At 47.3% G+C, this 115,343-nt stretch carries 100 protein-coding genes and 6 tRNA genes (1 of these 106 running past the window's edge); 66 read left to right on the forward strand and 40 right to left on the reverse strand.

What is annotated here, in order from left to right; translation table 11 throughout:
- Positions 1–198 precede the first annotated feature (198 nt).
- From ACEN2G_RS02545 to pth, 8 genes are all read right to left on the reverse strand, one after another.
- Positions 199–273 (reverse strand) — tRNA-Gln (locus ACEN2G_RS02545).
- A gap of 101 nt (positions 274–374) precedes the next feature.
- Positions 375–459 (reverse strand) — tRNA-Leu (locus ACEN2G_RS02550).
- Between the two features lie 7 nt (positions 460–466).
- Positions 467–543 (reverse strand) — tRNA-Met (locus tag ACEN2G_RS02555).
- Between the two features lie 271 nt (positions 544–814).
- A tRNA-Gln gene (locus tag ACEN2G_RS02560) sits at positions 815–889 on the reverse strand.
- Positions 890–1,045: 156 nt separating this feature from the next.
- Positions 1,046–1,120, reverse strand: a tRNA-Gln gene (locus tag ACEN2G_RS02565).
- Between the two features lie 5 nt (positions 1,121–1,125).
- Positions 1,126–1,202 (reverse strand) — tRNA-Met (locus tag ACEN2G_RS02570).
- 348 nt (positions 1,203–1,550) lie between these two features.
- On the reverse strand, positions 1,551–2,642 hold the full coding sequence (gene ychF, locus ACEN2G_RS02575) for a redox-regulated ATPase YchF (protein ID WP_442019898.1): 1,092 nt from the start codon (positions 2,640–2,642) through the stop codon (positions 1,551–1,553).
- 69 nt (positions 2,643–2,711) lie between these two features.
- The gene (pth, locus tag ACEN2G_RS02580; RefSeq protein ID WP_442019899.1) at positions 2,712–3,308 is read right to left on the reverse strand and encodes an aminoacyl-tRNA hydrolase; all 597 of its coding nucleotides are present in this window, start codon (positions 3,306–3,308) and stop codon (positions 2,712–2,714) included.
- A 299-nt stretch (positions 3,309–3,607) separates the two neighbouring features.
- Here pth and ACEN2G_RS02585 point away from each other — a divergent pair, with 299 nt between their 5' ends.
- Positions 3,608–4,336: a sulfite exporter TauE/SafE family protein gene (locus ACEN2G_RS02585; protein ID WP_442019900.1), complete on the forward strand. Its 729-nt coding sequence runs from the start codon at positions 3,608–3,610 to the stop codon at positions 4,334–4,336.
- Between the two features lie 97 nt (positions 4,337–4,433).
- On the forward strand, positions 4,434–4,790 hold the full coding sequence (locus ACEN2G_RS02590; RefSeq protein ID WP_442019901.1) for a four helix bundle protein: 357 nt from the start codon (positions 4,434–4,436) through the stop codon (positions 4,788–4,790).
- A gap of 157 nt (positions 4,791–4,947) precedes the next feature.
- Here ACEN2G_RS02590 and ACEN2G_RS02595 read toward each other — a convergent pair whose 3' ends face one another.
- The 3 genes from ACEN2G_RS02595 to lolB all read right to left on the reverse strand — a co-directional run bounded on the left by ACEN2G_RS02595 (position 4,948) and on the right by lolB (position 7,881).
- Positions 4,948–5,895 carry a ribose-phosphate pyrophosphokinase gene (locus ACEN2G_RS02595; RefSeq protein ID WP_442019902.1) on the reverse strand — a complete coding sequence of 316 codons (948 nt, stop codon included), beginning with the start codon at positions 5,893–5,895 and terminating at the stop codon, positions 4,948–4,950.
- Positions 5,896–6,200: 305 nt separating this feature from the next.
- Entirely contained in the window at positions 6,201–7,037 is an 837-nt protein-coding gene (gene ispE / locus ACEN2G_RS02600; RefSeq protein ID WP_442019903.1) for a 4-(cytidine 5'-diphospho)-2-C-methyl-D-erythritol kinase, read from the reverse strand.
- A gap of 268 nt (positions 7,038–7,305) precedes the next feature.
- Complete coding sequence (gene lolB, locus ACEN2G_RS02605) at positions 7,306–7,881, reverse strand: lipoprotein insertase outer membrane protein LolB (RefSeq protein ID WP_442019904.1); 576 nt, start codon at positions 7,879–7,881, stop codon at positions 7,306–7,308.
- A 123-nt stretch (positions 7,882–8,004) separates the two neighbouring features.
- Here lolB and hemA point away from each other — a divergent pair, with 123 nt between their 5' ends.
- From hemA to kdsA, 5 genes are read left to right on the forward strand one after another with little or no spacing between them, the layout of a single operon-like run.
- Positions 8,005–9,264: a glutamyl-tRNA reductase gene (gene hemA, locus ACEN2G_RS02610; RefSeq protein WP_442019905.1), complete on the forward strand. Its 1,260-nt coding sequence runs from the start codon at positions 8,005–8,007 to the stop codon at positions 9,262–9,264.
- A 37-nt stretch (positions 9,265–9,301) separates the two neighbouring features.
- Positions 9,302–10,387 (forward strand): peptide chain release factor 1, encoded by a 1,086-nt coding sequence (prfA, locus tag ACEN2G_RS02615; protein WP_442019906.1) that lies wholly within the window; start codon positions 9,302–9,304, stop codon positions 10,385–10,387.
- Between the two features lie 39 nt (positions 10,388–10,426).
- Complete coding sequence (gene prmC / locus ACEN2G_RS02620) at positions 10,427–11,269, forward strand: peptide chain release factor N(5)-glutamine methyltransferase (RefSeq protein WP_442019907.1); 843 nt, start codon at positions 10,427–10,429, stop codon at positions 11,267–11,269.
- Positions 11,262–12,290 carry a SirB1 family protein gene (locus ACEN2G_RS02625; protein WP_442019908.1) on the forward strand — a complete coding sequence of 343 codons (1,029 nt, stop codon included), beginning with the start codon at positions 11,262–11,264 and terminating at the stop codon, positions 12,288–12,290. Before prmC ends, ACEN2G_RS02625 begins: the two co-directional genes overlap by 8 nt.
- Before the next feature lie 36 nt (positions 12,291–12,326).
- Positions 12,327–13,175 (forward strand): 3-deoxy-8-phosphooctulonate synthase, encoded by an 849-nt coding sequence (kdsA, locus tag ACEN2G_RS02630; RefSeq protein ID WP_442019909.1) that lies wholly within the window; start codon positions 12,327–12,329, stop codon positions 13,173–13,175.
- 464 nt (positions 13,176–13,639) lie between these two features.
- Here kdsA and fadE read toward each other — a convergent pair whose 3' ends face one another.
- Positions 13,640–16,114: an acyl-CoA dehydrogenase FadE gene (gene fadE, locus ACEN2G_RS02635; RefSeq protein ID WP_442019910.1), complete on the reverse strand. Its 2,475-nt coding sequence runs from the start codon at positions 16,112–16,114 to the stop codon at positions 13,640–13,642.
- A 282-nt stretch (positions 16,115–16,396) separates the two neighbouring features.
- On the opposite strand from fadE, the gene lpcA reads away from it, so the two are divergent.
- From lpcA to ACEN2G_RS02650, 3 genes are all read left to right on the forward strand, one after another.
- On the forward strand, positions 16,397–16,978 hold the full coding sequence (gene lpcA, locus ACEN2G_RS02640; RefSeq protein WP_442019911.1) for a D-sedoheptulose 7-phosphate isomerase: 582 nt from the start codon (positions 16,397–16,399) through the stop codon (positions 16,976–16,978).
- A 5-nt stretch (positions 16,979–16,983) separates the two neighbouring features.
- Positions 16,984–17,775 carry a class II glutamine amidotransferase gene (locus tag ACEN2G_RS02645; protein WP_442019912.1) on the forward strand — a complete coding sequence of 264 codons (792 nt, stop codon included), beginning with the start codon at positions 16,984–16,986 and terminating at the stop codon, positions 17,773–17,775.
- Positions 17,776–17,979: 204 nt separating this feature from the next.
- Positions 17,980–18,531 carry an NADPH-dependent FMN reductase gene (locus tag ACEN2G_RS02650; RefSeq protein ID WP_442019913.1) on the forward strand — a complete coding sequence of 184 codons (552 nt, stop codon included), beginning with the start codon at positions 17,980–17,982 and terminating at the stop codon, positions 18,529–18,531.
- Positions 18,532–18,879: 348 nt separating this feature from the next.
- On the opposite strand, the gene ACEN2G_RS02655 is transcribed toward ACEN2G_RS02650, so the two are convergent.
- The 3 genes from ACEN2G_RS02655 to purM all read right to left on the reverse strand — a co-directional run bounded on the left by ACEN2G_RS02655 (position 18,880) and on the right by purM (position 21,884).
- On the reverse strand, positions 18,880–20,082 hold the full coding sequence (locus tag ACEN2G_RS02655; protein ID WP_442019914.1) for an MFS transporter: 1,203 nt from the start codon (positions 20,080–20,082) through the stop codon (positions 18,880–18,882).
- A 102-nt stretch (positions 20,083–20,184) separates the two neighbouring features.
- Complete coding sequence (gene purN, locus ACEN2G_RS02660) at positions 20,185–20,850, reverse strand: phosphoribosylglycinamide formyltransferase (RefSeq protein WP_442019915.1); 666 nt, start codon at positions 20,848–20,850, stop codon at positions 20,185–20,187.
- Positions 20,847–21,884 carry a phosphoribosylformylglycinamidine cyclo-ligase gene (gene purM, locus ACEN2G_RS02665; RefSeq protein ID WP_442019916.1) on the reverse strand — a complete coding sequence of 346 codons (1,038 nt, stop codon included), beginning with the start codon at positions 21,882–21,884 and terminating at the stop codon, positions 20,847–20,849. Before purM ends, purN begins: the two co-directional genes overlap by 4 nt.
- A 527-nt stretch (positions 21,885–22,411) precedes the next feature.
- Between purM and upp the strand changes: the two genes are divergently transcribed.
- The 3 genes from upp to hda all read left to right on the forward strand — a co-directional run bounded on the left by upp (position 22,412) and on the right by hda (position 25,283).
- Positions 22,412–23,038, forward strand: a complete 627-nt coding sequence (gene upp, locus ACEN2G_RS02670; RefSeq protein WP_442019917.1) for a uracil phosphoribosyltransferase — start codon at positions 22,412–22,414, stop codon at positions 23,036–23,038.
- 57 nt (positions 23,039–23,095) lie between these two features.
- Positions 23,096–24,397: a uracil-xanthine permease family protein gene (locus tag ACEN2G_RS02675; protein WP_442019918.1), complete on the forward strand. Its 1,302-nt coding sequence runs from the start codon at positions 23,096–23,098 to the stop codon at positions 24,395–24,397.
- A 151-nt stretch (positions 24,398–24,548) separates the two neighbouring features.
- Positions 24,549–25,283 carry a DnaA inactivator Hda gene (hda, locus tag ACEN2G_RS02680; protein ID WP_442019919.1) on the forward strand — a complete coding sequence of 245 codons (735 nt, stop codon included), beginning with the start codon at positions 24,549–24,551 and terminating at the stop codon, positions 25,281–25,283.
- A 143-nt stretch (positions 25,284–25,426) separates the two neighbouring features.
- On the opposite strand, the gene ACEN2G_RS02685 is transcribed toward hda, so the two are convergent.
- The 6 genes from ACEN2G_RS02685 to tal form a co-directional block, all read right to left on the reverse strand.
- Entirely contained in the window at positions 25,427–26,575 is a 1,149-nt protein-coding gene (locus ACEN2G_RS02685) for a patatin-like phospholipase family protein (protein WP_442019920.1), read from the reverse strand.
- A gap of 392 nt (positions 26,576–26,967) precedes the next feature.
- The gene (locus ACEN2G_RS02690) at positions 26,968–28,686 is read right to left on the reverse strand and encodes a proline--tRNA ligase (RefSeq protein WP_442019921.1); all 1,719 of its coding nucleotides are present in this window, start codon (positions 28,684–28,686) and stop codon (positions 26,968–26,970) included.
- A 164-nt stretch (positions 28,687–28,850) separates the two neighbouring features.
- On the reverse strand, positions 28,851–29,603 hold the full coding sequence (gene tsaA, locus ACEN2G_RS02695; RefSeq protein ID WP_442019922.1) for a tRNA (N6-threonylcarbamoyladenosine(37)-N6)-methyltransferase TrmO: 753 nt from the start codon (positions 29,601–29,603) through the stop codon (positions 28,851–28,853).
- Positions 29,603–29,980 carry an Rcs stress response system protein RcsF gene (gene rcsF, locus ACEN2G_RS02700; protein ID WP_442019923.1) on the reverse strand — a complete coding sequence of 126 codons (378 nt, stop codon included), beginning with the start codon at positions 29,978–29,980 and terminating at the stop codon, positions 29,603–29,605. The genes tsaA and rcsF overlap by 1 nt, the downstream gene beginning before the upstream one ends.
- 398 nt (positions 29,981–30,378) lie before the next feature.
- Positions 30,379–30,570: a DUF3545 family protein gene (locus ACEN2G_RS02705; protein ID WP_442019924.1), complete on the reverse strand. Its 192-nt coding sequence runs from the start codon at positions 30,568–30,570 to the stop codon at positions 30,379–30,381.
- Positions 30,571–30,904: 334 nt separating this feature from the next.
- On the reverse strand, positions 30,905–31,864 hold the full coding sequence (gene tal, locus ACEN2G_RS02710; protein WP_442019925.1) for a transaldolase: 960 nt from the start codon (positions 31,862–31,864) through the stop codon (positions 30,905–30,907).
- Positions 31,865–32,149: 285 nt separating this feature from the next.
- Here tal and ACEN2G_RS02715 point away from each other — a divergent pair, with 285 nt between their 5' ends.
- Positions 32,150–33,625, forward strand: a complete 1,476-nt coding sequence (locus tag ACEN2G_RS02715; protein ID WP_442019926.1) for an alanine/glycine:cation symporter family protein — start codon at positions 32,150–32,152, stop codon at positions 33,623–33,625.
- 72 nt (positions 33,626–33,697) lie between these two features.
- On the opposite strand, the gene ACEN2G_RS02720 is transcribed toward ACEN2G_RS02715, so the two are convergent.
- The gene (locus ACEN2G_RS02720; protein ID WP_442019927.1) at positions 33,698–34,249 is read right to left on the reverse strand and encodes a hydrolase; all 552 of its coding nucleotides are present in this window, start codon (positions 34,247–34,249) and stop codon (positions 33,698–33,700) included.
- Between the two features lie 749 nt (positions 34,250–34,998).
- Between ACEN2G_RS02720 and ACEN2G_RS02725 the strand changes: the two genes are divergently transcribed.
- Positions 34,999–35,334: a YkgJ family cysteine cluster protein gene (locus ACEN2G_RS02725; RefSeq protein WP_442019928.1), complete on the forward strand. Its 336-nt coding sequence runs from the start codon at positions 34,999–35,001 to the stop codon at positions 35,332–35,334.
- A 56-nt stretch (positions 35,335–35,390) separates the two neighbouring features.
- Positions 35,391–36,017, forward strand: a complete 627-nt coding sequence (locus ACEN2G_RS02730; RefSeq protein ID WP_442019929.1) for a YceH family protein — start codon at positions 35,391–35,393, stop codon at positions 36,015–36,017.
- A gap of 118 nt (positions 36,018–36,135) precedes the next feature.
- Here the strand turns inward: ACEN2G_RS02730 and ACEN2G_RS02735 are convergent, their stop codons facing one another.
- From ACEN2G_RS02735 to nirK, 3 genes are read right to left on the reverse strand one after another with little or no spacing between them, the layout of a single operon-like run.
- Positions 36,136–36,678, reverse strand: coding sequence for an SCO family protein (locus ACEN2G_RS02735; RefSeq protein ID WP_442019930.1), 543 nt, complete (start codon positions 36,676–36,678; stop codon positions 36,136–36,138).
- Positions 36,678–37,538 (reverse strand): formylglycine-generating enzyme family protein, encoded by an 861-nt coding sequence (locus tag ACEN2G_RS02740; RefSeq protein ID WP_442019931.1) that lies wholly within the window; start codon positions 37,536–37,538, stop codon positions 36,678–36,680. The genes ACEN2G_RS02735 and ACEN2G_RS02740 overlap by 1 nt, the downstream gene beginning before the upstream one ends.
- The gene (gene nirK, locus ACEN2G_RS02745) at positions 37,538–38,959 is read right to left on the reverse strand and encodes a copper-containing nitrite reductase (RefSeq protein ID WP_442019932.1); all 1,422 of its coding nucleotides are present in this window, start codon (positions 38,957–38,959) and stop codon (positions 37,538–37,540) included. The genes ACEN2G_RS02740 and nirK overlap by 1 nt, the downstream gene beginning before the upstream one ends.
- Positions 38,960–39,826: 867 nt before the next feature.
- Here nirK and ACEN2G_RS02750 point away from each other — a divergent pair.
- The 5 genes from ACEN2G_RS02750 to ACEN2G_RS02770 all read left to right on the forward strand — a co-directional run bounded on the left by ACEN2G_RS02750 (position 39,827) and on the right by ACEN2G_RS02770 (position 44,813).
- Entirely contained in the window at positions 39,827–40,807 is a 981-nt protein-coding gene (locus ACEN2G_RS02750; protein WP_442019933.1) for a calcium/sodium antiporter, read from the forward strand.
- A 277-nt stretch (positions 40,808–41,084) separates the two neighbouring features.
- Entirely contained in the window at positions 41,085–41,444 is a 360-nt protein-coding gene (locus tag ACEN2G_RS02755) for a hypothetical protein (RefSeq protein WP_442019934.1), read from the forward strand.
- Between the two features lie 269 nt (positions 41,445–41,713).
- Positions 41,714–43,147: a serine hydrolase domain-containing protein gene (locus tag ACEN2G_RS02760; RefSeq protein ID WP_442019935.1), complete on the forward strand. Its 1,434-nt coding sequence runs from the start codon at positions 41,714–41,716 to the stop codon at positions 43,145–43,147.
- Between the two features lie 241 nt (positions 43,148–43,388).
- Positions 43,389–44,165: a glucose 1-dehydrogenase gene (locus ACEN2G_RS02765; protein ID WP_442019936.1), complete on the forward strand. Its 777-nt coding sequence runs from the start codon at positions 43,389–43,391 to the stop codon at positions 44,163–44,165.
- A gap of 393 nt (positions 44,166–44,558) precedes the next feature.
- Entirely contained in the window at positions 44,559–44,813 is a 255-nt protein-coding gene (locus ACEN2G_RS02770; protein WP_442019937.1) for a phospholipase effector Tle1 domain-containing protein, read from the forward strand.
- A 50-nt stretch (positions 44,814–44,863) separates the two neighbouring features.
- Here ACEN2G_RS02770 and ACEN2G_RS02775 read toward each other — a convergent pair whose 3' ends face one another.
- Positions 44,864–46,003: a hypothetical protein gene (locus ACEN2G_RS02775; RefSeq protein WP_442019938.1), complete on the reverse strand. Its 1,140-nt coding sequence runs from the start codon at positions 46,001–46,003 to the stop codon at positions 44,864–44,866.
- Between the two features lie 212 nt (positions 46,004–46,215).
- On the opposite strand from ACEN2G_RS02775, the gene ACEN2G_RS02780 reads away from it, so the two are divergent.
- The 6 genes from ACEN2G_RS02780 (at position 46,216) to ACEN2G_RS02805 (ending at position 52,605) form a co-directional block, all read left to right on the forward strand.
- Positions 46,216–47,379: a calcium/sodium antiporter gene (locus ACEN2G_RS02780; protein ID WP_442019939.1), complete on the forward strand. Its 1,164-nt coding sequence runs from the start codon at positions 46,216–46,218 to the stop codon at positions 47,377–47,379.
- A gap of 247 nt (positions 47,380–47,626) precedes the next feature.
- The gene (locus ACEN2G_RS02785) at positions 47,627–48,712 is read left to right on the forward strand and encodes a YkvI family membrane protein (RefSeq protein WP_442019940.1); all 1,086 of its coding nucleotides are present in this window, start codon (positions 47,627–47,629) and stop codon (positions 48,710–48,712) included.
- Between the two features lie 210 nt (positions 48,713–48,922).
- Complete coding sequence (locus ACEN2G_RS02790; RefSeq protein WP_442019941.1) at positions 48,923–50,356, forward strand: MBL fold metallo-hydrolase; 1,434 nt, start codon at positions 48,923–48,925, stop codon at positions 50,354–50,356.
- 161 nt (positions 50,357–50,517) lie between these two features.
- Complete coding sequence (locus ACEN2G_RS02795; RefSeq protein ID WP_442019942.1) at positions 50,518–51,237, forward strand: nuclease-related domain-containing protein; 720 nt, start codon at positions 50,518–50,520, stop codon at positions 51,235–51,237.
- A gap of 52 nt (positions 51,238–51,289) precedes the next feature.
- Positions 51,290–51,580, forward strand: coding sequence for a hypothetical protein (locus tag ACEN2G_RS02800; protein ID WP_442019943.1), 291 nt, complete (start codon positions 51,290–51,292; stop codon positions 51,578–51,580).
- Positions 51,581–52,236: 656 nt separating this feature from the next.
- Complete coding sequence (locus ACEN2G_RS02805) at positions 52,237–52,605, forward strand: hypothetical protein (RefSeq protein ID WP_442019944.1); 369 nt, start codon at positions 52,237–52,239, stop codon at positions 52,603–52,605.
- A 78-nt stretch (positions 52,606–52,683) separates the two neighbouring features.
- On the opposite strand, the gene ACEN2G_RS02810 is transcribed toward ACEN2G_RS02805, so the two are convergent.
- The 3 genes from ACEN2G_RS02810 to ACEN2G_RS02820 are packed head-to-tail and all read right to left on the reverse strand — an operon-like array spanning position 52,684 to position 57,900.
- Entirely contained in the window at positions 52,684–53,583 is a 900-nt protein-coding gene (locus ACEN2G_RS02810; RefSeq protein WP_442019945.1) for a phosphoadenosine phosphosulfate reductase domain-containing protein, read from the reverse strand.
- Between the two features lie 13 nt (positions 53,584–53,596).
- Positions 53,597–56,953: a hypothetical protein gene (locus tag ACEN2G_RS02815; protein WP_442019946.1), complete on the reverse strand. Its 3,357-nt coding sequence runs from the start codon at positions 56,951–56,953 to the stop codon at positions 53,597–53,599.
- Between the two features lie 2 nt (positions 56,954–56,955).
- Complete coding sequence (locus ACEN2G_RS02820) at positions 56,956–57,900, reverse strand: DUF4007 family protein (protein ID WP_442019947.1); 945 nt, start codon at positions 57,898–57,900, stop codon at positions 56,956–56,958.
- A gap of 174 nt (positions 57,901–58,074) precedes the next feature.
- Here ACEN2G_RS02820 and ACEN2G_RS02825 point away from each other — a divergent pair, with 174 nt between their 5' ends.
- The 4 genes from ACEN2G_RS02825 to ACEN2G_RS02840 are packed head-to-tail and all read left to right on the forward strand — an operon-like array spanning position 58,075 to position 63,498.
- Positions 58,075–59,691, forward strand: a complete 1,617-nt coding sequence (locus tag ACEN2G_RS02825; RefSeq protein ID WP_442019948.1) for a DEAD/DEAH box helicase — start codon at positions 58,075–58,077, stop codon at positions 59,689–59,691.
- 21 nt (positions 59,692–59,712) lie between these two features.
- Positions 59,713–61,527 (forward strand): ATP-binding protein, encoded by a 1,815-nt coding sequence (locus ACEN2G_RS02830; RefSeq protein ID WP_442019949.1) that lies wholly within the window; start codon positions 59,713–59,715, stop codon positions 61,525–61,527.
- A 1-nt stretch (position 61,528) separates the two neighbouring features.
- The gene (locus tag ACEN2G_RS02835) at positions 61,529–62,455 is read left to right on the forward strand and encodes a phospholipase D-like domain-containing protein (RefSeq protein ID WP_442019950.1); all 927 of its coding nucleotides are present in this window, start codon (positions 61,529–61,531) and stop codon (positions 62,453–62,455) included.
- Positions 62,455–63,498: a cysteine desulfurase family protein gene (locus tag ACEN2G_RS02840; RefSeq protein ID WP_442019951.1), complete on the forward strand. Its 1,044-nt coding sequence runs from the start codon at positions 62,455–62,457 to the stop codon at positions 63,496–63,498. The genes ACEN2G_RS02835 and ACEN2G_RS02840 overlap by 1 nt, the downstream gene beginning before the upstream one ends.
- On the opposite strand, the gene ACEN2G_RS02845 is transcribed toward ACEN2G_RS02840, so the two are convergent.
- Positions 63,492–65,525, reverse strand: a complete 2,034-nt coding sequence (locus ACEN2G_RS02845) for a DNA phosphorothioation-associated putative methyltransferase (RefSeq protein ID WP_442019952.1) — start codon at positions 65,523–65,525, stop codon at positions 63,492–63,494. The genes ACEN2G_RS02840 and ACEN2G_RS02845 overlap by 7 nt on opposite strands.
- Positions 65,519–66,064 (reverse strand): hypothetical protein, encoded by a 546-nt coding sequence (locus ACEN2G_RS02850; RefSeq protein WP_442019953.1) that lies wholly within the window; start codon positions 66,062–66,064, stop codon positions 65,519–65,521. The genes ACEN2G_RS02845 and ACEN2G_RS02850 overlap by 7 nt, the downstream gene beginning before the upstream one ends.
- Before the next feature lie 323 nt (positions 66,065–66,387).
- Here ACEN2G_RS02850 and ACEN2G_RS02855 point away from each other — a divergent pair, with 323 nt between their 5' ends.
- A complete protein-coding gene (locus tag ACEN2G_RS02855) occupies positions 66,388–66,873 on the forward strand; it encodes a nucleoside deaminase (protein WP_442019954.1) in 486 nt (161 codons plus the stop codon).
- A 251-nt stretch (positions 66,874–67,124) separates the two neighbouring features.
- Here the strand turns inward: ACEN2G_RS02855 and ACEN2G_RS02860 are convergent, their stop codons facing one another.
- A complete protein-coding gene (locus tag ACEN2G_RS02860) occupies positions 67,125–68,279 on the reverse strand; it encodes a flagellar assembly protein T N-terminal domain-containing protein (RefSeq protein ID WP_442019955.1) in 1,155 nt (384 codons plus the stop codon).
- A gap of 366 nt (positions 68,280–68,645) precedes the next feature.
- Between ACEN2G_RS02860 and ACEN2G_RS02865 the strand changes: the two genes are divergently transcribed.
- Entirely contained in the window at positions 68,646–69,395 is a 750-nt protein-coding gene (locus ACEN2G_RS02865) for a FlgO family outer membrane protein (protein WP_442019956.1), read from the forward strand.
- Entirely contained in the window at positions 69,385–69,786 is a 402-nt protein-coding gene (locus ACEN2G_RS02870) for an LPP20 family lipoprotein (protein WP_442019957.1), read from the forward strand. The genes ACEN2G_RS02865 and ACEN2G_RS02870 overlap by 11 nt, the downstream gene beginning before the upstream one ends.
- 314 nt (positions 69,787–70,100) lie before the next feature.
- On the opposite strand, the gene flgN is transcribed toward ACEN2G_RS02870, so the two are convergent.
- From flgN to flgA, 3 genes are all read right to left on the reverse strand, one after another.
- Positions 70,101–70,514, reverse strand: coding sequence for a flagellar export chaperone FlgN (flgN, locus tag ACEN2G_RS02875; protein ID WP_442019958.1), 414 nt, complete (start codon positions 70,512–70,514; stop codon positions 70,101–70,103).
- A gap of 1 nt (position 70,515) precedes the next feature.
- A complete protein-coding gene (flgM, locus tag ACEN2G_RS02880; protein WP_442019959.1) occupies positions 70,516–70,836 on the reverse strand; it encodes a flagellar biosynthesis anti-sigma factor FlgM in 321 nt (106 codons plus the stop codon).
- Between the two features lie 68 nt (positions 70,837–70,904).
- Positions 70,905–71,609, reverse strand: a complete 705-nt coding sequence (flgA, locus tag ACEN2G_RS02885) for a flagellar basal body P-ring formation chaperone FlgA (RefSeq protein WP_442019960.1) — start codon at positions 71,607–71,609, stop codon at positions 70,905–70,907.
- 254 nt (positions 71,610–71,863) lie between these two features.
- On the opposite strand from flgA, the gene ACEN2G_RS02890 reads away from it, so the two are divergent.
- The 14 genes from ACEN2G_RS02890 (at position 71,864) to ACEN2G_RS02955 (ending at position 86,605) form a co-directional block, all read left to right on the forward strand.
- On the forward strand, positions 71,864–72,778 hold the full coding sequence (locus ACEN2G_RS02890) for a chemotaxis protein (RefSeq protein WP_442020041.1): 915 nt from the start codon (positions 71,864–71,866) through the stop codon (positions 72,776–72,778).
- Between the two features lie 19 nt (positions 72,779–72,797).
- The gene (locus ACEN2G_RS02895; RefSeq protein WP_442019961.1) at positions 72,798–73,619 is read left to right on the forward strand and encodes a CheR family methyltransferase; all 822 of its coding nucleotides are present in this window, start codon (positions 72,798–72,800) and stop codon (positions 73,617–73,619) included.
- Positions 73,620–74,172: 553 nt separating this feature from the next.
- The gene (flgB, locus tag ACEN2G_RS02900) at positions 74,173–74,574 is read left to right on the forward strand and encodes a flagellar basal body rod protein FlgB (protein ID WP_442019962.1); all 402 of its coding nucleotides are present in this window, start codon (positions 74,173–74,175) and stop codon (positions 74,572–74,574) included.
- Complete coding sequence (gene flgC / locus ACEN2G_RS02905) at positions 74,571–74,990, forward strand: flagellar basal body rod protein FlgC (protein ID WP_442019963.1); 420 nt, start codon at positions 74,571–74,573, stop codon at positions 74,988–74,990. The genes flgB and flgC overlap by 4 nt, the downstream gene beginning before the upstream one ends.
- Before the next feature lie 6 nt (positions 74,991–74,996).
- Entirely contained in the window at positions 74,997–75,695 is a 699-nt protein-coding gene (locus tag ACEN2G_RS02910; RefSeq protein ID WP_442019964.1) for a flagellar hook assembly protein FlgD, read from the forward strand.
- An 11-nt stretch (positions 75,696–75,706) separates the two neighbouring features.
- A complete protein-coding gene (gene flgE / locus ACEN2G_RS02915) occupies positions 75,707–77,038 on the forward strand; it encodes a flagellar hook protein FlgE (protein ID WP_442019965.1) in 1,332 nt (443 codons plus the stop codon).
- A 252-nt stretch (positions 77,039–77,290) separates the two neighbouring features.
- On the forward strand, positions 77,291–78,034 hold the full coding sequence (gene flgF, locus ACEN2G_RS02920; RefSeq protein WP_442019966.1) for a flagellar basal-body rod protein FlgF: 744 nt from the start codon (positions 77,291–77,293) through the stop codon (positions 78,032–78,034).
- An 81-nt stretch (positions 78,035–78,115) separates the two neighbouring features.
- Positions 78,116–78,904 (forward strand): flagellar basal-body rod protein FlgG, encoded by a 789-nt coding sequence (flgG, locus tag ACEN2G_RS02925; protein ID WP_442019967.1) that lies wholly within the window; start codon positions 78,116–78,118, stop codon positions 78,902–78,904.
- Positions 78,905–78,925: 21 nt separating this feature from the next.
- Positions 78,926–79,618: a flagellar basal body L-ring protein FlgH gene (gene flgH / locus ACEN2G_RS02930; protein WP_442019968.1), complete on the forward strand. Its 693-nt coding sequence runs from the start codon at positions 78,926–78,928 to the stop codon at positions 79,616–79,618.
- 442 nt (positions 79,619–80,060) lie between these two features.
- Positions 80,061–81,164 (forward strand): flagellar basal body P-ring protein FlgI, encoded by a 1,104-nt coding sequence (locus ACEN2G_RS02935; protein WP_442019969.1) that lies wholly within the window; start codon positions 80,061–80,063, stop codon positions 81,162–81,164.
- Between the two features lie 85 nt (positions 81,165–81,249).
- Positions 81,250–82,290 (forward strand): flagellar assembly peptidoglycan hydrolase FlgJ, encoded by a 1,041-nt coding sequence (gene flgJ / locus ACEN2G_RS02940; protein WP_442019970.1) that lies wholly within the window; start codon positions 81,250–81,252, stop codon positions 82,288–82,290.
- Positions 82,291–82,299: 9 nt separating this feature from the next.
- Positions 82,300–84,276 (forward strand): flagellar hook-associated protein FlgK, encoded by a 1,977-nt coding sequence (flgK, locus tag ACEN2G_RS02945; RefSeq protein ID WP_442019971.1) that lies wholly within the window; start codon positions 82,300–82,302, stop codon positions 84,274–84,276.
- 9 nt (positions 84,277–84,285) lie between these two features.
- Positions 84,286–85,536, forward strand: coding sequence for a flagellar hook-associated protein FlgL (flgL, locus tag ACEN2G_RS02950; RefSeq protein WP_442019972.1), 1,251 nt, complete (start codon positions 84,286–84,288; stop codon positions 85,534–85,536).
- A gap of 523 nt (positions 85,537–86,059) precedes the next feature.
- Entirely contained in the window at positions 86,060–86,605 is a 546-nt protein-coding gene (locus tag ACEN2G_RS02955; protein WP_442019973.1) for a hypothetical protein, read from the forward strand.
- 161 nt (positions 86,606–86,766) lie between these two features.
- Here ACEN2G_RS02955 and ACEN2G_RS02960 read toward each other — a convergent pair whose 3' ends face one another.
- Positions 86,767–87,927 carry a type II toxin-antitoxin system HipA family toxin gene (locus tag ACEN2G_RS02960; protein ID WP_442019974.1) on the reverse strand — a complete coding sequence of 387 codons (1,161 nt, stop codon included), beginning with the start codon at positions 87,925–87,927 and terminating at the stop codon, positions 86,767–86,769.
- Positions 87,917–88,159 carry a helix-turn-helix transcriptional regulator gene (locus ACEN2G_RS02965; RefSeq protein ID WP_442019975.1) on the reverse strand — a complete coding sequence of 81 codons (243 nt, stop codon included), beginning with the start codon at positions 88,157–88,159 and terminating at the stop codon, positions 87,917–87,919. The genes ACEN2G_RS02960 and ACEN2G_RS02965 overlap by 11 nt, the downstream gene beginning before the upstream one ends.
- A 740-nt stretch (positions 88,160–88,899) precedes the next feature.
- Here ACEN2G_RS02965 and ACEN2G_RS02970 point away from each other — a divergent pair.
- The 8 genes from ACEN2G_RS02970 (at position 88,900) to ACEN2G_RS03005 (ending at position 97,033) form a co-directional block, all read left to right on the forward strand.
- The gene (locus tag ACEN2G_RS02970) at positions 88,900–90,258 is read left to right on the forward strand and encodes a UDP-glucose dehydrogenase family protein (RefSeq protein ID WP_442019976.1); all 1,359 of its coding nucleotides are present in this window, start codon (positions 88,900–88,902) and stop codon (positions 90,256–90,258) included.
- Positions 90,255–91,403 (forward strand): dTDP-glucose 4,6-dehydratase, encoded by a 1,149-nt coding sequence (locus ACEN2G_RS02975; protein ID WP_442019977.1) that lies wholly within the window; start codon positions 90,255–90,257, stop codon positions 91,401–91,403. Before ACEN2G_RS02970 ends, ACEN2G_RS02975 begins: the two co-directional genes overlap by 4 nt.
- Positions 91,400–92,284 (forward strand): glucose-1-phosphate thymidylyltransferase RfbA, encoded by an 885-nt coding sequence (gene rfbA / locus ACEN2G_RS02980; RefSeq protein WP_442019978.1) that lies wholly within the window; start codon positions 91,400–91,402, stop codon positions 92,282–92,284. Before ACEN2G_RS02975 ends, rfbA begins: the two co-directional genes overlap by 4 nt.
- The gene (locus tag ACEN2G_RS02985; RefSeq protein WP_442019979.1) at positions 92,281–93,381 is read left to right on the forward strand and encodes a DegT/DnrJ/EryC1/StrS family aminotransferase; all 1,101 of its coding nucleotides are present in this window, start codon (positions 92,281–92,283) and stop codon (positions 93,379–93,381) included. The genes rfbA and ACEN2G_RS02985 overlap by 4 nt, the downstream gene beginning before the upstream one ends.
- On the forward strand, positions 93,378–94,067 hold the full coding sequence (locus ACEN2G_RS02990; protein ID WP_442019980.1) for a WbqC family protein: 690 nt from the start codon (positions 93,378–93,380) through the stop codon (positions 94,065–94,067). The genes ACEN2G_RS02985 and ACEN2G_RS02990 overlap by 4 nt, the downstream gene beginning before the upstream one ends.
- A 39-nt stretch (positions 94,068–94,106) precedes the next feature.
- Positions 94,107–95,090, forward strand: a complete 984-nt coding sequence (locus ACEN2G_RS02995) for a hypothetical protein (RefSeq protein WP_442019981.1) — start codon at positions 94,107–94,109, stop codon at positions 95,088–95,090.
- A 12-nt stretch (positions 95,091–95,102) separates the two neighbouring features.
- Complete coding sequence (locus ACEN2G_RS03000) at positions 95,103–96,125, forward strand: sulfotransferase (protein WP_442019982.1); 1,023 nt, start codon at positions 95,103–95,105, stop codon at positions 96,123–96,125.
- 209 nt (positions 96,126–96,334) lie between these two features.
- Entirely contained in the window at positions 96,335–97,033 is a 699-nt protein-coding gene (locus ACEN2G_RS03005) for a hypothetical protein (RefSeq protein WP_442019983.1), read from the forward strand.
- Between the two features lie 186 nt (positions 97,034–97,219).
- Here the strand turns inward: ACEN2G_RS03005 and ACEN2G_RS03010 are convergent, their stop codons facing one another.
- Positions 97,220–100,978 carry a TDP-N-acetylfucosamine:lipid II N-acetylfucosaminyltransferase gene (locus ACEN2G_RS03010; protein ID WP_442019984.1) on the reverse strand — a complete coding sequence of 1,253 codons (3,759 nt, stop codon included), beginning with the start codon at positions 100,976–100,978 and terminating at the stop codon, positions 97,220–97,222.
- 684 nt (positions 100,979–101,662) lie between these two features.
- On the opposite strand from ACEN2G_RS03010, the gene ACEN2G_RS03015 reads away from it, so the two are divergent.
- From ACEN2G_RS03015 to fliS, 5 genes are all read left to right on the forward strand, one after another.
- Positions 101,663–102,535, forward strand: a complete 873-nt coding sequence (locus ACEN2G_RS03015; RefSeq protein ID WP_442019985.1) for a flagellin N-terminal helical domain-containing protein — start codon at positions 101,663–101,665, stop codon at positions 102,533–102,535.
- A gap of 285 nt (positions 102,536–102,820) precedes the next feature.
- Positions 102,821–103,219: a flagellar protein FlaG gene (locus ACEN2G_RS03020; protein WP_442019986.1), complete on the forward strand. Its 399-nt coding sequence runs from the start codon at positions 102,821–102,823 to the stop codon at positions 103,217–103,219.
- A gap of 48 nt (positions 103,220–103,267) precedes the next feature.
- Entirely contained in the window at positions 103,268–104,632 is a 1,365-nt protein-coding gene (gene fliD, locus ACEN2G_RS03025) for a flagellar filament capping protein FliD (protein ID WP_442019987.1), read from the forward strand.
- A gap of 68 nt (positions 104,633–104,700) precedes the next feature.
- The gene (locus ACEN2G_RS03030) at positions 104,701–105,009 is read left to right on the forward strand and encodes a hypothetical protein (protein WP_442019988.1); all 309 of its coding nucleotides are present in this window, start codon (positions 104,701–104,703) and stop codon (positions 105,007–105,009) included.
- A gap of 6 nt (positions 105,010–105,015) precedes the next feature.
- Positions 105,016–105,423 (forward strand): flagellar export chaperone FliS, encoded by a 408-nt coding sequence (gene fliS, locus ACEN2G_RS03035; RefSeq protein ID WP_442019989.1) that lies wholly within the window; start codon positions 105,016–105,018, stop codon positions 105,421–105,423.
- A gap of 401 nt (positions 105,424–105,824) precedes the next feature.
- Here fliS and ACEN2G_RS03040 read toward each other — a convergent pair whose 3' ends face one another.
- Both ACEN2G_RS03040 and ACEN2G_RS03045 read right to left on the reverse strand, forming a co-directional pair.
- The gene (locus ACEN2G_RS03040; RefSeq protein ID WP_442019990.1) at positions 105,825–106,766 is read right to left on the reverse strand and encodes an Abi family protein; all 942 of its coding nucleotides are present in this window, start codon (positions 106,764–106,766) and stop codon (positions 105,825–105,827) included.
- 325 nt (positions 106,767–107,091) lie between these two features.
- Positions 107,092–108,284, reverse strand: a protein-coding gene (locus ACEN2G_RS03045; protein ID WP_442019991.1) for an IS3 family transposase whose coding sequence is annotated in 2 segments (ribosomal slippage) — positions 107,092–107,987 and positions 107,987–108,284 — 1,194 coding nt in all. Because the reading frame shifts where the segments join, the coding sequence is not laid out codon by codon here.
- Positions 108,285–109,251: 967 nt separating this feature from the next.
- Between ACEN2G_RS03045 and ACEN2G_RS03050 the strand changes: the two genes are divergently transcribed.
- From ACEN2G_RS03050 to fliF, 5 genes are all read left to right on the forward strand, one after another.
- Positions 109,252–110,706 (forward strand): sigma-54 dependent transcriptional regulator, encoded by a 1,455-nt coding sequence (locus ACEN2G_RS03050; RefSeq protein WP_442019992.1) that lies wholly within the window; start codon positions 109,252–109,254, stop codon positions 110,704–110,706.
- A 594-nt stretch (positions 110,707–111,300) separates the two neighbouring features.
- Positions 111,301–112,290, forward strand: coding sequence for a sensor histidine kinase (locus ACEN2G_RS03055; RefSeq protein ID WP_442019993.1), 990 nt, complete (start codon positions 111,301–111,303; stop codon positions 112,288–112,290).
- 188 nt (positions 112,291–112,478) lie between these two features.
- Complete coding sequence (locus ACEN2G_RS03060) at positions 112,479–113,918, forward strand: sigma-54-dependent transcriptional regulator (protein WP_442019994.1); 1,440 nt, start codon at positions 112,479–112,481, stop codon at positions 113,916–113,918.
- Positions 113,919–114,155: 237 nt separating this feature from the next.
- On the forward strand, positions 114,156–114,470 hold the full coding sequence (fliE, locus tag ACEN2G_RS03065; protein WP_442019995.1) for a flagellar hook-basal body complex protein FliE: 315 nt from the start codon (positions 114,156–114,158) through the stop codon (positions 114,468–114,470).
- 11 nt (positions 114,471–114,481) lie between these two features.
- On the forward strand, positions 114,482–115,343 hold the 5' portion of the coding sequence (gene fliF, locus ACEN2G_RS03070) for a flagellar basal-body MS-ring/collar protein FliF (protein ID WP_442019996.1). 848 nt of this gene lie beyond the right edge of the window; only the first 862 of its 1,710 coding nucleotides appear in the window; its start codon is at positions 114,482–114,484; its stop codon lies off the right edge, out of view.

Here is a 115,343-nt window from a genome sequence, read left to right on the forward strand (position 1 = left end):
TGCCTTGCCGTAGTTTAGATAGGTGCCAAACGCTAGATAGCAAAAAGCCAGCACTAGGCTGGCTTTTTACTTAATGGCTGGGGTACCGAGAATCGAGCCTGGGCACTGAGGCCGAGAGCAAAACCCACTGCCTTTATCTAGGCTGGTTACAAACACCAGACAGCAAAAAGCCGACTCAAGAGTCGGCTTCTTACTTAATGGCTGGGGTACCAGGATTCGAACCTGGGGATGGCGAGATCAAAACCCGCTGCCTTACCGCTTGGCGATACCCCAATTTTATTACTTAACTTCACTCATCAACTTTTATTGCTAAAAGTTAACTTTTTACTACCCGAGATAAATAAAGCTAGTTCAGCTTAATTTCATCTTAAATATGGTGCGGAAGGCGAGACTTGAACTCGCACACCTTGCGGCGCTAGAACCTAAATCTAGTGCGTCTACCAATTTCGCCACTCCCGCTAAAAAGTGGTGGCTATGGCGGGATTCGAACCTGCGACCCCATCATTATGAGTGATGTGCTCTAACCAACTGAGCTACATAGCCACTTCTGTAAACCGAAAGTAATATGCCTATTTTTCTTATCGAAATCAAGACTAAATTTCTTTCAACTTACGTTGCAAATATTTATCTTTTTACAAAGCGTTTAGCCAGTAAGAAGATGGCTGGGGTACCAAAATTCGAGCATGGGCACTAAGGCCGATATCAAAATTTTATGCTTCCAACTTTAAAACTAAATATGGCTGGTATACCAGTATTTGAAGCTGGGCACTGAGGCCGAGATCAAAGTTAGTCTATCCAACAATACTTCTAAATATGGCTGGGGTACCAGGATTCGAACCTGGGAATGGCGAGATCAAAACCCGCTGCCTTACCGCTTGGCGATACCCCAACAAACATGGTTGATATTTATAACATAAATTCAGCCATTTACAAATTTTTATATTATTTACAAAAAATATTTGTAAATAATATGGCTGGGGTACCAGGGTTCGAAGCTGGGCACAAGGCCGAGATCAAAACGTAATACATCCAACTTTAAAGCTAGTGGCTGGGGTACCAGGATTCGAACCTGGGGATGGCGAGATCAAAACCCGCTGCCTTACCGCTTGGCGATACCCCAACAAATGGTGGCTATGGCGGGATTCGAACCTGCGACCCCATCATTATGAGTGATGTGCTCTAACCAACTGAGCTACATAGCCACTACTGTTCTCGATTTAATTCACCCAATTACTTGTGCGCATCTCGTCGGGAACGGGGCGCATTATGCGTACCCTCGCTTTGATCGTCAACCGCTTTTTCGGTTAAAAACTCCTTGTTAAGACTGTTTGCCGATAAAGTAAACGCATCGGCTGAGTAATGAGCAAAAGCTGCGCCAAGCAGCCAGCTATTACAGAGTCGTAAATCCCTTGATGACAAACTGGCTGAAGGTGAACATGAGGCATCAAGGTTACTTGAGTATGAAAAATAAGGGCAACAAAATAAAAAAGCACCGAACCTTATCGGTACGGTGCTTTGTTTTAGCTAGGCGCTTGGTGCTAGGCGCTGCTTTAAACGTTAAACAAGAAGTTCAGTACGTCACCGTCTTTAACGATATAGTCTTTACCTTCGGCGCGCTGCTTACCGGCTTCTTTGGCTCCTTGCTCGCCTTTAAAGGCAATAAAGTCATCAAAGGCGATAGTTTGAGCGCGGATAAAGCCTTTTTCGAAGTCGGTGTGAATTTTACCGGCCGCCTGCGGTGCGGTAGAACCCACAGGTATGGTCCAAGCGCGCACTTCTTTTACACCGGCGGTGAAGTAGGTTTGCAGATTCAGTAGCTCATAACCGGCGCGGATCACGCGGTTTAAGCCCGGCTCTTCAATGCCCAAATCGGCCATAAACTCGGCGGCATCGGCGGCGTCCAGCTCAGAAATCTCTGACTCCATGGCGGCACACACAGGCACGACTATGGCGTTTTCGGCGGCGGCAATTTCACGCACCTGATCCAGATAAGGATTATCTTCAAAGCCATCGTCGCTGACGTTGGCGATATACATAGTCGGCTTTATGGTTAAGAAGTTCAGATAGTCGATGGCGGCTTTTTCTTCTTTAGTCAGCGTTATGCTGCGCAATACTTGGCCGTCTTCTAAGGCAGGTAACAGCTTTTCCAGTACAGTGACTTCAAACTTGGCGTCTTTATCGCCGCCTTTGGCTTTTTTGGCGTTACGGTGAATGGCACGCTCACAAGTATCCAGATCCGCCAATGACAGTTCGATATTGATGATTTCGATATCGTCTTTTGGCGAAACTTTACCGGCCACGTGAATGATGTTGTCGTCGGCAAAGCAACGCACCACATGACCCACGGCGTCGGTTTCACGAATGTTGGCCAAAAATTTATTGCCTAAGCCTTCGCCTTTAGAAGCACCGGCTACTAGGCCTGCAATGTCCACAAACTCCATGGAGGTGGTCAAGATACGCTGTGGCTTAACGATCTCTGCTAAGGCGTCCAAGCGCTTATCTGGCACCGGCACCACGCCTGTGTTGGGCTCGATAGTACAGAAAGGAAAGTTAGCCGCTTCTATGCCGGCCTTGGTCAGTGCGTTAAACAGGGTGGATTTACCTACGTTAGGTAGGCCCACGATTGCGCATTTAAAACCCATGATATGTGTCCTGAAGGTGATGTCTAAAAAGATAACTGTAAAAATAGTTAAGAATGATGTGGATAAAAATTACTGGTTGGAGTCGGCATTAAAGGCATGCAGGCGATTCATCGCCTTATTGATGCCGTCTTTAAATAAAATATCGGTGCAACGCGCCGCTTCATCTACCGCCGCTTCCAGCAAACTGTGCTCGGCGGCAGGCGCCTTGGTTAACACAAAACCGGCCACTTGGGTTTTATGACCCGGATGGCCGATGCCAATGCGTAACCGATAAAAATCTTTGTTGTTGCCCAAGCAGCTGATGGAGTCGCGCAGGCCATTGTGGCCGCCGTGGCCGCCGCCTTTTTTAAAGCGCACCGTACCGGGGCTTAAGTCCAATTCGTCGTGAGCGATTAAAATCGACTCAGGTGCAATTTGGTAAAAGTTGGCCATGGCACCCACGGCTTTGCCCGATAAGTTCATAAAGGTAGCCGGCACTAATAAGCGCACATCGTGCCCTGCAATACGAACGCGTGCTGTCCAACCAAAGAATTTAGCTTCTTCTTTAAGGGTGACGCCATGCATGCGCGCCAGCTCAGCCACATACCAAACACCGGCGTTATGGCGGGTTTGTGCGTATTCTGGACCCGGATTACCGAGCCCAACAATCAGTTCGATAGGGTTCATATACATACTTGGCCGTTAAAAATATCGCCATATTCTAATTAAGAGCGGCAATAATGGCCACCTTGACTAGCAGAAAGCGGCATAATAGCGCGAAAATCGTAGGGCGGCTGTAAAGAAAGATGTGCAAAGAGCAAGATAGCGCCCAGCGCCCAGAAAAATAAAGAATGGCATTAGGTTGTGTAGGCGAACGCTTGCTCTCGCATCTCGCCGAAGGCGAAACATATATTAGGCCAAAAGAGCTTTGGCTTTAGCTGGGTGCTTGGCGCTCGGCGCGAATTTTTTTTAACCAAGGAACATAAATGTTTGAGTTATTAGGCTGGGCGTTACTGGCAGGTGTCGTGAATGCGCTGGCCGGTGGCGGTTTGTTTTTTACTTTGCCGGCATTATTAGCGTTAGGGGTACCCAGTACCTCGGCCGTCGCCACCGCTAGTGTGGCCTCTTGGCCCGGTTACGTGAGTGCGTTTTGGAGCATACGTCGCCAATTAAAAAAAGGGCCGTTAGCGGCGTTAACGCTGATTGGTCTGTTGGGCGGGACTTTGGGTGCTTTGGCGCTGGTGCAATTTGATGCCAGCAGCTTTAACTATCTGGTGCCTTGGCTGTTGCTTACGGTCAGCCTCTTGTATGCCCGCCAGTTATTAAGCAAGGCGGGCTTTGAAGGGCCGCTGGTGCTGCGCAAAGCCGGTTGGCCTTTGCTGTTGAGTGGCAGCTTTTATGGCGGCTTCTTTGGTGGCGGTTTAGGGGTGCTGTTTATGTCGATCACCGGCCAACTGCGCATGGGCACTAATTTGCAGCAGCATACTATTAAGCTGTATCTGTCGATGCTGGCCAGTGGCGCCACTATAGTGGTCTATTCGCTATCGGGATTGGTGTACTGGCAGGGCGGCTTGGTACTGGCGCTGGGTTATTTGATCGGCGGTCAGCTCGGCGCCAAGATCTTGAAGTGGATCCGGCCTAAGTTACTGGCTTGGAGCATAGTGACCTTTGGCATTGGTTTGAGTGTTTACTACTTTATGCGGTTTTATATGTAAACAGTGAGGAGTGAAGCGTGAGGGGGGAGGCGTAAAACCGAGTCGTTCTTATCTAGCGGCTACAATAGGTGATTATCTATCATCATGCAGAGTCGGTATGCGTAAACACCAAAACTTAGATGTGTGGAAGGATGCCATGCTTCTGGTTACGTATATTTATCAGTTGACGGCGACGTTTCCAGATAATGAACGTTTTGGACTAACGGGACAGATGCGCCGTGCGGCAATTTCAGTGCCCAGCAACATTGCTGAAGGAGCTGCGCGAGGCAGTAAAGCTGAGTTCGTACGATTTCTTCATATAGCACGGGGCTCATTAAGTGAGCTTGATACGCAACTCATGCTTGCAGTACAGCTTAACCTGACCACTGAAGTCCATCAGGCATCTCAGCTGATAAATAGGGTATTTGCGTTGTTGGGTGGCCTAATACGGCATTTAAAAAACGAGGGGAGCTAGCGTGCGTAGAAAAAGGTAAAAAATAAGGAGCAAGCAGAAGGTGATATTTATCCTTCCATTTACTCCTTACTCAGTTAGCAATACTCGGCGCTAAAGGTAAACGGCGGTTAGTTTTCACTCCTCACCATTTACCCCTCACACCTTACATCACTGCAAATTAATGCTCAAACATGGCTGAGATGGACTCTTCGTTGCTGATACGACGAATCGCTTCGGCCAGCATTGGCGACAGTGACAACTGCTTCACTTTGCTCAACGACTTCATTTCTGCAGTCAAAGGCACAGAGTCTGTGATGATCACTTCATCAATCACTGAGTCTTTGATGTTCTGGTAGGCATTGCCTGAGAACACGGCGTGAGTCGCATAGGCGAACACGCGCTTGGCGCCACGTGCTTTTAGCGCTTCTGCGGCTTTGCACAAGGTGCCGCCGGTGTCGATCATGTCATCGACGATTACACAATCTCGACCTTCAACATCACCGATCAGGTTCATTACCTCAGAGACGTTGGCACGCGGACGACGCTTGTCGATAATGGCAATTTCGGTTTCATCCAACAATTTGGCCACGGCGCGGGCGCGCACGACACCACCGATGTCGGGAGAAACCACCACTGCATTTTGCAGGTTTTTAGACAGCATGTCTTCTAACAGCACAGGCGTGCCAAACACGTTGTCTACCGGCACATCGAAGAAACCTTGAATTTGCTCGGCGTGCAGATCAACGGTCAATACGCGGTCAACGCCCACGCTAGACAGGAAGTCGGCGACTACTTTAGCGGTAATAGGCACACGAGAAGAACGTACGCGACGGTCTTGGCGAGCATAACCAAAGTAGGGGATAACGGCGGTAATACGACCGGCAGATGCGCGACGCAGCGCATCTATCATCACAATCAATTCCATCAAGTTATCGTTGGTCGGTGCACAGGTCGATTGGATGATAAACACATCGCCGCCCCGTACATTTTCGTTGATTTGCACACTGATCTCACCGTCGCTAAAACGGCCAACATCGGCAGCACTCAGTTTAATGAACAAACGATCGGCGATACGTTGGGCGAGTTCCGGTGTAGCATTACCAGCAAACAGCTTCATGTCGGGCACGGTTGAAAACCTCAGGATTGTTTCATGGGTGGCGAGACTGGACGGGGCCGTGAACCCGTTATTACGAAAAACTACTTCGCTATCCAGCCCGTTTTAGAATTCGTGTCGTATAAAAGTGTATCTTACAGGATGTTGAGTCGGATAACTCAAACGGCGAGATGGCGTTAGCCTTACCACCTGTCGATCACACTTAACAGCCAATTAACTCTTGGAACAAGAGCGAAAATGGGCCCATCCCCATTTCCTGACATTGCTGTCGAGTTTGCCGTATGACTGCAGCTCTAACTTTAGTGTGTAAACCTCAATTAAAGCTGCGCTATGGCACTAATTAAAGGTGATTGATTGCAACCTTTGGCTACAAACCCCGACATTCCCTGTGGAGCCTTGGCCAGTATCGTTTGGGCCTCAAGCCGGCTGTCGAAACTGGCGAAGATACAGGCACCTGTGCCCGTCATTCTTGACGGCGCGTATTCTACCAACCAGCTAAGGAGCTTGGCAACCTCGGGGTGACGCTTTTTAACCAGCGGCTCGCAATCATTGCGCCACGGCGCTGTGAGCCATTGCGCCAAGCCTAGCGCTGGACTGTCGCGTATTAGCTCTGGGTCTTGAAAAATGTCGGCAGTAGAAACAGACACATTTGGGTGCAAGATTAGGTACCAAGGTTCAGGAGGAGAAGCGGGTGTTAACTGCTCACCCACGCCCTCGGCAAAGGCGGCGTGGCCTTGTATAAATACCGGCACATCGGCGCCTAAACGCAAGCCCAGAGTCGCCAGTTCGTTCGGACTCAAACCTAGCTGCCATAGGTGATTGAGTGCCAGCAGGGTAGTGGCCGCATCACTGGAGCCACCACCGAGTCCACCACCCATCGGCAAGCGTTTGGTTAGCTGGATCTGCGCGCCTTGTGTGCAACCTGTGTGGGCTTGCAGTAAGCGCGCCGCTTTGATGATCAGATTTTGCTCAGTTGCCACCTCGGGCAAATCCGCCTTCAGCACTAACTCGCCCTTGGGGGCTAAAGCGAACCCTAAGGTGTCGCCATAATCGACAAACTGAAACAGGGTTTGTAGATTGTGATAGCCGTCGTCACGGCGACCGGTAATGGTTAAAAATAAATTTAATTTAGCTGGCGCCGGTAGCAGTAGCATGGTGTTGGTTGCCTTTTATGAGAGCCAAAATGTATTTGCCTAGTGATCCACAGAGCAAACCTTTTTTGCAACGAAACCCACTAAATCCACGAAAAAATAGTGATCAGATCTGACTAAAGCCGGTGATGAGTGAGGATTAAGGATGAATGGGGCGAGCCGAAACAGTGCGCAGCGCTGTTCTGGACCTTCATTCAACATTAAAAATTCAACACTCAATACTCAATACTCAACATTGCGCTTTAGCTTGGTGCTGGGCGCTGCTTTTAAGCTATTTCAGTTCCCACTGGCTAATGGCTAAGCGCAGCTGAGTGTCGTCGTGGGTCAGATTAAGGCGACTCGGCAGCCAGAGGCCATTAATTTGCGTGTAGCCTAAGTATTCCAGCTGCCAACCGTGGGCGCGGATGGTTTTGGGGCGGTCATGCTCATCATAGGTCACCTTGTCGCCAACGCCTGGCAGGCCTTTGATCCAGTAAGATAATTGCTCCACCGGTAAATCCCAGCCCGTTAATTCTTGTACTAGGTCTCGAGCATTGGTCGCTTGATGCAGCTCGCCTTCGCTATCTATTAATTGCACCCTTTGGCCGTTGCGGCTTAAGTCAAAGACCCGTTTCCCCACCACGTTGGTGAGATTCATGCGGTAATCATTACTAGTTTGCCGCCAAAACAAACTTAAACTGCCGCGCTCATCGGGTGTAATAATGCCGAGCTTGGCGCTGAGCTGCCAATTTTGCAGTTGTGACAAGGTTTTTTGTTGCGCCTGCCAAGAGCCTGCTGGCGCCTGTTCAGCCTTGTAGGCACAGCCTGACAGCCATAATAGGCCCAATATTATCAGTAGATTACGCACGGTTAATCCTTAGCAAAAAATAGGTGGCCAGTATAAGGGCAAGCGTCGCGCCTTTTAAAGCCCTACTGTTTCTCGTACAATACTCGGCTATCTGAAAGATGTAACGAGCCGCGTACAACCCTCATGAGCCTGTTGGTACTGGGAATTAATCATAAGACAGCATCCGTCGCACTGCGCGAGCGGGTCGCATTTGGTCCTGAAGTTGCCCCTAGGGCGCTGCAGGAGTTGATGCGTACCCAAGGCGTAGGCGAGGCGGTGATCCTGTCCACTTGTAATCGCACCGAGCTCTATTGCAGTTTAGAGCCGGAGGGCGATAGCCATCTGGTGCGTATGTGGTTACAAGATTTTCATCAATTGGATGAAGCTGAGCTCAACACTTGCCTGTATCAATATCACGGTGAAGAGGCGGTGCGGCACTTAATGCGTGTGGCCTGTGGCCTCGACTCTTTAGTGCTGGGCGAGCCGCAAATTTTGGGACAGATGAAACTGGCCTATAACCAGTCGCAAAAAGTGGGCAGCCTTAAAGGCACACTGGACCGCATGTTCCAAAAAACCTTCTCAGTGGCGAAACGGGTGCGCACCGAAACCGAAATTGGCGCCAGTGCCGTGTCGGTGGCTTTTGCCGCCGTGAGTTTAGCCAAGCGCATCTTCTCGGATTTAAGCCACACCAAGGTGTTATTGGTGGGGGCCGGTGAAACCATTGAGCTGGTAGCGCGCCATTTAAAAGAGCAGTCGGTGAGCCAAATGATGGTGGCCAACCGCACGCTGGAGCGGGCGCAAACTTTGGCGAGCGAGTTTAATGCCCAAGTGATGACGCTGGAGCAAATTCCCGAATACCTGCCCAAGGCCGATATAGTCATCAGCTCTACCGCCAGCCCCTTGCCGATTATCGGTAAAGGCTTGGTGGAGCGAGCCTTGAAGGCGCGCCGCCAGCAACCGATTTTGTTTGTCGATATCGCAGTGCCGCGCGATATTGAGCCGGAAGTGGATGAGTTGAACGACGCGTATTTATATACGGTGGACGATCTGCAAGGCATAATTGAGCAGAATATGGCCACTCGCCAAGAGGCGGCGGGCCAAGCGGAAATTATCATAGAGGAAGAGCGTGACCACTTTATGGCTTGGTATCGATCCCTGGAGTCGGTCAAGCTCATTCAAGACTACCGCACCCACGCCGAGCAACTGCAGAGCCAAGAATTGATCTTGGCCCTGCAGGCCTTAGCGCAAGGTAAAGACAGCCAACAAGTAGTAGAGCGCTTGGCCCGTCGCCTGACCAATAAATTGATCCACACGCCGACTCGGGCGTTAAACCAAGCCGGCAAAGACGGCAATCAAGATTTGCTGACCGTGCTTGCCCATAATTTAAAACTTGGCCAGCATTAAATTCTAGCCAACACTCATAGCCACTCGGCGAGACCTGATGAATAAATCCATATTAAGAAAGCTGGAAGGCCTGCAAGAGCGCCACGAAGAGATTCAAGCGCTGCTTAGCGAAGCGTCAGTGATCAACAATCAAGAGCAATATCGCGCCCTCACCAAAGAATATTCCCAGCTCGAAGACATAGTGGGCTGCTATGGGCGCTACTGTCAGGCCGAAGCCGACTTGGCCGCCGGTGAAGAAATGCTGGCAGAAGATGACGCCGAAATGAAGGCTATGGCCGAAGAAGAAATTGAGGCCGCCAAAGAAACCATAGAGACGCTCAGCCATGAGCTGCAGATCTTGCTGCTGCCTAAAGATCCGAACGACGATAATAACTGCTTCTTAGAGTTGCGTGCCGGTGCGGGTGGTGATGAAGCGGCGATTTTTGCCGGCGACTTGTATCGTATGTATACCAAATACGCGGAACAACAGCGTTGGCAGATTGAAGTGGTGAGTGTGCACGAAGGCGAGCACGGCGGCTTTAAAGAACTGATTGCGCACATTACTGGCACAGGCGTGTACGGCAAGCTCAAGTTTGAGTCGGGCGGTCACCGCGTGCAGCGCGTGCCAGAAACCGAATCTCAGGGCCGCGTGCATACCTCTGCCTGTACCGTGGCCATTATGGCGGAAATTGCCGAAGCCGAAGCCATCACCATTAACCCCTCGGAAATTCGCGTCGATACTTTCCGCGCTTCCGGTGCCGGTGGTCAGCACGTTAACAAAACCGACTCCGCCATTCGTATCACTCACTTGCCAACGGGCTTAGTGGTGGAATGTCAGGATGGTCGCTCCCAGCATAAAAACCGGGCTCAGGCGATGAAGGTGCTGATCTCACGCCTAGCACAGCGCGAAGAAGATATTCGCCACGCCGCCGAGCAAGATGTACGCCGTAACCTGTTAAGTACCGGCGATCGCTCGGATCGTATTCGTACCTATAACTATCCCCAAGGCCGCGTCTCCGATCACCGCATCAACCTTACCTTGTATCGCTTACATGAAGTGTTGGAAGGAAATTTGGAGATGCTGACGCAGCCGATTCTGCAAGAACACCAAGCGGATATGCTGGCGGCCTTGGCTGATTATTAATGGCCTTGGCCTAGTTCTTATGACCTTGGCAGAGTATTCATGACCTTAAAAGAGTGGCGACACTGGTTGCGTGAGCAGCTTAAAGCGGGTGAATCGCCGGAGATAGATGCGGATGTGTTGCTCTGTCATGTATTGACGAAACCGCGCAGTTTTATCCTCGCTTGGCCGGAATATGAGTTGAGTGAGCCAGAGCTTGCCGCCTTGAAGATGCTCACGAAACGCCGCCAAATTGGTGAGCCCATCGCTCATTTAACTGGCGAGCGAGAGTTTTGGTCACTCAATCTCAAGGTGTCGCCCGACACCTTGATCCCCCGCCCCGACACCGAAATCATCATAGAAGCTGCCTTGGCACGTTTGCCTGATGCTCCCGCCACATTGGCGGATCTCGGCACTGGCACAGGTGCTATTGCGCTGGCGCTAAAAAGCGAACGTCCGCAAGATTCCATTTACGCCGTTGAATTTAATGCCAATGCGGCGGCACTGGCGCGGCTTAATAGCGAGCGTTTGAATTTGGCGATAGATGTGCGTCAAGGCAGCTGGTTTGAACCGCTAGCGGGCCTTAAATTTGACATGCTGTTGTCTAATCCGCCTTATATCGACGGCGCAGATCCGCATTTGCAAGAAGGTGACGTACGCTTTGAGCCGGCTTCTGCGTTGGTGGCCGAAGAGGCTGGCATGGCCGATTTGCGGCATTTGATCCGCCAAGCGCCAGAATATTTAAATGACAATGGTTGGCTGTTGCTGGAGCACGGTTGGCAGCAAGCGGCTTTGGTGCGCGATTATTTTACCGAGTTGGGGTTTCAGGCCGTAGCAACGCTGTGCGATTATGGCGATAACGAGCGTATTACCTTGGCTCAATGGCCTGGGAGGCAGCATGTCTAATAGTAATGAGTTTGCTAAAAATATCCTGCTTGAAATCGACGAGCTTGAAACCGATGAGCTTAAGACTAACGAGCTTGAAACCGACCAGCTTGAAACGGACTTGTTTGAAGTCGACGAGTTCGAAACAGCGTTGCCGAATTCCTGCATGTTAAAAACCACTATCAGCGATACTTGGCAGCGGGATGGCTTGCCGAACCTGATGATGCTGGCGATGGATGTAGTGGAAAGTCTATTTGGCCTTGAGGCGCGGGATCGCGGTGAAGTTGAACTGTTTGAGTTGGAAAGAGAGCTGGCCGACGAGCTCGACTCTCAACTAGGCTCTCTATCCGCTACCGATACCCGCCCTATTTCAGGCCAAGCGCTGCTGGCTGCCTTATACGGGCCGTTAGGTTTTGTGGGTGACTGGGAGCGCTTCTTTGCGGTGGATAACTGCTTAATGGATCGGGTGCTGAGCCGCCGCCGGGGTATTCCGGTGAGTATGGCGGTGCTGGTGCTGTATTTATGTGAACGCTTTGGCATTCGTGCAGAAGGTATTAGCTTTCCGGGCCACTTCTTAGTGCGCATATTTAATGAGCCCACGGCTAATAGCGACAGCGAGTCGGAGAGTACCGACAGCTGCGACATCATAGATCCTTTTACCGGCAAGGTATTAAGCCATCATCAGATAGAGCAATTGCTGCGCGGCGCGCGCGGTAACTTGGCGAAGCTTACGCCGCAACATTTAGTGCCTGCTGAGCCGTTAGAGGTGATCATGCGCCTGTTAAATGTGACTAAAGCGTCCTTTATTCATCATCAGCACTTTACCCATGCGCTGATGTGCAGCCAGTTGCTGTTAACGCTAAAGCCCGAGTGTCCGCTGGAGCGGCGTGACCGCGGATTTTTGTATGAGCAGCTCGAGTGCCATCAGTTAGCCGTGGATGACTTTGAATATTTTATTGAACAGTGCCCAGAAGATCCGCTGGCCGAGGTGCTTAAAATACAAGCACTGGCCTTGGATTTGCTGCCGTCTGTGCTGCACTAATGTCTTTGCACAACACCTTCTTCTTTAGGAATTGCGATGAAAACTGTTTATATCAACCAAATCCCCGTTGCTAACGATAAACCTTTTGTGTTGTTTGGCGGCATTAACGTGCTTGAGTCTCGCGACTTGGCACTGCGCTCGGCGGAGCACTTCGTTAAGGTGACTGAGAAGCTCGGCATTCCTTATGTGTTTAAAGCCAGCTGGGACAAAGCCAATCGCTCCTCCATTCATTCTTATCGCGGCCCAGGCCTTGAAGAGGGCATGAAGCTGCTGCAAGAAGTGAAAGATACGTTCAACGTGGCCATCATCACCGACTTGCACGAGCCTCATCAGGCGGCACCCGTGGCCGAAGTGGCCGATGTTATTCAGCTGCCGGCTTTCTTGGCGCGCCAAACCGACTTGGTGGAAGCCATGGCCAAGACGGGGCGAGTGATCAACATCAAGAAGCCGCAGTTTTTAAGCCCCGGGCAAATGAAAAATATCGTCGATAAGTTTATCGAATGCGGCAACGATCAACTCATGCTGTGCGAGCGTGGCGCCAACTTCGGTTACGACAATCTCGTGGTCGACATGCTGGGCTTTGGCGTGATGAAAAAAGCCACTGACGGCGCGCCTATTATTTTTGACGTCACTCATGCGCTGCAATGCCGCGACCCATTAGGTGAAGCTTCAGGTGGGCGCCGCGAGCAAATCGTCGACTTGGCTCGCGCAGGACTGGCCACCGGCATGGCCGGCTTGTTCTTAGAAGCGCACCCAGATCCAGCCAACGCCAAATGCGATGGCCCCAGCGCCTTGCCATTAGCCAAGTTAGAACCGTTTTTGGCGCAATTGAAAGCGCTCGACGATCTAATTAAGAGCTTTGCGCCGCTGGATACTTCGAACTGAATGTGAGGAGTGAAGCGTAAGGTGTGAGGGGGGTAAAGACAGAACTGCCAAGCACCAAACACTAAGCGCCCAGCACCGAGCGCCCAGCTCCGAGCTAAAAACAAACCCCGGGTCTGCATGCAGACGCGGGTTTTTTTATGTTTTGTTTTTGTAGTGTGCTAATTTATTCGGCACGGTTTGGTTTTTATTTTTTGTCTAAATATCCCGCTACGCGGCCGACGAAACTCTTTGTCTAACAAAAGTGCCGGACTACAAAATATACCGTTTTTTGTTTTTATGCCGCCTTCCTGATGGCCATCAGGATCTCGATGTTGGTTTTGTAGGCGAACGCTTGCTCTCGCATTACAACCCGGGCGTAAATCTTTAAACTCATATAAAAACCCCAAACCTAGGCTTGGGGTTTTGTTTTTCTTGCTACTCACTAAATCATGCGGATTAAGATTTGTGAGTGCCGAATTTTACTTTCAGTTTTTGGCTGGGCGCTTGGTGCTTGGCGCTGCATTTTTGTTATACAGCGCATTACTAAACTGCTCCTTGTTGGCGGCCAAATCGATGGGCGCGAAGTCATCGACGTTAATAGTGCGCAGCCGGCTTACCTCGGCGCGGGCTAACAAATCAGCTTCCTCTTTCATGATGATATCGGCGCTCAACGCCTCAACACCCAAGGCGTCTAAGCCGGTGAAGGGACGACGACCCAGCACATCGACAATTTTGTTAAAAATGGGCTCTGCCTGCTGAATATCGATAAAGGCTTGCTCTAACATACCCAGCGGATTGCCTTCCTCGGCGCTTAGATACAAGCCCTGAGCCAGCGCATCGCGCACAGGGCCAGATGTTTGTAAGCTACGAGCCACCTTATGATCCAAACGGTCCGAGGGCGGCACAAAAGGTGCACCCCACGGCATAATGAGCACCTTTAACAACTTGCCGATAATCGGTGAGGGGAAATTATCAAGCAGTTCGACTAAGGCCATTTGCGCCTGATATAAGCCGTCTTGGCAGGCCCAGTGCACCAGTGGCAGCAATGCCTCGGGGCGTCCCTCATCGTTAAAGCGCTTTAGAGTCGCGGACACTAAATACAGCTGGCTGAGCACGTCGCCTAAGCGCGCCGATAAGCGCTCTTTGCGTTTTAGCTCGCCGCCAAGTGTGGCCATGGCTACATCTGATAAGAAGCTTAAGTTGGCACTTAAGCGATTCATTTGGCGATAGTAGGGCGCGGTGGCGTCGCTTACCGGTGTCGAGCTAAAGCGGGCATTGGTTAAGCCTAACCAGAAGCTGCGCACCTTGTTGCTGATGGCAAAGCCTAGGTGGCTAAATACGGCTGCATCAAATTGAGCCAACGCCTTTTGTGCATCTGGCTCTTGTACCGAGAGCATTTCTTTTAGCACATAAGGATGACAGCGGATGGCCCCTTGGCCGTAAATGATCATGCTGCGGGTCAGAATATTGGCGCCTTCTACTGTGATGGCGATGGGGGCGCCCTGATAGCCGCGCGCCAAGTAATTATTAGGGCCTAGGCAAATGCCTTTGCCGCCGTGAATGTCCATGGCGTCAATTAAGCTTTGTTGACTGCGATGAGTGAGATGATATTTAACGATGGCCGAAATCACCGAGGGCTTTTCGCCCAGATCGATCCCCGTTACTGTGAGCATGCTTGCCGCATCCGACAAATAGGCATTACCGCCGAGGCGTGCCAACGGCGCTTCAATGCCTTCCATCTTGCCGATGGGCATGCGGAACTGGCGACGAATGCGGCTGTAAGCGCCGGACGCCAAGGCCGAGAGTCGCGTGCCGGCGGTGCCGGTGGAGGGCAGGGTAATACCGCGACCCACCGACAAACACTCGGTCAACATACGCCAGCCTTGGCCAGCCATATCCGGCCCGCCGATAATAAAGCTCAGGGGCACGAACACGTCTTTGCCCTGTGTGGGGCCATTTTGAAAAGGGACGTTCAGTGGCAAGTGGCGTCGACCAATCGTAATCCCAGGCAAGTCTGTGGGGATCAAGGCACAGGTAATGCCTAAATGCGGCTTATCGCCCAACAAGCCGTCTGGATCGTGCAGCTTAAAGGCTAAGCCTAAGACGGTGGCTATGGGGGCCAGCGTAATGTAGCGCTTGTTCCAGTTAAGGCGCATACCCAGCACTTGCTCGCCTTGCCAGTCGCCCATAACGATCACGCCGGTATCGGGAATGGCTCCGGCATCGGATCCGGCTTCTGGGCCGGTGAGTGCGAAGCAGGGGATGTCTTCGCCCGCCGCTAAGCGCGGTAAATAATAGTCTTTTTGCTCAGGTGTGCCGTAATGCTGCAGTAATTCGCCTGGGCCTAAGGAATTCGGCACGCCGACGGTGGAGGCCAGTACGGCACTGGTGCCACACAGCTTTTGTAATACCCGAGACTGGGCATAAGCCGAAAATTCTAAGCCGCCATACTGTTTTTCGATGATCATGGCGAAAAACTTATGTTCTTTTAAGTAGGCCCACACCTCGGGGGAAAGATCCGCCAACTCGTGGGTTACTTCCCAGTCGTTAGTCATGCGACAGACCTCATCAACCGGCCCGTCAATAAAGGCTTGCTCTTCAGCGCTCAGTTGCGGCCTAGGATAATTATGCAGCGTTTGCCAATTCGGTTTGCCGCGAAACAGCTCGGCTTCCCACCAAGTGGTGCCGGCTTCGATGGCTTCGCGCTCCGTGGTCGACATCTCCGGCATTATGCCTTTATAGACGCGAAACATGGGCGTACTGAGTAAGCTGATACGCAGCGGTAATAGGTTTAATACTCCCGCCACCACGGCAAACACCAGCCAGCTCGCAGCACCCACTTCACCCCAAAAGGTACCGGCTAATAACAGCACGGCGCTAAACAGCGTGAAACGTTGCAAGCTAGCTCGGCGGTAAGCCAATACTCCCCATACCAGTACTAACAGCAGTAGGGTAATCATCAATAACTCCTTGTCCGCGGCCGTGGATCAACTTGGGTTAAGTTGCTGTGGTCTGACCTGTCTTTGCAATTAGTTGTAAATCATACAAATGTTTAAATCAAGTTAATGGCGATCAGTAAAGTGTTAAATGTGAGGGCAAATGAAAGTATAAACGCCAGCCTTACTTGCAGCTGATTTTATGTGTTCTACTGCCATATGCTCTGGCACTATGTTTAGGCCATGCTTCCCGCTGTGGGTGACTTATGCCAAAATAGCTTTTTATCGTAACTGAGAGGCAATTTCATGTATCAGGATCTGATCCGTAGCGAACTGACCGAAGCCAGTGAAGTGCTCAATCGCTTCTTAGCCGATGACGCTAATCTGCAAGCCATAGAACAAGCCGCCAAGTTATTGGCCGAGCGCTTTAAAGCCGGTGGTAAGGTTTTGTCTTGTGGTAACGGTGGCTCCCATTGCGATGCCATGCATTTTGCCGAAGAGCTGACTGGTCGTTATCGCGAGAATCGCCCGGGTTATGCGGCGATTGCTATTTCAGATCCCAGCCACCTTTCTTGCGTGGCCAACGACTTTGGCTTTGAGTTTGTGTTTTCGCGCTACTTAGAAGCCGTCGGCCAATCGGGAGACGTGCTGTTTGGCTTGTCGACCAGCGGTAATTCAAAAAATATTATCAACGCCATTAGTGCGGCTAAAGCCAAAGGCATTAAGGTGATTGCACTGACCGGTAAAGACGGCGGTCAAATGGCCGGTTTGGCGGACATAGAAATTCGCGTGCCGCACTTTGGCTATGCGGATCGCATTCAAGAAGTGCACATTAAGATTATTCATATCTTGATCCAATTGGTCGAAAAAGAAATGGAGCATGCGTAACCACTATGTGTGAACTGCTAGGTATGAGCGCCAATGTGCCCACGGATATTTGCTTTAGCTTTACCGGCTTAATGCAAAGAGGTGGCCGAACCGGTCCTCATAAAGATGGCTGGGGCATTGTCTTTTACGAAGGCAAGGGCTTGCGTACCTTTAAAGATCCTAACCCTTCTAGTCAGTCGCGCATCGCCAAATTGGTACAAGAATATCCGATTAAAAGCTGCTCCGTGATAAGCCATATTCGCCAAGCAAACCGCGGCGGCATAGCGCTGGAAAATACCCATCCTTTTACCCGTGAGTTATGGGGCCGTTATTGGACCTTCGCTCATAATGGTCAGCTCACTGATTACAGTCATCTTGAAACCGGTCGTCATAATCCGGTGGGAGAAACCGACAGTGAATTGGCTTTTTGTTGGATTTTGGATGCCATGGAGCGCCAATATCCCACTAAGCCTCAAGATGCGGCGGCCATGAAAGAGATGTTTAATTACGTGGCCAGCCTCTGTGATCAGCTGCGCGCCTTGGGCGTGTTTAATATGCTGCTCAGCGACGGCGAATACTTGATGACCTATTGCACCAATAATTTGCATTGGCTGACGCGCCGCGCGCCCTTTGGCCCGGCACGCCTAATCGATGAAGACGTGGAAATCGACTTTCAAAAAGAAACCACGGCCAATGACGTAGTAACCGTGATTGCCACCCAGCCGTTGACCCACGATGAACCTTGGCAAAAAATGCAGCCCGGCGAGTTTAATTTATTCTTATTGGGTGAGCGCATCTCGGCGACGGATTTAACCTAATAGGTGAAGAGTGAAGAGTGAAGAGTGAAGAGTGAAGAGTGAAGAGTGAAGAGGAAAGATTGCATCTAAACCCGAGATCTAAAGGCTGTTCGCTGCGCTTGTTTACTGTGCTTGGCGTTACGCGCTGTTAACACTCGTCCACTTCACTCTTTACCCTTCACGTTCTCTGCCGTGGCAAACACATTTTAAAAATGGGATAGCCGAATGACAAAAACCAAGATTATTGCTTTTTCTGGCAGCTTACGAGCCGCCTCTTTTAACACTCAGGTCATTAAGGCGGCGCAACAGCTGGCGCCTGAGGGCTGTGAGATTGAGTTGATCGACTACTCAGCCCTGCCTTTATATAACCAAGATCAAGCGGATCAATGCACGCCACTCTTGGTGTTGGACATTGCGGAAAAAGTACGGGCAGCAGATGCTATTCTGTGGGCCACGCCCGAATATAACTATTCGCTGCCGGGCGCCTTAAAAAACCTCATTGACTGGTTATCTCGCCAAGCGCCCCAGCCATTGGCAGGCAAACCGGCGGCCATTATCAGCGCCAGCATGGGCCTGTTGGGTGGTGCCCGTGTGCAATATCATTTACGGCAAATTTTGGTGTGCTTAGATGTGCATGTGCTGAATAAGCCCGAGATCATGATAGGGCTTGCCCATGAAAAATTTGATGCCCAAGGCCAGTTGCTTGATGAGAAAACACAAACACTGATCGCCACGCAAATGCAGGCGTTATGCGCGTTTAGCAAGCAGTTGGATTAAAGTTGGGCGCTGCTTTTTAGGCCCTTATGCTGTCTTTGCGAGCGCAGCGAAGTAATCCATGCTACAAGTTTGCCCAGAGCCAAACATGGATTGCCGCGTCGTTACACTCCTCGCAACGACCAAGGGGTTGGGCTCTGGCTTTTTGTAGGGGCGAATTTATTCGACCGGTTTGGGGGCGGAGCTAGAATTGTTGATCCAATAAATAGCCACGGATTGTACTCTTCATTCTTAACAGCTTTTATTCAGATGTGATCACTCTTTTTCCGTGCGTTGCGCGTTCTTCCGTTGCAAAAAATCTTGAGTCTCTAAGCGGTAGGTCACTCACCCGCATCGGTTATACCGTGCGGTTTAAGCATGAGAGGCTTCAAGCTTGGGCTTATTAATGATCTGTAAGTAGCTGAGCGCCCACATCACTAAACCCCCAGCAAATAATGCCGCGGCCACATAACCGGTCTGATTGGGCATTGCACCTTCTGCAATCACAATGCCACCTACCCAAGGGCCAATGGCATTGGCAATATTAAAGGCACATTGTACCAGCGCCCCTATCATGGCGTGGCCATTAGGTGACACATCCATCAACAAGGTTTGGATCAAGGTGGCTAAGCCAAGACTGCAGCCGATAAAAAATATCACCCCATAAAGCAGCCAAATATGATGGCTGGCCGTGACATAGGCCAGCGCAAAGATGATAGTGCCCACCAATACTAGCCCCGTGGTGTTAATGGCCGATTTATCGGCGGCTTTTCCCAACACATAATTACCCAGCGTGGAGCCGATGCCAAACATCACCATGGCGATGGAAATGGTGTAGGCGGGGGTGTCGGTGACCTGCAAAATGGTGTCGGCAATGTAGGTGTAAATACAAAACACGCCGCCAAAACCTATGATCACTATGCCTAAAATAGACCACACCAGTTTGTTTTTGAGTACGCCAAATTGGTTGAGCAGATTAGACGGCTGGCTGTTTTTTACGTTGGGCACAAATCGATAAACGCAGATAAAGGCGATGAAAGACAAGAATCCAGCACCGGCTAAACAATAACGCCAGCTTAAATACTGCCCGACTAAGGTCACTATGGGCACGCCGACAATGGTGGCTATGGTTAACCCCATAAAGACTTTCGACATAAAGCTGGCGCGTTGGCCTTGGGGCGCAATCTCTGCCGCTAATAAAATCGCCGCACCAAAATAGGCGCCATGGGGCAGGCCGCTTAAAAACCGAAACACCACCAATTGCTCAAGTGAGTTGGCGAAGGCGCTTAAGCTATTGGCCAAGCACATTAAACTTAAAAAGATCAGCAGTGCGGTGCGTTTTCTCATGTTAGCGCTGGCCAACATTAAAATGGGCGCGCCCACCACCACGCCTATGGCATAGGCACTAATCGCATAACCGCTTTGAGCGGGTGTGGAACTAAAGGTGTCACTGATCAGTGGCAACATGGGCATCATGGAGAATTCAGACAGCCCTAAAATAAAGGTACCGAGCGCGAGCACCACCAAAATGGCGCTTCTATTAAGTTGACGAGAAACTGGCGTTACCTCTGCCATAAAACCACCTTAAAAAATAATATCTATAAATGACCGTCTAAAAACAAAACCCCGAGCCTCACGGTTCGGGGTTTTTTCTAGCTTCTAGCTTAAGGCTATTTTTTATTCTTGCGCATAACCTTGGGCGGGCAAAAGCGCGCCGTCTAGGTAGGCTTTGCCTTGTTGCATCACGGCGCGGCCATCGCAGAACCAGCGAACCGTCAGCGGATAAATAGCATGCTCTTGTACTTGCACTCGCTGGGCCAGGCTTTGTGCATCATCATCTTCAAACACAGGTACCCGTGCTTGAAGAATAACCGGGCCACCATCCAGCTCTTCGGTAACAAAGTGCACGCTGCAACCGTGCTCTGCATCACCCGCATCAAGGGCTTTTTGATGAGTGTGTAAACCTTGATAGCGGGGCAGCAAAGATGGATGAATATTCAGTAAGCGATTTTGATAATGGCGCACAAACTCAGGCGTTAAAATACGCATAAAGCCGGCTAACACCACCAAATTCGGCTGATATTCATCTATGGCTTGCATCAGCGCCCTATCAAAGCTCGCGCGATCTGCATAATCCGCATTTGCCACTACCTGAGTCTTGATACCGGCGAGTTTGGCACGGGCCAAGCCGTAGGCATCGGCCTTATTGCTGACAACTCCGACTATTTCTCCGCCCAGCTGATTTGTGTCAGACTGATCGAGCAAGGCCTGTAAGTTACTGCCGTTGCCTGAGATCAGTACTACTATTCGCGTCGAGGGTCGAGTGGCAGAACTGCGGTTCATTTAATCTCAACCTGCTCTTCGCCCTCGGCGGCATTATCAATGCTACCAATTAACCAACACTGCTCGCCTTGGTCTTGCATAAATTTAACCGCGTCTGCCGCTTGGTCAGCAGGCAGGGCGATTACCATGCCCACACCACAGTTAAAGGTGCGATACATTTCTTTGGTTTCTACGTTACCGGCAGTTTGTAACCAGCTAAACACTTCTGGCCACTGCCAGCTGGCGCCATCGACGAGGGCTTTAGTGCCTTTTGGCAACACGCGAGGAATGTTTTCCCAGAAGCCGCCACCGGTAATGTGGCTTAGCGCGTGAATGTCGAACTGCTTGATAAGCTCTAATACCGGCTTTACGTAGATGCGGGTTGGCTCCATCAAGGCATCGGCCAAGGTAGCGTCACCTAATGGCTGCTGCAGATCCGCTTTGCTCACTTCTAAAATTTTGCGGATCAAAGAGAAACCGTTGGAGTGCGGGCCGCTTGATGCCAAAGCAATCAGCGCATCACCGGCAGCCACTTTAGTACCATCGATAATGTCGCTTTTTTCCACTACGCCTACGCAAAAGCCAGCTAAGTCGTAATCGCCAGCATGATACATGCCGGGCATTTCGGCGGTTTCGCCGCCAATTAAGGCACAACCGCTCAGCTCACAGCCCACACCTATGCCGGTGACCACTTCGGCCGCCGCATCTACGTCTAACTTGCCGGTGGCATAGTAGTCGAGGAAAAACAGTGGCTCGCCGCCTTGAACGATCAAGTCGTTCACGCACATGGCTACCAGATCTATGCCCACGCCTTGGTGGCGTTTTAGGTCAATCGCCAAGCGCAACTTAGTGCCCACGCCGTCGGTGCCGGCGACTAATACCGGTTCTTTGTAGCCGGTGGGTAGCTGGCATAAAGCGCCAAAGCCCCCGAGTCCGCCCATTACTTCAGGGCGATGTGTGCGACGGCTAACGCCTTTGATGCGTTCAACCAGTGCATTACCAGCATCGATATCAACACCAGCGTCTTTGTAGCTCAGGGGTTTGTTCTGCGTCACGAGTGGTTACCTTGTCATTATTGGGGGGAGCGGACTTGTCTAGCTGCGGATGCCGACTATGCTGGCCTCATTTGGGGTTCGGCATTAGCACTGTGCACGGCAATTGCATCTGCGAGTCACGGTTTCGGTCGCTATTCTAATTTAATGCGCCAAGCAGTGCTACCTAACTGACAGCCGTAAACTATAAGCTTTGAGCCGTTAGTTAAAGAAAACAGTAATATCGTCTTTGGTAATGGCAGCCTTAGCGGCTAAATTTTGCGTAGTAGCTAAGGTATCAGTCTAACTTTGGCCACCAAACCAAGGCAGTGCTAGGTGTAATGAGTAACGCCAGCCAACCTTCACACATCAGGGATTGCTGGCGTATTACTGGTTTAAAGGTGGTTTAAAGGTGGGTTAATGGTTAATGGTTACTGGAGCCTGCTTTGCGGTGAGTGCGCTAAAAATCTGCCGCTGGATATTATTCTGTGCTAAAATTTTGCGGTTTTTTGCGCATGGTCGTGAATGCAAATTCGAGTGGGAGAAGGTGAATGAAAGTCGTTGAAGTTAAGCACCCTTTGGTGAAACACAAGTTAGGGCTAATGCGCGAAGCCGACATTAGCACCAAACGCTTTCGTGAGCTGGCCAGAGAAGTCGGTAGCCTGCTGACCTATGAAGCCACCGCCGATTTTGAGACCGAAAAAACCACCATTGAAGGCTGGAACGGCCCCACGCTTGTTGACCAGCTAAAAGGTAAAAAGGTGACGGTAGTGCCTATCTTACGTGCCGGTTTAGGCATGATGGACGGCGTGCTGGAGCATATGCCGGGCGCACGAGTCAGCGTAGTGGGCGTGTATCGGGACGAAGAAACCCTGCAGCCGGTGCACTATTTCAATAAGTTGGTGAGCCATATCGATGAGCGCATCGCCTTGATCGTGGACCCTATGTTGGCCACCGGTGGCTCCATGATTGCCACTATCGACTTGCTGAAAGAAAAAGGCTGTCGCCACTTTAAGGTAATAGTGCTGGTGGCCGCTCCCGAGGGGTTAAAGGCATTAGAAGCCGCACACCCTGAGGTAGAGCTGTATTGCGCGGGCATAGATGAGCGCCTCGACGAGAATGGCTACATCATCCCGGGCTTGGGTGACGCGGGCGATAAAATATTTGGTACTAAATAAGCGAAAAACCGGCAATGGCCGGTTTTTTTCCGCCTACATTTACGCAAGGTCAGATCCATGAGTTCACAACCCCACACACCCGCGCCCAGCTCAACGCCTCCGGCTAACCCTCAACCGTTAAGCCCTCAATCGTCAGCGGTTGAGTCACGGCTGCACCAAGCGTTAGCTGGCTCACAAATGTTGTTTGTGGCTTTTGGCGCCTTGGTGTTGATGCCACTTATTACAGGTCTTGATCCTAACGTGGCCTTGTTTACCGCCGGCATGGGCACCTTGGTGTTTCAGCTGTGTACTAAACGCCAAGTGCCGATTTTTTTAGCCTCTTCGTTTGCTTTTATCGCCCCCATTTTATACGGCGTACAAACTTGGGGCATACCGGCCACCATGAGCGGCATTATGGCGGCGGGCTTTATGTATGTGTTGCTCAGCCAGCTGATCCGCTGGCGGGGTACCGCCTTGCTCACTCGGCTTTTACCCCCTGTGGTCGTGGGCCCGGTGATCATGGTGATAGGACTTGGCTTGGCGCCGATGGCGGTGAACATGGCCATTGGCAAGACGGGGGATGGCTCAGCTGTATTAATTGAGCACGATATCGCGCTCTGGCTATCTTTGCCGGCGCTGCTCACTACCTTATTGGTGTCGACCATGGCCAAAGGCGTGTTTCGCTTGGTGCCGATTAGTGCCGGTATTGCGGTGGGGTATGGCTTAGCGCTCGGGTTTGGGGTGGTAGACTTTGCTCCGGTACAAAACGCGGCTTGGATTTCTATGCCGCACTTTGTCGCCCCAGAGTGGCACTGGCAGGCGGTGCTGTTTATGTTACCCGTGGCCATAGCGCCGGCCATCGAACATATTGGTGATATCTTGGCCATCAGCTCAGTGACAGGTAAAGACTATCTGAAGAAGCCGGGTCTGCATCGCACTATCTTAGGTGACGGTTTAGCGACCATGGGGGCGTCATGTTTTGGTGGCCCTCCTAACACCACCTACTCTGAAGTCACGGGGGCTGTGATGCTCACCAAAAACTTTAATCCGGTGATCATGACCTGGGCGGCAGGCTTTGCCATAGTGCTCGCCTTCGTCGGTAAGTTTGGCGCGCTTATGCTGAGCATTCCCACCCCTGTGATGGGCGGCATCATGATTTTACTGTTCGGCTCCATTGCGACCGTAGGCTTAAACAGTTTGATCAAGCATCAGGTGGACTTATCGCAGGCCCGTAACTTATGCATAGTGGCAGTGATTTTGATCTTCGGCATCGGCGGCATGGCCTTTGGTATCGGTGGCTTTAGCCTACAAGGCATCAGCTTATGCGGTATAGTCGGCATCTTATTGAATCTGATCTTACCGAAAACACGCCCTAACTAGTCTGGTTTGTGAAAGCCACTGGTTTGTAAAAACAGTGCTAGTTAAGATGGACTCCCGCTTATTAAAGATGGCGAACAGATATTGATAAATTTCTTACTGCGCCCCTCTGCCGCCGCTGCCAAATGTGGCCCCAGCAAGGAGCATGGCTAACATGAGTAGCGATGACGAGCCGACTCAGCCAACGCAACTGGCACTGGCGGTGCAACTGCCCGACGATGAAACCTTTGCCAGTTTTTATACCGGTGATAATGCCCAGCTGATCACGGCGCTTAAAAACGCCGCCATTGGCCAAGGCGATGACTTGCTCTATTTTTGGGGGCAAGAGGGCAGTGGCCGTTCGCACTTATTGCACGCGGCCTGTGCCGAGTTGGATGGTGAGCAGGATGCCGCAGGCTATATCTCGTTGGACTTGCACGCGCAAATGTCGCCCCAGATGCTGGATGGCATGGAGCACTTAGCACTGGTTTGTTTAGATAATCTGGATGCCATCGCAGGCGTTACCGCTTGGGAGCAGGCGGTGTTTAACTTCTTTAACCGTCGCCATTTTAATCGTCTTAATGAGCAGGGCCTAGGCTCCTTGGTGGTGAGTGCCAATAATGCGCCGCGCCATTTAGGGTTAGCGCTGCCAGATCTGGCCTCGCGCCTCGACTGGGGCGTGGCCTATCAGCTCAAACCGCTCGATGATGAGGGTAAACTTAGCGCCCTGCAGCTGCGCTCAGAATTGCGTGGCTTTAAGCTACCCACAGATGTAGGGCGGTTTTTACTCAGTCGCTTGTCGCGAGACATGAGCACCTTGCTCGCGGCGCTAGACTTACTCGACAACGCCTCGTTTCAAGCCAAGCGCAAACTCAGCGTTCCTTTCGCCAAAGAAGTGTTGGGGTTTTAAGCGAAGGTGAGGTGTGAGGAGTAAATAGTGAAGCGGACGAGACAAGTCCAAACATATCAAACCTAATCCTATTCTGTAGTGAAGGAGTTTTTAAGCTAAAGGGTTGGCTTATGTTTAACCCTTTCCACTTTACCCTTCACTCTTCACCTTGTTTTCACCTTCGGCTCCATCGCTAAAAACGCGCGCACTTCTTCCACTCGCGCTTGAGTATCTTGATAGCCCAAGGCGATTAGCTCGCGACAATAATCTTGTTCAAATAATAAGAAACTCGACAGGCCTGTAGCATCGCCGGCGTTCACACCAAATAGGCGTAACAAAGTGCGAATATTTTGAGGCAATTTATGAAAATGCTTATGGGTCAGCTCGTCCAAGTTTTTACTGGGCTTGAGCACGAGATTGTCGATATGACGCAAGCCTAATTGGTCCCGTTTGCGCTCTGGCACCAACTTAATGGTGTTATTGACGCGCTGTAGCCGCTCTATATCTGAGGTTAGCGCATCGGTAAATACCGTATCTAACAAGTGACCGGCAATGTCTGAGCTGCTGGGATCGCTGGGCAGGGTATCTGCACTGTGTTCATCGGGCGCCAGACTCACAATTAAGATGCGTTTAGCGCCTAAATGAATCGCCGGACTCAGTGGGTTTAATTGATGAATGGAACCATCACCGTAATGGTGGTTTTGCAGCCGACAGGGCTTAAACACAAAGGGCAAAGCACTGCTGGCCATTAAATGGGGCGGCATAATAATAGCAGAACGACCAGAACGGCCAGATCTTGCCCAAGGCTCATGATAGGGGCGGCCTTGATAGAAGGTGGTGGAATCACCGGTATTGTAATTAGAAGCGGTGACAGCCAACACTTCTAGGGCGCCATACAGCAAGTTATTATCGATGCGCTGAAAGTCGATAAGCTTTTCTAATAACCGCTCCAGCGGGCTGTTATCAAACCAAGGTAGGGCAATTTGACTGGGTTTACCGATAGCGCCAAAAAATAGGCTTTTCAGTGAATGGCTGACTACCTTGCCTACTTGTAGGCGCAGCACATCTTCGGTGTGCAAATTGCCCCATATATATTCGAGTTTGCGTACCCCAAGGTGAAAGCAAGAAGCGTAACAGGCCAACGCCGTGGCATTAATGGCGCCTGCCGAGGTGCCACATAAAATGGGAAAAGGAATCGCTTGGCCCCGCGGAAAACACTCGGCAATGGCCTTTAGTACGCCCACTTGATAGGCGGCTCGGGCACCGCCGCCGGTCAGAACTAAGGCACAGCCATTGCTTGCTTCAGAGTCCATATATACCTCCCTTTTCGCCCAGTATAAGGGTTTGGTTATCAAGCACAAAGCCAAGCTTGTAACAAGGTTGTTAAGTGTGAACTGCACCGTGAATGGAGGCTTGTAGCCGCCATGTTTTATATAAGAATCAGTCGGCGGTTCTGCGCAGCTGGCTGTTAGAGACAGCGCCGATCATTAAGTTAAAGATAAACACCAGACCGTGGCGAATAAATTGCCACCTACAAAATAACCGTACCCTGTAGCCGCCAATTTATTCGGCGGGCCAGCGCAGCTGGCTTATTTAAATGACAACACAAAACCGAGCTAACAGTTTTTAAATTGAGGTCATAAAAAAACACCCCCATGCTGAGCATGGAGGTGTCTTGGTTTAGCTAGGCGCTTGGCGCTATGCCTTAACTTTTAATCGCCGCCGTTAACTTGGCCACTATCTCGGTTAATGCCACTTCGGATTTTTCACCCTCGCGGCGGGTTTTGTATTCCACCACGCCATTCTCTAAGCTGCGATCGCCAATGATAATGTGATGCGGCACACCTAACAGCTCCATATCGGCAAACATCACGCCCGGGCGTTCTTTGCGGTCATCAAATAATACTTCGATGCCAGCAGCGGTCAGCTCGTCATAGATCTGGGTGGCGGCGTCGGCCACGGCCTGAGATTTTTGCATGTTCATCGGAATAATAGCCACTTGGAACGGGGCTATGGCTGCGGGCCAAATAATGCCGCGCTGGTCATGGTTTTGTTCGATGGCCGCCGCCACTATGCGTGACACGCCAATGCCATAACAACCCATCTCCAAGATGGTCGACTTGCCTTGCTCGTTTAACACGCTGGCGTTCATCTTGCTGGAATAGTTATTGCCCAGCTGGAAGATGTGGCCCACTTCTATACCGCGCTTAATGTGCAGCACGCCTTTACCGCACGGGCTGGCATCGCCTTCCTGCACGTTGCGCAGATCTGCCACTTCACTAAGCTCAAGATCTCGGCCCCAGTTAATGCCAAAGTAGTGCTGGTCATCAACATTGGCACCGGCGGCAAAATCATTCATCACCGCCACTGAGCGGTCGGCAATGAAAGGCACATTCAGTTTAACGGGGCCAATAGAACCTGGGCCCGCGCCGATCAGCTCGCGAATTTCGGCTTCAGTGGCGAAGGTCAGCGGGCTGGCCACTTGGGCTAGCTTCTCGGCTTTAATTTCGTTTAGTTCATGGTCGCCGCGCACTAACAGCGCCACCAAGGCACACTCTTGGCCTTCAGCCGCGTGTACCAGCAAGGTTTTCACTGTGTGCTTAATATCGAGCTTAAACTGCTCGACCAATTCATTGATGGTTTTCGCGTTTGGCGTAGCGACCAAGGTCATCTCTTGAGTCGCGGCGTCTGCCTGAGCCTTAGGCGCCAGTGCTTCGGCCATTTCAATGTTGGCCGCGTAATCAGACTCTGAGGAGAAAGCGATGTCGTCTTCACCGCTTTGGGCTAGCACGTGAAACTCATGAGAGGCACTGCCGCCAATGGCACCTGTGTCCGCCAATACGGCTCTAAAGTCTAAGCCCATGCGCTCGAAGATGCGGCTGTAAGCTTGATACATGTCTTGATAGGTCTGCTCTAAGCACGCTTGCGTAGTATGGAAAGAGTAAGCATCTTTCATGATGAATTCGCGGGAGCGCATCACGCCAAAACGAGGACGTACTTCATCCCGAAACTTAGTTTGTACCTGATACAAATTCAGTGGCAGCTGCTTATAAGACGACACTTCGTTGCGCACTACGGCGGTGATCACTTCTTCGTGGGTAGGGCCCAATACGAAACCGCGATCGTTGCGGTCTTTGATGCGCAGCAATTCAGGGCCAAATTTGTCCCAACGGCCAGTTTCGTGCCACAGCTCGGCGGGTTGCACTACCGGCATCAGCATTTCGATGGCGCCGGCGCGGTTCATTTCTTCGCGCACTATGGCTGCCACTTTATTCAATACCCGCAGGCCGCTGGGCAGCCAAGTGTAGAGGCCTGAGGCCAAACGGCGGATCATACCCGCGCGCAGCATCAGCTGATGGCTGATAACTTCCGCATCGCTGGGGGTTTCTTTAAGAGTGGAAAGCAAGTAGTGACTGGTGCGCATGTGCTGAAACCTTATTGTGCTGAATAACCCTAAGCAAGCTGAGCTCAGGGCTGAGCTGAAAACGAAAGAGGTTAATTGTAGCAGGCGGCCCTCTGGTGCCAAAGCGCAAAGTAAGGCCGCATTTACTGAAAGCAGGGCTGCACTTATTGAAAGTAGGGCGGCACCTATTGGTTGTCGGGCATCACATTTAGGCTAAGCACCCGCGTTAGGTGGCCAAATACTTCAAAACGCACGTTGTAATGATACAAACGTACGCCATATTCTTGCCAATGTTGTTGCTGGCGCTTATAGGCGGGGCGCGGGTCTTGCGCCAACACTTCGCTAATAAACTGTCGTAAATTAGGGATGTGCGAGCGTGCACAGCTCAGCTCGGCGGCGGGGGTAAAGATCACCTCCATGTTTAAGTCCGGTGGCGCAGGCGCAAAACCGCCGTGGGCATCGGGCACGGCATCAGCCCAAGGCAAATAGGGCTTAATGTCTACCACAGGTGTGCCGTCCACCAAGTCCACACCGCCCAGCTCCAGCCACACCTTATTGCCGTCTTTACACATATCCAGCAAGCGCACCACAGACAACCCCAGCGGATTAGGCCTAAAGGTGGATCGGGTGGCAAACACGCCCACGCGCTCGTTGCCGCCTAAACGTGGCGGGCGCACCGTGGGGTTCCAGCCTTGGTCTTGGGTTTGATGAAACACAAACACCAGCCACAAGTGGCTGAATTCCGCCAAACCACGAAAGGCGCTCGGTTCATTATAGGGCGGCAGCATTTCCAGCCGCGCCTGCGCTTGGCTGACTAAACCGGGCTGGCGTGGCACCGCAAATTTTTCTTTATAGGGCGAGCGAATAATGCCGATCGGATCCAAGGTCAGTGGCTTACCTTCGCTTGGCAGAGCTTCACCTGGTAAGGGTGCTGACATTACTTAGCCACCTTTAAGGCTTGGCCGCTGCATAACACTTGCTCTAAACAGCCCGGCATATCGGCAAAGTGAATACAGCGGTCAAGCAAGAGGCCATTGGCGCCCATATCGGCGGCTCGGCGGCGAATGCTGGCTCGGGCATCGGCTTCTTTGGGTGTCGCATCTGAGGCTTTAATCTGACAGGCTTCGCCTTCTACCGAGCCCAGTGTCACGTAGTTAAGGTTGCTCAACTGGTCTTTGTTGTACAAGGTAACATCGTTGCCTTTGTAATAATCTTTAATGCCTTCAGGCGACACATTACTGTTAAAGCCCCAATTACCCGCACAACCAGATAATGCCAACGCCAGTAAGGCGGCTCCAACTAGACGTAATTGCATATGATAAGTCCTTAATTTTTAAAAGAAGCAGCGGCTATTTTGCACCAAGCTCGCGTATTAGGTCGAATGATATTGGTAAACACCCGTTAAGAGTAGCTAATTCAGGCGTTTAACGGGCTTTAGGCGAAGTTAACAGCCGTGTTTGGTGTGAGTAGAGCTGGGCGCTAAGCCCATAAAATCGCATCGGGTCATAGAGGCCACTTTAGTCGGCCGATTCTGCACAGCAAAACTGAAGCTTCTTACCTACAACAGGCACGGCCACTGATAAAAGATTGGGTTAGCTTAGCACCCTATGTTGAAGTTCGATGTTATTCACCATTCACCATTCACCATTCACCATCGCTTGTAAATCGGCCAATAAAAAAGCGCCTTGCGGCGCTTAAATTTTTTCCCGTACGCTACAGTTCAAGTTCGGCGGCTAACTCTTCTAAATCTAAGGTGCAACCGTATTGCTGTAGTTCTGCTTGTAGTCTTTTTTTGTCTTGTAACGCCTCTATCTCGCGCCATCTGCTTTTTTTCGCAGCTTCACGGGTTTTAGGGCGACTAACCGGCGCATCAACAACATCCTGATTAAAGCTATTCCTATCCATGGTGCTCACTCCTATTTACCATCAGTATTGGTGCTAGCTGGGTATATCATTATAAGTTATAGAGTAGAAGCTTTTTATTACATTCTAGTTACAGGAAAGTGACCGCTGTCATATAAAGGCGATTAAATTAATAAGGATAAATAAAAATGCAATTAATAGATTAAATCATCAATAAAGATCAATGATGACCATTTGAGGTTGAGGTTGAGGTTGAGGTTGAGGTTGAGGTTTGAATAAAAATGGGCAGGAATGAGTAGCTGAATTGATATAAGAAAAACCCCAAGCTGAATGGCTTGGGGTTAACACAGGCGGAAAATAGTTTGTTTAGCCGTGTTTACTTAGCGAGCAGGGCGCTGAGCATGGTTTCAAGCTTGTTTTGATCGATGGCAAAATTTCGAATACCTTCGGCCAGTTTCTCGTTAGCCATAGGATCTTGGTTATGCTGCCAGCGGAACTCGGCTTCGCTCATTAACGCTGGGCGGGCTTGAGTGGCGCCTTTATCTTGCAGTTTAATGGTCACTTCACCTTGGGCTTGGCTCAACTCTTCTAATAAATTAGGGCCTATGGTTAAGCGGTCACAACCGGCTAATGCCAATATTTCGTCGGTATTACGGAAGCTGGCGCCCATTACTACGGTTTTATAACCGTGCGCCTTGTAGTAATCATAAATCTCAGTAACCGAGATGACGCCTGGATCTTGCTCTGGGGTATAGTCTTTTTGTGCGGTATTTTGCTTATACCAATCGAGAATGCGGCCCACAAATGGCGAAATTAAATATACGCCGGCTTCGGCACAGGCGCGAGCTTGAGCAAAGCTAAACAATAAGGTTAGATTACAGTTAATGCCTTCTTGCTCCAGCACTTCGGCGGCACGAATGCCCTCCCAAGTGGCAGCCAATTTAATTAAAATGCGCTCCCGTCCTATACCTGCGTCTTGATATAAAGCAATCAGCTGGCGGGCTTTAGCAATGCTGGCCTCGGTATTAAATGACAGGCGAGCATCAACTTCGGTAGAAATACGCCCAGGGATCAATTTTAAGATCTCGCAGCCTATGTTTACTGCCAGCTTATCTGAAGCGGCCATCAGTTGTTGCGCTGCGTCCTGACTTTGAGTTTTAGCCCAGGCGACCGCTTGGTCGATCAGCGGTTGATAGTCAGGAATTTGTGCCGCTTTTAAAATCAGTGATGGATTAGTAGTGGCATCTTGCGGTTGATATTTAGCGATAGCGTCAATATCACCCGTGTCAGCCACGACTGTGGTGAGGGCGCGCAGTTGAGTCAGCTTATCTGTCATGAAAGAGTCCTGATGGGTCAGCATAAAACGGGAGCACAGTATCGCCCATACTCGCCCTCAAAATAAAGCCAAGCTTGTTGCAGAGGTGAAATTTTGGCGTTGCAGGCGCCAAGCAAGCATATTAGAGAAGGGATTGCGCATCCACCTTCGCCAGAAATTGTCCGAGAGAAGATGACAAGTGGCTATTTTGGGTCCGTTTAGACTATGATGTGCGCAAAATAAGGTCAGCTTGTATATAAAAAGTACCAGTTTGCTCGTGAGTTTTAACCGAATAGGAGCATCTTTATGGATGCCATGGTCAATTTTATTAATGACCTGCTCTGGGGAAGTTTATTAGTTTATATGCTGCTGGGAGCGGGCGCTTACTTTACGGTACGATTGGGTTTTATTCAGTTTCGCCATTTCGGCCATATGTTTTCGGTGCTTAAACGCAGTCGTCGTGGCAGTCAGGCTGGCATTTCTTCCTTTCAAGCGCTCTGTACTAGCTTGGCGGCGCGGGTGGGCACAGGTAACTTAGTAGGGGTGGCCATTGCCCTGTATTTAGGTGGGCCGGGCGCCATCTTTTGGATGTGGCTGATCGCTTTAATTGGCATGTCTACCGCCTTTGCCGAAAGTGCACTCGCCCAGTTGTATAAGGTGACCGACGAAGAGGGCAACTACCGTGGCGGGCCCGCTTATTACATGGAGCGGGGCTTAGGGCTACGTTGGATGGGGGCCTTATTTGCGATTTTTTTGATTGTGGCTTTTGGCTTAATCTTTAATGCGGTGCAGGCTAACGCCATTAGTTTAGCCATGAAGGTCGCTTTTGATATTCCCACTTGGGTCAGCGGCCTTGCCTTGTCTGTGGTGGCGGGTTTGATTGTGTTTGGCGGCCTGCGCAGCATAGCGCACTTTGCCGAATTAATAGTGCCCGTGATGGCGCTGGGCTATTTGTTGATAGCGCTGATAGTGGTCTTTATGAACATCGGCGAAATACCCGGTATTTTATTGTTGATCGTCAAATCGGCGTTTGGTATTGAGCAAGCCGGTAGCGGCGTGGCCGGCTATGCGGTGTCGCAAGCCTTAATCAACGGCATCAAGCGTGGTTTATTCTCCAATGAAGCAGGCATGGGCTCAGCCGCCAACGCGGCGGGGTCGGCGGCACCTTATCCACCTCATCCGGCTTCTCAGGGTTATATTCAGATGCTGGGGGTGTTTATTGACACTATCGTCATTTGTACTTGTACGGCAGCGATCATCTTGTTGTCGGGTCAGTTTGAGCCTGGCTCTGGTGTCACCGGTATCGAACTCACGCAACGGGCGCTGGCGCACGAAGTGGGTGACTGGGGCAGTCCTTTTATTGCCATCGCCATTTTGTTTTTTGCCTTCACCAGCATAGTGGCCAACTATGCCTATGCCGAAAATAACTTGGTGTTTTTAGAGCATGACAATACGGCAGGCTTACTTACCTTTCGCCTGTTTGCGTTAGGCATGGTGATGTTTGGTGCCATTGGCAAGATAGACAGCATGTGGACGATGGCGTATGTGTCTATGGGCTTGATGGCCATGATTAACTTAGTGGCCATTCTCTTACTCTCAAAGGTGGTGATTAAGCTGGCCAAAGATTACAACGGTCAGCGAAAGCTCGGCTTGTTGCCTACCTTTGATGTGGCTAAATACCCTGAGTTGCGCAGTCAATTAGAAGAGGGCATTTGGTTAGACTCGCGCCCACCTCAGCCGTTGGCGAAGAAGCCTGCGGCTCGTGCTAGGTATATGGATTAAATAACGAGCAACGCCGTCTTTTTAGAGACGGCGTATCCTGCAAGGCGTTTTTTTCTTATATCACATCACAGTTTAGGGCTGCTCGCCGCGTAAAAACTCTTTACTGATGGCCCTAAAATGCTGGTTGTCCGCTTGGCGCAGTAGCTCAAACACCACCATTTCTCGGCTAACAATCTGTGCGCCGGCGTCACGCATGCGCTCTAGCCCCAGTTGGCGATTTTGCTCGGTGCGGCTGCCCACGGCATCCGCCACTACAAACACGTTTTTGCCTGCTTGAATAAGCTCCAGCACAGTTTGCAGTACGCACACATGGGTTTCCATGCCGCATATTATTACCTGAGAATAATCTTGCCAGTGTGCGGGCAGGCAATTAACAGCCACCACCGAAAAATGCATTTTTTCTACAATTTCTGGGTGCTCTACTAACTGGGTAAGCGTGGGCAGGGTATGGCCCAAGCCTCTGGGATATTGCTCGGTAAACAAGATGGGGGTTTCAAGGGTGTGACAGGCCGAAATGAGCCATTGAATACGGGCATGCAACTGCTCGCTGTCCTCTATGGCGGGCAGCAGTTTTGACTGTACATCGATAACCATTAATGCCGCTTTACCTGACTCCATTAACATATTGCTCTCCTGATGATGGTGATACCACTGTGTTTTAGCGTGGCTCTCAGTATGCCGCTTTTGCCTGCGAAAGAAAAAGGCGCCCGCAGGCGCCTTTAAGCATAAGCGGACCTGATTACGTATGAACCTCAGCCATAATGCACCCTGTTTCGGTTTGTTCTTTGTAGCTGCCCAATTTATTCGGCAGGCCAGCTCTGCTGGCTGTTACTGAGGTTTAGATTTAAACCAAAACACCAAACCGGGCCGAATAAATTGGCCCCTACAAGGTCAAAATACCAAACTGAGCCTCATATTCTTTACCGAAGAGGCGGAACCTACCTGTAACATATTGAATTCATTGGTGCTGAGTTCACTGAAACATGGCTGAGCTTTGTGGGTAATCAGGTAAGCGGATGCCAATAATGCGGTTACACCTTGAATTCGCCCAGCAATCTGTTCTGGCGCTGTATCTGCTCGCAGGCCTAAGGCGCATTTCCCTGTCGTAAATGAGTCGATGATGAAGAGGGATTTTATTTTATCGCCAGCGCGTTGAACGCTTGCGTGTTAAGCGTTTTAGATTTATTAATACGCGCCGTTTATCAGCAAAACTTAGGTCACTCTTTTGAGGAGCACACATCGACCAGCCGTGTAACAGACACTCGTCTGACACGCCATACCTCATCGCTACTACCGAACCTGCGGACTTGACTCCGCCATCCCTATGTACTGTTTTTAGTTACTGTTTTAGTTTTGCCTAGAGGTAAGACGTTATGAGTAGTGATAATCCCTGTTTGACCTGTGGTGCTTGCTGCGCCTATTTTCGTGTTTCATTTTACTGGGGCGAGATCCACGGTGATTTTCTGGTGCCCGAATCCCTGACTGAGCCGATAAACCTGTCCCGCATGGCGATGCAGGGTACCAATCAGGCAGATCCTCGCTGTATCGCGCTGGAAGGGGAGGTAGGGGGGTGTGTGTCTTGCAGCATCTATACCAACCGACCCAGCCCCTGCCGAGAATTTGAGGCCTTTGATGAGGAGGGTGCCTGCAATCGGGCGCGTGTCGCTTATGGTCTGCCACCGCTGGAGGTAGCGCCGATAGCGGCATAAGGTTTGGTGTTTTGGGGGTTGTCCGTTAGGCTGGCATAAAACAAAGGAGTCTGTTTATGGAAATGCTTTCTCTTCTGGAACAACGGGTTATCGGTTGCCTGATCGAAAAACAGGTTTCTACGCCCGAAGTGTATCCGCTTACCCTAAAATCACTGCTTAATGCCTGTAATCAAAAAAGTAATCGCCAGCCGGTGATGAGCATTACAGAGGCCGAGCTGCAAGTGGCGTTGGATTCGCTATCAGCACGCCACTTAGTGAATAACTGCGCCGACTTTAATGCCCGCACCGCCAAATATCAGCATCGCTTTTGCAATACCGAGTTTGGCGATCTGCAGTTTAATGATGCCGAGCTGGCGATTATTTGCGAGCTGTTATTACGTGGGCCGCAAACTATGGGTGAATTACGCAGCCGCACCCCGCGTTTGCATGCCTTCAATGATGTGTCCAGCGTTGAAGCCAGCATGCAAAGTCTGATCAGCCAAGGCCCTTACGTGGTTAAGCTGGCAAAATTACCTGGTAAACGCGATGCGCGTTTTGCTCATTTATTTGCCGATGTAGATTATGAGCAATATGTGGAGACCGGTAATGAAAAAGATAATCAGGCTCTGTTTGAGCAAGTGAATGAATTAAAAGCGCACATTCTTGAGCTGCAAGCGCGCATTCAAGAGTTAGAGCAGGAATAATAGCTAGAAGCTACACGATGCTGAATTTAAAAAGCCCTAAACCTATCGGTTTGGGGCTTTTTTGTCGCTTCCGGCTTCCGGCTTCCAGCTTCCAGCTTCAAGCTTATGGCTTTTAGCGTTAATTAAATACCTTCTTGATCAAGGCCTCTGGGCCGCCGGGCATACCCACTTGCTGCAATTGCATGCGGCCTTGCTCGTCCAGCACAGTAATGGCGTTAGAGTGAGACACTTCACCATCGGGCAAGCCCATGTATTGAATGTTTAACGCCATGGCCAGCGTGCGCACGTCTTCATCCTTGCTACTGAGCAGGCTCCAGTGCCCATCAAGCTCGCGCTTCTTCGAAAAGTGGCGCATGACCTTAGGCGTATCGCGAGCCGGAGTTAACGACACTAAAACAAAGCCCATTTGCGCTTGTTGCTCTGGAGTGAGGGCGTGTTGAATGGCCTTCATGTCCGACACAATAATCGGGCAGGCGGTAATGCAGTCGGTATAGATGAGCGCCACTACCTGCTTTTTACCGGCGAGGCTGGCTATGTTCAGCGATTTATTTTGGCTATCTTGCCACTGGCTCTTTAGCTGGTACACCGAGTCACCGGGCAAGGCGGCCTGTGCCGTCAGCGGCAATAGACTGCAGATCAATAAGGCGAACAGTATTTTCATTAACTACCTCCTTGAGCCTGATTGCTTAATGGCTCCTTAGCGGTTTTAGCTTGCTCAAGGCTTTTTTGTGGCTCAGGGCTGTCTTGTAGCTCAGGGCTGTCTTGTGCACATCTAAAGCCGAGGTTACCTAGGGTATAAGGTGCCTTCAAGCTGGAGCGAAAACCGTAACGCATAAAAGCGGCATAATCGGACGGATCGGCTGAGCCTGCGGCGGCCGACCCGCAAAATAAACCTTGGTCTAGGCTGCTGTCGCCACGCGACTCACCGGTCACCAAGGCGGTGTTAAAATCTTGGGTCCATTCCCAGACTAACCCGTGTAAGTCTTGTATTTTCCAGAAGTTGGCCGGGCTTTGCCCGACGTTTGGTAATTGGGCGGTGGCGGGTTTGGCATACCAAGCCAAAATGCGTTGCGTGTAACCGGCTTCTTTACTGCCGTTCGCGCTTAGCTCTGATGCCTGAGCGGCATACTCCCATTCAGATACGGTGGGCAAGCGTTTGCCTTGAGCTTGGCAGTAGGCGTTAGCCGCATACCAAGACACATGAGTCACGGCTTGCTGTTGCTGCTCCGGGCTAGGGCGGCCATCAGCGCCCAGCCAATGGCTTAAATACTGAGACTCCACAAATAACGCAGGTGCTTGGCCGGCTTGCCAAGTGGGATGCTGACTTACGAAGTGTGCGAATTCAGCATTAGTCACCGGCAGTCGGTCTAAGAAAAAGGCCGCCACCGGTGTTAATGGACTGTCTTTGGTTAAGTAAAGCGGTCGAACTTCCCCGCGGGGAAGTTCGACCATTTTTGCTTCAGAGACAGCAGGCACGGCGGTTTGCAAGGCGGCCAAGCCGAGCAGCAGTGCCGCTTTCATTAGTGCGCGCTCCCTTCCATGATGATGGTTTCGCCTTCTTTACGGCGTTTTGCCACATCTTCAGTTTTGATAACTGTACCCTTGTTGTCCCAGCTATTTAGCACATAAGTCAAGGCGTTAGCGGTATCTTCATCCGTTAAGCTCATGGCCGGCATAATACTGTCAAAGCTTGCGCCATTGACTTTTATCGGGCCCTTCAAGCCGTGGATCACCACATCAATGGCACGAGTGGTGTCTTCGTTTAAGAAGTCAGACTTAGCCAATGGAGGGAAGGCGCCGGGTATCCCCTTACCGTCCGCTTGGTGACAGGCCTGACAGTTAGCTTCATAAACACGCTTGCCGTACAGCATGCGGTCTTCTTTGCTGCTCGCGACTAACTTGGCATGACCATTGGGAATGCTCTGTACCGCCGAGCCCTCTGGCAAATACACGTTATCCGCCACTTTGCCTGAGTAAATAGTCTTATCTTCTGGGCCATCGACGGCGATCATGCCCAGCGCCCCCTTGTTAAAGGCACGGAAGATGGAGTGGTCAACCATGATGAAGTTGCCCGGTACATCGACCTTAAACTCGGCCATTAAGGCGCCGCCGGCAGGGATCAAGGAGGTTTGTACGTTGTGGTTTTCCAACAAACCGCCTTCTACCGTGACCTTATCGAAGATCTCACCGATCACGTGGAAACTGGATGCTAAGTTAGGGCCACCGTTGCCCACGAACAAACGCACGGTTTCACCTACGTTCGCGGTGAGGGACTTATCACCGGTCAGTGCGCCAACCGAGCCGTTAAACAGCACATAGTCGGCGTCTTCTTTTATGGCTTTATCCATATCGAAGGCTTGGAAACCCTGTTCGCCATAGGCGCCTTTGGTGTAAAAGTCCCCCTGCATTACATAGTATTCTTTATCAACTTTTGGCAGACCTTCTTTGGGTTCAACCAAGACTAAGCCGTACATGCCGTTGGCGATATGCATGCCCACAGGTGCAGTAGCACAGTGGTAAACATATAGGCCTGGGTGCAGGGCTTTAAAGTTAAAAACAGAAGTGTGGCCGGGCGCGGTAAAAGAGGCCGCCGCACCACCACCTGGACCATTCACCGCATGCAAGTCTATGTTGTGCGGCATTTTTGAACTGGGGTGGTTAGAGAGATGAAATTCAACTTCATCGCCTTCACGAACACGTAAGAATTGACCGGGCACAGAGCCGCCAAAGGTCCAGAACATGTACTCAACGCCATCGGCGATTTCCATGACTTTTTCTACGGTCTCCATTTTGATCACGACTTTAGCTGCGTGATCACGATTAAGCGGTGGTGGCACCATAGGTGGCGCGGTTAATACCGCTTCTATGACGGGCAGTTCGGCAGCTTGCGCGGATAAGGCGAAGGTCATGGCCATGGCGGCGACGAGGGTTTTTAATTTCATATAGTGCTCCCTGATATTCGGCTGGTTATTCTTTTTATGACTAAAATGAGCATCTGCAATGCAAGTATGCTAAACCCGCACAAATAAAAACTGATATAGATCAATGAATGTTGTTAGCGGCCGAAAGTAACAACAATAAAAAAATACCTGATTACGTATGAACTTCAGCCATGATGCGCGTTGTTTTGGTTTGTTCTTTGTAGCAGCCCGTCTCTTTAATAAAGAGGACTTCGGCTGGCCAGCTTTGCTGGCTGTTACTGAGGTTTAGATTTAGACCAAAACACCAAACCGGGCCGAAGTCCTCTTCGCCGAAGAGACGGGCCCCTACAAGGTCAAAACACCAAACTGAGCCTCATATTCTTTACCGAAGAGGCGGCACCTCCCTGTAACCTATTGAATTTATTGATACTGAACTCACTGATATATGGCTGAGCTTTGTGGGTAATCAGGAAAAAATATGAATAAAAAAATATGCGAGCAAGAGGTGCCTTTGAAGCTCTTTAGTGTTGGCCCGCTCAAGGTTCAGTTATTTAGGGGGAATGACTTAGCGATTATTTAGACAGCCCTTATGGGGGCAGACTTTTCAAAAGCACGGCAAGCTGGCACAATGTGCGCCTCTTGGGGGAGTAACCGTTCGGCGCCAGCCGAAACCATTATCAACAATCTCTAAGCCACAAGCTTATGGTGATGGTGTTAGGGTCATTAGACTCTTAATTGGTGAGACCTGAGTCAAACTTATGCTCCGGGCGGGAACTAAGTTTGGCTCTGGTATCCATAATCCCGCCCTCAACGAGTCTTTATGCAACTACTAAATGGTTTTTTATTCGCTAATTCTACAGCCTTGTCTGCCATGCAAGGAGCCATCTCATGCTGATGCCGTTAGCCGCCATAGTGGTGGGATTAATCATTTTGGTGTGGAGTGCTGACCGCTTTGTGGACGGCGCCTCGGCCACCGCCCGTTATGCCGGTATGCCGCCGCTATTAATTGGTATGGTGATAGTAGGCTTTGGTACCTCGGCACCGGAAATCGTGGTGTCTGTGATTGCCGCTTGGCAAGGTAATCCGGGCTTGGCGTTGGGTAATGCCTACGGCTCCAATATTGCCAACGTCGGCTTAATTTTAGGTATTACGGCGCTAATTAGCCCTATCACTGTGAACTCCCAAGTGCTGCGTAAAGAGCTGCCCATCTTAGTGTTGGTCACCTTGCTGTCGTTAGGCCTAGTATGGAATGGCATGCTCAGCCGCGTCGATGCCATCATCTTGCTGCTGGTATTTTCGCTTTATATGTTTTGGAGCATCAGGCAGGGCATGAAAGGCGGTGCCGACAGTTTGTCTGAAGACGAGTCTGAGGCGTTGAATGACAATACCATGAGTGCCAAACAAGCCTGGTTCTGGTTGGTGGTTGGCCTAGTGTTGTTGGTGGCCAGCTCGCGTTTGTTGGTGTGGGGCGCGGTGGATATTGCCCAAGCCTTTGGCGTCAGTGATTTAATTATCGGCCTAACCATAGTTGCCATCGGCACGTCCTTGCCAGAGCTGGCCTCATCGATTGTGGCGATCCGCAAGAATCAGCACGATCTCGCCATCGGCAACGTGATTGGCTCTAATCTATTTAACACCTTAGCCGTGGTGGGACTTGCCGGTATTATTCATCCCATGGCGGTGCCCGGTGAAGTGCTCAGTCGCGACTTTTCGATGATGATAGGGCTTTCATTGTCGTTATTTGTGCTGGGTTACGGCTTTAAAGGTCGTACTGGGCGCATTACTCGCCTTGGCGGTGGCCTGTTGTTGCTGTCTTATGTGGCCTACACCCTCTGGTTGGCACAAAGCGTATTAAGCGCGGCTAATTAATAACAGCATGCCTTGATTTATTTATTGCTTAAATAACAAGCTAAAAGCCCAGCTTTCGCTGGGCTTTTTTATGCGTATAAGCCGAGATAACTATTTTTAATATTGATTTAAGCCAGCCTTAGTCGCAAACTGCGCCACGTTATTAGCGTAATAATAAACCTCGTTTTTTAAAAAAAGTATTATGAGCGGTAATAGTCGACGCTCATAATAAAGCCAATAAAAATGAATAGACGTTAATCATTTATATAAACGAGTCATTAAATAATCAGGAAACACAATGAAATACGGAACACTATTATCCGCGTTAGGTGTGCTGTGGGCACTCAGTGGCTGCTCAGAAGATCCGCCCGTGCTGGCCTGTGATGGCGCTCAAACCACCTCCTTAGTTAAAGAAGCGGTACATCGCACCTTGCTTGAGCAGGCAGGAGCAGATGACAGCGTTGACATTTCGTATCAATTGCATGATATCCAAACCTTAGAAAATGACACCCAAACCGGCGGTTTACTCTGTCGCGCAGACTTAGCCGTGAATCTGAAAAATGAGTACATGGACGAAACCCTCACGCGAACCATTCACTATAGCGCCGAGCTTAGTGATGAAGATATGCAGCAGGTGCAGGTGTTTGAGGATTACTAATCTGGCGTCATTAATGCTGGGCCTGCGTTAGTTGTGCATCATGTAAGCCAGTCAAGGCGCAGCGTGCACTCGCCTCGTAACTCGTCACACCTGCCTAAGCCCAAAATGGGCAGGCTTATTTTTTATGCGCATACGACTTTAGTGTAAGCTGACTGCATACTATTGCCGACGTGTTACCAGACCTTAGATAACTCATTTCTCGAGTTATGTTTATTGAACTAATGTTTATCAAGCTACGTTTATCGAGCTAAGCCATAGCAGGAGCGCTAATGAGCGAGTTAAATTCTAATCAAAGAGCAGTACAGAACTGTTTATCTCTGCGTGGTACATCTATCGGCATTAAGCGCCGCTTTGGCTTGGCATGTTTGTCCATGATGCCGTTATTGCTGGCGAGCACGGCTGTGCAGGCGATTGCCACCGCGCCTGCGATAGAAACTCCCGCTTTGCTGTCTGCCAAAGACAGTGATCCCAACACCTTAGGTTGGATGCAAGGCTTTCCGCCGCCGCCAGATAAGCGCTTAAAAGCCGCCGACGGCTCCTTTTTTACCTTTCCGGCGTTGCGCTACAGCGTGGTCCATATGCGCCAATTTTTGCCAACTGTGGGTGTGCCACATGGCATAAAGGAAAGCCAACCGTTACCCAAAACCACCGACAAAATGGTGAGCAATGCCATCAGCCAATTGGAATTTACGCCAACTGACGGCAGTAAACCGATGCGCTTCGTTGACTCCTTATGGCATAACTACACAGATGGCATAGTGATTTTGCACAAAGGCCAGATAGTGTATGAAGATTATTTTGCGGCCTTAACGGCCGACAAGCAGCACGCCGCCATGTCGGTGACCAAATCTTTTACCGGCACCTTGGCTGCCATCTTGGTGGCGGAAGGCGTGCTGGATGAAAGCAAAAAAGTCGCCGAATACGTGCCTGAGTTGAGCGATTCCGCCTTTGGTGACGCCACGGTTCGCCAAGTCATGGACATGACCACAGGCCTAAAATACAGCGAAGACTATGCAGATCCTAAAGCCGAAATTTGGGCCTATTCCGCAGCGGGTAATCCATTACCCAAGGCTGAGGGCTACTCGGGGCCGGTTGGTTACTTTGAATATTTGAAGCAAGTGAAAAAGCAAGGTGAGCATGGCGAGGCCTTTGGCTATAAAACCATTAATAGCGATGCGCTAGGGTGGATTATTGCTAAGGTCACCAATAAATCTGTGGCTGAGCTATTGTCGGAAAAGATTTGGCAACGTATCGGCATGGAGCAAGATGCCTATTATCAAGTGGATGAGTTAGGCATTCCCTTCGCCGGTGGCGGCTTAAGTGCGGGCTTGCGCGATATGGCGCGCTTTGGCGAGCTTGTCCGCAATCAAGGCCTGTGGCAGGGCGAACAAATTATTCCGGCTGCCGCCATTAAAGATATTCAACAAGGCGGCGATGTAAACGCGTTTGCTAAAGCCGGTTATCGCCAGCTAAAAGGCTGGTCGTATCGGGATATGTGGTGGGTTACGCACAATAAAAACGGCGCCTTTGCCGCGCGTGGGGTCCATGGTCAAACTATTTATATCGACCCTGCAGCCGAAATGGTGCTGGTACGTTTTGCATCTCATCCAGTAGCGGGCAATGGCGCCAACGACGCCACTTCGCTACCCGCGTATCAAGCCGTTGCCGACTATCTGATGAAGCAGTCAGCCGCGCAGCCTTAACCTGCTAGCTAAACCATAAAGATGAAACATTTTGCAACGGAAGAACGCGCAAGGCGCGGAAAATTAAGATGAGATAAAGTCGGTAAGTACCAAAATATTTTAAGGATAGAGCTGATGCCCAACAACCTAAAGGCTTAGTTTGAATAACCAATAGGTTTATTTTCTGATTTTATCCCTATTTTTCCGTTGGTTCAGCGGATTCCGTTGCGAATAAGTTTTTTAGCACTTGAGGAGAAAAACGATGAATCCAGCAAGCTTGTTTGATCTCAATGGTAAAGTTGCCATTATTACGGGTGGCGCCAAAGGCATAGGTAAAGGCTGCAGCCAAATGCTGGCCGCGTTTGGTGCCAGCATAGTGGTGGCCGATTTTAATCTTGAAGCTGCCGAAGAAACCGCCGCACTTATTCGCAAAACCGGCGGCAAGGCCAAAGCCGTAGCCTGTGATGTGACTAAAGACGCAGACTTAACGGGATTAGTGGCTGCTACCTTGGCCGAGTTTGGCCAAATTAACATTTTGGTCAACAACGTGGGCGGCGGCGGTGCCGGTCGTGAAAGCCCAGCCACCTTAACCGTGGAGCAATTTGCCCACACCTTTCAGCTCAACGTCTTTAGCAACTGGCGCTTGGCGCAACTGTGCGCGCCGCACATGCAAGATGCGGGCTATGGCTCCATTATCAATATGTCGTCCATGAGCTCAATCAATAAAAGCCCAGCCATTAGCGCTTATGCCTCTTCTAAGGCGGCCATCAATCACATGACCGCCAACTTGGCCTTTGACTACGGCCCAGCCGGCATTCGCGTGAATGCGGTGGGGCCGGGTGCCGTGCGTACCGATGCCTTGGCTTCGGTGCTAACGCCCGAAATAGAAAGCACCATGCTGGCACACACACCGCTCAAGCGCTTAGGGGAGCCAGAAGACATAGCCGGCGCCGTATTATATTTTGCAGCGCCTATCTCGCGATGGGTGAGCGGTCAAGTATTGTTCGTTAATGGCGGCGGCGTACAAACGCTGGATTAATTTAAAGCAGCGCCGAGCGCCCAGCCCAAGCATCGAGCTAAACCAAAACGCCGAACCCGCCAGTTCGGCGTTTTTTCTGCCATCATCCTGAACTCGATTCAGGATCTCGATTGTTTTCGTACTGTAGTCGACTTGTTTATGGCAAGAGGTGTTCTCGCATTAGGTCGCAGGCGTAAATCTTTAAATCCACTGTCTTGTGTTGTTCTTGGTAATTAAAATCCAGCTACGCAGGCCCCGCGAACAAGTTGCGGGCTACAAAAGACCGCGGGCTACAAAACAGGATGTTTAACAACAGTACCGGCTACAAGTGCGACGTCTTTTGCAAAGTACGGCACGGCATTTTTTGCCAACTGACATAGGCTCTGTGTAAGCATATAAATGAAGAGCTTGCCTATGTCTTATCAGCCACAGCGATTAGTGCTGCTGTTTGATGGCACTTACTCTTGGCACGACACTAAATTGTCAAAAATAGTGGAGCGGGCTTATCAAGCTATCGCCCTAGACGAGCACAGAGCCGTGTACGATACCGTGCCTTGGACTGGCCCTAACGGCCAAAAAAAGCCCGAGCAATTAGTGGTTGAACAACGCTGGTTTATTGGTGCCCATGCCAATGTGGGCGGTGGTTACCTGAATGCCCCGCCGGCCTGAACGCCAACATAAGCCCTGCATCTGTTTATTCTCGGTACTCGCCCAGCCGCCTATCTCATTGCTCGCCCGCTATTACGGTTTACTAAAGTGAGATCTCTGCCACTCAGTCTTGCCAGCATAAAGTGAGTTGCCCGCAACAACATCATGAGCAGCGGGCCAAACAGCCAGAGCAGCCAGCTGCCAAGGTAAAGCACAGGGATCAGTAACAACAGCCAGCCGACAAGCTGCACGGCCAGCACGGGGTAGCCCAGCACATCCGCGACCCCCGCCAGCAAGTCACTAACCAAGCTGGGGTGGGCAATCATCAGGTAGCCGGTGCCTAACACCAAGGGCCACTTAGCATATCGGGCACTGCTTAGCACCATACGTCCGCCTTGTGTGACTCGAGCTGCCAGCGCTGCCGAACGGCTGGCTCGGCTGGCACTTTGGGTGGTGACCGCCGCCGCTCGCCCCATATTCAATACTTTTACGGCGCTGGATAATATCAGCACATCGACCGATGCCCAGCCAAAGTCACCGGCAGTGAGCTCTTCACCCGCGCGGTATTTGGTTTCTAGGCTGCGAATGCCACTGGTAAAAAACTGGTTTACTCCTTCCAGCATGCGCTCGGTCACCACCCATTGGGTTTGACCCTGGTCGTCCACCACAAATTGGCCAAGAAAGTCATGCCCTTCACTCTTAATGAAGTTAACGGCATACCAGCCACGCTCCTCCGAAGAAAGCCTCGGATGCTGATCTTGGGCTGCGCTTGGGGTGTCGGCGTTTTTTGGTACACCGCTAAAAAACTGTTTGATAGCCTGATAGCCTTGGTCCGCCTGATTGATCAGCTCTAGGGTGTAGATGGGGCGAGTTTGAAAATGATGGATAGGGGGCAGCACAGTTTCACCATAGCGGCGCAAAATCTCCTGAAATTCAGGCTCCTTGCCGTACAGCGAAAACACACTGCGGGCCATGTCTGGGTAACGAATAAACGCCGCCTGCGCTTTTACCCGCAGCAGCGGATCCTCGGCCAGATCCAACAGTATTGCCTGAATCCTAACCGGCTCTTCTTCTATGCCAGGAAACCCTTTCAGCACATCGGCGGCTTGGATCTGTATCAGTTTTTGCTCAATGGGAACGGGGCGCACCGCCACACTAAACACAGTCGCCAGTAACAGGGCCAAACCACAAATGATCAATAATTTTTTCACAGCTTCACCCATCCATATTTCTCAATAAACAGCGGTATATCTGTTTTGTGCCAAACCTACAATCATTAACGCTACCCCCCGCCGATTTACTCCATAGTTCGCCTGTTGAGTTGCCCAATATTTATTTTTGGTGGGGCATTGCGCTTAACATTAATATGGCCCCAGAATAGCCGTACCTTCCGCCCAGTCGGCGCTAATGGCGGTCAGTTTTAATGCCGACATTGCCAACCGAACGCCAGAATAGAGCGCACCCTGCGGGCACAGGTGCCGTTATCTTGTTTGAGGTATACATGGCGATATTGCTATTTTTGGCAGGGCTTGTGTTGTTGGTGGTGGGGGCCGAAGTACTGGTTAAAGGTGCCTCCCGCTTGGCTGGATCATTTGGCATATCGCCCTTGGTCATCGGGCTAACCGTGGTGGCATTTGGCACCAGTGCGCCAGAGCTGGCGGTGAGCATCAAGGCCGCCTTGTCAGACCAAGCCAGCATAGCGGTGGGCAATGTGGTGGGCAGCAATATCTTTAACGTGCTGTTTATTCTGGGGCTGTCGGCACTCATAGTACCGCTAGTGGTCGCGCAACAGCTGATCCGGCTGGATGTGCCGCTGATGGTGGCGGTGTCGGGCTTGGTGCTGTTTTTTGCGCTGGATCAACGGCTAAGCCCACTTGAGGGAGGCGTGCTGTTTGCAGGATTGTTGGCCTATATTGGCTGGCTTTTGTACCAAAGTCGCCGAGAAAGCGCCGCAGTTAAAGCCGAATACGCCGGCGAATTTTCCACTGAACCCGAGCCACAAGCCAAGCCGCTACTCAATATTGCACTGGTGCTCGGTGGCCTGCTGTTATTAGTGCTCGGGGCTCGCTGGTTGGTAGAAAGCGCCGTTACCTTTGCCGAGCACCTAGGTGTTAGCTCCTCGATTATCGGACTCACCATAGTGGCGGCCGGTACCTCACTGCCAGAGGTGGTCACCTCTCTTATTGCCGCCCTGCGCGGCGAGCGAGACATAGCGGTGGGCAACGTAGTGGGCAGCAATATCTTTAACCTTATGGGCGTGCTTGGCCTAACCAGCATGATAGCGCCCGGTGGCATTGAGGTGTCTAGCGCCGTTATCGGTTTTGATCTACCGGTAATGGTGGCAGTGGCCTTTGCTTGCTTGCCGATCTTCTTTACCGGCGGCACCATCAGCCGCAAAGAAGGAGCCCTGTTGCTGGGCTATTACGTGGCTTACACCCTGTATTTGATCCTACTGAGCAGCCACCACAGCGCCCAAGCCGGATTTAGTATTGTGATGTTGTTCTTTGTGATCCCAATCACGGCTCTTACCCTGCTGTTGGTCACGCTGCGAGAGTGGCGAAAAAAACAGCACCGCCAGCTGGACTGATCCCACGAGCTGACCATTACTGCTGGGCTCTGCATTCGGCCCCGGGCTTTAGAGCCCGGGGCCGAGTTGTTAATGTTCCCAGTAATAGCGGATCCCATCCGCTGCCTTGTATCACACCCCCACTAAGGTCGGATGTGGCTTGTCTCTGCACTCTGTTAAGGTCTTGCGCATTAAGGATGCTGCAACAGTATCTTTGAACTAAACACGCTATCTGCGTTTAGCTATTTATCTAAGGGATTATTAGACGATGATATGGAAAATTTGCCGAATGGCCAGTGCCTTTATTGGCATCATAGTCGGTGCCGGTTTTGCCTCAGGCCAAGAGGTGCTGCAATATTTCACCAGTTTTGGCCATATGGGCACAGCCGCCGCTGTGGTCGCCACCGCGTTATTCGCCTATTTGGGCATGATGTTGACGCTACTGGGCAGCCGTACTCAGGCGCACTCCCATAAAATCGTCATTTATCAAGTGAGTGGCCGCCATCTGGGGGTGATTGTTGACTACATCATTATCTTTACCCTGTTTGGCGTGGGTGTAGTCATGATAGCGGGGGCCGGCTCTATCCTTAATCAGCAATTTGGCCTACCGGCTTATGTGGGCAGCGTGGTAATGACGCTATTAATGGGTGCCACGCTCATGCTCAAGGTACAAAGAGTGGTGGCGCTGATTGGCAGCATTACGCCGTTTTTGGTGCTGGCGCTGATGTTAATTTGTGGCTATAGCCTGTTGACCATGGACCGCACCTTTGCCGAGCTGGCGCCCATTGCTGAGAGCATAGAGTCTACCTTGCCGCACTGGCTGGTGTCGGCGGTTAACTATGTGTCCTTTAATATTGCGGTAGGGGCGGCCATGGCCTTGGTGATGGGCGGCGCCGAAAAAAATGAGCAAATAGCCAAGTGGGGCGGCTTGCTGGGCGGTGCCGGCATTGGGGTGCTGATTATGATCAGCCATTTAGCCATGTTCTCGCAAATCGACAATATTGGTGGCTATGCACTGCCGTTATTAAGAATCATCGACGGTATTTCACCTTGGCTGGCCGTGGGCATGTCTTTGGTGTTATTTGGCATGATTTTTAGCACAGGTGCCGGCATGTTTTATGCCTTTGTGGCGCGCTTCGTTGAGATGCGTACCCCAGCGGCCAACCGTTTTAGTATTGCCACCTTGCTGATTGGCTTTATCGCCAGCTTTGCCGGCTTCACTCAATTAGTGGCTTTCTTCTATCCGCTGATTGGTTATTTGGGGTTGTTTTTAGTATTCGCACTCATAGTGGCGCCCTTTAAGCTTAAGCGCGATGCTGGCCATAGCGAATGGGTAACCCCTGGTATTGAGTAAGCATTATTGGGGTTAAGCTAAGGGCTTTTGCGGGCCGTAACCTTCTTTCACGGGCCGTAACCTTCTTTCACAGGCCGTAACATAGCCCCATCTTCAGCCGCCGTCACTGTAAACGCAGTAGGCGGCTTTTTACCTATATACTTACACCTGACTACAGTGGATTCAATTGCGACATTTACCGCCATGCTCGGTAATAAGGAGAATGCGTTTATGAATCAATTAATCAATATTTTACATCACGGTGCCATTACTGGCGTCACCGGCTCTTGCCACGAATTGCGAGTGGGCGAGGCAGGCGTATTAATCGATTGCGGCTTATTTCAAGGCCGAGATAAGCGCGACGACTTACAGATAGACTTTGCCATTGCGCATATTCGCGCCTTAATCGTTACTCATGTGCATATCGATCATATTGGGCGCATTCCTTATTTATTGGCGGCGGGCTTTAGTGGCCCCATTTATTGCTCGGTACCGTCGGCCTTACTGCTGCCGGCCATGTTAGAAGATGCGCTTAAAATTGGTTTTACCAACAATAAAGCGCTTATTGCCGGCGTATTAGCAAAATTGCAGACACAACTGCAGCCGCTACCGTTTGACCAATGGCAGCCAATAGCCGGCATGGCACTGCGTATTCGCTTACAGCGCGCCGGCCATATTTTAGGCTCAGCCTATGTAGAATGTGCCACGCCCAGCCAAACCATAGTGTTCAGTGGCGACTTAGGTGCTCCTCATTCGCCGTTACTGATGGCGCCATTTCCGCCAGCTCACGCCGATGTGCTAGTACTCGAAAGCACCTATGGCGATAAAGATCACGACAGCCGAATTGACCGCCGCTTGCGCTTAAAAGCGGCCATTGAACATGCGTTGCAAGATGGCGGCACCTTATTGATCCCGGCGTTTAGCTTAGGGCGCACCCAAGATCTCTTGTATGAAATTGAAAGCCTTATCAGTGAGTTTGGCCAAGACCATGCCGGCCTAGGTTTGCCTTGGCATGAGTTAGAAATCGTGGTCGACTCACCTTTGGCGGCTAACTTTACTGAGCTGTATCGCAAACTAAAGCCGTTTTGGAATCTTGAGGCGCAAGCTAGGTTACGCGAAGGGCGCCATCCTTTGGCGTTTGAACAGATGACGGTAGTGGATAGCCACCAAGATCACTTACAGGCGGTGCAGTTTTTAGCGCGCAATCATAAGCCTTATATCGTACTGGCCGGATCCGGCATGTGTACCGGCGGGCGCGTGGTGAACTACTTAAAAGCCTTGTTGCCTGAGGCCCGCAACGATGTGCTGTTTGTCGGCTATCAAGCCGAAGGCACACCGGGGCGAGCGATATTGGATTATGGATCCGCCTTTGCTCCAGCCAGTAGTCATCTCGCTATCAAAGACCAACAAGCTCAGCCTGAAATTTCAACCTCATCTGCACCATGGGTTGAGCTAGATGGCCAGCGTTATCCCATACGTGCCAAGGTGCACCAAGTGAGTGGCTATTCGGCCCATGCAGGCCAAACAGACTTGATCGCCTTTGCTACTGCTATTTATCCTCATCTTAAGCAAATTAGACTGGTGCACGGTGAAACACAGGCCAAAGCCGCGTTACAAAAAAAGCTACAGGCGCTGCTACCCAATACAGAAGTATTAATACCTTAATGCACGCTTAAAGAGCCATCTTGAATGCCAAGGCGACTAAACCAAGCACCAAGCAAAGCATTTACCCATGGCGCTTGTAAGCTGACTTTACTCATTCAAGTAACTTGCTATTATTGAGCACGCAAAATTGCCTAAAAACTCACGATTGAAGGAGCAAGGCATTGGCCAACTTTGAGTACGTTACCGCAAATAAGCTTACCCGCGACGCCCACGGCTACAAACATACCAATCGCACCTTAGTGCTGATGGTGGGCTTGGGGATCACCTTTGTGGTGTCGGCGATTTATTTACCCGCCACACCATTAGCTTTGCTATTAACCGCCGGCTTGTGGTGGTCACAAAAGAGCAACCCCGTTTTATTAGCGGGTGCCGCGGGCGAAGACTTAGTGATCAAGCTGTTAAAGCAGCTGCCAGACACCTTTACTGTATATAACCAAGTGGACATTCCTAACGCTAAATCACGTACCGGCTTTAACGAAGCGGACGTAATAGTCGTCGGGCCCAACGCGGTATTTATAATTGAAGTAAAACACAACAGCGGCAGCATTAAAGGCTCAGACAGTGATGCCGAATGGCGAGTGGAAAAGACCAGTCGCGGCGGCAATCGCTATGGCAAAACCATGCGCAACCCCATTTCTCAAGTTAAACGCTTGGTGTGGTTATTATCTAAAGATCTAAAAGCCAAACACTCGCGGGCCTGGATCCAAGGCGTGGTGCTATTTAGCCATCAAGATGTAGCGGCCAACATAGATAATGACTCCAATGTGCCCGTGCTGGGTAGCCAAGATATCGTTAATTACATCGCCTCTTACCAAGCCAAGTTTGAAATTGCCAATAACCGCAAACTGGTCGGTGATATTGCGGCATTAAAAGGCGCTTAATCTCATTATTTAAGTTAACAGGAGCGCACAAGCTCAATGTCTGATTTAACTCATGTCTGATTTAAGCTCGGCTCACGGCATAGCAGCTAAAACACTAGCCGAGCTCGAAGCCATGCACACCGGCACTCTAATGAGCCGCCGCCAAGCCTTACTCAAATGCGCAGCAACCTCTACGATCACCATGCAAGATAAAGCCTCTTTATTTACGCCTATCCGTTTTAAAGACACCCAAGTGTGGAAGAATGCCTATCGCGACCTAAAAAGTGTGCTGGATAAACGTGAACATCTGCCCAATAAACAAGAGCGCAAAGCGCAGCGCCAACAAAGAGCTAAAAGCAGATAAGGCCTTTTAGGAGCCATCAGCTTTCAGCTGTAAGCCTGTCTCTTAGTCACAAGTATGTAAAACGCGAAGAGGCCGCAGGCTTGCCTCCGTCAACTCGCTTAATCCGCATCCATGCGGCGCTCGGCAAATGCCGTCCATGGCATTTGACGGTTGACTTCGACAATGCCCGCACCTCTTGTGATGAGGCGAAGCCTGTTGATAGTGCCAACAGCCTGCTCTGGAGCCAACGGGAAGGCAGAACGCCTCTGCTCAACCGACCATCCGCGCCAAGGATGGCGCGGCTTGAGCCTACATGGAAGTATTTACGGCGTGTCGGAGGGGCTGTGCGTTTTGCCTGATATAGCCATTAAAAACAACAAAAAGATGTGACTAAGTAACAGGCTGTAAGCCGTCTGCAAGGCGGTGTCGTTTTGTGACAATTGCCGCTTAAAGCCGCAATTACAGCTATGTGTGTTAAATCTTGTTCCCATGCTCGGGTGGCAACGGTTATTGAACGGTAGATACTATTTTTCAATTAAACCTTAAAAATTAATCATCCAACATTATGCTTGGTGCCAAAATGCTGGTTTAAAGACGGTAATCTTGCTACAAATAGTCGCTAAAATAACGGTCTATTTAAATAATGCCCAACGGCTTAGTATTTGAGGTAGTAAAGCATGAAAATAACCACCATTACGCTATTCGTAGCTTTGAATTTTAGCGCGGCATTACAAGCTGTAACCACAAATATCCCAAGCTCATTCCACGGCTTTTGGGAAGAGTCTGAGGTTTGCCAAGCTTTGCTTGAGATGGGCACACCCAACACGGGTGCTGTTATTTCAGCAACCACAGTTGACGGGTATGAAAATCACTGTGAAGTAAAAGCCGTCACTGAACATACCAAAAGCAACGTTGAAGTAAGTCTAGAATGCATGCAAGAGGGCGACAGCCATAGTGAGACTCTTGAGCTAAGGAGCTTCGACAATAAATACTTAGTAATCTCCCGCGACGGCGATAAAACTTGGCCGCTAGTGCGCTGTGAGTGAAGTATTTATATATGTAATAATTACTATATTATAAAAATAGCCACTGCTCGCAGTGGCTATTTAAATATATTTTGAATGCTATTTATAACACGTAATACAGGCTCCGCCGCCTTCTTCGTCGTCATACATTGCATCCATGTCTAAAGTATCAATTAATTGACTTTCATCTACCATAGCGTGCATACCTAATTTTCTTTTACGTTCTCTCTCTTTCTTTTTTTCAAAACGTTCAATTACTTTCTGATGGTTCTCTTTTATTTGCGCAATTCTAGCGGGATCTTCTAATGTCTCGAGAGGCTCGTTTGGTCCCATCCAGTAGAAAGTCTCGCCATTGGCACTTGTATCTGCTCTTTTTTCATAAGATTTAGCTTCTTCAAAAGCTTCAGGGTGTCTTTCCTTAAGGCGTACCCATTCAATCTTTCTTTGAAAGAAACAAAATGTACAGCCAGAGCGAGAGCGCCACTCGTAGTATTTAGGCAAACCTAGCCCAGTACTATCTAAAATATCTAAAACGCCTTGTTTTTTAATTCCATCATCCGCGAAAGGCATTTTTATAGTTAATGATTTTTGTGACTCATTAGTCTTATAACCTTCGCGTAAAGGCTCATCGGCACGTATCCCGACATATGAAATTACTTCATAACCATCATCGAGAAATGGTTTTACCCATTTTTCGAAGGGTTCTAGCTTCATCCTAATAGTGCACCAACGTTGTCTTCCCCCAGGCAGAAAGTTGTTGTGTTGCTCTAACCAGTAATCGAAACCTTTTCCATCGTTTATATGTAATATTGGCTTACCAAGAAACACTTCTAACTGTTCAAGGTAGTCATATACTTCTGGTAGTTCCTTAGCCGTATCAGTAAAGAAATAATCAATTTCTAAATCAGGATAGTTTCTTGCCATATAAATGGCTAAAGCAGCACTATCTTTGCCACCTGATAAGCCTAAGACGTGCTTTACTTTTTTTTCAGTAGCCATAGTCGAACCTCGTTTAACCTTGATTCTCTAATTCTTTCTTTAAGAGTTGCTGTAAAACATCAATCCTCTCAAATTCGTTTAGCGTAGAAAGGTGCTCAGATAAAAAGTTTAGATTTTCATGTAATGAAGTATTATCACTTCGCCTAATCTCTTTCTTATAGTTAACAAGCTTGCCGTTATCATCTTCAAGCAATAACGATACTGTTTTCGTTTGAGTAGGTATGCCGATCTCATTTTCATTGTTATCAAAGTTAAACTTAACTAATGATAAAAATTCTTGTGCATATTCGCTTATTTTTTGTTTAGCTGTAAGAAGGTTCCCTTCGTTCCAGTTCTGTATACCTCTACCAATCACAATAGAAATTAGCGACTCTAGCCATTTAGTAGCTACAGAACCTGAAGCTTGGCTGCGGCCCAATTCACGAGCAAAAGCTTTCAGGCGTAAGTCGCCTGATTTACCTTCAACTATCTGACACATGCTGATCAAGGACTCACCAGACTCAGGGAAGAAATATTTCACTCTATCATTTATAGAGCTCAACATTTTGTCATGCGCAGTTTTTAGTATGTTAATACACTCTTCTAACAAATCTATTTTTTCTTCGAATGTTTTCTTGTTTTCCGGATCTAAGGTGTTAGGTAATTTTTTTATCAGTAACTCATGAGGATCGTTGGCTTGTAACAGCATATCTCGGATAGATAAAGTTTGCTTGTTCAGGGCTTTATCTTCTGTAAGGTTATTCGTATTACGTACCCAGTTAGGTAAATTATACATGGTCGTTACTAAAGGGGTTGCTACCTCAAGTAAATTTGTATTTACAGGCTGCGTCGTTAAAGTAGCCACATATGAGGCTAAAGTTTGCACCCATTTCGTATCGTCTTTAGCTAGAATAATAAATTTAATTGCTAATGATTTACTATTTCTTTGTAGCTTATGGATGTAGTCTGAATCTGGCTCGGCAATAAACGAAAAATCATTCGACAAGTCATTCTCGTAGTAAGCAATCTTTCCTTTAAGGCTTTTAAGGTAGGCAAATAAAATTATGGGAACAATGCCTTTAGTTAAACCGTAAGGAGCTGAAACCCAACGATCTTCTAAAGTCGATATGTTTATCATTTCCCCTGAGTTGCTAGTCAAGTAGTCATGAGTTTCTAGGAAGAGGGCGCTTAGCCTACTATCTACATGAGCGGTAGAAAACTCCCAATATTTACCGTTATAGTAATGAAGATTGGTATTTTTCAAACAACTAATATACATAGACATTTCAGGAGGGAATCCTGTGATGCCAAGACTATCTTCCTCTTCGCTATCAAGCATCGCATCTAGAAGCTTTCTTCGAGCAGAAACTGCAGTCCCAGATAACTTATTTCTATTTACTAATTCGTTATGAATTTTAGGTGATCTAAAAAATATATCATCAGCAAGGTCACTTGCCATAATACTGAGAGGGATTACATCTTTAATTTCACCACGAATTATCCAAGTTGAATTAATATAGGCCTCTTCAATAACACCATTAAGTAGTCTTAAAGCATCCGATAGTCTATTGTCATATTCTCTTTTAGCGACTTTATCGTGCTGAAGCGCCGCACCTATCTCTTTGTCTGTTCTGAGTAGGTCAAGTGCATACACCTCTTTGGCATAAGAAATTACCTCGTTTGCGTTAAACGCGTTTGCTATAGCAATAGAAGGAAAATCTACAGTAATTTTTTTTATTTCACTAATAGATTTCTGGTTTATTGTTAGAATAAAGTTACTAAACTCACCTTCTCGGCTCTCTATAATGTTTTTTGCTTCGGAGTGAGTAAAGTCGTTTCGTATTAATTTTCCAGCCCAGCGCAACACACCTGTAGTATGATAGTGACCCTTTGCTATTATTTGTTGAGAGTAGTCAATGTAGTCAATAACATTGCTTTCGTCATTGTCGGTTAGTTGACCAATCTTGTTGTTAAGCAAGGAAAGAACATCTAAATCACTACCCTCGAAAACAACCCATGCAGATTGGTGCTTACGGTAAATGATGGCTGAATTAGCTAACAATAAATCCAAGTGTGCATCTAATTCTTTTTTGTTCTCTGTGCCTAATATAGCCAGTAACATCTTATTCGTAGCATACAAGTTTGCTTGTCTACCAAAAATATTAAGTAACGCGATACTTTTCAATATAATTAAAGTAGAGTTTTCAACATCAATACGACTTATAGTTTCAGAAGCTTCAGCCCAAGCGTGACCATCAGGGGAGCTCAGAATAGCGTGCTCTAGATTTGATTCAAGGTAGTCCCATAGGTTTGATAAAGAATATCGCTCGTTACTATTTGTAGTGGACTTTAAAAAAAGCTGGAAACTGTTTTTTTCGAATGAATTTAAAAATCCAAATGTGCTACGTTCATTTTGACTAAACCGACGTTTAGAAAGAGGCCCAAGTAATAATGAAGTAGCAGGGTGTAGAGGTGCGCATTGATACAACCTTGTTCGCAGGTTTTTTTTATAATCATCACTTTGATTATTTTCTGATATAGCATCAAGCGTCATATCTACATATACAGTCTCATCTGCAATTTCTGATTGCTTTACTATTGATTGCGCAATTAATGACACTGTTTCATCGGTTGATACATTATATAAAATATCAGTATACCGGCCCTGAATTTTACCCCACTCTTCTTGTAGTTTAGTACCTCTTTCTTTTGCATACTCACTAAAGGATTGGTGCAGCAACCCCAGAAAAATAACTTCGGTATCAATGCGACCCAAAATTTCTGCTAAATCTTGAAAAAGATGTAGATCTCCTTTGTTTTTGTTGATGTAGTCTAGTGTTTTACCCATTTCATCAGAAATAAGTAATATACCATCAACAAAAGATTTAGACTCGCGAAATAAATTTTCCCAGTTGCTAATGAGTTCTGACTCGTTGCTAGGAGTTATACCCATATACTTTTTATGTAAAACTTTTGTAGCTGGATGCTCCTCAAGTGCTTTAACTGTAGCAGCCCAAAAAGTCTCAACAGGTGAGCGGACTCCGCCAGTTGCTCTTATCTGTAACCAACCTGTTTTTATATCAATACTATCTGTTAATAATAGACGGCTTTCTTGATTGATAGAGTCTAATGCTGCGGACCTAATACTTTCGTCGTGATGTAAAAGTCCAGTGATGAGCAGTGCTATCGTAGACTTTCCAGATCCGTAAGGACCAGTAAGAGTATAAGCTCTTTGTCCAGCTTGCGAATACTGACGAATAAGTGTCTCTAAGGCGGCTTGAGCTGTACCGTGATAAACTAGTCCCGGAAAAAAATCACTGCTCAAGTCACTATCAATTCGAGCCGATCTTTGGTGTCTAGTAGAAATAGAGTAGAGTTTGTCTAAAGTCATTTTTATCTCTGATAATATTCTTTAAGGTAATCAATAGGCTCGATATTTTTAATGTCTTCAAAGTTATCCTGCAATTGACGCAACCCTTGAGTGTCAGTCCAAGCAAGCTTTCCTTCAGTAAACTCTTCAAGATCATCCAGTTTTTCGCTCAAACCGTTAGCGGAAAGCCTAAAAACCCTCCCTGGTGAGTTAGTGTCATTAAGTAAAGAGTTAAAAGAGAATGTCGTAATATCATTACTACTGCTTTCGTATTTTTTCTTAATAAAATCGATGACAGCGTAGGTAAAAATCTCAATAGGTAGCGACTTGCGCGTCGCTAACTCTGATAAATATTGCTTTGAATCAATCTGAGTAATAAGCCCTAATTCAGTAAAGGGGGAGGCGAAGCTATCTTCATTTATCTTTTTCTGACTGGTGATTTTTGACGAGTAAGATTGTAAGAAACAATCTATATCTTTATTTAATGTGCTATCAGTCAAGGATTTATCATGATGCACCAAGGAAAGCTTTATATCTTTAGCGAGTTGTGTTTTACTGCAACGAATACTATTAAAAAAATTAAAAAACCAGCAGCCGGTAGTTAACTCGCTGGTATTTGACTGTAAAATCCAATGGAGTAACCAAACTGTTCCAATTTTGTCAAGATATTCGTCGTAAGGTTCCTCAGTGCGGTCACCGATGAATAGCTTTACTGCCAAAGTTGTCAGTGCATAAGATTGTTCTTTTTTATCAGTGCAAGTAACTAGCCCAAGCATTCGAACCCAGTGTCGGACAGAGAGGACCATATTCTTACCCATACCCATTGAGATCATTTGTTGCTCAATGTTGTCTTTACTTGATATGGAGCGACATTCTCTAACCTCTTGAATTATCTTATTAATCCACCCATAACGAACAGGGAAGGTCTGATGTCCGGAAAATTTTAAGTTACTCGATTCGATAGTCACTGTCTGCACTTACCTGTGTGAGATTGGAGATTTTATCCAAATAGCTATTTTACGTATATTGTGAGTACTATCAATAGCAAAGCATTATTAATAATCTTGATTTCAGTTGACTTTTAGTTAGAGTTGCTTTTTGAGCTTGATTGTGTGAAAAAATAACAGTTATGAGGGTTTTCTATGCTAGTTGAGTGCTTGAAAGAGCTATCAGAAGAGCAGCTGCTAGGTATGTTACCAAATGGTGTAGCTAGTTTTATTAGCTCTGTTACTGAAAATGAGGGTTTTCAAAGGGATAAAATAGCTCAATCTATCGCTATTAATGAATCTTGTAACTTTGTTTTTGATGATAAAAAAAGAAATATTTTAATAAGATCAATCTCACCCTTGATGTTGCTTAATATATTTCCGGAGTTGGCGGATTCAGTGTCTGAAATAACAACTTCACATTATGATTATATAGTTAAATGGTCTTTTAATGTAGATAATAATAATGAGTTAGCAAAGCGATTAGGTGTTTTAGATGAGGTTGTATCTGTAAGAAAAGTTAATGAATCTCCAAAGAGGATATCATTAGTTGTACCTAGTTATGGTCTATATCCTTATCAAAAAGATATCTCTGATAAAGTGTTGTCTCACTTTAAAAAAAATCAACGAATTCTTGTTCATTTGCCTACAGGCTCAGGGAAAACTAGAACAGCAATGAATATTGTTGTTGAGCATTTAAGAGAGTCACAACATAATCTGGTGCTATGGCTGGCTGATAGAGAAGAATTATGTCAACAAGCATTTGACGAGTTTGAAAAAGCTTGGTCATCATGCGGAGATAAAGAAAGTAAGGTATACGGTTTCTATTCTTCTAGTAACGAAAGTCTGAGTGGTATTGATAGTGGGTTTATTGTGGCAGGGTTACATACTCTTAATTCTATTAGAAAGCAGGATGCTGGAAAAGTAAGCTTACTTTATAATAAATTAAAAGATAAAGTTACTCTCGTTATATTTGATGAGGCTCATAAAGCTATTGCGGAGACTTATCAAAAAATTACAGAAGATTTCATAAATGCGCCAGGTTTCAGTGCCAAATTAATAGGCTTAACAGCTACGCCTGGTCGTGCTTTCGGTAATGATGCCTTAGAGGAAGAAAACGCAAGGTTAGCTAAATTCTTTGATAATAGCAAAGTGACAATGGATGTTTCAGGTTATATTTCACCTATAGATTACTTGGTTTCTAATAAGTACTTAGCTAAAGTTAACTTTGAGTCATTGACTTATAAAAACTCAAAAATATCTAGTTTTGCATTAGTTGGTAATAGTAGTCATGAAACTCTTAAAGCTTTAAGTTTAAATGAAGATCGTAATAAATTAATTCTCGATGTTATAAAAACTGAAGCAAGCAAGGGAAGGCAGATAATATTGTTTGCGTGTTCTGTTTCTCATGCTCAATATATAGCTGTAGCATTAAATTGCTTAGGAATAAAGTCTGCTTCTATTGATAGTAAACACGACACTGCAATAAGTCGCAGATTCAAAATAAAACAATATAAAGAAAATAAAATACAAGTTTTAACTAATTTTAACGTTCTTACTGCAGGTTTCGATGCTCCTAATACCAGTGTTTCAATAATAGCTAAACCTACTAATTCTTTAGTTGAGTACCTACAAATGGCAGGGCGAGCTATGAGAGGACAGAAAAGCAATGGTAATTTAGAATGTTGGGTTTATAATGTCAATGACGATATTCCAGAGTTTAATAGTATAAGTACGGCCTTTAAATACTGGGACCAATCTTGGGTAGTTTAATTAAATTTTAAGGTTTTTTAAATGTCTAACAGATTTTTGCATGCTCAGACCGTAATTGAAGCGTTACGTGACAATGGATATAATAATACAGCTTATGCACTGGGCGAGCTGATTGATAATAGTTTACAGGCGGGTGCGACTAGGGTTGAGTTAGGCTTTATTGAAGAACAATCAACTACTGCAAAAAGAAAGAATTTTAATGTAACAGGAATCTCTGTTTGGGACAATGGTAAAGGAATGTCACCAGAAACATTACGAACTGCTATGCAATTCGGTGGTGGTGAGCATAGAAACGATCCTGATGGAATGGGACGTTTCGGAATGGGATTACCGAATAGTTCTATTTCTCAATGCCGTAGAGTCGATGTATGGTCATGGCAAAATGGCGCTTCTCCCTACTTTACTTTTCTCGATGTTAATATGATGGCAGACGGTCAGCTAGAGGAGGTACCTGAGCCTGTACAAAAAGATATACCTGAGAAATATAAAAAAGCCTTTTTCCCTACATTTCCAGATTCAGGTACATTAGTAATATGGACTCAATTAGATAGACTTAATTGGAAGACCGGAAAATCTATATTTACTCACTGTGAAAATTTAGTAGGCAGAATGTATCGAAACTTTATTCATGATGGAAAAATTAAGATTGAGGGGCTGACATATAGACTTTCATCACCCGATTTTTTTAATGTTTATGACAGAGCTGAATTTAAAGCTAATGACCCTATGTATTTGTTAAAAAACACTTCACTGCCTACTCTGCCAGGGAATTATGCAGGCGAATCTTTTTTTGAGTTTCTTAATGAGCAAGTAATAGAAATTGATTATGTAAATGATTTAAATGTTAAGGTTAAAGGTAATGTTGTAATTGTAACTTCAGTTGTAAAGCAAGCAATATCTAATGAAATTCTAAAAAATCAGAACCAATCATTGGGACATACAATTTGGGGAAAGCACTGTGCAAAAAACACCGGTGTTTCAATTGTGAGAGCGGGTCGAGAGTTGGTTCTCAGAGACAGCTTTTTGACTTCAGCATTAAGAGAGTCTAAAGGAAGATTTATTGGTATCGAGGTATCTTTTCCCCCTAGTCTAGATTCATTGTTTGGTGTATTAAATAATAAACAAGATGCGATAAACTTAGTTCCGCATGACAAAGCAAGAATAGCGGAGGACTTAGGTTTTGAGCTTTTAGCTGATTATGATGAAGAGCTTTTAAATAATGAAGATAATTTTATTCATGTTTTAAAAGTAACTGATGCTATTTTGGAAAACGTTAAAATAGCTGAAAAAGCAGTCGGGAATGTGAATGTTAAAGCAAAACCCAATGTTTCAACAACAAGTATTGACGTAGATTCACCTGCCGGTAAAGCGACATTGGGCTCAGGGTATAGAGAAGATCACGGAAATAAAACTGCTGATTTTGATAAGCCTTTAGATATTAACTCGGTTAAAGAGACTTTAAAAAAAGGTTTAGGTTTTGGTGAACAAGAAGCACAAGAAAAAGCAGAAAATATAGTATTAAAAGGCTATAGATATCATATAGATTATATTGCTATGGATTCAGATGCCTTCTTTGATGTTTCAAGTAAAAATGGATTAACTTTAGTTCTTTTTAACACTGAGCATGCTTTTTATAGTGATGTAATGGAACGTTTAAAAGAAAGTGAACGTATGGTTATGGAAACAGTTATGGCAGGTTTCGCTAGAGTAATGAATGAAGAAAGTCAGCGTGAGAAACACTTTAATTACCTTAATTTAGTTAGACGTTCTTGGGGGAAAGTTGTTAGTGAGTTCCTAGAAGGGCCTTCGCTCGAAGATGATGTAGAATTATTTTAATATGAATAATAGTAAATCGATATTGATTTCTAATGATGAGCTTAAGGATAGGCTATTTAAGCTCATCAAAGAATCGCATGCAGTAAGAATTGTTTCTGCATTTATAAGCTTTAAAGCTGTAATCTGGTTTGAAAATTCTATTTCTCATAGAAACGTTGTTTTTGTTGGACGTTTTACTCCTGCTGATTTTGTGGTTGGAGCCAGTGATATTAAAGCATTACAAAAGTTAGTTGAGCTTGGTTACATGGTTTATATGAATGCAAGTTTACATGCGAAAATATATGATATCGACGAAAGTTACCTTTTCACAGGTAGCGCTAATTTCACGAGTCGTGGCTTATCGCTTGGGTCAACTTCTAATATAGAAGCCGCAGTTGAATTACCCTACACTCTAGAGTCTTCGCGGTTTGTCGATAAGGTTGTTAATTCTTCGATATTAATTGATAGTGAAAAGCTAAGGGAAATGATTTTATTTCTTGATAGCATTTATGGTGCATCTAACGAAAATATTAATGATCAGGATTGGCCCTTTACTTCAGTTAATATAGATGAGTTATTTGTTTCTGATCTTCCGTTAACAGAGCCTCTTTCGATGGATGATAATGACGAAATTAAAGATTGTGTTTTCAGAAGAATTGACAATCATTTGAAAAATGATTGTCAAATTCAAGCTAAATCTCTGTTTTTACAGTCTAAAGCTTATCGGTGGCTGATGTCTCATGTTGAATTAGATAATGTTTTAGGAGTGAGGTTTGGTGAAATAAGCGCTAAACTCCATACTGCTCTTAAGGATGATCCTTCACCTTATCGAAAAGATGTGAAGCTCCTACAAGGTAATCTTTATAGATATATTCAGCTTTTATGTAATGATGAGCTGGAAATATATATACCTGGCGAAAGGTCAGTATTTATCAGGGTTCGAACATAATGAGTTATTTTGACTATGCGGCATCCACTCCTGTTTCATCTAAAGTATTAGATGACATGGGCTCTTGGCAAAATAAAAATTTTTCTAATGCATCAGCTGCTCATGCTGAAGGGCTGAAAGCTTCTAAAGCTATCCAATTAGCAAGAGAAGTCATCGCTGATAAAATAGGTGCTATGCCTAGTGAAATAGTCTTTACCAGCGGTGCCAGTGAAGCTAATAACCTTGCCATAAAGGGTGTTGCGTTCGGGCACCTAGAGCATAAAGGTCATATAATTACTTCGAGCATAGAGCATAAGTGCATTATTAATACTTGTCTATTTCTTGAAAAAATAGGCTTTGATGTTACTTATTTAAAGCCTAACGAATTTGGGGTGATATCCAGTGAACAGGTTGCCTCATCAATAAAACCAAATACCTTATTAATATCAATTCATCATGTTAATAATGAATTAGGTGTAGTTCAGCCGATCGCTGATTTCGGGCGGTTAGCATTTGAGCATAATATTCCTTTCCATACTGATGCAGCGCAATCTTTTTGTAAGCTTAGATTAGACGTAGATGACATGGATATAGATATGCTTTCTTTGTCTGGGCACAAGGTATACGGCCCTAAAGGCATCGGTGCTTTATATGTTAGAAATATTAATGATAGTGGATTAGTGCCACAAATACATGGCGGTGGGCAGGAAGGCGGCTTAAGAGGAGGTACTTCTCCTACATCACTTATTGTAGGTTTAGCCTCAGCAGTAAAGAACTTCCCTAATACATATAGTTTTTCATCTGTTGACTTAGAAAAAATATTGTCTAATTATAAATATGTGCGTAATGGGAAGAACCCAATTGATACAATTTTTAATATTACGTTCAAAGACGATGATGAAGTAAAGCGTTTTCATCATGATAACCATTGGTTGGTGTCTCAAGGTTCCGCTTGTAATGCTATGTCGAATGTTGCTTCTCATGTGTTAACTGAGATAGGGCTATCTGATGAAGAGGCAAGACGGACATACAGAATTAGCTTGCCACCATATCAGCTTTATTGATAGCTAGGTTTGTTCTTTATTGTAAAGTTAGATATGACTATTTCGTTCTCTAATAATTTAGTTCCGAACTCTAGCCTATTTATGTTTGGCGTCGTTGTAATATCTATTTTTATCCTTTTTAGTAACCTTCTCTCAAAGGATATTTGTTTTTTATAGTCTTTATGTTCAGGTGACATAAGCTTACTTTTGTATAATAGTGGCGGACGTTTACTTTCGTTAACGTAGTCAAAGAAATCTACGTCTTGATCAGCCATTTTTATTTTTATGCGCTCTACGAGATAAGGAATTGGTTTTTCGAAGTTGTCGTAACCCATTAGGCTGACTTTTCCTGAAGTGATGTGGATCTTGATAAGGTCGATGTCTTCAAGCTCGCCATATAATTGGCAGGCTGCACCTACATAGACTCTTAATAGAGAAGGGAGCTGAGGCAGATAGTCTTTATGAAAGATCAACGAGTGCGCCGCGTGCATTAGGCTCGCGGGCAGTTGCTGATGCGCAATGTGGCAGGCGCTTTCTATAGCTTGATGATCGGCAATAGAAAAGAGCAGAGCGTACGCCTGCTCTTGAGCTTCTTTATAATGACCAAACAGGGCTTTTAGATCTCTTTGTAGCTCAGTAGAGTAGTGAGCATAAGGTTTACGTTTGCCAAATAAATTAAGTGCGAGATACACGAGTAAGTCTTGCTGATGCTCAGTCTTTGACTGCTCTAGCTCACTGATGTCGTAGATTTTTTCTAGTAAACTCATGGCTTTGCGGTGTGAACCAATGACAGCTTTGAGCGCAGCACTTTGCTCAAATTCGTCGTTAGCGGGAACGCGGCCCAATGTGAGTGCCCGCTGCCAAAACGCTTCAAATAATGGTTGGTTAGTAGCGACCAATAGTCGCGCTTTTTCTTCATTGTTTACTTTAGGAGCTGTTAGCTGCTGCCAGCCATGATGACGACGTTGACGGTTGGCAAGAAAGCGTTGTTCTTCTTGTTCATCTTTAAAGACATAAAAAATTCCTGGCCCGATAGCGATGGCATTACTGTCCAGTGTTTGCTCGATAAATGCTTTAAGCTCTGCTTGGCTGTAATAACGCTGAAAGGTATTGCGTGAGGTAATAACCCCGTCTTTATAAGGAGTAAATTGAGCGATAAAGTTCTCGTTAGCGATCATTGCAGAAACTACTAGTACAGTATTAGTCAATTCCCATGCGTTGATCAGCGTTTCTATTCGCTCATCTAAATCTTCAATTACGTTGATTACATAGCCAATGTTTACTAAGTCAGAAGAAATTTTTTCAGCATCTGGGAGGAAATTAGGATCCCAGCCTAAGGCATCTATGCCATGGGCTTCTAACTCACGTAGGTCATCACCTCTGCCGCAGCCGTAATCAAATAAGCTATATTCACCGTTAAGATAGCCATGGCGAGCCAATGTTTTCATGGGCGCTGATAATTGATAACGAACCAATGCTGTTCTATGCCGATCGATATCCGATATTTTACATTGTGGCGTAACAACACTTGAAATACGAAACAAACGACCGTCTACCAGTTTATAACCGTGTTGCTCTATTAACCTTTCCCAAGAATCCCTAAAGCCGATCATTCGGCTGTTTTCATATAACCCTGCAGCTTCACCCTCTTGGGTTATCTGAGTAAACTCTTCAACCTGAGGGTGGTTAGGGCAAAGAAATGTTTCTTTTCTATGCAGAATAGGCGGGTTATTTTTTTCTTGGTAATGAGTAACTTTATGGCTTAGCTTCACTAAATCTACTGCAGTGCTCCTGGCAATAGCAGGATACGCATCTGTGAAGAACTCAGGGTAATGTAATAGAGATAATTTAAATTCTCGTTTTGATAGCTTTACTAAATTCCATTCGTCATCTTTAATTTTTAATGCTGCTGCCACAGCAATTACAAATTCAGATAAAGTAGCGTCCGTGCTTTGCAACGTATCTCTATGCAAGTAGACAGCATCAGGCAGCTCTTTTTTATACGGTAGAGCCGAGACTAGTTGTTTAAATTTTTCAAAATTTAGCATCTACTCATTCCTGTGAGTTTTTCTAAGCTAATCGACCTTGGTATCTGTCGATCATTTTTTGTTTCAAGTAAGACTATTTTACGTGATTGCTCTGAGCCGTAGCTCACATGTAGAGGGCGATCGTCACCGTAAATGTACAGTCTATCGAAAGGGGTGTTGTTCGCTAGCCATATTGCCACTTCAAAGCTGTTCAAGCTTGGGTAGAATAAATCTACTGCCGCGCCTTGTCGCGAGCAGATTAAGTGACCTTTTGCGTTCAGCTCGCACGCTGAGTGCTGATCCAGTGCTGGTGATATATTTGGCTTTGATTTCTTTTTTATAGTTTTTGTTAGCTCATAACCAGAGAAACCGTAGGTGATAATCGGTATGCCAAAATGTTCAACTAAAGGGTCTAGCACATTTAAGGCGAGTGTCTGATAAGCCAGCCAACTAGCAGTCTGTAGCGGTTCATTGGGTATACCTAGCCTTAGCCAAGTTTCACCGCAGTTGAACAACATTGAGTATGTGAAGTATTGGCTACAGGAATCACTAACAATCATATTTAATTCTCCACTAGTTATTTTTATTCTTGATTGCTGTGATGTTTATGTTGCTGATAATAATCTACAGACATAGTGGGCTTCGAGTTGAGCTTTAAGAAAGAGAAGATGTTGGTTACTGTATCAGACTCAAGAAGGACTTTCTCTGTTCTGGCTCGCCGACACGGCACTGTTGAAGTTAAGCGAAGTGACTGAGGTCACAGGGCTGTCATTAAGTAGAGGTAAAAGATCAGCGGCAGTGTTGATATACCTTAAGGCTGATTACTAGGCTGAGCAGAATGGTTAAGTTTCAAATAGCAGTCACAAATAAGCAGGAGGCTTGAATGACCATAAGTGAACAAGACTTACGATACTTGCGCCGTTGTGTGGTGTTGGCAGAAGAATCATTGGCTGAGGGCGATCAGCCGTTTGGCTCGGTTTTGGTGTCGGCACAAGGCGCCGTGTTGGCGGAAGATCATAATCAAATTCATACCAATGCCACCTTTCATCCTGAGTTGGCGTTGGCACAGTGGGCGGCTGAGCACTTAAGCGAAACTGAGCGTGCACAGGCTACCGTGTATACCTCGGGCGAGCATTGCCCTATGTGTGCGGCTGCTCATGCTTGGGCGGGTTTGGGACGCGTGGTATACATTTGCTCAGGCAAACAGTTCGCTCAGTGGTGTAACGAATGGGGCTTGCCGCCCGCGCCGGTTAAGCCGTTAGCCATTAATGAGGTAGCGCCAGAAATACTGGCTGAGGGCCCTGTGCCTGAGTTAATGAATCAGGTAAAAGCGCTGCATAAGCGTTATTTTGGCATTACGGAAAAGTAGGCGAGGGCGGCGAGCTTGAGAGCAATGTTGGATGCTTAATTTTTAATGTTCAATGAAAATTGAAGAGCAGCTGGCGGTTGTAAATCTACATCAACACCAAAGCAAACCGCGGCGAACAAGTTGCCGCCTACTAAAACAAAGGGTTTCGGCAGTTTTTGTCGCCGCCAAGTTGGCACTCTACAAAAACACCGCTTTTAAAAGAGCGGTGTTTAATTTTTTGCATGCGCGCGGGCTTGGTCTTCTTTACCGCCTCACTTCACTGAGGTCAGCATGTCGCCTGGGGTGATGCGTACTTCGCGGGCGGCGCTATCTGCAGGGGCTAATATGCTGTAGTCGGTGTGACTTTGCTGCACCACAAATTGGGCTTTGGAGGAGCTTTCGCTGTAATAACCGGGCTGCAGTTGGCGCCTGTGGATCAGCGTAAAGCGATCGCCGGGTTGAATACCGGCCTCTCGGCCTAAGTCCATTAAGATGCCCTCATCGGATTGCTGCAAAATATGGCCTATGGCTTTCATGCACGACTGCGCCTTAACAATATCGTTAGTTATGCGCACCAAGAGTTGGTCGGCAGCTAGGCCATAAGACGACTGCCAAAAGCTTTGTTGCTGCACATTCACCTTGGCGTGCTTTTTAAACGGCCAAGGGGCTTCTATGCGGTATTGCTGCTGCAGTAAGCGCTCACCGGTAAAGCTGTCTTCTAAGGTAACCGACAAGGCAAATTGACGGGGCTTATCTTTTATTTTCCATTGTACCCAGTGGTCGTCGTCCATGCTGATGTCGTTAAGCACACCACTCAGCAAGAGTCGTGATTGTTGTTTTTGTGCCAATACGTCACTGCCTTTGCGTAACCCTTGGCTACGCGGCAGCTGAGTATCGGTGGCAACTTGATAGGGCAGTTGCGTCATCAAATTGACGCTGGGCATTAGATGCTGAGCTAAACGGGCGGCGGCGGCATTGCCTAATTCATAAATTTGGCCAAATTGACCTTGTTCAGGATGTTGAATAGGAAAGCTGGTGAGGCTAATACCCGGCCGATATCGGCTGGCACACTGTGCTTGCACTTGTTGCGGGTTGGGCCAAATGTCGGCGCGCACTGTGAGCCATAGGCGGCCTTGGTCGCGGCGCTCGTTAAGGACCACGTAATCCATTAGCTCGCCTTGGGCTGCGATGTCGAGTTGCTGGCCAGAAAGGGCGCCGTTAGTCACGGATTGCACGGTAGTAATGGACGCGCCGGCTTGCAACAGTGCATCTGTGAGCGCTTGCTCGAGTGCTTGTTGGCGTGCAGTTTCTGTCCCTTGGCTCAGGGGCGCCGAGCCTTCTGCTTGGTACCAGTCGGCGTTAGCCGTAAATGGCAACATCAGCGGTAACAGCAGAAATAATGAGGACAAAAGGGCTTTTATTGACACGGTTGCATCCTAGTTAGCACCGAGGCCAGCATTAAGTTGGCGTGGTAATCAATTGTTGGCAAGGATTATGCAAAAACCTTGCCTACTAAGTACAGTAAAAGGCAATTTTGCTGCAGTTCGGGCTTATAACGCTGGTTTTGGGTAGGCTTTATCGGTATATCTAACCGCCTTACTGGCGCAAAGATTGCCGAAGATTATCACAGCGGCAGTTTTTTGCCGCTAGCTGCTTTATCTGCGAAGTGCCTTAATGGTTTTGCTTAAGTGGCGCCAAGGGTTTGGCTTAGCTGCTTTGGCTGAGCGGTAAAGTTTACGGTGCTTGTGCCGATAGCTTAGCCGGTAGACGGTCTTTTATTTAATGGAGTCATGATGAGTAGATGCCTTTTTCTAGTTGTGGTGCTGGGGCTTACCGCTTGCACCGCATCAGAAGAGCCACAGTATGATGCGAATAATCATTATCTGCCCCACTATCATGCGTCCCACTATGTTAATGGCAAACCTTTGGGGCCACTCCCGCGCCCAGCAGTGTCGCCGCGCCATACTCAAGATGGTGTACCCATGCGCATGAGTGCCGGTAACCGCAGTGCTTATTTGCCTCAGGCGGGTCCATCTTTGGTCGGCGGACAAACCCAGCTGCAACAGCATATGTCGGCATTGGCCTACCAATTGGTGTCGAGCATTCATAAGGTAGATGCGCAATCTGGCATAGCCGTGAGTGGCTTTGTGGATCAGCAAGATTATAAGAGCCAAGACGATTTTAACCGTTTGTTATCTGAAACCATGATGTTTCAGCTTAACCAATACGGCTTGCGGGTAGTGGATTTTAAAACGCTGCCTTTTATTCGCATCACGCCCGAGGGCGACATCAGCACCAGCCGTGATTATCGCCAGTTGAGCTCACGAATGGGGGCGCAATATTTAGTGCACGGCACCGTGAGTCAAACCATGGGCGGACGATTAATTAATGCGCGCCTTGTTTCCCTGGGCGACAACAGTTTGATTGCCAGTGGTCAGCAGTTTATTCCTGCATATTTAGTGGCCAGCATGGTTAAGGCAAAAGGCCCAGAGGCCAGAGTGCAAGTCATTACGCCTGAATACAGGAGCCGTTATGCTAAGTAAGCGTGGATTATTATTGGGCCTGTTGTTACTGCCATTAATGGCCTGCAGCACGCAAGGCGGGCCTAAACCCGCAAGAAATCATATTTATGCGGTGGGTTATGCCCCTATAAGCTTGCAGCAGCCGCAGGATCCGCAGCAAAAGTTATTACACGCCATGCGCGCCTCTAAACTGGATGCCTATCGGGAATTAACCGAGCAATTAAGTGGTGTGATGACCTCAAGCTCGAGCATCACTAACAGCAATATTTTGCAAGACGGTACCGTAAGCAACAGCAGCCGCGGCGTCGTGCGCGGCGCGCGCGTGGTAAACAGTTACCCCGATGGTGACATGTACATCACTGAGCTGGAGCTGGATTTAAAGTTGTTTGAAAAGCTAAGACGCGGGTATTGAAGGGCAGTTCGCCCTGTAACCGCCAATTTATTCGGCGATGCTGCAAAGCAGGATGTTTTAAATCTATATAAACAAACCGTGGCGAATAAATTGCCACCTACAAAAAACGCCAGCCTTGTAGCCGCCAACTTTGTTAAACAGAGAGTTTCGGCGGTGCTGCGACGCAGGATGTTTTAAATAACCTATAAAATAGCGCTAACCTTTCACAAACAAAAACACCGCTCTTTATGGGAGCGGTGTTTTTGTTTGCTTAGTGATTTGGTTTTATTTTGCTTCACGCTTCACGCTTCACGCTTCACTCTTCACGGCGAAGCTTAAACCTTAAAGCCGGCACCTTTATTAATGCCTTTGGTGTGACCTTTTTGGTCGTAGGTGACGCTTTGCCGTTCGTGCAAGCGGCTTAAAATATTGGCAAGCTGGCGTACGCCGTTGAGCGATTGCTCGAGTAACTGCTCGGCAACCTGGCTTTGCTCTTGGCATTGCTCTACTAACTGACGCAGGCTTGCAACTTGCGGATGATAATCAGTGCTTAAGCGCTCTCGCTCTGGATGATTGGCAAGCTCGGCGTCTGTTGCCTGAATTTGCGTTAATAAGGTGTGTTTTTTTTCTGCCAAGGGCGGCAGTTCGAGCGCTTTTCGCGTCACGATCAAATCGAGCTCTTGTTGAGTAATCTCTAACAAAAGCTCGAGTTGAGTTTTCTGTTGGGTTAGCAGCGCAGCAAGCGACATATTAGATACCTTCTAAATCCTGCTCAAAGCGAGAGATATTGGCCGCCAATCGGTCACTGTCTACTTGATAGCTGCCTTCATTAATGGCTTTTTTCAGTGCCTCTAAGCGAGCGCTGTTATCCGGTGCTGGCGTATTGGCCAACGACTGCTGCACTTGACTCAAACGCTGTGCTTGAGGCGTTAGCGTGACTGAATCTTGCTTAGGTGTAGCCGTAGTGGCCGTGCTTGCGGGCGCGGCATCTGTGCCGACACTTTGCTTATATTTGTTGTTGGTAAGCGGCGCATTGCTGCCAAATCCAACGGGTAATTTGTCGATAGCCATAGTGAAAGTCCTATTCTGCTGCTGCGTAAAAGGGGTATCGGCTTAATACGTGATAACTTTAGCAGAATTTACAGCTTAACTTGCACTTGGCCAGCGGACATGATTTGGGCACTAATTTCTCGGCCAGAGTTGGCGTTACTGACGCGAATAGTGTCATTAAATGAGCCGTCTTCTTTGGCCATACCGTCGGTTTTTATGGTGAGCCCGCCAGTCTGCGCCAAAATGCTGACTTTGTCTCCCTTACACACCACACACAACTGGTTATTTAAAATAGGCTGCCCGGGGCGCAAGTCGCGTTTGGTGCGAGAGCCAATCAAATCGGCCGGATTATTAAATACATCGCCGCGCAGCAAAACTTCATCTTGATAATCCACACTTAAATGCTGTGCTTGCAGCAAGGTATTGCGTGTTATTGGATCACTGGCGGTGACCACGGGTTTAAGAACTTTTACCCGTACCGGTACAAATATTTCCCAGCTGGGCGTTTCATGGCATTGCAAAAATACATGAGTGTTACGTTTAACTTCACCAGCCCCGCGAATATCCGCGGTCAGTTGGCCTAGGCATTCGGTTAGGACTAAGCGGGTGTCAATGCTGGCGGCATTCACTTCTAATTTATCGTCTGGCTGCACAGGCACGAGATCGCGAACATAATCTTCGGCGTAGCGGCGAATTTCATCATGCACGCTGCTGTCACCCAAGGTTTGCGCCTGCGCTGAACCTAATCCGATCAGTAGCAAGAACAGGGTGGGCAATAAACATAATGCGCGCATGCTTTGCCTGATGGCGTTGCACGGTAAAAAGATTCTGTTAAGCATTCTTTCCTCTTGGCCGATATAAAGAAGTGTGCGATATCACGTCTTGACTGAGCGCTGATAGCGTCTGCTGTTAGCGGATGCTAAGCTAGCGCCGGTTAACAGCGTAAACGCGATACGTAAATACAATAAGCACTTACTAATAAGTACAATCATGCATAGAGCATGCCATGGACGGACACCTTACCACGGCATTAATGGAGAAACTGTATATGGCGAGCGTACTCGACTCGGTAAACCAAAGAACACAACTGGTAGGTCAGAACAGACTGGAATTATTGTTGTTCAGACTTAACGGGCGTCAAAGATTTGGCATTAACGTGTTCAAGGTCAAGGAAGTATTGCAGTGCCCTAAGTTGACGGCCTTGCCGCAGCGTAATGCAGTGATTAAAGGTGTGGCCAATGTTCGTGGTCAAACCATCTCTATTATTGATATCAGTAAGGCCATGGGTGGGCGTCCGGTTGAGCAAACCGACACCAGTTTCGTGATTATTTCTGAATATAACCGCTCCATACAGGGCTTTTTAGTCAGCTCAGTTGAGCGCATTGTTAATATGAACTGGGAAGCGATTTTACCGCCACCAAAGGGCACGGGCCGTTCTAACTACATGACAGCCGTCACCGAAATTGACGGTGAATTGGTCGAGATCTTAGACGTCGAAAAAATTCTTGATGAAATTGCACCGCGCAGCGTAAGCGTTAAACAAGAGTTAGTGGATGAAGTTTCGGTGTTAAAAAGCCTCACCCAAAAACCCATTTTGATTGCCGATGACTCCTCTGTGGCGCGCCGCCAAATTCAGAAAACAGTAGAGACCTTAGGGCTTGAATGTATTGTGGTGGAAAACGGCAAGCTGGCGCTGAATAAGTTGCGCGAATTAGCGGCTATGGGGCCTATTCATGAGCAATTAAGCATGGTTATTTCCGACGTGGAAATGCCAGAAATGGATGGTTATACCTTAACCGCCGAAATCCGTAATGATGCAGCACTCAGAGATTTACATGTTATTTTGCATACTTCGTTAAGTGGTGTGTTTAATAAAGCATTGATTGAAAAAGTCGGCGCCAATAATTTTATCGCTAAATTTCATCCCGACGAACTGGCCACAGCCGTGAAGGCTGCGCTCTAAACTGCCGTAAAGGACACAGATGAAAAATCTGACCGAAGAACAATATCACGCTTTTTGTCGCTTTTTAGAAACCAGCACCGGCATAGTGTTAGGCGATAATAAGCAGTATTTGGTTAAAAGCCGCTTGTCGCCTTTGCTGGCTCGTTTTCACATAGAGTCATTAGACGAGCTGATTGTAAAGTCCATGAATATGCGTGAGCGTGAGCTAAAAACGGCGGTGATCGATGCCATGACCACCAACGAAACCTTATGGTTTCGTGACTGTTATCCTTTTACCTTGCTCAACGACAAGCTATTTCCTGAGTTGGCCAAACCGGGCAAAACCTTAAAAGTGTGGTCGTCTGCTAGCTCGTCAGGGCAAGAGCCGTATTCGATAGCCATGACGGCCCTTGAATATCAAGCCCGCAAACCGGGCGGCTTGCCAGGATTACAAATTGTGGCCACCGATATTTCAACCAGCATGCTGGAGCAATGCAAGAGTGGTATTTACGATAGCCTGTCGCTGGCGCGCGGCTTGTCACCGGAGCGTAGAAGCCAGTTTTTTACGCCGCTGGCCGAAGGCAAGATGCAACTGCAAGACAAAGTACGAAACATGGTCAGTTTTCGTCCCTTTAACTTGTTAGACAGCTACAGCTTGCTCGGTAAATTTGATATTATTTTCTGTCGTAACGTATTAATTTACTTTTCGCCGGCCAATAAAACGAAAATTCTGAATCAGTTTGCGCAAGCACTTAACCCCGGTGGCTATTTGCTACTTGGGGCGTCTGAATCGCTCACCGGCTTATCAGACAAGTTTGAAATGATCCGTTGTAACCCCGGCATTATCTACCGCATCAAATAACCTAAGGCCCGCAAGGGCCTTTTTTTATTGCCTTTTTATTATCAAAATATCTGCTTCACACATCTACAAGGGCCTTATGTGTGTTTGTAGTCTGGCGCTTCAGCTGCCAGTCCCGCCTCAGCGGGATTTAAAATCCATCCAGCTATGCTGGCCCGGCGAACAAGTTGCCGGCTACGGTAACGGTGTTTTCGTAGGTGGCAACTTGTTCGCCACGGTTTGGTATTGGCCCTAAAATATTCTGCCGCGCAGAACCGGCGAAACTCTCTGTTTAAAAACCGTGCCGGCTACATGCCTACCGAAAATTTCTGTTTTTTTAGTGTGCCCGTCTCTTCGGTGAAGAGGAATTCTGTACGTTTTTGCTATTGGTCTTTAGCTTAGTGCCTTGCTATTGGCATGAGTCTTGCTTGTGTATGGCTATAGCATAAGCATCAGTTGAACCTAGGGTAAGCACAGCGTATTCAAACCCAAGTCAACACTCAATTTTAGCCGCAGGTGGCAAGCATTTGCCGCCTACTGGCAAAAAACGTACACAACGTAAGACAAGAGGTGCAGGGTGACGATTTCATTCGACAAAGCCTTTGGCATACATCAACACGCGCTGGTGACTCGTTCAAACCGTGCCGAAGTGCTGGCCAGTAACTTGGCCAACGCCGACACGCCTGGCTATAAAGCCAAAGACATGGACTTTCAGGCGGCGCTCAGTCAGGCACAAAACGACCAAGGCTTTTCGTTGAGTCGCACTAATCAGCAGCACTTCGCCGTTGAGATAGCACCGCCGGGCATGGTGCAGTTTCGCGTGCCTAATCAGCCCGATACGGGTGACGGCAATACGGTTGATGTGCAAACCGAGCGTAATAGCTACATGGAAAACGCCCTGCAGTATCAAGCCTCGCTCGAGTTTTTAAACGGCAAAATAAGCGGCCTGTTAAAAGCCATTAAAGGAGAATCAATGTGAGCCTATTTAAGGTATTTGATATTTCCGGCAGCGCCATGAGCGCCCAGTCGGTGCGCCTCAATACCACCGCCAGTAACTTGGCGAACGCCGACAGCGTTAGTTCCAGCATCAATGAAACTTACCGGGCGCGCAAACCGGTATTTGCCGCCGATCTCGAACAAGCACTGTCTGATCGTCAAGAAAGCGTCGGTGTTAAAGTGATGGGCATAGTTGAAACCGACAAGCCATTACTGAAAGAATTTCACCCAGACCACCCCATGGCTGATGCAGAAGGCTTTATTTATAAGCCCAACGTCAACGTGGTAGAAGAAATGACCGACATGCTGAGTGCGTCCCGCAACTACCAAACTAACGTGCAGGTAGCGGACGCCGCCAAGCAAATGTTGCAGCAAACGCTGCGCCTCGGTAAGGGGTAATAACGAATGCAAGTAAATCAAGATTACCTTAACGGCCTTAAATGGCCCGGCGAGCAAAGCCCCGCCGATAAAGCCAAAGACCCTAGCCGGGCACAACTCGGCCAAGAAGACTTCTTTGCGCTAATGACGCAACAATTAGCCTATCAAGACCCGTTTAAACCGGCGGATAACTCCGACATGATTGCGCAAATGACGGCGTTTACCTCGGCAGACGGCATCAGTAACATGAGCAAGCAGCTCTCGGGCTTGAGCGAAGTAATGACCTCCAGCCAAGCGCTGCAGGCGTCTAGCCTAGTAGGGCAAAAAGTATTATTGCCCAGTAACTTAGCTTATTGGGATCAAAGCGATGCGGTAGATGGCGTGGCCGTAACCGGTGAGGGTGCCAATAACGTGGTGATCCGTATCGAAAATGAAAAGGGCGAATTAGTGCGCTCCATGAGCCTAGATGGCCCACAGCGCGGCAACGTGCCCTTTACCTGGGACGGCTTAAACGAACAAGGCGAGCCTGCTCCCACGGGGCGCTACAAAATTAAAGTCAGTGGCATCATTGGCAACCAGCGTGAAGACCTCAACGCCTTGGCCTTTGGCCGGGTAGACAGCGTAACGCTGGGCAGTGCCAACAGCCCGACTCTGGTTAACTTATCGGGTTTAGGGGGGGTTCCCTTGAACCAAGTACTCGAAATTGCTGGCCGTAAAACGGCGTAAGGAGCTCCACCATGTCTTTTAATATTGCTCTTAGTGGCGTGAACGCGGCACAGAAAGATCTCGACGTAACGGCCAACAATATCGCCAACGTCAACACCATCGGCTTTAAAGAGTCCCGTGCCGAGTTTGCCGATGTATACGCCAACTCTATTTTTGCTAACGCCAAAACCCAAGTGGGCAGTGGTGTGCAAACTGCCGCCGTGTCCCAGCAGTTTCACCAAGGTGCGTTGCAGTTCACCAATAACTCGCTAGACATGGCGATTAACGGCAGTGGCTTCTTTGTGGTATCCAACGAAATTGGCTCACTGGACCGCACCTTTACCCGTGCCGGCGCCTTTCGCTTAGATAACCAAGGTTTTGTGACTAACTCTCAAGGTCATTTCTTACAAACCTACAAAGCGAATGCCGACGGTACGCCAGCAGGTTTGGGTATTAATAGTACTCAAGCATTAAAAATTCCTGACAAAGCTGGTCAGCCACAAATGACTACTGAGGCTAAAACTGGTGTTAATTTGCCGACTAAAGCCGATTCGTTGGACTTGACTCAGTTTGATCCCACCGATTCAGAGACTTATACCTCATCTACTTCGATGACGGTATATGACTCTTTGGGTGATACCCACACCATGACTCAGTACTTTGTTAAAACAGGGCCGGCAAATCCAGGTGATCCTAATACTTGGGAAATGTTTGTGTATGTAGATGGGAAGAATTCTTTAGGAACAACCAACCCCGCTGTTGCTGGGCACCCCCTTGATCCCGATGTACCTGCAGATAGTATTAACTCGCACCCATTAACGTTTGATACTGCAGGCCAGTTTATTGCTTCGACTCCTCCTGCTCCGACTTTAGATGAGTTAACCACACAACCATTGGGCTTTACTAACGGCTCAGATCCTGATCAACAAATTATGATTAAGATCCCTTCAGCGACCTTGAACTCAGGTCCGTTTGAGGTAACTTCGAACAGCCAAGACGGTACTACCGTTGGTCGCTTAACTAAGGTAGACGTAGGCCCGAACGGTTTAGTACAAGCCACGTACAGTAACGGCAGCACCGAAAACTTAGGCATAGTGGCCATGGCGCGCTTCCCGAACGAACAAGGCTTAACGCAAATTGGTGATACGCAATGGCGCCAGTCGTTGTTATCCGGTGAAGCCGTAACCGGCCAGCCCAATACCGGTATTTTCGGTAAAGTGAGCGTGGCGGCATTGGAGCAATCTAATACCGACTTAACCTCTGAGCTGGTGGACTTAATCACCGCCCAGCGTAACTTCCAAGCCAACTCTCGGGCACTGGAAGTAAACAGTACCCTGCAGCAAACCATACTGCAGATACGGTAACTTAAAGCTAGAAGCTAGAAGCTAGAAGCTAGAAGCTAGAAGCTAGAAGCTGTAAGAAAGACCAAACACCGCCCGCAAAGGCGGTGTTTTTGTTGATGTTGGCACTGCTTTCATCTTTAACTTCCAGCTTACGGCTTTAAGCTTACAGCTCTGTTGTGGCACTATTCTTGCATTATATTTAAACAGTTAGCCGGGCAGTAATGCTTTTCGGCATTAATCAGTACTTATTCGGCCAAGGTCGACGGAGCTGAAATGGACAAATTGCTTTATATCGCCATGTCTGGCGCCAAAGAAAACATGCACAGCGTGGCGGTGCGCTCTAATAACTTAGCCAACGCCAACACCACCGGCTTTAAAGCCGACATGGAGCAAGCCCGTGCCATGCAAGCCTTCGGCGAAGGTATGCCCACTCGCGTGTTTGCCATGACGGAAAAACCGGGGCAAAACTTTGCCACCGGCCCCATTCAAACCACGGGCCGGGATCTTGACGTTGCCATCGCCGGTGACGGCTGGCTGGCAGTAGAGTCAAAAGACGGCTCTGAAGCCTATACCCGTTTTGGTAACTTGCAAGTGGCACCCGATGGCCGCCTGCAAACCAGTACTGGCTTGAACGTGTTAGACGATAACGGCGGCCCCATTATCATACCGCTGCCGTTAGAAAAGATGGAAATTAACAAAGACGGCACCATCTTTGCCCGCTTAGAAGGCGAACCGGCCAACGGCGGCGCCGAATTGCAGCGCATTAAAACCGTACTGCCCAACAATGCGGATCTTGAAAAAGGTCAAGATGGCCTGTTTCGTCGTAAAGACGGCCAGGCCGAAGCGGCTTCTGCTCAAGTGCAACTGCTTGCCGGCGCATTGGAGGGCAGTAACGTCAACCCCGTGGCCGAAATGACCCATTTGATCGATCTGCAGCGTCGCTTTGAAACCCAATTAAAAATGATGAGCCACGCCGAAGAAAACGATAAAGCCCATGCTCAGCTGCTGCGTATCTAGGTAGTTATAGGTATCTAGGTCGTTATAGGTATCTAGATAGTTAAAGGCATTTAAGTAGTTAAAGGTATTAAGGAGAGTGCAATGAACCCGGCATTATGGATTAGTAAAACAGGCCTTGACGCGCAGCAGACCAATATTTCGGTCACCTCCAACAACTTGGCGAACGCCAGTACTGTGGGCTTTAAAAAGGGCCGGGCGATTTTTGAAGACTTGCTCTATCAAAATGTGCACCAGCCCGGTGGCCGAGCTACGGCCGACACTAACTTGCCCTCGGGCTTAATGTTAGGTGCCGGTAGCAAGGTGGTGGCCACCCAAAAAACCTTTACTCAAGGCAGCGTGCAAACCACAGATAACGCGTTGGATGTGATGATTGACGGTCGCGGCTTTTTTGAAGTGCTGCTACCCGATGGCACCACCGGCTATACCCGTAATGGTCAATTTGCCTTGAACGAAGAGGGCGTGATAGTAACGCCGGGCAATGGTTACCCATTGCAGCCAGAAATGCAGATCCCCGATAACGCGCAAAGCATTAGTGTTGGCACTAACGGTGAGGTGTCGGTGCAAATTGCCGGCCAAGCTGAGTCACAAATTATTGGTCAGTTAATTATTACCGACTTCGCCAATCCGGCGGGCTTACAGCCTAAAGGCGAAAACTTGTATTTAGAAACTCAATCCAGTGGTGCCGCCATGCAAGGCATTGCCGGTGCCGACGGTTATGGCACCATCAAGCAGGGCATGCTGGAAACCTCGAACGTGAACGTGACCGAAGAGCTGGTGAACTTAATTCAAGCCCAGCGCGTGTACGAGATGAACTCCAAGGTTATCTCCTCGGTTGATGAAATGATGGCTTACGTTAATCAGCAGCTGTAATTAAATAAAGGCAGGAAGAGCATGATGCGCAAACTAATGATGGCGATGAATTTGCTAGTGGTGGGGGGCTTAAGTTTAGCCGGTTGTACCAGCACGCCTTATACGCCAAAACCGGACGATCCGGCGTTTGCGCCTGTTATTCCCAGCCTAAGTGAACAGCAGCTAGAGCCTAATGGCGCTATTTTTAAAGAGAATTACGCCAATAGCCTGTATTCCGATATTAAAGCCCATCGCGTGGGCGACATTATTACCGTTGAGCTTGCCGAGTCGACGCGGGCGCAAAAGCGTGCCACCACCCAGCAAGGTAAAGACAACAGCGTCAATATTACGGCTCCCAGCATAGGCGCACACGGCATTAGTATTGCGGGCAATCCTTTTAGCGCGTCTTTATCAAGCAGTAATGAGTTTGACGGCCAAGCCAACACCAATCAAAGCAACAGCTTACAAGGCAGTATTACCGTAAGCGTCGCCCAAGTGTTGGCTAACGGTAACTTAATGGTGCAGGGGGAAAAGTGGATCATGCTCAATACCGGCGAAGAATATGTACGTATTAACGGCATGATACGCCCGCAAGACATTAGCGCCGATAACCGCATTGCCTCTAACCGCGTGGCCAACGCGCGCATTTATTACGGCGGTACCGGCGACTTTGCCAATACGCAAAGCCGCGGCTGGTTATCTAAGTTCTTCAACAGCCCTTGGATGCCGTATTAGTTGTGTGAAGGGTAAGGTGTGAAGCGTAAAGGGCTAAAGAAAATGCTGAGCAAAACAAAGGGCGATTTTAGCCACGGAATCCACAGAAGAACACAGAAAAATTAAGATGGGATAAGAGCGAAAAGAGATCTTATTGGTAAACAAAGAAAAGAGATTAGAGGGTGGTAATTAGGTTGTCCCTTCACTCTTTACGCTGCACCCTTAACAGGTTTTTATTCAGATTTTATCTCTATTTTTCTGTGGGTTCCGTGCTTCTCGTAACAAAGAGTCGTAGCAAGAAAATCTTTATGTTCGGTTTTAGGTTCTGCTTACGGCTTAACGCTTCCAGCTTCCAGGCACGGTTTGGCCTTGGTTTTAGATATTTGACGGTGAGGAAAAGGCGTAAGGGTTGAACACATCACGCCTCACCATTCACCCCTCACATTGTCGTCAGGAGAAATACATGCAGCAGCTCACCAGTTTATTATTGAGCTTAACCTTATTGGCAGCCGCCTTAATGCCGGCTCAAGCGGCGCGCATTAAAGATATTAGTTCGGTGGCCGGCGTGCGGGCCAACCAACTGGTGGGGTATGGCTTAGTGGTGGGCTTGCCCGGTACCGGTGAGCGTAACAACGCCTTTGCCGCCCAAACCTTTAGAACCATGCTTAATAACTTTGGCATTACGGTGCCAGACAATATGCGCCCTAAAATGAACGACGTAGCACCGGTGGCAGTGCACGCCGAGCTGCCGGCGTTCGCCAAGCCCGGCCAAACTATCGACATTACCGTATCGGCCATTGGTGAGGCGAAAAGCCTGCGTGGCGGCACCTTGCTGCAAACCTTCTTAAAAGGGGTGGACGGGCGCGTGTATGCCTTGGCGCAAGGCAGCTTAGTGGTCGGCGGTTTAGGTGCCGAGGGCGCAGATGGCTCGTCCATCATGATCAATATTCCTACCGTAGGCCGTATTCCAAATGGTGCCATGGTGGAGCGTGAAGTAGAAAGCTCCTTTGGCCGTGGCGACACTATCGTTTTTAACTTACACAGATCCGACTTCACCACCGCCAAGCGCATGGCCGAAACTATCAACGACTTAGTTGGCCCCAATAATGCCCAAGCATTAGATGCGACGTCTGTGCAGGTGTATGCACCGCGCGATCCGGGCGAACGAGTCAGTTATTTGTCGAGCCTAGAAAACCTAGATATAGACGTAGCTGACGAGTCCGCCAAAATTATCGTTAACTCGCGCACCGGCACCATAGTGATTGGTCAAAACGTTCGCCTTAAGCCTGCGGCCATTACCCACGGCGGCCTCACCATTATGATTTCTGAAAACCCTGAGGTGTCGCAGCCTAATCCGTTATCAGAGGGAGAAACCGTAGTGGTACCTAACAGTACCGTAAATGTGCAACAACAAGACTCGCGCATGTTTAAGCTCGACACCGGCACTACGCTCGACGACTTAGTGCGCGCCGTTAACCAAGTGGGCGTGGCCCCCGGTGACTTAGTTGCGATTTTAGAAGCGCTGCGCCAAGCCGGTGCCATTCAAGGCGAGTTGGTGATTATTTAAGTAAATGTGAGGAGTAAGGCGTAAAGGGTGAGGTGTTACCCCTCACGCCTCACTATTTACCCCTTACGCAAAAAAGGAGTAGCGGATGAAACCCATGGACTCATCGAGTAACAGCCTCTTGGTTAACGACATTCAAGGATTAGACAAACTGCGCCAACAAGGTTTTGCCGAAGACAGAGGCAAGGCGCTAGACGAAGCCGCGCGCCAGTTTGAAAGCCTGTTTACGCAACAGCTGTTTAAATCGATGCGTGATGCTAACAAGGTGTTTGAAGCCGATGGCTCCATGAACAGCCGCTACACCGAGCAGTATCAAGATATGCACGACCAACAGATGTCGGCAGAGCTCAGCAAGCGCGGCAGCTTAGGCTTGGCAGACTTAGTGAGTAAGCAACTCGGTGGCGAACAAGCCGCGCCGCAGCCACAAGCGCGCCAGTTTGATTTAACCGATGTGCGCCGTATCTCCGGCAAGGTAGTGCGACCTCTGGGTGCCGATGGCGTAGCAGGCGCCGTTGAAAAAGCTAAAGCGCGCGCGCGCGCACCGTTAGAAGCCGCCGCTAATGGCGAGGCAAATAGTCTATTAGCCAACCACGTTTCAGCCAACAACGCATCAGTAAACGGCAACGATACCGTGGTTTACCGTGCCAGCGAGCCGTTTCGCTCCCCCGAAGACTTTGTGAAGCGCTTAATGCCGGCGGCGGTTGCGGCGGGTAAGCGCATGGGATTGCCGCCTGAGGCCATGCTGGCACAGGCGGCATTAGAAACCGGCTGGGGTAAAAAGATCATAGGGCCAAAAAATGGTGACTCTAGCCATAATCTTTTTGGCATCAAGGCCGATAACAGTTGGAAGAACACAAAAACCTGGGTAAACACCTTGGAATACGAGCAAGGTGTGGCGGTACAAGTTAAGGCGCCATTTCGGTCTTACGACTCGTTTAATGACAGTTTTAACAACTACGTGGACTTTTTGCATGAAAATCCACGCTACGGCAACGCCTTGCAAAACACAGATTCGCCTAAGCAATATTTTAAAGAATTGCAGCAAGCGGGCTACGCCACCGACCCCAAATATGCAGACAAACTCAGTTCCATTTTTGATACCGTTACCCGTTTGGTAGCACAAGCATAAGGACACATCATGGCTGTTGATATGTATCAAACCGGCGTAAGCGGGCTGCTGGCGGCACAAGCCCAGCTAGCCACCACCGGCCATAACATTGCCAACGTGAACACCGAAGGCTTTAGCCGCCAGCGAGTAGAGCAATCAACAACTTTGCCTATGTATCACGGTGCCCAGTTTTATGGCACCGGCACGCGCGTCACCGACGTTACGCGCATGTATCAGGAATACGCCTTTAAAGATGTGTTGATCAGTAACACCGAAAAAGCGGGCGCCGAGGCGTTGTATAATCATTTAAGCTTTTTGGATCAAAGCCTCACTGGCGTAAACAAAGGCTTGGCCGCCAGCCTTGATGATATGTATAAAGCCATTAACGCGGTATCGGATAACCCGGGTAACTTGGGTAACCGCGACTTAATGCTGGCCAACGCCAAAGACATTACTAGCCATTTTAACGAGTACTACAGCGCGCTCGAGCAAGAGATGACCATTAAAAATCGTGACCTCGACTCGCGGGCCGCTCATGTGACTTCTATTACCGCAGGCATTGCCAATCTTAACCAAGAAATCTTTAATGCCGGTCTTAATGGTTCGCCTAACGACTTGCTCGATCAGCGTGATCGCTTGATCCAAGAGCTAGGCCAAGAAGTATCAATCACTACGCTAAAAGATAGCAATGGCATGATTTCGGTGATGCTAGGCGGTCGCGAGCCGTTAGTAAGTGGCAACCAAGCCTACGGCATGGAAGTGCGCGCCGGCTCACCGGACCCGCAGCAAACCGAGCTGTATTTAACCGCCCCCGGCAAGCCAGAATTGGCGACTCGTATTAAAGGCAGCCAAGCCCTTGGCGGTGAAATGGGCGCCTTGTTCCATTATCGCGACCAAGTGTTGGGCCCTAACTTAAGTGATATGGGTAAAGTCGCCATTTCTATTGCCGATGCCTTTAACCAAGTGCAAAAGCAGGGCGTGGATTTAAACGGTCTGGCGGGCAAAAACTTCTTTACCGATATTAATGCCTCAGAAGCGCAGGCCAACCGCTTTTTAAGCAATAATTCCAATATTAGCGGCGGGGTGGAAATCACCGATACCGCTAAGTTGACCGGTGGCGAATACAAGCTTAAGTACGATGGTACCGATTATAAGTTAACCGATATCACCACGGGTAAGGCATACGATGTGGGTGTAACAGGCCCAGTAGCGCCAAGTACAGAGCTGACACTCGCGGTATTAGACCCAGATTTAGGTTTTAACATTACCTTGAGCGAAGCGCCTAAAACCAACGACGAAATGCTTATTCGACCAACACGCCAAGGCGGTAACGACTTAAAAGTCGAGCTGAATACTGGCGATCAAATCGCCGCCTCCGGATCTGTGATGGTGGACGCTAATAAAGACAACACAGGTACCGGTAAAGTGAATGTGCAGTTGGTTGCACCTACGGCACCTGCAGTGGCTATTCCTGAAGGGGATTACCCGTTAAGTGTAAAAGCGGTCGATGATGGCAATGCCAGTTCGCCCCCCGTGTTAGTTTATGAGGTATACAAAGCAGACGGAACCGCCATTGGCCCTCCTTTGGCGCCCGACGCGGACGGTAACATCACCTTCGGTGATGTACAGCTGAACATTAAAGGCACGCCTGCTCAGTACGATCAATTTGTGATCAAGCAAGCCAAAGGCTCGGGTAATAACACCAACGCCTTAGCTTTTGCTGATATACAAAACAAAAAATGGCTGGATAACGGCAAGTCAACCGTGACCGATAGCCTCAATAAAACGTCAGTAGAAATAGGCGGGCTAACTAAAAACCAACGGGTAAAGGCGCTGGCAGCCGAGGCGGCCTATAACCAATCTCACGACCGTATGCTGTCTACCTCTGGGGTTAACCTAGATGAAGAAGCCGCTAATTTATTACGCTTTCAGCAGTCCTATATGGCCTCAGCACGGGTGGTTACCGTGGCTTCCGAGACCATGAACACGCTCTTGCAGATACGCTAAGGGATCAATATGCGCATTTCCAGTTTTCAATTTACTCAGCGTAACCTAGACAATATCAGTGGCCGCACCACAGAGGCCAACAAGCTTTTGGGTCAAATATCGTCTGGTAAACGTGTTGAATATGCCAGTGATGACCCAGTAGCGGCCAACGGCATTTTTAACTATAAGCAAGAACTACGAAAGCTTGAGCAATACAAAACCAACATCAACTTGGCAGACAATCGTCTAAGTCGTGAAGAAACTGGTTTAACTAGTGCTGAGAATATTACTCAGCAAGTTAAAGAGATCATGCTTAAGGCCAACAACCCAGCTATTGGCCCTCAAGAGCGCGATGCTTTTAAAGCAGAGCTGCAAAGTCGTATTGATGAAATGTTAGATATTGCTAATGCCAATGATGAGTTTGGTCAGGCAATTTTTGGTGGGTTTCAAACCGACAGCGCTCCTTTTACCCGTCAACCCAACGGTGATATTACTTATAGCGGCGATACTGGCCAGCGCCAAATGGTGATTGGCGACAGCGTTAAAGTAGAACTGAATCACAGTGGTGAGCAAGTGTTTGGCGGTGTGCCTAATCCGCGCGGCGACTTTACTATGAGTTACGCATTAAAAGATGGTGCCCGTCAGGATCAACTACAGGTAGAAAGTGCCAAAATTAGTGATAGAGGCAGCTTTACTGATGCGCACCCTTACACTATCGAATTTATGGATAGCAGCCCAGTGGCGGGCAATATGGCCTACCGCGTGACTGATAACAATAATGTGGTTGTGCCGACTCCACCTGCCGATCCTGCTTTATACACCCCAGGTAGCAAAATTACCGTAGACGGTGTGGATATTGTGATCAAAGGCGAAGCCAAAGTAGGCGATAAAATCACACTGGGTTCAACCGTTGCAGACGGTACCGGGCAAGACGAGCTGGGTGTTTTTGATATTTTGAACCGCGCTAAAGAGTGGCTAGAAACAGATGGCCATAATGCCAATGGCCAAGCCAATATGGCTGATATTCTCGGTGAGTTAGACGCCATGGGCGGCCACTTTACACGGGTACGTGCCGACACCGGTAACCGCATGCAGCGTCTCGATAATCAAAGGGAGACTCACGCCGAGATGACGCTGACCTTAGATAAACTGCGCAGTGGCATGGAAGACCTTGATTATGCCCAAGCTACCGGTGAATTCAGCCAAATAATGGTAGCGTTAGAGGCGACCCAAACCATGTTTGGCAAAGTGCAAAGCATGAGCTTGTTTAATTATATTTAGGGCTTCGCCCGTGAAGAGTGAGGCGTAAGGTGTGAGGGGTTAAAGATAGGCTAAACCCTAAAAATAGCGCCGAGTACCCAGCGCCCAGCTAAAGCAAAAGCACCGCTCCCATAAAGAGCGGTGCTTTTGTTTGTGTGTGGTTGTATTTTTTGTAGAGGCCCGTCTCTTCGGCGAAGAGGACTTCGGCCCGGTTTAGTGTTTTGGTCTAAATCTAAACCTCAATAACAGCCAGCAAGGCTGGCCTGCCTAACAAGTTGGCAGCTACAAAAGAACAAACCTAAACAGGACGGTACAGTAGCTGAGGTTAATACGTAATCAGGAAACATTAACCATTCAACATTGCTCTGTAGCTCAGCACAGTTCGCACAATTGCAGCACCTCAAGCCTGACGGCCCCGTCGGCCATCTCTTGCCTTGGGCTATCCGGTAACGCTCTCCTTTTAAAATTTCCAACAGCTACCTTTAACTAGGTATCACCTTACCTTGGCTTTCTTAGTTGGAATTTTTATAAGAGGGAACTCAATATGTTTATCACCAAAAACAATAAAAAGAATCAGTGGCAGATATCAGGCTATGTCTCTAAAACCTTTATTAAACATGGTCAATACGGCCCGTTTGGCATGTTCGTGGTGGCCATTGACGATGGTTACTATTCTAAAAAAGAGCAAAAATTTATCGAACGCACCCAGTTTATTGCAGTCGATGTAGGAAAATTGAAGGATTTGCCGCCGCTCACCATTGGTGATTATATCGACTTGGAAGGTAAGTTCGAAATTGAACAGTGGGAAGATAAAGAAACAAGAAAACCACGTACCGAAGTTAAATTAAAGGCCATGAAGCTTAACGCTCACATCCCTGCGGGTATCTGTCAGCTACTTAAAGAACAGGGCTACGCCAAGCCTCCTCAGCAGGGCGCTAAAGCTCCACAGTCAGGAGGGTTTCAACACCAGCAGCCATCACAACAACAGGGTGGAAATCAAAGCGCAGCTACGTCGCAGGAACGCCTGCCGCAGGAACCGCCAGCACAATATGGTGGCTATAACCAGCCGCGGGGCGGTAATTCAACATAAAATCAAAGACGCTAAGAGACTATGCAAGGTAGCGCTGCCCTTGAGCCGTCATCCTGACGCACGTCAGGATCTCGCTTGGTTTTTAGGGATAAGAGTAGATATCCAAGCTGATCCGACACTGTGACAGAAGTATTTTTTGTAGATACTCAATTCAGGTCGGCTCACTTTGGCGCAAGGCATGATAACAAATGCATGAGTATCTGCTGCTTATCAGCCATCACTTCTGTAGTTAGTGCTTGCTGTATTTGTGCTGCTACTAGCCCCATCGCCTGCTCGCACTCATCATATAAAGCATTCGCCTGTGCTTGAGTTAATTCACAATGCTGTATGCCAAAAGTTAACAAATGTTTACGCGACCACCATTTACGGCTACCCATTAAAGTCAATGCAGACACATCATTTTTAATATAAGCCGTAGTGCTAACCACATCAAAAGCGGGTGCTAGCCAGATGTTATGAATGTTTTCATACAGGAGGCCGAAGTTTTTTAAATGTGCATCACCATTTTGTAAGTGATTATTCAGTACCATCATCTTAAAAAACTGCTGCAGTGCTGCGATTTTGTGTTGTGGAGAAACAAAACTGGTGATGCTTTTAGCTAACTGTTCATAGCTACCCTCGTATTTTTGCTTGCGACTTTTGGCTGCTAATACGCACATGTCCTCAAAACCAAGCCATTGCCCAGTCGAGGTTAAATCAAAACGTTTCATAATAAAAAGAGCGCTATCGTCGGACAAATAAAATTCAGGCACAGCAATGCCTGCGGCTTTTAATACCCGCATACACCAATATTCATTTAGTGCTAACTGTGGATAATCTGGGCCCCAAGCCTTAACAATGTAATCTTCCATGCGCAACGTGGCTTTATCATGGATTTGCGCCAACACTTTGGGCTGTACGCCACTTACAGGCGAGTGCAAAGCAAAGCGTACTACCAACTCATCAAATAGCCCCGCAGTAGGGGACAGTAAGTCTGTAAGCTCCAAGGGCTGAACGGCTTCAATATCTACTTGATAATGCACCCGCCCGCGTACGCTGGGCGCTAACAACTTAAGTAAGCTCAAGTCATCAGCACCGCTGAGCTTGGCAAAGTGACGTTGCAACACCGATAGCAAATAACCCTCGGGCAAATGCATCTCAAATAACGGTGGTAATGAAGAATGTGAATAATCTCGGCTGCGCACCGGCATGGTTAACGAGACAAAATTTTGCACAGTCATATCAGGTCCATAACGAAATACAAACTCGCCTTGCTCACTAAACAGCTCACCGGCAGCTTGCCCTGCTATCCATACTGACAAAGGATTATCATTAACGGCCATCGCGTAGTTCCTCGAAAGTAGGGAAGGGCGATTTTTCACGAAGTGATATTTCAGAGCCTAAATAATCTAGCATTTTCATTACCTTTTTCAGGCCTACGTCTCCCGAGCGGCCCAGCTCAAACGCATTTAAAGTGGTACGTGAAATGGCCAAATGATCAGCCATCTGTTGCTGTGATATTTTCTGCCGCAGGCGCAGCTCACGCACTGCTTGGCCTAATTCTAAATACGTCATAATGTACAAAATACTCTACATACCTTGATTTATACTAGGTATTGTAGAGTATTTTGTACGTTTGTGAGAGGGGTTTTATTATTTGTTAAGCACATCAAACTGTTTTTCGCTGTCATTCTGACGCCGGTCAAGATCTCATTCTTAAGGCAGAAGAGCGAGATACCGAGGCGAGCACGGTATGACGGCCGTAGGGGCTGTGTCTGCTGTGTTTTTCGCCGTCATCCTGACGCAGGTCAGGATCTAGTTTTGTAGGCGAACGCTTGCTTTTGCATTTCGCCGCTGGCGGAACGACTTAAAGCCCTAAACACCTTTTGCCACGCTTCTTTGTTACGAGAGTCACGGAAGAACACGGAAAAATTAAGCTGAGATAAATACGAAAAGTGGTAAGCATGAAAAGTGATGAAAGCTTACTATTAATAAGGACTTTACCCGTTGAGATATCTTTTTAGATTCTTCTTTATTTTTTCGCGGGTTTAGCGGATTTCGTTGCAGATAATGAGGTTTCAAGATTTCGGCAATGGCGCAGCTTAGGTTTTAAGCCGTCATCCTGACGAACGTCAGGATCTCGCTGTTAGTTTTGGTACTTTAAAGCTTGGCGCTGGGTGCTGATTTTCCATTAAACACTCACCATTAAAAATTCAACATTGCCCTTCAAACTAGCCGACCTGCCAATATTTGTGGTCTAATTGCATCTTAAAAAAATAAAGTAAAAATTATCTTTACCGGCTCAAAGGAACGGCATGAAAATTACTGTGTATGGCTCTGGTTATGTAGGATTAGTGGCAGCGGCTTGCTTCGCTGACGTGGGCCATCAGGTGCTGTGCATGGATGTCGACGTAAAGCGTATTCAAGCGCTGCGTAATGGCGAAGTGCCTATCTTTGAACCTGGGTTACAAGAGTTGATTGCCCACAATAGCGAAGCGGGTCGCTTGCAGTTTAGCGACGATGTTGAGCAAGCGGTACACTTTGCCACCCTACAATTTATTGCCGTGGGCACGCCGCCCGATGAAGATGGCAGTGCCGATCTCAACTACGTGTTGCAAGTCGCCAACAGTATTGGCAGCTACATGCAATCACCCAAAGTGATCGTCAATAAATCAACGGTACCTGTGGGTACGGCTGATAAAGTCTCCGCTGCTATAACTGAACAACTGCAAAGCAGGGCGTTAGACCAGTCATTTGACGTGTGCTCAAACCCTGAATTTATGAAAGAAGGCGCGGCGATAGAAGACTTCACTCGTGGCCCGCGCATCATAGTCGGCACAGATTCTGAGTGGGTAAAAAATGTAATGCGCGAATGCTACGCGCCCTATAACCGCCATCGCGACAAACTGATGTTTATGCAAGTACGCGCCGCAGAGCTAACTAAATATGCCGCCAATGCTATGCTGGCCACCAAAATTAGCTTCATGAATGAAATGGCCAATCTTGCGGATTTGCTACAAGTAGACATAGAAGAAGTGCGCCAAGGCATCGGCAGTGATCCACGCATTGGCTACCACTTTATTTACCCAGGCTGTGGCTATGGCGGCTCTTGCTTCCCTAAAGACGTACAAGCCTTAAATCACACCGCCAAGCAAATAGGCTACCCCAGTGAGCTGCTGCAAGCGGTTGAGTCGGTTAACCAACGGCAAAAAACGGTGTTGTTCAGCAAACTTAATCAAGCATTTGATGGCCAACTAGCGGGTAAAACCATAGCAGTGTGGGGCTTAGCTTTTAAACCCAATACCGACGATATGCGCGAAGCTCCCAGCCGAGTACTTATGGAAGCACTGTGGCAAGCTAGCGCTTTTGTGCAAGCCTATGATCCAGAAGCCATGGCCGAATGTGCTCGGCTTTATCCTGAACAGTTGCGCACCAAGCAAGGAAGCGATCAGCTACCATTACTAACTTTGAATTCTGACAAAGAGCAAGCCGTGCAGCAAGCGGATGCGTTAGTGATTTGTACCGAATGGAAAGAGTTCCGTACCTTAGACTTCACTTGGCTTAAACAACAGCTACGATCCCCCGTTTTGGTTGATGGCCGTAACCTTTATGAGCCAAGTGCAGTGAGTCGTGCTGGCTTAATGTATTTTGGAATAGGGCGTACAGGATTATGAAAATCTTAGTTACCGGTGGCGCTGGGTTTATTGGTTCGGCTGTAATTCGGCATATAATTAACCATACACAAGATAGTGTTGTGAACTTAGATAAGCTTACCTATGCCGGTAATTTAGAAAGCCTGCTAACAGTAAGTGAAAGTTCACGTTATGCTTTTGAAATGGTCGATATTTGTAATGCAGTAGAATTAGAACGAATATTTACTGAACACCAACCTGATGCGGTTATGCATTTAGCAGCTGAAAGTCATGTTGATCGATCTATTGATGAGCCTAGTGAGTTTATTCAGAGCAATATAGTGGGTACTTACAATCTACTTGAGACTAGTCGTAGTTATTGGCAAGCGCTAGATGTTAAGCGTAAACAAATTTTTCGTTTTCATCACATTAGCACTGATGAGGTTTATGGTGACCTGCCACACCCGAGTGATAGTGCGGAGTGTTTAGTGGTGAGTGATAAGTTGCGAGATCAAACATTCAACATTAAAAACTCAGCACTTAACACTAGGGAAGCGGAGCTTCCGCTCTTTACTGAACAAACAGCTTATGCTCCTAGTAGCCCATACTCTGCCTCTAAAGCTGCTAGTGATCACTTAGTCCGCGCTTGGCAACGAACCTATGGTTTACCCACAATAGTGACTAACTGTTCTAATAACTATGGTCCTTACCATTTTCCTGAAAAACTCATTCCATTGGTTATTTTAAATGCATTAGCAGGAAAGCCATTGCCTATTTACGGTAAAGGCGATCAAATTCGTGATTGGTTATATGTAGCAGATCATGCCCGCGCGCTCTATAAAGTGATAACGGAAGGCAAAGTAGGTGAAACCTATAATATTGGTGGCCATAACGAAAAAACGAATCTAGAAGTGGTGCAGACTGTTTGTAGCATTTTGGATGAATTGGCTTCATCTCCTAGCGGTCCTTACGCTTTGTTACTTACTGAGGTTGCAGATAGGCCTGGGCACGATCGACGTTATGCCATAGATGCAACAAAGATAGAGCGTGAACTTGGCTGGAAACCACAAGAAACTTTTGAGTCCGGTATCCGTAAAACGGTACAGTGGTATTTAAGTAATCAAGAATGGTGCCAGCGAGTCCAAAACGGTAGTTATCAAGGTGAACGCTTGGGAGTAATAGTATGAGCCACAACACCAAAGGCATTGTGTTGGCTGGTGGTTCAGGGACTCGATTATATCCTATTACAAAAGGCGTTTCTAAGCAGCTACTGCCAATTTATGATAAGCCGATGATTTACTATCCCTTATCTGTGCTTATGTTGGCAGGAATACGCGACATACTAATTATAACTACTCCAGAAGACCAAAGCGCTTTTATACGTTTGCTCGGTGACGGCAGTGCGTTCGGTATTAATCTTAGTTATGCTATACAACCCAGCCCAGATGGGCTAGCGCAAGCTTTTATTATCGGTGAAGACTTTATAGGCGAAAGTAATGTCTGCTTAGTGCTAGGCGATAACGTATTTTATGGCCATGGTTTCACTCCAAAATTAAGGCAGGCCATTAATAAAAAAGAAGGCGCTACGGTATTTGGTTATCAAGTTAAAGATCCAGAGCGTTTTGGGGTGGTGGAATTTAATAAAAATAAACAAGCTATTTCTATTGAAGAGAAACCAGCAAAACCAAAATCTAATTATGCAGTAACAGGGTTATATTTTTACGATAACAGTGTGGTTGAAATTGCTAAAGACGTTCAGCCTTCGCATCGTGGCGAGCTAGAAATTACCAGCATTAATCAGGTCTACTTAGAACGTGGCAGCTTAAATGTTGAGTTGCTAGGCCGTGGGTTTGCTTGGCTAGATACCGGAACCTACGAAAGTATGCTGGAAGCAAGCAGTTTTGTAGAGACCATTGAAAAACGACAAGGCTATAAAATAGCCTGTTTAGAAGAAATAGGCTATAGCAATGGCTGGCTAAGTAGTGAAGATATTTTAAATACAGCTAAATTATTAGTAAATAATAGTTATGGAAAGTATCTTTTAGCACTATCCGGAGAAGGTGTATGATTCCAGTAACAAGGCCCTACTTTCCAAGTCGAGAAAAGCTAAATAAGTATATAGATGGAATATATGAACGCCAATGGCTAACGAATAATGGCGTACTAGTACAAGAGCTAACTCGTCGGCTTGAAAGCTATTTAAGGGTAGAGAATTTACTGCTGGTTGCTAATGGTACACTTGCACTGCAAGTCGCATATCGTGTACTTGGAATAGCTGATGACACTAAAATAAATCAGCCAGAAGCGATTACCACACCCTTCACCTTTATCGCTACCGCAAGTTCGTTAAAGTGGGAAAGAATAACCCCCGTTTTTGTAGACATAGATCCGTATACTTGGTGTATGGATCCAGGCAATATAGCAGCCGCAATAACTCCGAATACCAAAGCTATTGTACCTGTGCATGTCTTTGGCAATGCTTGCGATGTAGAAGCGATTGATGCCATTGCCTCTAAGCATAACCTCAAGGTGATTTACGATGCCTCTCATGCCTTTGGCGTAAAATACAAGGGCGAAAGCCTACTTAAACACGGCGATGCCGCCACCCTCAGCTTTCATGCCACCAAGCTGTTTCACACTGGTGAAGGCGGTGCCATTATCTTCAAGTGCAAGGAAGATCTGGAACGGGCGAGAAAAATGATCAACTTTGGCATTACCGGACCAGAAACCATAGAAGAACTGGGCATTAATGCCAAAATGAACGAGCTGCAGGCCGCCATGGGCCTGTGTGTGTTGGATGAAGTGGAAGAAAACTTGGCGGTTCGTGCCAATGTATGGCACCGCTATGAGCAGGCTCTGGCGGACTGTGTACAGCTACAGGCCAAGCCTGATGCACTGGATTATAACCATGCCTATTTTCCGGTGGTGTTTAACAGTGAAGCGCAGGCAGTGCAGGTGGCTGCGACACTTAAAGAGCATGGTGTAATGGCCAGGCGGTATTTTTATCCTTCACTGGAGTCAGTGGAGTGTTTGGGCGCTAAGGCAGACCAGACTGCATCCCAAGTTATCGCTAGCCGGATACTTTGCCTGCCGATCTTTGATCGGCTCTCCCTGGATGACCAACAAAGTATTATCAACTTGATTGAGATGGAGCTAAAGGCATGAAACTGGCAGTCATGCAGCCATACCTATTTCCTTACATCGGCTACTTTCAGCTGATCTACGCTACTGACCTTTTTATGATTTACGACGATGTTGCGTACATAAAACAGGGCTACGTAAACAGAAACAGTATTCTTTCAGCAAATGGTGCTACACGACTTACTATTCCAGTGCCGGGCGCTTCTTCGAACAAATTGATATCAGCGCTTGAGTTTTCCGTGGATGTCGAAAAAGTTATTAAAACGATAAGTCAAAGCTACTCCAAGGCTCCTTATTTTGACGATGTCTTCCCAATGATTCGCGGAGCTCTGGAACTGAAGGATCGAACGATTGCAACCGTTTGCCAAAAGAGTTATGAAGAGATCTTTTCTTATCTTGGTCTAGAAAAGCAGTTCAAGAAAACCAGTGAGCTTGAATATGACCGCTCTGCCAGTGCACGAGACCGCTTGATTGCCTTGTGTCACCAGTTCGACGCTGATTGTTACATCAACGCACCTGGTGGTCGAAAGCTTTATGCCAAGCAAGACTTTGTCGAGAAAGGAATTGATTTGAAGTTTATTGACTCATTACAGGTGGTGTACTCGCAGGGAGTTGACAAGTTTGTTCCCAATTTGTCGATTATCGATATGCTAATGAACTGCCCGCCAAGTCAAGTAATAGAGCACATGGAGCGTTATGAGCTTGGTTAAATTTCTGAATTGGTATATGGCTTTAAGGTCGGTTGCCTGATGATGGGTTTTAGTAAAAACCCGCCAATTGGTGGTTATCAGGGGTTAGAGCTTCCCTTTATTGACGCAATCGCTACACAAGGGATGATTAAAACTAACTCTGCTAGATCTGCTATTAAACTTGTTCTGAGCTCGGCAGAAGCAAGAAAAATTTGGTTGCCTACATATACTTGTAATGCCGTAATAGAGGCTGCAAACGATGTAGATGTTGCCATTGAGTTTTATAAGGTTAATAGCAGTTTTGATGTAGACTCCGAACTGCAGCTCAAGGCAGGTGAGTTTATATTGACCGTTGACTACTTTGGGCTCAGTGGTGAAGCTGTTAAACGTAGTAGAAGTCGATTCGGCCATAAAAAAATGATTATTGATTGCTCGCAAGCCTACTTTGCGAAGCCTGTTGACTCTCTTGCAACCATCTATTCCCCACGAAAATTCTTCGGTCTACCAGATGGAGGCTTATTATATTCAAAGGATCCTCGCATCAAGCAGCCCTCAAAACGGGATGAATCTTCTGAATCACGAATGGCGCACTTGATCAGTAGGCTTACTAACAGCCCGGAAAAAGCTTATCAGCAATATATCGAGGCCGAGCAAGCAATCTCGAGCTTGCCAGTTCAGGGGATGTCCTGTTTAACGGAGCGCCTACTTCAGTCAGTCGACTATCAACGAGCCAGAACTACACGAGCTAGAAACGCTCTGCATCTTCATGAGCGTCTGGGCCAATATAATAAGCTGAACTTTGAGATTGACGAAACGGTGGCACCCTTGTGTTATCCGTTTCTGCCGAATATAGATACGTCCAGCAAGTCAGCATTGATTAGTCAGCGAATCTTTATTCCAACCTATTGGCCAGAGGTGCTGGAGCGGGTGGAAGAGGGATCTTTCGAATGGGATCTTGTTACGAACGGTTTGTTCCTGCCTTGTGATCAGCGCTACAACGAAGGCGACATGGACAGGCTGATCAGTCTACTAGCAATAAATTAAAAGGTTTTATATATGGCCACTCCTGAAGATAGGACAGAAAAATACGCACGGATTTCATCTCTTGAATCATTACTGAAAGACATTAACGGGAGTCTGGCAAGTGTAAATGAGAGTTACCTTGATAACACTACAGAGCACTTTTCAAAAATTTTTTTGATGGGACCACACCGCTCAGGCAGTACGCTTTTTATGCAATGGCTTGCTAACACAGGCCTTACTGCCTATCCAACCAATATGCTCTCACGTTTTTTTGGCGCACCTTTGGTGGGGGCTAAAATTCAACAGCTATTAACCGATGAAAGATATAACTTTCGAGATGAAATTTTAGATTTTAACTCTGATATTAACTTCAGCTCTGATAACGGAAAAACAAAAGGAGCATTGGCACCCAATGAATTTTGGTACTTCTGGCGTCGCTTTCTGCCTTTTGATGAGCAGGATTACCTGCCACCTCAGAAGTTGCATGAAAAAGCAGATCTGACAGGGTTCAGAGACGAGCTGAATGCGCTAGCCAATATTCTGGAAAAGCCTTTCGCCATGAAGGGGATGATCATGAATCAAAACATTCCTGAACTGGCACAGCAGTTCAATAAGTCGCTGTTTATCTGGATTCACCGTGACCCTATCTTCAATATACAGTCTGCTCTGGAAGCCAGAAAACGTCAATATGGCGACATTAATACCTGGTATTCCTTTAAGATAAAGGAATACCCAAAATTAAAGGGCCTTGAACCACTAGAATCTGTAGCAGGTCAGATTGCAGCTATTAATCGTTCTGTAGAAGCTGGTATCGAGGATTTACCAGAACACAAAAAACTGGTAGTTAAGTATGAAGACTTCTGTAAGCAGCCCGCGTATTATTACAACGAAATTTCCCGTAGGCTAAAAGAACAAAATGGTGTTAATTTTATACCTGAATACACAGGGAAAACCGAGTTTCTCAGCACCAACTGCTGGAGGTTAAAGGAATACACACAAGCAGATGCGGAGCGCGTATATAAAAGTATTATGAACCATAAATATATTGGCAGTTAGATTTTAGGCGTTATAGTATCCACAACTGTTTAACCTATATCTAACCCTATAGACTATTAAGTTCAATCTAGAAAATTTTTTTGTTTTATTGCTAATTAGGGGTGTCATGTGTTTTTTAATTTTTATATGTTATTTTAATAATTATTTTTAAGGTGATGTTTTGATTTTTTTATTAAAGGTTATGTTGGTTTTATGTCAAGGGGGAGTCTATGGATAATGATAAAATACTGCAACTAGCTAAAGAATGGGAAGTAATATGGAAGGGTAGACCTTTTGAAAACAATAACGGCCTAGGTTGTCAAGGAGCATTTTCTCTTTTTTATTTTCTAAGAGAAATGAATCCCAAACCAGAGCTTGTTCTTGAAATAGGCACTTGGAGAGGATTTTCTACATGGGTTATCAGGCAAGCGTTACCAAACGTAAAGATTTTATGTAGTGATCCAATATTAGCCAGTAGACAATTTTTAGATAAATCATTTTTTGAACCGGAATATAGATTGAATGATGTAGAGTATACTTGGCAGGATTTTTCAAATATAGATGTTCAGATTGTGGATGAAGATAGAGATAAAGTTGTTGTTTTTTTTGATGACCATCAAAATAAAATTCCTAGAGTTAGTCAAGCTGCCATCAAAGGAATAAAACATATTATTTTTGATGATAATGTGCCCTATGATTATACTCATGTCTCTTTTGAAAATATCTTTAGCAATTATCCTGATTCTAGAGTGGATATATTATCTAATTTTATAAGGTATGACATTTTCCCTCTTCTCTTTAAAAGTGAAAAGGATAGACATACAAATTTACCGTTCATTTTTGAAGTGGAGATTAGTAAGTCTTTGCCTGCTCTATATAAATCAAAAGATATATATAGTTGGATTACGAAAATAGAATTAGATATATAATATTTAGTGTCGATAATACAGTATTTTTTTTGATGTTATTTTTCTTTGTTATATAAATAAGATCGCATTTCAGTAATTTTTATTGCTATATATAGTGTTTTTAGTGGCTATATGTCAGAGCTTTAATTTTTATGATGTAAAAGGAGCGCTTAACGCTCCTTTTAATTTACTCTGAATAATTATAATTTATAAATTGAAAAATACTTCCATGTTGTATAGTGCGTTATCATGCCCTGCAGTCCTTACAATCTTTTCTTTTTTATCTTTCAAAGTATATTGGTTTTTTTCTTTTAAATTAGAGATTCGGTCAATGTTCTCAAAATCCGCATAGTCTATAGCTGAAAGGTCCATTTTTTCTATTTTAGTCCACATTGGGTTAGTAATAGTTTTGTGTTCTACTGATATTTTTTTCTTTAGAATTGTTTTATTACCAAAAAATATTGAAGCCTGTAAGTTTCCACCAGCCTGAGGTCGATTATGTGCTGTCACGAACACTTCACACTTTGCGATGATAGAAAAATACTCGACAGGCGGAATAAAGCCTTCCATTATTTCTGTAGTATCTGATAAGTTTAGCTTTTTCACTGTTGATTTTATCATGTTTACATGATCTGCGTTGGCGTTGTAAGATATAGGGATTATTATTTTATAATCTTTTATATCTTTCTTTTTGTATAGCTCTAATAATATTTCAATATGATTGTTACTCGGGTCGCCACTGTTGCCGACTATGATTGTTTTTTCTTTTTTAGTTGGTTGCTGTATATTTATATAGTTATTTGGTCCGAAGTAATAAAAGGGATGGTGGGCTCTTTGTCCGTAGATGTTACTAAACACATCATAATCTTTTTCAGCAACTGTTCCTATAATATCTACATGCTTTATGTTTTCATTTTTTATTTTTAAGTTATTATAAAGGTCACCACCCCAGATAATCCAAGCAACTTTATTTTTATGTCCAATTTTTCCTAGTAGCGTATTTTGCCAAGGGAAGAAGAGACCATGAAAAATTATTTTATTTACATGCTCACTTAAGCATATAGCTAATACATTATCGAGTTGTGTTTCTGAATTGAAAAACAAAGCGTTTTTGTTTTTAGATAAATCTATGTCCCAATTAGGAATTGAGCGAGATCTTGATATAAAGAAAAAATGCTCAAAGTCATTTTTGTTTTCTTCTTCAGAGAGAATATTTACTAAGTTTTGCAAGTGCATGTTATTGAAGCCAATATGCACGATAGTATTATTTTTAGATGTGATTTCTTTTATTTTTTTTGTTTTTTTGTTGTCTAGTAAGTCACTTTGTGATTTAAGGTTTTCTTCAAAATACAGCAACGCTTGTTTTTTATCTACTTTGCTGATTAGCTTGTGAGCGACTTCTTTTTCGTTGTATACAGTGTCTAGTAAGAAAGCTAGCTTCATTAACTGGTTGCTGTTTAACTGCTCAAGTTTTTTCTGGTTAGGGATAAATATTGCTTGACCAACATTTGCGTCATCTTGTGTTTTGTTTATTGCTAATGGCTCTAGTCCTGCTTCAGCAAGAACAGTCTGAATAGCTGTTAGGCTAATATGTTCTACATGTTCGGGTAAGAAACTGACGAATACTTCTATTAATAAAGCGTTAGCGAGTTTTTTCTGACCATGCTCTAGAATACTGCGGTTATTGTGCTGTAAATCAAGGATCAACCAATCGATGCTATCAATCCCCTTAATATCATCAATGCGGTTGCTGGTTACAGCGGTTGTGCTAACTAGTGCTGGCTGAGTAGAAGAGTCTGAATCCGGTGCTAAGGGCAAAGTACTAGAAAGCTCTGCTTCCACCGCTAAGCGCAATTCTATATTGCTGCCATCACCCAACACCATAAGCGGGAAGTGATGGAATAGCTCAGTATGTTGCAATTGCTGGGCGTTACGTATTACCCCACCTGGATCTAAACAAATATAGTTTACGCCGCCTTTCTTCAGAAAATCTCTAAAATAAGGGCGACTGGCTAAACTTGCACCGTGATCGAGTGCGGTAATGAGTCCGGTAAAGTTAAAGCTAAATGATTGCTCATCGTCTGAAGCAGCTGAGTCTTGCTCGGCCTCGACGGGAATCTGTAATTGTATAGGTGCAGACTGATCAGCAAACTGACATTCGCCTTCGGCATTTAAAGTAAGCGCGGCTGTGGGGCGGCCTTCGCAATGGCGTTGCCAAATGGCGCGCATAGCATTAGAAAAGTGCCGAGCAAAGCTTGGGGCATCACAAACAGGGGACTCTAATAGAGCGCTGCGTAAATGTTGGCGAATATTGGCTAAGTTATCCACGTCGTTGGCCAAGTCTATCACTAAGCTACGGTAGTCATCCCAGTTATCAACCACCAACTGGCCAAGGCCTGCGTTAGTTAAATGGGTAGCGGAGTGACGACCAGCAAAAGTTGGGCCGGGTAGGGTGACGACGGGGACTCCCATAAACATAGCCTCACAAGTGGTGAGTCCGCCAGAGTAAGGCCAAGGATCCAATGCTATATCTACCTTGTTATAGGCTTTTAATAGTTCACTATGGCTGGATGGCCCTTCAATTATTAACCGTTCAGCAGTTATGCCGAACTCAGCCATGGTGTTGGTCACGTTATCGACTAAAATTGAGCTGTTAAATTGAAAGCTTTTTAAAAACAATCGAGAGTTGGGCAGCTGATGCATGATGCTAGCCCATTGTTCTAATACCACCGCATTAATTTTTTGCGGATTATTAAAACAACCTAAGGTAATGTAGCCATTATGCGTCACTGGAGGAGAGTATACATCGTGACTATAAGCAGGCGCTTCATAGCATACATAGTCGTGTGGCATGCGGATCAGTTTTTCGGTATACCAGTCATCTACACCGTCTGGAGTTTCTATGGCGTCAGATAAAAGATAATCCATAGTGCTCAGTCCGGTAGTATTAATTAATCCGCCTACCCATTTCACTAAGATAGGTGCTGGCTTCATGGCCATAGTCCGCATGCGGCAGCCGCTCATGTGGCCACTTAAATCAAAAAGTATATCGAGCTGGTCTTTGGCTAACTTTTCGGCTAGTTGCTGTTCATTAAGGTGGTCAACGGTAATCCACTGTGCCAAGCAATGTTTAATACGATTAGTGATGGGATCTTCTTTTAAACTGGTGCTGTAGGCGAATAACTCAATTTCATGCTTTGGCAATAACTCTAAAATCTGGGTGATCATTTGCCCTACGGGATGAGTGCGAAAACCGTCCGATACTAAACCAATTCTTAGCTTTTTATTAGGTAGCTTAGTTCTATCACCTAAGCTAACGGGCTTGAGTTCGCTAGCATATTTTTTCTCCCAGCGGGTGGCGAGGTTAAATATTTTTTGCGGTGAAGGGTTGGGAACATAATGGTTTAACACAATCAAGTTGTTATAGGGCGAATCCCCTTTTTTTCCTGCCATTTCGATAGCTTTAAGGTAATAGCCTTCTGCCAAATCAAACAGCCCTAAGCTTTGGTGTGCTAAGCCTAAATTGCTCCACACATAAGAGGTTGATTTGCCAAGATCGATAATTTTTTTAAGAGTGTCAATTACGTCACTGTATTGAAGTTCCTCATTTAGAATGAGGCTCTTATGATTGAGTGTTTGTAGATCTTCGGGTGCTACCTCTTCGGCCAGATTAATGTAATTCAGCGCTTTTTTATTATCTTTAAGCCGATAGTAGAGATTAGCCAGTTGCACCAAGGCCTGCACCTCATTTGGATACTGATTATGAATAAGTTCCAGTTGGCTTTGCAATTGTGTTAAGTGGTTGCTTTCTTGGTAAAGCTTGGCCAAAACCCACATCAACTCTAAGTTACTTGGATGTTGGCTTTGCAGCGTTTCCGCTTTGCTTATCGCTGCTTCAGCTTGGCCGTTTGTTAGTAGTTTCTTAAGCTGAGTTAGCTCTTTAGTCAGTGACTGTGTCTGTTTCATTATAAGTTTACAATTGGTAATATCATGCAAGTATGTTAATGGCTTGCTTAGGCGTTGCAAGCAGAAAAATATCTAGCAACAGTTATCTTACCAGCGATAGGTAGAAAGGCATCGCCGACAGCTGCCCGTAGGGCTTAGGTACTGGGGCTAGATGTGAATAGGGATTGGGGACTTGGGAATAGATAGAGGAGCACGTTTGGCGTAGCTTTTGGTTTTGTCCTGCTCTAATCCCTAATCACAGTCCCTTGGTATTTGTCCTTTGTCCTTTGCCTACGGCGTACAGCTGCCCGAAGGGCCGAAGGTGTTTATCTTTAAGTCATCTTGCTCGCATCCCTGCTTTTCGTATATGTGGCTGCTCTGCGGTCGGTTATGTCTTTAGCTTGGCGTCTGGTGCTGGGCGCTCGGCGCTGATTTTTTTGTTAAAGCTTCTCAAATGAGTGCCGATACTTTTTTTAACGAAGCATTAATACAGGTAAGGCAAGGCGGTTGCACTTCACTTTTCTGACTAGATAGTAAAGAAGCGGCAAGATAAGCACCAAAAAGAAAAGTGAAAAAAGTTTTAAAGTTATCGCCGTCCATGTCGATACCCTAGATAACAGCGAAGCATTAGTATCAATAACTCTTGTTTCAACAATAAAGCACACCGGCATAGCGCCGGAACAAACCTCAATGGAGAGTTTAATTATGGCGATTACAGTAAACACTAACGTTACCGCAATGGGCGCTCAGCGTAACCTCAATGCCTCTAGCAACCATTTGGCTACCTCTATGGAGCGTTTGTCTACCGGTAGCCGCATTAACTCGGCGAAAGACGATGCCGCGGGGCTGCAAATTTCTAACCGCTTGAATTCACAGGCTCGTGGCTTGGGCGTGGCGATGAAGAACGCCCAAGATGGTAACTCCATCATTCAAACCGCAGAAGGCGCCTTGAACGAAACGACTGAACTTTTGCAACGGATGCGAGATCTGGCGGCCCAAGGGGCGAACGATACTAACTCCGATGAAGACCGCGTAGCGATTCAGGAAGAAATGGCAGAGCTGGTAAAAGAGATTGATAATATCTCTAACACTACCAAGTTTGGTGGGCAGAAATTGTTAAATGGCGACTTTTCCTCTAAGACACTGCAAATTGGTGCGGATGAAGGTGAGACGCTTGAAATTAAAATAGCTAAAGCAAATGCTACATCATTAGGCGTAAATGCAGCTGGTTTAGGTGATGTTCTTAATGTGGCCACTGCTACTCCTGCTGCTGCTTCTACTATTGCTGCAGATCACGCTGCATATGGTACAGCCATAACAACTATTGACGCTGCAATAAAACAAGTGGATGGCGAGCGCGCTAAAATGGGTGCCACTCAAAACCGCTTAGAAAGCACCATTAACAACTTGGCCAATACCCGCGAGAACGTGAGTGCCGGTATGTCGCGTATTAAAGACGTGGATTTTGCGCAAGAAACGGTGAACCTGACCAAGCAGCAAATCTTGCAGCAGGCCGGTACTTCGATTCTTGCCCAAGCTAAGCAAATCCCCCAGGCAGCATTATCGCTGCTGGGTTAATAATCTAAGTACTGATAACCGGGGGCTAAGGCCCTCGGTTCTTTTGATTTAAGGCTGTTTAGCTTAGTAAATTGTTAGCAAAATAGGTAAAGGGTGAAGAGTAAAGCGATAAAAGGACAAGCTTGCAATACAGAACCTTTATGAACTGAGCATGGTGTGTAGTTTCTGCTTATGTTGTTCGCCTCACTCTTTACCCTTCACACTTCACACATTTTTTGTTAGTGCATTAAGCTAAACAGCATTTTCATTTGTTAATCTGAGTAGCGAAAGCTTGAGGGTACAACTATGGATATACTACCTCTATCGCCTAAGGTGCCAGTTTTAGCAGCAGATGCTAAGCCGCAATTTATGGCGGCCCAACCACTTGGTAGTGAAACCACTCAAACGATACAAGCCGTGCAGGCAGTGGACAAAGCAGGAGCTAAAAATAATGCCCCTGCAGAACAGCACCAAGAGCTAACGGCAGAGCAATTAGAGGAAATGGCCGAGCAAATGGACTCATTTGTTGGTAGCTTTACTCATGAGCTGAAGTTTCGCGTAGACGAAGATTCTGGCCGCAATGTAGTCACTGTGGTGGATAAAAAAAGTGGTGATACCATTCGCCAAATTCCCACCGAAGAGTTGCTGGAAGTGATAGCGCGCTTAGCGGAAGCCAGCGGCGGCTTGATTAACGTTAAAGCCTAAATATTAGAGCCTAAGTTTACAGCTTAAATTTAGGTACGGGAGGTTATTATGGCGGGTCTTAGTATACCAGGGGTTGGTTCAGGTTTTCCGGTACAGCAGTTTGTGGATGCTACTGTTGATGCGGAACGTGTGCCAAAAGAGAATGCGATTAAACGCAAGCAAAGCAACGTAGATGTACAAATATCGGCTTATGCTTCGATTAAAAAAGAGCTGGATGCATTCCAAAAATCCCTTAAAGATCTCACCGCGAAAGATGCTTTTCAAACCCGCTCAGTAGCCTTATCTACGGAAGGTTTTTTAACTTCAAAAGTAGATAAGAATGCGGTTGCGGGTAGCTATGATATATCTGTAGTGACGTTAGCTAAAGCAGATAAAGTAGGCTCTGGCTATTTGGCTGATGGCGTTAGCAGCAAAGATAATATTGGTGCGGGTAGCCTCACTTTGGGGATGGGTGGCAAGGCATTTACTGTTAATATTGATGCAGAGAAAAGCTCGTTAGCAGATATAGCTCAAGCCATTAACCAAGCAGATGACAATACGGGCGTTCGCGCTACTGTAGTAACAGACGATCTCGGTTCTCGGTTAGTTCTGTTTGGTGATAAGACAGGCACCGAAAATAAGATTGAGATTAATGCGGGCGCAGGCGATTTTGGTGACATCTTTGCTACTGGTCAGTTGGATAACATTCAACCTGCCGTTGATGCGGTTATTAAAGTTGACGGTGCAACTGTAACTCGTGGTTCCAACGAGATCAGTGATGTGATTGCTGGAGTAACGCTTAATTTAGATAAAGTCAGTACTACTGATGATCCCAGTATCACGCTGACGATAGCTAATGATAAAAAATCGGTTACCGAGAACTTAAAAAGCTTTGTTGAGTCCTACAACAAGATAGTTGGAACCACTAAAAAGCTCAGCAGCTATGATGCTGAAAATAAAAAAGCCGGTCCGCTTAATGGCGACAGCCTGCTACGTGCCATTAGCACTCAGTTACGTGACGCCATGGGTGAACAGGTAGAGGGCGCGAGCAGTTCGCTAAAGTCATTATCTGATTTGGGTATTACCACTAAACGTGATGGCACGTTAGAGATAGACAATAAAATTCTCGATAATCATATTGCCAATAACTTTGATGGTATTGGTCGCTTGTTCGATGGTGACAGTGGCTTAGCCAACAAGCTTGATACTATGCTGGAAGGTTTTACTGGCCGTGGCGGTACTATCACTACCAAGAAAGAGTCGCTTGATTTACAGGCTGGTAAGTTTACTCAGCAACGCCTCGATCTTGACGAGCGTATGGGTAAGTTTGAGCTGCGCGTTATGAAACAATTTAATGCTATGGACTCCATGATTGCCAATATGAACAACCAGATGAACACCATGATGTCTATGTTGATGCCCTTGCAATCGTAAATCCTAATAACATGCTCACCCGGTGAGCATGTTATCTAAATTTTAATTTGCATTGTAAAGGAAAGCTAATGTCGGAACGTTTTTTGCAAGAACTTGCTGAACTCGATAAGGCGCTATTTATTGCGCTGCAAGTGGAGCTTGGTGAGTTTGACGATGAAGCGTTTGATAAGCATTTGCAGCAGCGTGCCGCTTTAGTACAGCAAGTGGCGGCACAAGGCTCAGCCACGCAGACGCAAGTGCAAGATATTATTGAGCGTTCTCGCAAGCTTAGCAGCTTAGCTGAAACAGTTAAGGCTAAGCTTGGCGAACAATTATCTACCATTCAAAAAGGTCGGCGCTCTCAGCAGGCCTATCAAAGCGTAAAATATCAGGAGTAAGCAGTAATGGCAGGTCCTATGCGTGGCTCAATGAGAGCTTATAAATCAGTAGCGTTAGACAGTCAAAAAACCGTGGCCTCGCCGTACCGCATCGTACAAATGCTGTTAGCTGGCGCGCTAGAGCGCTTAGCGAAGGCTAAAACTGCGATAGAGCATAAAAACTATGCCCAACGTGGCGAGCTGATTAGCTCTACCATGATGATTATTGACGAACTGCGCTTGTCTCTAGATTATGAAGATGGCGGCGAGATTGCGACTAATCTTGGCGGTTTATATGACTTTATGATGTCGGAGTTAATTAGTGTTAACTTAACCAACGATGTGAGTAAGTTAGAAAGCATAAGCGGCTTGCTACGTGGCATTAAAGAAGGCTGGGATGCCATCCCTGTGAATCAACAAGAAGTGCCTGCTTAAAGACTACTGGTTATTAGTAAAGGGTGAAGTGTAAAGCGTGAAGGGGTAAACCTAACACTTTACTTTCGCCCTTTATTGTTTCTGGCGTTTCGTTAGTGTATCTGTAACCCAACCCCTAAAGATAAAAGACCTCTTCGCAACGGAATCCGCGCCTCTTTATTTATGAGAAGCACAGAAAAATTAAGATGAGATAAGGGCGAAAAGTGCCAAAATATTTATTGACCCACTCTTTTTACTCAACACTCAACACAGCCCTGTGCTTACCGCTTCAAGCTTATAGCTTCCGAAGAGTCCTATTTTTTCGTGCTTCTCATAAATTAAAAGGAGTGTCTCTCGTAACAAGGAAGCATTGCAAAAAGGTTTTGGTGTAGTTGGTTGGAATACGGCTAAGTGAGTTATTCTTATTCTTGTTGCCAGATTGACCGCGCTTGCCAATCGGCTGGAAAGCCCATGCGATTAATGTCTATCTGATGTGTATCGAGTAGACTTTTTAAGCGTTGCTTCCAATGATGATCACCGCTTATCACGTCCATTAAATATCCCAACATAACCAAGGTGTTGTAAATTTTGCGCAGCCGTCTGTCACTATCCGGTAGAGTAAATAAGCCGTTAATTAACGCTTCTTCACCATGACGTGGCAGCATTGTTGTTTTGGTAAAATCTCGATTCCACAAACGGGAATGATGTGCGCTTAGGTTCCGAACTAACGATAGGTGTTCACAAAATGAGATAAGCGTTTTTTCATCCAGCCCATAACTTTTGCTGATTATCTGCCTGTCGGCGCGCAATTTGATATTACTCAGCCAGCGCGAGAGTTGCCCCATGGTAAGCAGTTCGACGCAAGCCCAAATTGGAGGTAAAGGTTCTTGGTACTTTTGCGTTAAATGTTTAATAAACTCTTCACGACTTCGTTTTACGTCACCGCTTAATTTCCCCAAACTATTAGCGTACTCCAGCAAGTCACCAAATAGTTCAGGCTTTAGATGCGGGTGTGCTGTGTTATATCTATGACTAAGCTGGTAAGCAATTTGGATCCGCAACGAAACTTCAAAACGTTCAATAGCATCAAGTACCAGTAGCCTTAATTCCCGGTCAAAAACATAAAGGTTTAAAATATCATCAAAACTAGTGCCAACTATAAATTGGTGCGTGGCGTGGTCTTGCTCGAAAGGCAAACAATAAGCGGCAAAACGATAGTAGTTAAGCTGCGTTAAATAGAACTGCGCTTTAACAATATCGGTGATCTCTAAACCTCGCTGTAGCAGTAAGCTTACTTGGTCAGGAAATAACGTTGGCGATTTAGTAAAGGCAACTTTAGCGGATGATCTTGGCTGGCGGCTCATCTTACGCCCTCGCAGGTTTTGCATGGCCCAGAGACGAGTAACCCCTCACAGGGCGCTGATCTGACGGGTAGCGGGAGGGGTGTTGTTACTTCAATAATAACCCCAAGCTTGTCAAAGTCAATATGAGTCACTTCTGTCTCCATGGTGATCGGACGTCATATGCTGGAACTTCACAGAAAGGTGGCATGCAATCCCCGTTGAACAGCAAGCCGTACCTGCATAAGCGAGCTCTACTGTTAGTAAAGGCTGCTAGTAAAGGGTGAAGTGTAAAGAGTGAAGGGTTAAACCTAACGCTTGGAATGGCCCGACTAAAGTAGACACCTATTTATGCAGCATTAAGTTGCTGCGCATATGCGTTGGGGGTTAATCCTCCCAGCGCAGTGTGTCGTCTTACTTTGTGGTAATACTGCGTGATGTAGAAGTGTATTTCTTCTGTCATCTCTTTGCGAGCCAGCAGACCTAAACGACGGGTCCATTCCTTCTTCAATAAAGAAAAAAAACTTTCTGCACAGGCATTATCCCAGCAGTTTCCCCGACGAGACATGCTAATAGTCACCTTCCGTTTAGTCAGCCAAGCCATCGTCGCCGTGCAATGATATTGGCTACCTTGGTCTGAGTGAAACATCAGTTCACTCCCATCAGGCTTCTGTTTCGCCCAAGCTTGCTTTAAGGCCTTAATCACTAATTCAGCGCTATTAACCGGCCCTTGAGCCTTGCCAACCACCTGTCGGGTAGCAAGGTCGATTATCACCGCCAGATAGAGCCAGCCTTCTTCACAGCGTATCTGAGTAATATCTGACACCCATACACGGTTCTCCTGAGCAACTGTAAACTGTCGGTTAAGTAGGTTAGGTGTCGCCGCGATACCCGGGTTATGTTTACGGTGCCCAGGCTTAGGCGCAACACAAGAACGGTAACCTGCGCCCTGTAAGAGGCGTTGCACTTGATTTTTACCGCAGGCAAAGCCTCGGTCGACCGCTTCGCTCCACAATTTCCGATAACCCGCGATACCGTGCTGCTGTTTCGCTTCCGCTAATAAAAAGGTGAGCAAACTGCGGTGACGCTGCGTTTGAGCCGCAGGCTCCCATTGGCGTTGTTGCCAACGATAATAACCGGCACGTGATACTTCAAGTACGTTACACATCACCAGCACTGTCCAACTCGCGCTGCGATACTGGTCGATGAAAGCAAATTTTATCGACGTGTCTTGGTAGCGTACTCTTCCAGCTTTTTTAGGATGTCGAGCTCCAGCTCTGCACGCGCTAACTTCTTCTGGAGACGTTTGTTTTCTCGCTCCAACTGGCTCAAACTTTTATCAGGGCCTATATTTTCAACGGGTTTATCTTGCTTTGAATCAGATTTATCCATTACCCACTTTCGTCGCCAACGGCTTAATATGTTTGGATGCACCCCAATCTCACTGGATATTTCAGCGACGGTTTTAGGTGATGAAACAGAAAGCTTAACGGCTTCTCGCTTAAATTCATTACTAAATTTACGTTTGGTTCGAAATTGCATACCCTTCCTCACTTTGAAGAAGTGTCTACTTTTTTGGTGGCATTCCAGCTTTACCTTCGCCCTTTATTGTTTCTGGTGTTTCGTGGAGCAGACCGAGATTAGGGGTAGGGGGTAGGGATTTTTTGCCACGGAATCCACGGAACCCACAGAAAAATTAAGATGAGATAAGGGCAAAAAGTGCCAAATAATCTTATTGGTAAGGGCCAGCCCTTCGGGGAGCTGTAAGATAGAACAAAACCTGTAGCCATAGGACAAACGCTGTCATTGCGAGCGTAGCGCGGCAATCCATTCTGCACGCCTGCACAGGGTCCCAACCATGGATTGCCGCGTCGTTACACTCCTCGCAAGGACGAAAGGGTTTGGCTCTGACCGTTTTTATGCCGTCATCGCGAGTGCTGCGCGGCAATCCATTGTTTGGCTTCGGGCCTACTTTTTTGGTCCAATGAATTGGACCCTACAAAACCACAGGCATCGGTTTGGTTTTACGTAAGGCGTACAACGTAAAGCATATGGCAGCCTGTTCATAGATTGCCGTGTCGCTGCGCTCCTCGCAATGAACGGTTTTAACTTAACATTCAACACTAAAAAATCAACACTGCCCTGTGTTTCCGCCTTTGGCGAAATGCGAGAGCAAGCGTTCGCCTACAAAACACCGATCTGTAGCTTGAGCTATTTTTTAGATCTTACCCCATTAAATTTTTCAGATTTGATCTCTATTTTTCCGTGGATTCCGTGTTCTTCCGTGGCAAAAATATCTTTAGGTTTGATCTAGATCAATCTCAGGTGGTTTGAGCGCCTAGCTTAACTCGAGTTTTTTTGACGCTTGTGTCAGAATTACGACATCTGGTGTGTACATGCGTTTTTACAATGTTATGCTGTGTTTAATGCAAAGCAACATTTTGCTGTAATAAAAAGCTGCAATAAAAACATCTGTAATAACTAACTGAATTGTAAGGACATAATTCCTATGAGCTTTAATAGCTGCGTTTTGATCATGGATCACAATCAGGAACGACGCTTAAAGCTCGAGGCCATACTGTCTTTTATGCAGGTGGAATGGCGAAGTGGTAGCCGAGCGGAAGATCATGCTTGGTTACAGAACCAGCCACAAAATATGACGGTATTGGTCGGAGACACGGATGTGTCTTTGAATGAGCTACTCGAAACATTTCCGCATCACGCCTTTATTAGCTTAACGGCGGCGCACAGCCATTTGCCTAATTTGTTAGGTACTTTAACCTCGCTGACTTATGACGAACTCACCTCGCTGTTATTACAGGCGCAAAATTGGCAACCTGTATTGATATCAAACGATAAAGACTGTCGGTTGCACGAGTTGTTGATTGGCGATAGTGGCGTTATGTGCGATGTAAAAAACCTGATCCGACAAGTGGCCAACAAGCCTGCTAACGTACTGTTGTTGGGTGAGTCGGGCACCGGTAAAGAAGTGATCGCGCGTGCTATTCATTTGTTGTCTTTGCAGTGTGATGGGCCTTTTGTGCCAATTAACTGCGGTGCTATTCCTGCTGAGTTATTAGAAAGTGAGTTGTTCGGCCATGAGAAGGGTGCGTTTACGGGTGCGGTGTCGGCCCGTAAAGGTCGTTTTGAGCTGGCCGAAGGCGGCACGCTGTTTTTAGATGAAATTGGCGATATGCCGTTGCCGATGCAGGTAAAACTGCTGCGCGTATTGCAAGAGCGCACCTTTGAGCGGGTAGGCGGCACGAGGCCGATTGCCGCTAAAGTGCGGGTAATTGCCGCTACGCATCGCGACCTTGAGCAGATGATTTATGAACAGCGTTTTCGTGAAGACTTATATTACCGCTTAAATGTATTCCCGATTGAAGCTCCGGCTTTGAGCGCGCGCCAAGAAGATATTCCGCTGTTGCTCAATGAACTGATTAGTCGTCATCGTACTACCCATAACGCCGAATTATCATTTTCGTCTGAGGCCATAGAGTCGCTGCAACAATGGCATTGGCCGGGTAACGTGCGCGAGTTGTCAAACTTGGTGGAGCGGATGTTTATTTTATGCCCCAACCAAGTGGTGCAGTTAGGGGATTTGCCCGTTAAATATCGGGCGGTATCTAATGCACAACTAATAGTGCGCCCCTTTGATGAGCTAGACGAGCGCGATGCGTTGTCGGCCATGTTTCAGTCTAACGATGAATTTGCGGGTGAAAACGAAGCCGACTTTTTTGATTTTCAAACCTTGGATGACTTAGAAGAAGAGGCGGATTTTATGGCGCCTACTTTGTCGACCGATGGCGTTAATTTAAAAGACATGTTGGCTAACATTGAAATGGACATGATTAGCCAATCGTTGGACGTGAATGACGGCATCGTCGCCCGCGCCGCGGAACACTTAGGCATGCGCCGCACTACCTTGGTCGAGAAGATGAAAAAATACGGCATCACTAAGTGAGAGCGCCGAGCGCCCGGCGCCAAGCACCAAGCTAAACACTAAATCTAAACCTGCTTTTGCCACGGAATACGCGGACAAGCCGCAAGTGTTGAGTTAAGCTTTTTCATTCAAACCATCCTGCTTCGCAGGACCCGCGAACAAGTTGCGGGCTACAAGAGCCTGTGGTTGTAGGCGAACGCTTGCTCTCGCATTACGCCGCAGGCGTAACCTAAAACCGGCCGGCGGTCGCGGCCTCAAGTTATATCAATCCCAGTAAAAAGGCACCGCACTTGTAGTCCCACGCTTTAGGAATTGATGCTCACCATTTCAGCCTACTGCGAATATTCACTGGATATTCGATTAAACTGGAATGATTCGTCACGGCGAGACGAGCTCTCCCCTGCGAAGCAGGATGGTCTAAAATATTCCCGCTGAGACGGGAGTGCCAGCTAAAGCGGCACACTACAAAAGACAGTGTTTCTTTACCTCCTCACGCCTCACTCTTTACCCTTCACGGGACAGGCTGGCATGCTTATTGAATGAACAGCCTATAATCCCCTGAATTTTCTTCCTATGCCTGATAATGCGACAGCTGTGCTGCCTGACACCTTTTGTATGACTGCTTTAGTGAATGCTATGCCGAGTGGCGTGGTGTGGCTGGATGGACGGGGGCGGGTGGCGTTAGTGAATCCGGCGGCGCAACGACTCTTGGCTGCATCGCTGGGTGAGCCGCTACAAAATAAGCCGCTATTAGGTGAGGCATGGTCTGCTGTAATCCAACGAGTATTTGCGCCGCAGCCAGATGATGGTTTGCAGGTGTCGCTTAAAGATGGCCGCCGTATTCAGTTGGCCATATCTCATATTGAAGGTCAGCCTGGCCAGTTAATTCAACTTACCGATCTTACGCCGACTCGCGCTTGGGTAGAGCAGCAAAGTCATGCCCAGCGCTTAGCGGCACTGGGCCAAATGGCCGCCACACTGGCTCACCAAATTCGCACGCCTTTGTCTGCAGCCATGTTATATGGTGCCAATTTAGCGGCGCCGCAGTTAACAGAAACACAGCGCAGCCAGTTTCAACGGCGTTTAATCGACCGGCTCAATGATATTGAGCGCCAAATAAGCGACATCTTATTATTTGCTAAACCCGAACAGGGCCCATTAGCGGACAGCCTAGCGCTCAGTGAGTTATTACCCGAGTGTGTGGAGGCGGCAAATGCTTTGCTCGTACCCAAAGGCGTGACGCTTGCCTTAAGCCTGTCAGAGATTAGCCGCAGTCAAAGCCAAGTATTGGGTAACAGCCATGCGCTAAAAGGCATAGTGCTGAACTTATTAGAAAATGCCGTGGATGCCGGTGCCTCTGAGTTGCACCTTGAGTTGGTGGTGGCAGAGCGTGAGCTAGAAATTCGGCTGCAGGATAACGGTAAGGGGATGGACGCTAATCTCGTGAAAAACATCTTCACCCCGTTTTTTACCACCCGCAGCCAAGGCACAGGCTTAGGCTTGGCGGCGGTGGCAGCAGTGATGCGCGCCCATCAAGGGCGAGTATCGGTGCAGTCACAGCCCGGGCAGGGCAGTTGTTTCAGCCTGTGGCTGCCTTTGGCGTGAAGAGTCAAGAGTTAAGGGTGAAGAGGACGACATGGAAATGATGATACCTAATGATCTGCACCTAAAGGTTCGTTGTATTAGCTTGTCCGCTTCACACCTCCCTCATCACGCTTCACTGGGCTTAGGTGTTATCTCGTTCGCTTTACTCTTCACCCTTTACCCTTCACAAATATTAAGGAGGCCTATCCATGACTTATGACGTGCAGCCCGATGTGGTTGATATCTTATTAGTAGAAGACGATGCGGGCTTACAACAAGCGCTACAAGATACGCTTTTGCTGGCGGGCTTTTCGTGTGCCACCGTCGACAGTGCCGAAGTTGCGATAGTGTGGTTGCAACATAATGCGGCCAAGTTAGTGATCACAGACGTGCAAATGGCGGGCATGGATGGCTTAGGTTTACTGGATTGGATTAACCGCCGCATTCCCGGCTTGCCGGTGTTGGTGATGACGGCCTATGCCCAAGTGTCGGGGGCGGTGGCGGCCATACGAGCGGGCGCCGTGGATTATTTGGCTAAACCCTTTACGCCGGATGCGCTCTTGACTGTGGTCTCGCGCCATATTACTCAGCCCGTGCTGGATGATGGCAATCCCGTAGTGGGCGATGCCAGCAGTATTCAACTGTTGCAGTTGGCCACTCGGGTGGCCGAGTCTGGTGCCAGTGTGATGATCAGCGGGCCCAGCGGTACCGGAAAAGAAGTGTTGGCGCGCTTTATTCATCAAAAGTCTGAGCGCGCCAAGGCGGCGTTTGTGGCCATTAACTGCGCGGCCATTCCCGATAATATGCTAGAAGCCACGTTATTTGGTTATGAAAAAGGTGCCTTTACCGGCGCCGTGCAGGCTAATCCCGGTAAGTTTGAGCAAGCCAATGGCGGCACTATCTTGTTGGATGAAATTACCGAGATGGACTTAAACCTGCAGGCTAAATTACTGCGGGTGCTGCAAGAGCGAGAAGTAGAGCGCTTGGGTGGGCGTAAAACCATTGCACTGGATGTGCGGGTGTTAGCGACCAGTAACCGTGATTTGCGCCAAGCGGTGGCGGAGGGGCGCTTTCGTGAAGACTTATTTTATCGCTTAAACGTGTTTCCGCTGCATTGGCCGGCGTTAGCCGAGCGGCCCGGCGACATAGTGCCGTTGGCGGAATATTTGCTGCAGCGTTATGCCAAAGAGTTAGGTCGTAGCCAGTTACAATTGGGCGAGTCTGCGAAAGCGCGTTTGTTGGCTTGGCAGTGGCCGGGTAACGTGCGTGAGCTGGGCAACGTGATTCAGCGCGCCTTGATTTTGGCCCAAGGCCAAGTGATTGAAGCACAAGATATCTTGCTGGATGAATTACTGACGCCTGCGCCTGCCGTTCAGCCTTTGAGTGCAAACCCCTGTGTGCCGGTTGCGGAGTTAGCAGTTAATGAGGCGAGTAGTGCTTATGGTGCCAGTGAGTCAGCAGGCGAAGTGAATAAAGCGGCGGCTACGGATTTGAGCCAAGAGTTGGCCAGCCAAGAGCAGCAAATAATTTGGCAGGCGCTGCAAGCGCATGACGGTAGCCGGCAACTTGTTGCCGAACAGCTAGGCATAAGCCCGCGCACCTTGCGCTATAAGCTGGCGCGGATGCGCGAAGCGGGCATGGAAGTGTAATGAGCTTAAAGCCGAAAGCTGGAAGCGAGAAATAAGAGGGCGCGAGTCTATAGGCGGTGAGATTATTTTAACTTCCGGCTTCTAGCTTAACACTTTCTCTTAGCTGTGTTTTCTACCTCATAGACTATATACTGGCCGCTCGTTGCCTTTTTTAGTCTGTCTAGCTGGCATTAAGATTGCATGCAACTGTTAGATGTGATGATTACCTTCCCCCTATAGATTCAGGAGCCTCGGCATATGGATATTCAAGCAACCGGCTTATTATCAGAAATGCAGGCCATGCGCAGTGAACTGCAACCGTTGGCGGCACCTAATACAATTGTTCCCAAGCATGATTTTGCCTCCTTGCTTTCTGATGCGGTAAACAACGTAAACGGCTTGCAGCAGAGTGCTGGTGACTTGAGTAACCGTTTTGAACTAGGTGATGAGAGTGTCAGTTTAGAAGCGGTGATGATTGCCGGTCAAAAATCCAGCATTGCCTTCGATGCGACCGTGCAAGTGCGCAATAAGGTCGTTGAAGCCTACAAAACCATTATGAATATGCCGGTATGAGGACGTGATTGGTGGCTGATAATCCGTTGGTAACTACCGACAAAACCGCCCTTACCACCACAGAGGCTAATTCTCTGGAGGCGGAAGAGCAAAAGAGCACGCCGTTTGCGCTGTTGGGTAATACCGATGTGTTACGTCAGGTAATTATCGTATTGGCGCTGGCTATTTGTTTGGCGCTGGCGGTGTTTTTGTTGCTGTGGGGCAAAGAGCCCGAGATGCGCCCGCTCGGCATGTACAATAATCAGGAACTCATTGAGACCCTTGATTATTTAGATGCTCAAAAAATCGAATATAAGATTGAAGGCAACACCGTCTTGGTGCGTGCCGATCATTTCTCAGATATTCAACTCAATTTACGTCGTTCTGGCCTGCAGCAAGCCCCGCCAGAAGGCGATGCCATTCTGTTATCCGATCCCGGTTTTGGTATCAGTCAACGCTTAGAGCGTGAACGCTTAAACCTGAGCCGTGAGCGCCAATTAGCCCGTGTGATTGAACAATTCAACAGCGTGAGTAAGGCGCAAGTGCTGTTGGCTATTCCCCGTGAAAACGTGTTTGTGCGCGATAAACGTCAACCCAGCGCCACCGTATTGGTGAACTTGCGCCGTGGCAGCACGCTGCGCCAAGAAGAAGTGGACTCTATCGTCGATACCGTGGCCTCAGCCGTGCCTGAGATGACCCCCGATAAAGTCACTGTGACCGATCAAAACGGCCGACTATTAAATTCAGGTTCGCAAGATCCGCTCTCGGCGCGTAACCGTCGAGAATTTGAACTGCAGCAAAAGCAAGAACGCGAATACCGTCAAAAAATCGACTCTATCCTGAGCCCCGTATTGGGCATAGGTAACTACACCGCAGAAGTGGATGTGCGTCTCG

Origin of the sequence: Oceanisphaera sp. W20_SRM_FM3 (genome assembly GCF_052119705.1) — a bacterium.
GTDB lineage: Bacteria > Pseudomonadota > Gammaproteobacteria > Enterobacterales > Aeromonadaceae > Oceanimonas.

Coding starts and splice junctions, on each gene's coding strand:
- ychF (WP_442019898.1), bottom strand. CDS start 2,642: ATGGGTTTTAAATGCGCAATCGTGGGCCTACCTAACGTAGGTAAATCC.
- pth (WP_442019899.1), bottom strand. CDS start 3,308: ATGAACCCTATCGAACTGATTGTTGGGCTCGGTAATCCGGGTCCAGAA.
- ACEN2G_RS02585 (WP_442019900.1), top strand. CDS start 3,608: ATGTTTGAGTTATTAGGCTGGGCGTTACTGGCAGGTGTCGTGAATGCG.
- ACEN2G_RS02590 (WP_442019901.1), top strand. CDS start 4,434: ATGCGTAAACACCAAAACTTAGATGTGTGGAAGGATGCCATGCTTCTG.
- ispE (WP_442019903.1), bottom strand. CDS start 7,037: ATGCTACTGCTACCGGCGCCAGCTAAATTAAATTTATTTTTAACCATT.
- hemA (WP_442019905.1), top strand. CDS start 8,005: ATGAGCCTGTTGGTACTGGGAATTAATCATAAGACAGCATCCGTCGCA.
- prfA (WP_442019906.1), top strand. CDS start 9,302: ATGAATAAATCCATATTAAGAAAGCTGGAAGGCCTGCAAGAGCGCCAC.
- prmC (WP_442019907.1), top strand. CDS start 10,427: ATGACCTTAAAAGAGTGGCGACACTGGTTGCGTGAGCAGCTTAAAGCG.
- ACEN2G_RS02625 (WP_442019908.1), top strand. CDS start 11,262: ATGTCTAATAGTAATGAGTTTGCTAAAAATATCCTGCTTGAAATCGAC.
- kdsA (WP_442019909.1), top strand. CDS start 12,327: ATGAAAACTGTTTATATCAACCAAATCCCCGTTGCTAACGATAAACCT.
- fadE (WP_442019910.1), bottom strand. CDS start 16,114: ATGATTACCCTACTGCTGTTAGTACTGGTATGGGGAGTATTGGCTTAC.
- lpcA (WP_442019911.1), top strand. CDS start 16,397: ATGTATCAGGATCTGATCCGTAGCGAACTGACCGAAGCCAGTGAAGTG.
- ACEN2G_RS02645 (WP_442019912.1), top strand. CDS start 16,984: ATGTGTGAACTGCTAGGTATGAGCGCCAATGTGCCCACGGATATTTGC.
- ACEN2G_RS02650 (WP_442019913.1), top strand. CDS start 17,980: ATGACAAAAACCAAGATTATTGCTTTTTCTGGCAGCTTACGAGCCGCC.
- ACEN2G_RS02655 (WP_442019914.1), bottom strand. CDS start 20,082: ATGGCAGAGGTAACGCCAGTTTCTCGTCAACTTAATAGAAGCGCCATT.
- purN (WP_442019915.1), bottom strand. CDS start 20,850: ATGAACCGCAGTTCTGCCACTCGACCCTCGACGCGAATAGTAGTACTG.
- upp (WP_442019917.1), top strand. CDS start 22,412: ATGAAAGTCGTTGAAGTTAAGCACCCTTTGGTGAAACACAAGTTAGGG.
- ACEN2G_RS02675 (WP_442019918.1), top strand. CDS start 23,096: ATGAGTTCACAACCCCACACACCCGCGCCCAGCTCAACGCCTCCGGCT.
- hda (WP_442019919.1), top strand. CDS start 24,549: ATGAGTAGCGATGACGAGCCGACTCAGCCAACGCAACTGGCACTGGCG.
- ACEN2G_RS02685 (WP_442019920.1), bottom strand. CDS start 26,575: ATGGACTCTGAAGCAAGCAATGGCTGTGCCTTAGTTCTGACCGGCGGC.
- ACEN2G_RS02690 (WP_442019921.1), bottom strand. CDS start 28,686: ATGCGCACCAGTCACTACTTGCTTTCCACTCTTAAAGAAACCCCCAGC.
- tsaA (WP_442019922.1), bottom strand. CDS start 29,603: ATGTCAGCACCCTTACCAGGTGAAGCTCTGCCAAGCGAAGGTAAGCCA.
- rcsF (WP_442019923.1), bottom strand. CDS start 29,980: ATGCAATTACGTCTAGTTGGAGCCGCCTTACTGGCGTTGGCATTATCT.
- ACEN2G_RS02705 (WP_442019924.1), bottom strand. CDS start 30,570: ATGGATAGGAATAGCTTTAATCAGGATGTTGTTGATGCGCCGGTTAGT.
- tal (WP_442019925.1), bottom strand. CDS start 31,864: ATGACAGATAAGCTGACTCAACTGCGCGCCCTCACCACAGTCGTGGCT.
- ACEN2G_RS02715 (WP_442019926.1), top strand. CDS start 32,150: ATGGATGCCATGGTCAATTTTATTAATGACCTGCTCTGGGGAAGTTTA.
- ACEN2G_RS02720 (WP_442019927.1), bottom strand. CDS start 34,249: ATGTTAATGGAGTCAGGTAAAGCGGCATTAATGGTTATCGATGTACAG.
- ACEN2G_RS02725 (WP_442019928.1), top strand. CDS start 34,999: ATGAGTAGTGATAATCCCTGTTTGACCTGTGGTGCTTGCTGCGCCTAT.
- ACEN2G_RS02730 (WP_442019929.1), top strand. CDS start 35,391: ATGGAAATGCTTTCTCTTCTGGAACAACGGGTTATCGGTTGCCTGATC.
- ACEN2G_RS02735 (WP_442019930.1), bottom strand. CDS start 36,678: ATGAAAATACTGTTCGCCTTATTGATCTGCAGTCTATTGCCGCTGACG.
- ACEN2G_RS02740 (WP_442019931.1), bottom strand. CDS start 37,538: ATGAAAGCGGCACTGCTGCTCGGCTTGGCCGCCTTGCAAACCGCCGTG.
- nirK (WP_442019932.1), bottom strand. CDS start 38,959: ATGAAATTAAAAACCCTCGTCGCCGCCATGGCCATGACCTTCGCCTTA.
- ACEN2G_RS02750 (WP_442019933.1), top strand. CDS start 39,827: ATGCTGATGCCGTTAGCCGCCATAGTGGTGGGATTAATCATTTTGGTG.
- ACEN2G_RS02755 (WP_442019934.1), top strand. CDS start 41,085: ATGAAATACGGAACACTATTATCCGCGTTAGGTGTGCTGTGGGCACTC.
- ACEN2G_RS02760 (WP_442019935.1), top strand. CDS start 41,714: ATGAGCGAGTTAAATTCTAATCAAAGAGCAGTACAGAACTGTTTATCT.
- ACEN2G_RS02765 (WP_442019936.1), top strand. CDS start 43,389: ATGAATCCAGCAAGCTTGTTTGATCTCAATGGTAAAGTTGCCATTATT.
- ACEN2G_RS02770 (WP_442019937.1), top strand. CDS start 44,559: ATGTCTTATCAGCCACAGCGATTAGTGCTGCTGTTTGATGGCACTTAC.
- ACEN2G_RS02780 (WP_442019939.1), top strand. CDS start 46,216: ATGCCGACATTGCCAACCGAACGCCAGAATAGAGCGCACCCTGCGGGC.
- ACEN2G_RS02785 (WP_442019940.1), top strand. CDS start 47,627: ATGATATGGAAAATTTGCCGAATGGCCAGTGCCTTTATTGGCATCATA.
- ACEN2G_RS02790 (WP_442019941.1), top strand. CDS start 48,923: ATGAATCAATTAATCAATATTTTACATCACGGTGCCATTACTGGCGTC.
- ACEN2G_RS02800 (WP_442019943.1), top strand. CDS start 51,290: ATGTCTGATTTAAGCTCGGCTCACGGCATAGCAGCTAAAACACTAGCC.
- ACEN2G_RS02805 (WP_442019944.1), top strand. CDS start 52,237: ATGAAAATAACCACCATTACGCTATTCGTAGCTTTGAATTTTAGCGCG.
- ACEN2G_RS02810 (WP_442019945.1), bottom strand. CDS start 53,583: ATGGCTACTGAAAAAAAAGTAAAGCACGTCTTAGGCTTATCAGGTGGC.
- ACEN2G_RS02815 (WP_442019946.1), bottom strand. CDS start 56,953: ATGACTTTAGACAAACTCTACTCTATTTCTACTAGACACCAAAGATCG.
- ACEN2G_RS02825 (WP_442019948.1), top strand. CDS start 58,075: ATGCTAGTTGAGTGCTTGAAAGAGCTATCAGAAGAGCAGCTGCTAGGT.
- ACEN2G_RS02830 (WP_442019949.1), top strand. CDS start 59,713: ATGTCTAACAGATTTTTGCATGCTCAGACCGTAATTGAAGCGTTACGT.
- ACEN2G_RS02835 (WP_442019950.1), top strand. CDS start 61,529: ATGAATAATAGTAAATCGATATTGATTTCTAATGATGAGCTTAAGGAT.
- ACEN2G_RS02840 (WP_442019951.1), top strand. CDS start 62,455: ATGAGTTATTTTGACTATGCGGCATCCACTCCTGTTTCATCTAAAGTA.
- ACEN2G_RS02845 (WP_442019952.1), bottom strand. CDS start 65,525: ATGCTAAATTTTGAAAAATTTAAACAACTAGTCTCGGCTCTACCGTAT.
- ACEN2G_RS02850 (WP_442019953.1), bottom strand. CDS start 66,064: ATGATTGTTAGTGATTCCTGTAGCCAATACTTCACATACTCAATGTTG.
- ACEN2G_RS02855 (WP_442019954.1), top strand. CDS start 66,388: ATGACCATAAGTGAACAAGACTTACGATACTTGCGCCGTTGTGTGGTG.
- ACEN2G_RS02865 (WP_442019956.1), top strand. CDS start 68,646: ATGAGTAGATGCCTTTTTCTAGTTGTGGTGCTGGGGCTTACCGCTTGC.
- ACEN2G_RS02870 (WP_442019957.1), top strand. CDS start 69,385: ATGCTAAGTAAGCGTGGATTATTATTGGGCCTGTTGTTACTGCCATTA.
- flgN (WP_442019958.1), bottom strand. CDS start 70,514: ATGTCGCTTGCTGCGCTGCTAACCCAACAGAAAACTCAACTCGAGCTT.
- flgM (WP_442019959.1), bottom strand. CDS start 70,836: ATGGCTATCGACAAATTACCCGTTGGATTTGGCAGCAATGCGCCGCTT.
- flgA (WP_442019960.1), bottom strand. CDS start 71,609: ATGCGCGCATTATGTTTATTGCCCACCCTGTTCTTGCTACTGATCGGA.
- ACEN2G_RS02890 (WP_442020041.1), top strand. CDS start 71,864: ATGGCGAGCGTACTCGACTCGGTAAACCAAAGAACACAACTGGTAGGT.
- ACEN2G_RS02895 (WP_442019961.1), top strand. CDS start 72,798: ATGAAAAATCTGACCGAAGAACAATATCACGCTTTTTGTCGCTTTTTA.
- ACEN2G_RS02910 (WP_442019964.1), top strand. CDS start 74,997: ATGCAAGTAAATCAAGATTACCTTAACGGCCTTAAATGGCCCGGCGAG.
- flgE (WP_442019965.1), top strand. CDS start 75,707: ATGTCTTTTAATATTGCTCTTAGTGGCGTGAACGCGGCACAGAAAGAT.
- flgF (WP_442019966.1), top strand. CDS start 77,291: ATGGACAAATTGCTTTATATCGCCATGTCTGGCGCCAAAGAAAACATG.
- flgG (WP_442019967.1), top strand. CDS start 78,116: ATGAACCCGGCATTATGGATTAGTAAAACAGGCCTTGACGCGCAGCAG.
- flgH (WP_442019968.1), top strand. CDS start 78,926: ATGATGCGCAAACTAATGATGGCGATGAATTTGCTAGTGGTGGGGGGC.
- ACEN2G_RS02935 (WP_442019969.1), top strand. CDS start 80,061: ATGCAGCAGCTCACCAGTTTATTATTGAGCTTAACCTTATTGGCAGCC.
- flgJ (WP_442019970.1), top strand. CDS start 81,250: ATGAAACCCATGGACTCATCGAGTAACAGCCTCTTGGTTAACGACATT.
- flgK (WP_442019971.1), top strand. CDS start 82,300: ATGGCTGTTGATATGTATCAAACCGGCGTAAGCGGGCTGCTGGCGGCA.
- flgL (WP_442019972.1), top strand. CDS start 84,286: ATGCGCATTTCCAGTTTTCAATTTACTCAGCGTAACCTAGACAATATC.
- ACEN2G_RS02955 (WP_442019973.1), top strand. CDS start 86,060: ATGTTTATCACCAAAAACAATAAAAAGAATCAGTGGCAGATATCAGGC.
- ACEN2G_RS02960 (WP_442019974.1), bottom strand. CDS start 87,927: ATGGCCGTTAATGATAATCCTTTGTCAGTATGGATAGCAGGGCAAGCT.
- ACEN2G_RS02965 (WP_442019975.1), bottom strand. CDS start 88,159: ATGACGTATTTAGAATTAGGCCAAGCAGTGCGTGAGCTGCGCCTGCGG.
- ACEN2G_RS02970 (WP_442019976.1), top strand. CDS start 88,900: ATGAAAATTACTGTGTATGGCTCTGGTTATGTAGGATTAGTGGCAGCG.
- ACEN2G_RS02975 (WP_442019977.1), top strand. CDS start 90,255: ATGAAAATCTTAGTTACCGGTGGCGCTGGGTTTATTGGTTCGGCTGTA.
- rfbA (WP_442019978.1), top strand. CDS start 91,400: ATGAGCCACAACACCAAAGGCATTGTGTTGGCTGGTGGTTCAGGGACT.
- ACEN2G_RS02985 (WP_442019979.1), top strand. CDS start 92,281: ATGATTCCAGTAACAAGGCCCTACTTTCCAAGTCGAGAAAAGCTAAAT.
- ACEN2G_RS02990 (WP_442019980.1), top strand. CDS start 93,378: ATGAAACTGGCAGTCATGCAGCCATACCTATTTCCTTACATCGGCTAC.
- ACEN2G_RS02995 (WP_442019981.1), top strand. CDS start 94,107: ATGATGGGTTTTAGTAAAAACCCGCCAATTGGTGGTTATCAGGGGTTA.
- ACEN2G_RS03000 (WP_442019982.1), top strand. CDS start 95,103: ATGGCCACTCCTGAAGATAGGACAGAAAAATACGCACGGATTTCATCT.
- ACEN2G_RS03005 (WP_442019983.1), top strand. CDS start 96,335: ATGGATAATGATAAAATACTGCAACTAGCTAAAGAATGGGAAGTAATA.
- ACEN2G_RS03010 (WP_442019984.1), bottom strand. CDS start 100,978: ATGAAACAGACACAGTCACTGACTAAAGAGCTAACTCAGCTTAAGAAA.
- ACEN2G_RS03015 (WP_442019985.1), top strand. CDS start 101,663: ATGGCGATTACAGTAAACACTAACGTTACCGCAATGGGCGCTCAGCGT.
- ACEN2G_RS03020 (WP_442019986.1), top strand. CDS start 102,821: ATGGATATACTACCTCTATCGCCTAAGGTGCCAGTTTTAGCAGCAGAT.
- fliD (WP_442019987.1), top strand. CDS start 103,268: ATGGCGGGTCTTAGTATACCAGGGGTTGGTTCAGGTTTTCCGGTACAG.
- ACEN2G_RS03030 (WP_442019988.1), top strand. CDS start 104,701: ATGTCGGAACGTTTTTTGCAAGAACTTGCTGAACTCGATAAGGCGCTA.
- fliS (WP_442019989.1), top strand. CDS start 105,016: ATGGCAGGTCCTATGCGTGGCTCAATGAGAGCTTATAAATCAGTAGCG.
- ACEN2G_RS03040 (WP_442019990.1), bottom strand. CDS start 106,766: ATGAGCCGCCAGCCAAGATCATCCGCTAAAGTTGCCTTTACTAAATCG.
- ACEN2G_RS03050 (WP_442019992.1), top strand. CDS start 109,252: ATGAGCTTTAATAGCTGCGTTTTGATCATGGATCACAATCAGGAACGA.
- ACEN2G_RS03055 (WP_442019993.1), top strand. CDS start 111,301: ATGACTGCTTTAGTGAATGCTATGCCGAGTGGCGTGGTGTGGCTGGAT.
- ACEN2G_RS03060 (WP_442019994.1), top strand. CDS start 112,479: ATGACTTATGACGTGCAGCCCGATGTGGTTGATATCTTATTAGTAGAA.
- fliE (WP_442019995.1), top strand. CDS start 114,156: ATGGATATTCAAGCAACCGGCTTATTATCAGAAATGCAGGCCATGCGC.